The following is a 103117-nucleotide window of genomic DNA, read 5'->3' on the forward strand; positions in this document are numbered from 1 at the left end:
CACCGGCAGCAAGCCGAAACTCACCCCGCCCAGCAACATGATCGCCAGGCTCAGGAGCATGGTCGCGACGGGACGCTTGATGAACGGACCGGACAGGTTCATAGCGACGCCTGCTCGGGCGCAGCCGCATCACCCCGCCAGCGGCGGCCCAGGCGATCGAAGTACAGATAGATCACCGGAGTGGTAAACAGGGTCAGTACCTGGCTCACCAGCAGACCGCCGACCATTACCAGCCCCAATGGCTGACGCAATTCAGCGCCCGAGCCGGTGGCCAGCATCAGCGGTATGGCGCCGAACAGCGCCGCCAGAGTCGTCATCAGGATCGGCCGGAAGCGCAGCAGTGCCGCCTGATAGATCGCTTGCTCGGGGGCCATGCCCTGATTGCGTTCGGCATCGAGGGCGAAGTCGATCATCATGATCGCGTTCTTTTTCACGATACCGATCAGCAAGATGATGCCAATGATCGCAATCATCCCCAGATCATTGCCGCTCAGGATCAAGGCCAGCAAGGCTCCGACCGCCGCCGAGGGCAAGGTCGAGAGGATGGTGATCGGGTGGATATAGCTCTCGTACAGCACGCCAAGCACGATGTACATGGTCACCACCGCCGCCAGAATCAGCAGCAAGGTGCTCGACAACGAAGCCTGGAAGGCCTGGGCTGCGCCCTGGAACTCGGTCTTCACCCCCACCGGCATGCCGATGTCTTTCTGCACCTGATCGATCAACTCGACCGCTTGCCCCAGGGCCACCCCGGGCGCGAGGTTGAACGACACCATCACCGAAGGGAACTGGCCGATATGGGAGATCGCCAGTTGCGCCTGACGCTCTTCGACCTTGGCCAGGCTCGACAGCCGCACCTGGCCGCCATCGGTGGTTTTGACGTGGATCTGCTCCAGCGCCTGGGGGCCGATTTTCTCGCCGTCCCGGGCTTGCAGCACCACGCGGTACTGGCTGGCCTGGGTATAAATGGTGGAAATCTGCCGCTGACCGAAGGCGTCGTACAGGGCATCGGTGATGTTGGCCACCGACACCCCAAGGCGTGAAGCCGCATCGCGGTCAATCATCAGGTACACCTGCAGGCCCTTGTCCTGCAGGTCGCTGGCCACATCGGTCAACTCGGGCTGATTGTTCAGCGCCGTCACCAGTTTCTGGCTCCAGGTGCTGAGCATCTCGGCGTCCGGCGAGGACAGGCTGAACTGGTATTGCGTACGGCTGACGCGGTCTTCGATGGTCAGGTCCTGCACCGGCTGCATGTACAGGCGAATACCCACCAGCTGGTCGAGCTGCGGTTGCAGGCGCTCGATCACTTGCGAGGCACTTTCACTGCGCTCGCTATGGGGCTTGAGGTTGATCAGCATGCGCCCGCTATTGAGGGTCGGGTTATCGCCGTCCACCCCGATGTAGGACGACAGGCTCTCGACATCAGGGTCCTGCAGAATGATCCGAGCCAACTCTTGCTGACGCTGGCTCATGGCACTGAACGAGATGGACTGCGGCGCTTCGGAGATACCCTGGATCACCCCGGTGTCCTGCACCGGGAAGAAGCCCTTGGGCACCACCATATACAGTACGACCGTCAGCGCCAGGGTGCCGATGGCCACCAGCAGGGTCAGTGGCTGATGCTTGAGCACCCACTGCAACATGCTGGCGTAGCGGGCGATCATCCAGTCGATGAAGGCGCCGCTGGCGCGATAGAAACGCCCCTGTTCTTCTTCCTTGGGTTCGGCTTTGAGCAGGCGCGCGCACATCATGGGCGTGAGCGTCAGCGAGACCACCAGCGACAGCAGAATCGCCACAGCCAGGGTGATCGCAAACTCGCGGAACAGGCGCCCCACCACGTCAGCCATGAACAGCAGCGGAATCAGTACGGCGATCAGCGACAGGGTCAACGAGATCAGGGTAAAACCGATTTGCTTGGCACCCTTGAGCGCCGCCTGCATCGGACTGTCGCCCTCTTCGATATAGCGCGAGATGTTTTCCAGCATCACGATGGCGTCGTCGACCACAAAACCGGTGGCGATGGTCAGGGCCATCAACGTCAGGTTGTTGATGGAAAATCCGGCCAGGTACATGACCCCAAAGGTACCCACCAACGACAGCGGCACGGCAATTGAAGGGATCAGGGTAGCGCTGGCACGACGCAGAAACAGGAACGTCACCATCACCACCAGCGCGATGGCAATCAGCAATTCAAACTGCACATCGCGCACCGAGGCACGGATGGTCTGGGTGCGGTCGGTGAGAACAGTGACGTCGATACCGGCCGGCAGGTTGTCGGTGATGCTTGGCAGCAGTGCCTTGATCCGGTCCACCACCTCAATCACGTTGGCTCCCGGCTGGCGCTGAATGTTCAGCAATACGGCCTGATTTTCATTGGCCCAGGCGGCGAGACGCTCGTTCTCGGCGCCATCGACAATTTCCGCCACATCCTTGAGCCGCAACGGCGCGCCGTTGTTGTAGGCCAGGATCAGCTCGGCGTATTCCTGGGGGGTCTTCAACTGGTCGTTGGCGTCCAGCATCGACACCCGGGTCGGGCCGTCAAAGTTGCCCTTGGGCTGGTTGACGTTGGACGCGCCGATCAGGGTGCGCACGTCCGCCAGGTTCAAGCCGTTGGCGGCCAACGCTTCGGGGTTGACCTTGATCCGCACCGCCTGACGTTGACCACCGGCAATGCTGACCATGCCGACGCCGCTGATCTGGGCGATTTTTTGCGCCATGCGGGTGTCGACCAGATCATTGAGTTTGGGCAACAGCATGGTTTTGGAGGTGATCGCCAGCGTCAGTACCGGGGTGTCGGCCGGGTTGACCTTGTTGTACACCGGTGGCGCCGGCAAATCCTTGGGCAACAGGTTGCTGGCGGCATTGATCGCGGCCTGCACCTGCTGCTCGGCGACATCCATATTGATGTCGAGATTAAAGCGCAGGGTCAGCACCGAAGCACCGCCGGAACTGGTGGAAGCCATTTGCGTCAGGCCCGGCATCTGCCCGAACTGACGCTCAAGCGGTGCGGTCACGGCACTGGTCATGACATCCGGGCTCGCGCCGGGATACAGCGTCATCACGCGGATGGTCGGATAATCGACCTGGGGCAAGGCCGATACCGGCAGCAGGCGATAGGCGATGATCCCGGACAACACGATGGCGAGCATGCAGAGCGTGGTTGCGACCGGGCGCAGGATAAACAGCCGCGACAGATTCATTCGTGCGCCTTGCCCTTGACCTTGCCATCGGCCGTTGCATCGGCTTCAGGCCCGCCTTGCAGATGTTGCGCCGGGGTTGCCGGCACCTCGGCGCTGTCGTTGACCACTTCCACCGCGCCGCCATCACGCAGGCGGTCAGTGCCTTCAAGCACTACACGGTCGCCGGGCTCAAGACCTTCTTCGATCACCGTCACATCACCGTCGGTGACACCGACCTTGATGCTGCGAATCTTGACCTTCTTGTCGCCGTCCATCGCATAGACGAACGAACCGTTGGTGCCGTACTGAATCGCTGCGGTCGGGGCCAGGATCACGTTTTTCAGGGTGTCGGCCAGCAGGTGCACATTAACGAACTGATTGGGGAACAACACCTGATCGCGGTTATCGAACAGGGCCTTGAATTTCAGGGTGCCGGTGGTGATATCAATCTGGTTGTCGATACTGCTCAGCACCCCTGTCGCCAGTTCCTGGGTGTCGCCGCGGTTCCAGGCCTGTACCGGCAATCTGGCGCCGCTGCGATAACGTTCAAGCACCAGTGCAAGGTCCTTCTCGGGCAAGGTGAAGCTGACCACAATCGGCTCGGTCTGGGTGATCACCACCAGCGCCGTGGTGTCGTTGGCTGCCACCAGGTTGCCGACGTCCAGTTGGCGCAAGCCCACACGACCGGTGATCGGGGCGCGAATCTTGGTGAATTCCAGATTGAGCTTGGCGTCGTTGACCGCTGCCTGATTGGTCTTGACCGTACCCTGATACTGGCTGACCAGTGCTTCTGCGGTGTCCAGGGTCTGCTTGGCGATACTGTCTTCAGCGTACAGGCCGCGATAGCGCTGTACATCGACCTGGGCATTCTTCAACTGGGCCTGATTCTGCAACAGCGTGCCTTCGGCTTGCAGCAAGGCGTTCTGATAGCTGCGCGGATCGATTTCGGCCAACAGTTCGCCAGCCTTGACCATCTGGCCTTCCTTGAAATAGACCTTGACCAGTTCCCCTGCCACCCGGCTGCGTACATTAATGGTGTTGAGCGCGGTCACCGTACCCAGTGCCTTGTAGTAGACCGCAAAGTCACCCCGCGTCACGTCCGCCACCCGAACCGGCACCGCCAGGGTCGAACCGCCAAATCCGGGACGCATCATCCCCGACTTGCTGGTGTGCCCGGCGGGCTGAGCAGTGGCTGCCTTTTTCGAGGCGGATGGCCACAGCCACCAGCACAGGGCAACAACGATCAGCAGGACCAGCAGGCCAAACAGCCAGCGACGAGATTTGTGGGAAACAGACGATTGCATTGAATGATCAACCATTGGGCGGCGAGCGCTTATTATCAGGAGGCTGAAAGATAAGCAGTGCGCACGGTTATGAAAAGGTTCTTTACCGGGTATTTACGTTATAGCGCTGTCAAGGCCACGGGTTTGCCCCAGAATCCTGTGAATCGCCTGCCGGAGCAGTCGGAGCGGTTCGGTTTTAACCGACGGCTGTGACATTGACACTGGCCGGGCTCGACGCCTGCAGCGTTATTTGTAGCAGCCCACAAAAAAACGGCCGGGCATTAAATGCCCGGCCGTTTTTGCTGAAGCGTTGCGACTTACTTTAAAACAGCCAGGGCTGCTTCGTAGTTCGGCTCTTCAGCGATTTCTTTAACCAGTTCGCTGTGCAGCACGTTGTCGTTTTCGTCCAGCACGACTACCGCACGGGCAGTCAGGCCAGCCAACGGGCCGTCAGCAATTGCCACGCCGTAGTTCTCGATGAACTCACGGCCGCGCAGGGTCGACAGGTTCTGTACGTGTTCCAGACCTTCGGCACCGCAGAAACGGGCCTGGGCGAACGGCAGGTCAGCCGAGATGCACAGCACCACGGTGTTTTCCAGATCGTTGGCCTTGGTGTTGAAGGTGCGCACCGAAGTCGCGCAAGTTGGCGTATCAACACTCGGGAAGATGTTCAGCACTTTGCGTTTACCAGCAAAGCTGGCCAACGTCACATCGGACAAATTACCTGCTACCAGCGAAAACGCCGGCGCCTTGGAGCCTACTGCCGGCAGTTCGCCTTTGACTTGAACAGGGTTGCCTTTAAGCGTCACTTGAGCCATGAACGATGTCCTTCTTAACGGTTTTTGAAGAAGCCGGAGTTAAACACGAATCAGGCAGCCGACCTACGGCCCGCAGGTAAAATGTCATGGGCCGCGGAACAAAAAGACCGTGCCGGTACTGAAAAATTCCAAAAATGCCCAGCCTCGAGCAAAACAGTACCCGGCAGCAGACCCCGGGAACTGGCAGTCGCGCCATTTGCTGCTAGCTTCCTAGCGCTGCATTCTTAAGACTTCCAGGGAATTGGACGCTCATGGCTAAGACACACCTTGCTTCGGGACTCTTACTGACCCTGGCCCTGGCCCCTGTCACTGCTGCCCTGGCAGACAATCCCGATATAGCCAACAAAAGTAACAACCCCCTGAGCCTGGCCCCGGGCCTGAACCTGCAGGACTACTACACGCCCCGGGTGTACGACAGCAATATCCACACCAATGACGCCCTGCTGCGCGGCGCCCTGCCCGTCGCCCCGAACGACTTTATCGGCGTACCGCAACTGTTGCGTGCCACCCTGCCCATCAGCACCCGCCCCGACCCCAGGAGTGGTTACAGCACCGGTATGGGCGATCTCAACCTGTTCGATATTTTCCTGCTCAAGACCGATGGCGTGCAGTTGGGCATCGGCCCGCAAATTACGGCGCCCACTGCCGAGCATGACGAACTGGGCACCGGCAAATGGCAAGCGGGGCTGGCAGCGATTGCCATAGATGCCTCACCCCGTGGCCTGCTGGGGGCACTGGTGCAGTATCAAAGCTCTTTTGCCGGTGACAGTGATCGCCAGCATGTCGAGAGCGCCACCTTCCAGCCGTTCATCATCCACAACCTGCCAAAGGGCTGGTACTTGCGCTCCACCGGCACCTGGACCTATGACCTGAAAAACAACACCCACTATATCCCCGTCGGCCTGGGTTTCGGCAAGGCATGGAAAGCCGGGGGCAACATCCTCAACGCCTACCTGGAACCACAATGGACAGTGGAACGCAAAGGCGATGACTTGCCGCAATTCACACTGTTCGCCGGCATTAATGTCACCTTCGGAAAATAAGGAAATTTCATGAATTCGCAGCTTCGTGCTTCTGGCTTCAGCGCCCGGCCCCGGGAGCACGCCCACGTCATGCTGGCCACTCCAGGCATGGAACAGGGCAAAACCTTGGCCCAGACCGGCGCTTGCCTCGATAAAAGCTGGAAACCCGATGACATCAGGTTGCTGTCATGAGCAGTCAATCCACAGTCAGGGACTTTGCCAGGTACCTCAAGCCCCCCGTTTATGCCCTGGCAGCCTGCCTGTCACTGATGGCAACCCAGGTATCAGCCATGAACTTCAGCGCGTCGCCTGCAGAGGCCACAAGCATCGCCAGAGAAGCCTATCTGTATGGTTTCCCGGTGGTGGAGATGTACAAAACCCTCTACGCCCAGGCCGTGGACCAAGGCGGCAAGGACTTCAAGGCGCCGTTCAATGACATCGGCAACACCGCCATGGTGTTCAGCCCCAAAGACAGCGCTTTCGTGACCCCCAATTCGGACACGCCCTATTCATTTCTATGGATGGACCTGCGAGCCGAGCCGCTGGTGCTGACGCTGCCGGCAATTGAAGACGGTCGTTACTACTCCACGCAGTTGATCGACCTGTACACGCAAAACTTCGCCTACCTCGGTAGCCGTACCACGGGCAACAAAGGCGGGAACTTCCTGATTGTCGGGCCGGGCTGGCAAGGTGAGAAACCGGCCGGTATCGAGGCCGTGATTCCCAGCGAAAGCGAAATTGCCTACGGCCTGAACCGGACCCAGCTGTTTGATGAAAAAGACCTGCCCAGGGTCAAGGAAATCCAGCGCGGTTACATAGTGCAGCCCTTGAGCCAGTTCCTCGGCCAACCCGCCCCGCCGCTGTCTGCAGCCATTGACTGGCCGGCCCCCGTGGCGAACATGAGTGACAGCCCCGAGCTGTTCAACTACTTGAATTTCATGCTCGCATTTGCCGAGCCGCAGCCCGGTGAAACGGCATTACGCGAGCGCTTCAAAAAAATTGGCATTGAACCGGGCCTGCCCTATGCAACGGGCCAACTGTCCGCCGAGCAACGCAAGGCCCTGGAAGAAGGAATTGCAGCAGGTAAAGCCGAATTCGAGCAGTTCAAGAAAGAGCAGGTCGACACGCACAAGATCAGCAGTGGAGACCTGTTCGGCTCCCGCGAGCACTTGAAAAACAACTACCTGTACCGTTATGCAGGGGCCAATATGGGGATCTTTGGCAACTCTGCCGAAGAGGCCGATTACATCGGCTATTTCGTCGACAATCAGGGCCGCCCCCTGGACGGCTCCAGACAGCGCTATACCTTGCACTTTGACAAAAATGCCCTGCCCCCTGCCAATGCCTTCTGGTCGCTGACAATGTATGACGGCAAAAGCAAATTGCTGGTGGACAACCCGCTGGATCGCTACCTGATCAATTCGCGCATGTTGCCCGATCTCAAGCGCGACGCAGATGGCGGTGTGACCCTGTACCTCCAGCCTCAACCCCCGGCCGGGGATCTGCAAAACAACTGGTTGCCGGCGCCTGACGGGCCGTTTTACGGCGTACTGCGTATTTATATGCCCAAGCCTGAACTTGCCGACGGGCAATGGAAAATGCCCTTGCTGACACCTGTAGCACCCTGAGCTGTAACCTGCAGCACCCCGGCAAGCCGGGGTGCTGCAACTGTTTTGCCCGCACTCAGTTGCAGATCCCGGAGCTTACTGGCTCTTCAGTTTCAAATACGACTGATGAAGATCTGATGCCCAGCCATCTATCACTTTTTTCACATCGTCGGTCTTCATTTGCTGGCTGCTGTTCTCCAGCGGTTTGCCGGTGCCTTTGCGCACCACCTGCGCCACTACGTCCTGGCTCTGCCCGTCAATGAATACGGCTTCGGTTGCCAGCTGGGTTTCCTGATCGCGAATGCCCGACGCCGTACTGACCGCCGCCGCCACCAGCGCTACCGGAATATATTCGTAAGGTGCCAGGCTCTCGGTCTCGCTGCTCACGGCAGTGATCGCCGGTCGCACCACAATCACGCCCGGCCCGGGGGCGCTGGCCAGTGGCAATGATTTGCTGAGTTCACGCTTGAGTGCTTGATCGTAGTAGCGGGTAATGCCGTTCAACGTGCTTTGCGGGATCTTCTCCGTCGGCTTCGGCGCCGGGTAGAGCTGGCTTGGCTCGATATAGACGCTGGTGTACTGGTTAATATTCAGCTTGGGATCGATCCAGCGCATCACTTCGGCGCCCGAAGGCGATTTGGCTTCTTTAAGGCGACTGTAATCCTTCAAAAAACCGGAGTATTCATCCGGCTGCTGGACCTTGCTTGCACAGCCCACTACCCCGATCGAGGCAATACACAACGTACTAATCATCAGTCCAAGCTTCATTCTGTAACTCCTGTGGAGAACGTAACTATTTGTGTGCCGGATTTATGTATAGCTAATCTGCGGAAAAAGCGCTGCTTCGCCGACCAATTTTCCCGAGACACAGAGGGAAAACAGTACAGCTCAGAAGTATTTAAAAAATGTAAATCGGCTAAAAACCAGATCAGATTTTAAAAAACACTTTTAAATATGCTGCTAAATCTGCTCCGTATTAATTCTCTCCCCCTGAATCTGTCTTGTTTCCTGCCAACTTCCTAGAGTTCACCCAGCGCCAGACCACCAGGCCTGGCAGGACTTTGAACCGTGGAAGACTTGAGCATGAGCACAGCACTAAACGGGCAGGCCTATAACTATAAGGTCGTCCGCCAATTCGCCATCATGACCGTGGTGTGGGGGGTGGTCGGCATGGCCATGGGCGTATGGATCGCCTCGCAACTGGTCTGGCCGCAAATGAACCTGGATTTACCCTGGACCACCTTCGGCCGCCTGCGACCGTTGCACACCAGCCTGGTGATTTTCGGCTTTGCCGGCAGCGCACAGTTTGCCGCCAGCTACTACGCGGTGCAGCGCACCTGTCAGGTACGGTTATTCTCGGACAAGCTGGCAGCCTTTACCTTCTGGGGCTGGCAATCGGTAATTGTGATCATGCTGGTCACCCTGCCGCTGGGCTACACCACCACCAAGGAATACGCCGAAATAGAATTCACCGGTGCCGTGTGGCTGACGGTGGTCTGGGTCGCCTACGCCATCGTGTTCTTTACTACCGTGGTGCAGCGCAAAACCAGACATATCTATGTCGGCAACTGGTTTTTTGGCGCATTCATTCTGGTCATCGCCATGCTGCACGTGGTCAACCACCTGGCGATTCCGGTGGACTGGTTCAAGTCTTATCCCGTGTATGCCGGAGCCACCGATGCCATGGTGCAGTGGTGGTATGGGCATAACGCGGTAGGTTTTTTCCTGACCACCGGCTTTCTCGGGATGATGTACTACTTCGTGCCGAAACAGGTCGGCAGGCCGATTTATTCCTATCGCCTGTCCATCGTGCATTTCTGGGCCCTGATTACCCTCTATATCTGGGCCGGCCCCCATCACCTGCACTACACCGCACTGCCGGACTGGGCCCAGTCGCTGGGCATGGCCATGTCCATCATCCTGCTGGCTCCCAGCTGGGGCGGCATGATCAACGGCATGATGACCCTCTCCGGGGCCTGGCATAAATTGCGCACCGACCCGATCCTGCGGTTTCTGGTGCTGTCACTGGCGTTCTACGGCATGTCGACCTTTGAAGGGCCGATGATGGCCATCAAGACCGTCAATGCCCTGTCCCACTACACCGACTGGACCATCGGCCACGTCCATGCCGGGGCCCTGGGCTGGGTGGCGATGATCACTTTCGGCGCGCTCTATCACATGATTCCCAAGATCTTCGGCCGCGAGCAGATGTACAGCATCGGGCTGATCAACCTGCACTTCTGGCTGGCGACCATCGGCACCGTGCTGTACATCGCCTCGATGTGGGTCAACGGCATCACCCAGGGCCTGATGTGGCGCGCGATCAACGATGACGGCACCCTGACCTATTCGTTCGTGGAGTCGCTGAGCGCCAGCCACCCGGGCTACGTCGTACGTCTGGTGGGCGGGCTGTTCTTCCTCAGCGGCATGCTGTTGATGTGCTGGAACCTGTGGCGAACAGTGCGCGTGGCCGACCTCAAGCAAGCCGAACTGACGGCACAGATAGCCTGACCACCCACCCGATGCAGGTCGCCGGACCGGTATCGGGTGCTTTCGACAAGGAGTGCCGGACATGATCGAAATAGCCCTCAATAGCGCAGCCGTCATCAGCCTCTATTGCGCCATTAGCTGGTGTTTGAAACATAAAACCGCGACCGATATCGACGAAGCCAGCCTGATCCCCTTTGCCGACGACCCTGAAGTGGCGCGCCGGGTTGAGCAGGCCACGGGCAAAACCATCAACGCAGTACAGATGAGTGAGCAAAGCCGCGAGCCAGACCGGTACACGCTGGAACTCTGAATCGAGGTAAATGGCTGCTGAGGCAGATTAAATCGCACGATCAGTTGCACTACCAAGGTATTCGGCGGCATTCTGCCAGCCTGGGTTTAACGAACTTTTGATCGACACCGCACTCAATCTTTACAGCCATTAACACCTTTTCCGACAGAGACGCTCATGACTTCCAAGCTGGAACAACTCAAGCAGTTCACCACCGTGGTCGCAGACACCGGCGACCTCGACGCAATTACCCGCCTCAAACCCGTTGATGCCACGACCAATCCATCCCTGCTGCTCAAAGCCGCAGCCATGCCGGGTTATGCCGAGCTGCTGAAAAATGCCATCGCCCACGCCAACGGTGATGTCGGCCTGGCCTGCGACCACTTCGCGGTCTCGGTGGGTAGCGGTATCTTGAAGGTCATTCCGGGCCGTATTTCGACCGAGGTCGATGCCCGCCTGTCGTTCGACGAATTTGCCTTGCTGAAAAAGGCCAACCAGTTGGTCGAGCTTTACGACAAGGCCGGCGTGGGCCGCGACCGGGTACTGATCAAACTCGCTTCGACCTGGGAAGGCATCCGTGCCGCCGAAAAACTGGAAAATGACGGCATCCAGACCAACCTGACCCTGTTGTTCTCGTTTGCCCAGGCCGCAGCCTGTGCCGATGCCGGGGTGTTCCTGATTTCGCCGTTCGTGGGCCGTATTTACGACTGGTACAAGAAGTCCACCGGCATTGACTACACAGGATCCGATGATCCGGGTGTGCAGTCCGTGACCCGCATCTACAACTACTACAAAGCCAATGACTACAAGACCGTGGTCATGGGTGCCAGCTTCCGCAACCTGAACCAGATCGAACAGCTGGCCGGTTGCGACCGTCTGACCATCAGCCCGGACCTGCTGGAAAAACTGGCCCTGGACGAAGGCAAACTGGAGCGCAAATTGAGCCCTGGGCATCAGGGCGAACCGCGCCAGAGCCTGAACGAAGCGCAGTTCCGCTGGGCCTCGAACGAAGACGCAATGGCCACCGAAAAACTGGCCGAAGGCATCCGCCAGTTCGCCCGTGACCAGGAAAAGCTAGAGGCGTTGTTGACGGCCAGGTAATCCCGCAACAGACCGCGCAATGCCCGCTCCTACAGAAGCTGCACACAACCTGCAGGAGCGGGCCCAGCGACAGAAGCTGCGCTTATCTTGTGGGAGCGGGCTTGCCCGCGATGGCCGCCCCCCGGTAACTCAGCAAGTCAGCAGACTCCTGCAATACCCCTCCACTCCCGCCTCCAGCCCCGACATCGGTTCCTCATAACCCGCTTCGCGCAGCCGGCTCAAGTCGGCGCAGGTGTAGACCTGATACTTGCCCTTGAGCTCTTCGGGGAACTCGCAGTAGCGCAACACCCCTTCAAGCACTGCCGTTTCCAGGGTCAGGGAAGGCCGGCCCTGCGCTCCACGCAAACAGTTGATCGTTGCCAGCGCCAGCTCGTTGAATGAGCGGGCCACACCGCTGCCCAGATTAAAAATGCCACTGGTTTGCGGGTGATCCAGCCAGTGCAGATTGACCTTGACCACATCCTCCACCGAAACAAAATCACGCATGTGCCCGCCTGCCGGATAGCCGCCGTACTCACCGAACAACTCGACATGCCCGTGGTCGCGGTATTGATTGAAACAATGCCGCACCATCGAAGCCATACGGCCTTTGTGTTGCTCGCGGGGGCCGAACACATTGAAGTAACGCAACCCCACCACCTGGCTGCGTGCCTTGCCCGACAATTGCCGCACATGCTGATCGAAGAGGAATTTTGAGTAGGCGTAGACATTCAACGGCCGCTCACACTCGCGAACTTCGCGAAAGTCCCGGTTGGCGCCATAGACCGCTGCCGAAGAGGCATAGATAAAGGGCGTCGCTTGCTCCTGACAGGCTTGCAGCACGTCACAGCTGTAGCGGTAGTTGTTCTCCATCATCAACCGGCCGTCACGTTCCAGCGTACTGGAGCACGCGCCCTGATGCAGAACGGCGCGTATATCGCCCAACTGACGATTGGAAAAACGATGCATGAACTCGCGTTTATCGATGTAGTCCGCGATATCGCAGTCCGCCAGATTGCGGCACTTGTCGCCATCGGTCAGATCGTCCACGGCAATGATGTCACGCTCACCGCGCCGGTTGAGTGCCTTTACCAGGTTACTGCCGATAAAACCGGCGGCCCCGGTTACGATGATGCTCATCTGTCACTACCTCCTGGAATATGGCTTGGGCTCAGGCTATGCCGGTGCGGGCCGACAGCCTTGATGCAGATCAAGCGCGCAAGTGAGTGACATAGCCGAAAGTGACATACGGCACAGGGACCACAGCGCCGAGATTCGATTGCCGCTCAACCATTCATTCAGCCATTCACGCATTTACGCATTTACGCATTTACGCATTTACGCATTCATTGTAGGAGCGAGCTTGCCTCGCGAGCTTTTCCTGCGCAGTCCTTCGAATCGCCAGAAGATCGCGAGGCAAGCTCGCTCCTACACAGAAGACGCATAAGACGCATAAGACGTATGGATGTGTTGCGCGGATCGCCGTAATAGCGCGCAGACGCCGGCGCAGCCAGATCACCAGCCAGCCGTATGGTCGCTATAGAGGGTATGAAGGTCTGCATGCAGCGGCAGTGGGTTCGACGGGGATGGCCCACGGGAACCCTCGGTGCGCTTGCCAGACTCAAGCCTTGAACGGCTTGCGAGGGACAATCACCCGCCCGGCGCCGCCCGGAATGGCAGCGACGGGCGGAGCTGAATCAAGGAATCAGCGAGTAAACCAGCGACGAAATTGCCACCAGGCCAACGGCGGTGACAAACACGTTGGAGATCTTGCCCGAGTACTGGCGCATGGCTGGTACCCGACGAATCGCGTACATCGGCATCAGGAACAGGATGGCCGCGATCACCGGGCCGCCCAGGGTTTCGATCATTCCCAGAATGCTTGGGTTGAGCGTTGCTACTGCCCAGCACACTATCAGCATGAACGCTGCGGTCATGCGGTCCAGGGCTTTCGCTGCCGGGCGCTTGCCGGTCTTCAGGACCAGGCCTTTAAGACCTTCGCTGGCGCCGATGTAGTGACCCAGGAACGATTTGGCTATCGCTACAAAGGCAATCAACGGGGCGGCAAAGGCAATGGTCGGGTTGCTGAAGTGGTTGGCCAGGTAGGACAGGATCGACAGATTCTGCGCCTTGGCTTCAGCCAGCTGCTCAGGTGACAGGGTGAGCACGCAGCTGAAGACGAAGAACAGCACCATTGCCACCATCAACAGGTGGGCGCGGGACAGGATCTGCGAGCTGCGCTCATCGGCGTTCGCCCCATAACGGCGCTTCTGATCAACGGCAAAGGCCGAGATGATCGGCGAATGGTTAAACGAAAACACCATCACCGGAATCGCCAGCCACAAGGTGTGCAGCAATGCTGAGGGAGCCGGCAAGGTGCTCGCCGTGCTCAGAATCCCGCCATTCCAGTGGGGAATCAAAAACACCGCCAAAAACAACAGCGCGACAATGAACGGATAGACCATCATGCTCATGGCCTTGACTATCACTTGCTCGCCGCAACGCACCACGGCCAGCAGGCCGAGAATCAGCACCAGCGACAAAATCGCCCGGGGTGGTGGTGTGACATGCAGTTGATTGAGCATGAAGCTGCCGACCGTATTGGTCAGGGCAACGCTGTAAATCAACAGAATCGGAAAAATCGCACAGAAATACAGCAGCGTGATCAATGCACCGGCCCGCAAGCCGAAATGCTCTTCAACAACATCCGTGATGTCAGAGCCTTCGCGTCCGGAGAGTACGAAGCGGGTCAAACCGCGGTGAGCATAAAACGTCATCGGAAACGCCAGCAACGCCAGAATCAGCAACGGCCAAAAGCCGCCAAGCCCTGCATTGATGGGCAAAAACAAAGTACCTGCGCCAATGGCCGTGCCAAACAGGCCCAGCATCCAGGTAGTGTCATGACGACTCCAGCGACTGAGGGTCGCGGGTGCCGCGTCAAAGCGTTCATCGACGCTGTTAGCCTGGTCATTCATCCGGTCGAATCTCCGCTAGCCGGTCGTTACCACGCAGCCGGGGCGGACAAAACACACCTTACAGACAACGCCCCGGCCGTAAGAAGGGCGCGATTCTCCGGGATTAGTCATAAGAAGCAAAGGTTTAGCTGAGCAATGGTACAAATGATCTTCCATCCCAAAGCAAGAGCTGGACACTAATTGATACACTATGCTTGCCATGAAACCGCCCTAAAGGCCTGTCGCCCATGACTTTTTCGCACCGTTACACCGCACTCATCGGACTTCTCGCCGCCCTTTCGCTGCCGACGGCGAATGCCGAAAGTCTGACGATTACCTGGCCCGGCGACTGGGAGGTGCAGGCCGTGCCACCTGCCCCCGATGACAATGGCCAGCGCCAGCGGGCGGTAAAAAATGACCCCAACGGTGATCCGTTGATGGTGATGGAGCTTACCCAGACCACATTGGCTCCTGACCACAAGGTCAATATGGAAGCGGTACTGCTGCAGATGCGCAAGACCTTGCAGAAGAACTTCGCCGGCGCCGGCTACCAGAGTGCCTGTAACAAAATTCACAGCAGCACCCTGGGCGGTCTGGAGGCATTGGAAACCACCTGCAAAATCACCCAGAACGGCAACCACGTGATCACCCAGACCCTGGTCGCCGCCACCCATGACAGCAACGCCTATGCCCTTTCCTACGCAGGTCCGGCAGACGGCTACAAAGCCAACGAAGCTGAAGTCCTGGGGATTCGTGCCAGCCTGCGTCTGGCGCAATAAGCCCTTTACCTGTCCGGACCGGAGCCTGCCCCGTGAACACTCAGCCATTCTTTCCCTTTCAGGCTCTGGCCGACACCTTGCAGGCCTGGCTGGCGGAGGACAACGGGGACGGCTCCCACGATCTGTCACATATCCACCGTGTGTGGACCAATGCACAAGTGATTCAGGCCAGGGAAGGCGGCGATCTGGAAATTCTCCTGGCCGCCACCCTTCTGCACGACTGCGTGGCAGTGGAAAAGGATTCGCCTTTGCGGGCGCAGGCCTCAACCCTGTCTGCGAATAAAGCCGCGACCATCCTGACGGGGCTGGGCTGGCCCGAGTCGCGAGTGAACGCAGTGGCCCACGCGGTACAGACCCACAGTTTTTCCGCGGCACTGACGCCCGCCACTCTGGAAGCAAAAATACTGCAGGACAGTGACCGCCTGGATGCCATCGGCCTGATCGGCGTAGCACGCTGCTTTTATGTATCGGGAAGAATGGGGTCGGCGCTGTATGACTTCACAAACCCGCAGGCGACGGGACGCGAGTATCAGGACAAGCGTTACACCCTCGAGCATTTCCATACCAAGTTGCTCAAGCTGGCGTCAGGTTTTCAAACCCCGGAAGGTGCGCGACTGGCAGCCATCAGACATAAGCGCCTTGAATGGTTTGTGCAGGATTTCATGGATGAAATAGCCGGCCTGTAGGAGCGAGCTTGCCTCGCGAGCTGTTGCGGCCGCAGATACCGCAGCGAAAAGATCGCGAGACAAGCTCGGCTCCTACAAAGATTTCACCAACCCCCGCCTCTGTAGGAGCGAGCTTGCTCGCGAGCTGTTGCGGCCTCAGATACCGCAGCAAAAAAATCGCGAGACAAGCTCGCTTCTACAAGAATTTCACCAACCCCACCCTCTGTAGGAGCGAGCTTGCTCGCGAGCTGTTGCGGCCTCAGATACCGCAGCAAAAAGATCGCGAGCAAGCTCGCTCCTACAAGAATTTCACCAACCCCACCCTCTGTAGGAGCGAGCTTGCCTCGCGAGCTGTTGCAGCCCCAGATACCGCAGCGAAAATATCGCGAGACAAGCTCGCTCCTACAAGAATTTCACCAACCCCCGCCTCTGTAGGAGCGAGCTTGCTCGCGAGCTGTTGCGGCCTTAGATACCGCAGCAAAAAGATCGCGAGCAAGCTCGCTCCTACAGGGTTTGGCCGGCAGTGCGCCTACGGGATCAGCACCACTTTGGCGCAGGTCCCTGCATTGACCTCGGCATAACTGCTCAACCCGTCTGCCAACCGCGCTTCTTGCAGCACACGGGGCACGGGCAGCAGGCCCTGGTCGAAATACTGGCCAAATTGATCAAGCATCCGGGCGCACTCGCCACAGCTGTAAAGCAGCGAATTGACCCCGATCAACGTGCCGCCCTTGCGATACAGCGCCAGCGCCGGCAAGTGCACATGGCCGTCCAGTGGTGCAGCAATGAAGGCCACACGACCAAAAATCCGCAACGCCGCAACGGTCGCTGGCAGCCAGTGCCCGGTGGTGTCGAATATGACTTCAGCACCATCGCTGAACACTGCGCTGACCTGAGCGGCCAGATCTTCGGGCTTGCCCAGCACAATCACTTCAATCCCTTGCTCCCGTAGCACTTGAGCCTGGTCAGGGCGCCGCACCGCAGCCAGCACCCTGGCGCCGAGGACTTTCGCCAGCGCAATGGCGGCACTGCCTACAGCACCGTTGGCACCGATCACCAATAAACAGGTATCCGCCCCTACATCACTGCGCTGTAGCGCATCCCATGCCGTGGTATAGGGCACGCCCAGGCTGGCGGCCTGAACAAAGCTCAATGTGCGGGGCTTGAGCGCGACTCCCGCAACCGGCAAGCGCAAAAAATCCCCATGGGAACCATCACCATAGAAGCCCAGTTCCTGGCCGGTACCCCATACCTCCTGCCCCACCAACGCCGCTGGTCCCTCGACAATCACCCCGGAAAAGTCACGCCCCGGAATACGCGGCAAGGTGGTGTAGGGGAAACGCCCGAGCACATTCTTCACATCGCTGGGGTTCAGGCCGGCCGCCTTGACCTGCACCAGCACCTCGTCTGCACCGGGTACGGGGGTTGGCACTTCAACCAGGGTCAGTGCGGCCAGATCGCCGGTTCTGGAGAATTGCAGTGCTTTCATGCTCAGCCCTCTGGGTGGTGTATTGATGCTCCCAGTGTATGACCGACAGCCGACAGGTATCGGCCAAAGCCTTCTGCCTATCGGTCAAACCGCCGTTGCTGCGCCCTGGCGCAGTGCATATAACGAAGGACTGACCCCCAACTCGCGTCGGAACATGTCGCTAAAACTGCTGGGGGAATAGCCCAGCGAGCGTGCGACCTGGCTGACACAAGTCCCCTGAATCAGTTCGGCAGCTGCGGTCGCCAGTTGCACCTGACGCCGCCACTGCGCAAAGCCCGTACCCAGTTCCATCTGAAACAGCCGCGCCAGGGTACGGACACTGGCCCCGGCGTTCTGCGCATGTTGCTCGAAGGAAATATCCAGGGTCGGGCTGGCCATTACCGACTGGCACAGGTTCAGCAGGCGCCGGTCAGGTGTATCGGGCATCGGCACCCTGAGCAAGGTACGCCCCGCGCGTTGCAACTCGAGCAGCGTCAGATTGAGCACAGCCTCGGTGTAGGACGATTGCCCAGCAGCCTGCTCCACCAGATTGATGATCAATTCGCGCAGCAAACGTCCGACTTCAATCACCTGCACGGTGCTGTCCAGAGTGCTGGCCAGTGCCGGAGGCAGATAGATATTGCGCATCTGCAAGTCCGAGACCACCCGGATCCCGTGGGGCACCCCCGGCGGTAGCCAGACCGCCCGTTGTGGCGGAACCGCCAGGGCTTCCTCCGGGGTGTCGACCCACATCACCCCGGACATGGCATATAACAATTGGCCCCATTCATGCTCATGGGGATCAATGTATAAACCACGCGGATAGGTACGGGCCAACGGCTGAACCGGCACGCCGGGATCAGACAAATCAGGCGGGACTGCAAGTGCCATGAACTGAAGACGTCAGAAAAGTGAAGAGCCATGGTAGCCAAGCTGCTGCTCGACAACCAGACTGAGGTCTTGAATGCACCAAAAATGCCCCTACCTGACAAAATCGTCATCTTGTTATCAGCTGCCTGACAGTGCCCGGCACTCAGGCTGAAACTTTTTGGATTAAGAGAAACCCGATGAAAACCCCATTGCGTCTTGTCGCCCTTTCGGCCCTGTTGCTGACCTCAATGGCACAGGCTGCCGAGCAACTGACCATCGATGTTCACCGCGATGCCAATTGTGGCTGCTGCAAAACCTGGATCTCCCACCTGCAAGCCAATGGTTTCAAGGTCAATGACCATGTTGAAGCGGACATGAGCAGCTTTAAACAGCAGGCTGGCGTAGAGCCGCGACTGGCTTCTTGCCACACCGGCATGATCAACGGCAAGTTCGTGGAAGGTCATGTGCCGGCCGATCAAGTGGTCGCCCTGAGCAAACGCAACGACCTCAAGGGTATTGCCGTGCCGGGCATGCCGGTGGGCTCCCCGGGCATGGAAATGGGCGACCGCAAGGATGCCTACCAGGTGATAGGCCTGCGTAACGACGGCAGTGATGAGGTCATTGCGCAATATCCGGGCAACTGACCCCTGCCTGCGCAAACGCACCGAACAGGTGCGTTTGCGGACAAGACCGCCTGGCTGCCAGGACTTACCGCTCAGCCGATTCCCCACCTTATGGCGCTTATTTCAGGCACCTGTCCCACAGCCTCCCGGCATCCCTCCTACACTTGAAGCTGTCGCAATTGCGACGCTTGATTTTCGCGCTTAAATAAACCGAACCTTCTGCATTGGCTACAGGTCAAGTTAAAGGCAAGTCACCCTTTGTGGTGCATTCCTTGCAGCGATCTGTCAGCCGACTGCGCGCCCATGGCTTCGGTGGTCAACCGCTTAACAATCTGGAGTTGAATGTCGCCCCTGAGGAAATGATTGTTTCCCTGCCGGACAGACAAAGTGAATCTATAAGTACAAAGGGAGAGAGTCATGATCAGTGCTGCTGCTTCCCAACAAGATGATCGGCTTGACCCGCAGGCCTCCAATCTGATTTCACTGTCAGATTCAGGCCCTGCAGGGAAGGCAGTACTGCCGGCAGGAAATGCCAACCCCAATAAAAAGAAGGTGCTGTTTGTCACATCGGAACTGGCCGATCTGGTTAAAACCGGCGGCCTTGGAGATGTATCCGCCGCACTGCCCCGGGCCATGCGCCACCTGCATGATGTGCGGGTCCTGATTCCGGGCTACCGCCAGGTGCTAAACAGCGACAATCCGATCCATATCATCGGCGAACTCAGCGGTCACGCAGCCTTGCCCCCATGCAAGATCGGGCGCATGGACCTCAAGGACGGGCTGGTCATCTATGTACTGATCTGCCCCGAACTGTATGAGCGCGAAGGCAGCCCATATGGTGCCAACAATGGCCGTGACTGGCCGGACAACCATATCCGCTTTGCCCGCCTGGGCCTGGCTGCGGCCGATATTGCGGCCAATCTGGCACAAATTCACTGGCAGCCCGATCTGGTGCATGCCCATGACTGGCCGGCCGGGCTGACACCGGCGTATATGCATTGGCGCGGACAGCGCACCCCCACCCTGTTCACCATCCACAACCTGGCCTATCAGGGTGTATTCAGCCGGGCCTGCTGCCCCGAGCTGGCCATTCCGGACCATGCCCTGCAACAGGACGGCATGGAGTTTTATGGCAAATTGTCATTTCTCAAGGCCGGGATGGCCTATTCGAGCCATATCACCACCGTCAGTGCCACCTATGCCGCCGAAATCACCACCCCCAGCTTTGGTTGCGGGCTTGATGGTTTCCTGGCCAGCAAAACCCAACAGGGCCTGCTCAGCGGAATCCCCAACGGCATTGATGAAAGCTGGGAGGCATCTACCGATCCGCATCTGGTCGCGCCGTTCAGCATTGGCGACTGGAAGGGCAAGGCCCTGAACGCCGATCACGTGCGCAACCTGTTTGGCCTCACACCATCCAAAGGCCCCTTGTTCGCCGTGGTGTCGCGTCTGGTGTACCAGAAAGGGCTGGACCTGACCGAGGCCGTGGCGGCGTATATCGTCGCCTCGGGCGGGCAGATTTGCATCATAGGGCGCGGCGAACCCGAAGCAGAACAGGCCATGCGCGACCTGGCCCTGCGCTTTCCCGGACAGGTCGGCGTGCGCATCGGATTCAACGAAACCGACGCCCGCCGCATGTTCGCCGGCAGCGACTTCTTATTGATGCCCTCGCGCTATGAACCTTGTGGCTTGAGCCAGATGTACTCGCAACGCTTCGGCTCGCTGCCCGTGGCGCGCAATACCGGCGGCCTGGCTGACACCATCGACGATGGCGTGACCGGTTTCTTGTTCGATGAGTCCACTGTCGAAAGCTACCAGCAGGCCCTGTGCCGGGCGTTCAAGGTGTTTGCCTACCCGGGCCTGCTCAATGCCATGCGGTGCCGCGCCATGACTGCGCCGTTCAACTGGTGCAAGGCCGTGGAACCCTACGCCGAACTCTATGAACAATTGGTCAGCACGTCTCTGAGCAACGCCGGCAAATTTTAAAGAGGCCTTAGTCGATGCCTTCACAGACATTGCAAACCTGGCCCCATGGCGCCCACCTGCTGGACGCGCAACACACACGCTTCACCCTCTGGGCCCCGGATGCGCATTCGGTCAGCCTTGAGCTGGATAACGGCCGGTCGCTGCCAATGCCGGCCCGGGCGCAGGGCTGGTTTGTGCTGGATGCCCCCTGCCCCAAGGGCACCCGTTATCGCTACTGCATCAATGGCGAATTTACGGTGCCGGACCCGGCCTCCCGGGCGCAGGACGGCGGGCTCGAGGGTTACAGCGTGGTGCTCGATCCCAATGATTACCACTGGCGCAACCGCCACTGGCAAGGCCGGCCCTGGCATGAAGCGGTGATTTATGAACTGCATGTCGGCGTGCTCGGTGGCTATGCCGAAGTGGCCAAGCTGTTGCCACGCCTGGCACAAATGGGCGTCACCGGCATCGAACTGATGCCTTTGGCGCAGTTCAGCGGCGAACGCAATTGGGGCTATGACGGCGCCCTGCTGTACGCGCCCCATGACACCTACGGCTCACCCCAGGCACTCAAGCAGTTGATTGACCAGGCCCATGGCCTGGGCCTGATGGTCATAGTGGACGTTGTCTACAACCATTTCGGGCCGCAAGGCAATTACTTGCCCACCTATGCCAACCCGTTTTTCAACGAGCAGGCCCACACCCCCTGGGGGGCCGGCATCAATTACGAACGCCGTGAGGTACGTGACTTTTTCATCGGCAACGCGCTGATGTGGTTGCTTGAATATCGCTGCGACGGGCTGCGCCTGGATGCAGTGCATGCAATCAATCACCCGGGGTTTATGCATGAACTGGCGCAGCATGTACGCCAGCGCGCAGGCCCGGAACGACAGCTGTGGCTGACCCTGGAAAACGAGGCCAATCAGGCCTTTCTCCTGGAAAAAGACTACGACGCACAGTGGAATGACGACGGGCACAACGTCTTGCATGTACTGCTGACGGCAGAAACCGACGCCTATTATTCCGAGTTTGTCGAAAACAACACCCAAAAGCTGGCTCGTTGCTTGAGTCAGGGCTTTGTCTTTCAAGGCCAGAACGATCGCCACGGCAATGCCCGGGGTGAATCCAGCAGCCATTTGCCGCCCACCGCCTTCGTCCTGTTCTTGCAAAATCACGATCAGGTCGGCAATCGCGCCCTGGGTGATCGCCTGCATCAGCTTTGCCCGCCCCAGGCCTTGCGCGCCGCGACCACCTTGCTGCTGTTATCGCCGATGATTCCGTTGCTGTTCATGGGCGAAGAAAGTGCAGCGCCCGAGCCCTTTCTGTTTTTCACCGACTACACCGGCGAACTGGCCCAGGCCGTCACCGAGGGCCGACGCAAGGAATTCGCCGACTTCAGCAGCTTCAACTCGATAAGCCAGGGGCCGGAAATTCCCGATCCCAACCTGTTATCGACCTTTAGCCATGCCCGCCCGTCATTGCCCGGGGTCGATGACGGGCAGCGCAATAACATGCTGGCGCTCTATCAAGAATTACTGCGCATACGCCATCAATCGATCATTGCGCGCCTGCCCGGAACCCAATCCCTGGGGGCCCATGTACTGGCGGCAGGCGCCGTGGCCGCTCACTGGCGCATGGGCGACGGCAGCGTGCTGAACATCACCCTCAATCTGAGTTCCCGCGCGGTGCCCCACACCCCGGCGCCTGCTACCGAAATCTTGTTTCAAAGCCAGCCCCAAGTGGCCTCGCAACTCCACGAGCAGCATCTGCTGGCCCCCTATTGCGCGTTGGTCAGCCTGCTTGCCGCCCCCCGTCAATCGCCCCCACCGGAGAGCGCCCATGAGTGAAGCGCAACTTGAAATACTGGCCAGTCGTGCCGGCCTGGCCGTGGACTGGGTAGATGCCAACGGGACGCCCCAGCATGTACCGGCCCACGCACTGAGAGCGGTACTGGCCGGGCTCGGTCTACCTGCCGATACGGCCGAAGCCATAGAAACCAGCATGCTTAACCTGCAGCTGGAGCAGCAAAACAAACACCTGCCGCCGCTGCTGACTGCCGACGTGGGCAAAAGCCTGAACCTGGCGCGGTATTTCAACCCCCATAGCCAGTGCGTCATCCATCTGGAAACCGGCGGCACCCTGGACATTCAACTGGACGCCGACGCCTGGCTTCCCGGCATGATCGGGGTGGGTTATCACCGGGCCCAGGTCGAAGATCAGTACTTCATCCTCGCTGTAGCTCCGGCCCGTTGCTACAGCATGGCGGACGCCGTCAACAGTGCCACACCCCGGGCCTGGGGTTTGAGCACGCAACTGTACGCCCTGAAACGCCAGGGCGATGGTGGCTTTGGCGACACCCGGGCCCTGGCGCACTTTGCCCAGGCCGCCGGCGAGCGTGGCGCCGATGCCCTGGCGATCAGCCCGATGCACGCAATGTTCAGCTGCGACCCGTATCGCTACAGCCCCTACTCGCCCTCCAGCCGGCTGTTTCTCAACAGCCTGTACGCCGCCCCCGCCACCGTACTGGGTGAGGTCCCGGTGCAAAGGGCCATCGAGACCTGCGGTCTTGCCCCCGAACTGCACCGGCTGGAGCAACTGCCGCTGATTGACTGGCCAGCGGCAACCCTGGCCAAACAAACCCTGCTGCGCCAGCTCTACGAAGACTTCCTGCTCGGTGAACAGCCGCTGCTGGACGACTTCCTGCAGTTTCGCGACGAAGGCGGTGAAGCCCTGGAAAACCACTGCCGGTTCGAAGCCTTGCAGGCGCAGCATGTGGCCGAGCAGCAAAGCCTGGACTGGCGGCAGTGGCCCGAACAGTGGCGCGATCCCGACAGCCCGGCACTGCTGATATTTGCCGAAGAACAAGCCCACAACATCGGCTATTACGCCTTTTGCCAGTGGCTGATTGCCCGGTGCCTGGCTCAGGCGCAAAAGGCCGCCCGCGACAGCGGCATGGCGGTTGGCCTGATCGCCGACCTCGCGGTGGGCGCCGATGGCGGCGGCAGCCAGGCCTGGTGCCGTCAGGATGAACTGCTGGCGCACCTCACCGTCGGTGCTCCACCGGACTTGCTCAATCGTCAGGGCCAGGGCTGGGGCATCTCCGCATTTTCCCCCGATGGCCTCAAGCGCAACGGCTTCCGCGCCTTTATCGAAATGCTGCGGGCCAACTTCGCCCACGCCGGCGGCTTGCGTATCGACCATGTAATGGGACTGCAACGCCTGTGGGTCATCCCCCTGGGCGCCCCGGCCCATGAAGGGGCCTACCTGTACTACCCTGTCGAAGACATGCTGCGCTTGCTGGCGCTGGAATCCGTACGCCATCAAGCCATTGTCCTGGGCGAAGACCTGGGCACCGTGCCCGACGGCCTGCGCGAAAAACTCAGCGAGCGCTCGATTCTGGGCATGCGCGTGCTGTTGTTTGAACAGGATTACGGGGCCCATTTCCGGCCCATTCTGGACTGGCCGGATAACGCGCTGGCCACCACCAGCACCCATGATCTGCCAACCCTCAATGGCTGGTGGCTGGAGCGCGACATCGACTGGAATGCCCGGCTGGGCATGGTGGATCAGGCAACCGAGGCCCACTGGCGGGAAAACCGCCAGCATGAACGTAATGGCCTGCACCGGGCGCTGAGTCAGGACCGGCAGAATTTTCTGGACGAATCCACCGGGGCCGACCAGGTGCTCGACGCCAGCGCCCGCTTCCTTGGACATACCCGCGCGCCGCTGGTGCTGCTGCCCATAGAAGATGCCCTGGGCCTGCAAGAACAGGCCAATCTGCCCGGGACCATCAGCAGCCACCCCAACTGGTGCCGACGCCTTCCCGCAGACTGCGACACCCTGCTTGATTCAGCAGACGTTGCCCGACGCCTGGAACTGCTCGCCTGCGCGCGACTGCAAGCCCAGGAGCGCGATCAATGAACGGGCAGCCGCCAGTGCCCGTGCGCGCGACCCAGCGCGTGCAATTGCATGCCGGTTTCACACTGGATGATGCGCGACTTCAGGTGCCCTACTTCGCGCGCCTGGGCATCAGCCATCTATATGCCTCGCCCTTGCTCACCGCCCGCACAGGCTCGATGCATGGTTACGATGTGGTGGACCCGGCCCACGTCAGCCCGGCGCTGGGCGGCGAATCGGCGCTGCGGCGTCTGGTGGCCGAACTGAGGGCCCACGACATGGGCCTGATCCTCGATATCGTGCCCAATCACATGGCCGTGGGCGGGTCTGACAATGCCTGGTGGCAAGACCTTCTGGCCTGGGGCCGGGCCAGCCCGTACGCCGAGTTTTTTGACATCCAGTGGCACTCCTCCGACCCCTTGCTAAAGGGTCAGCTGTTGCTGCCATTTCTGGGCAATGACTACGGTGCAAGCCTGCAAGAAGGCAGTATCCGTTTGCGCTTCAATGCCGACACGGGCGCTTTTCACGCAGAGTATGGCACCCATCATTTCCCCATTTGCCCGCTGCACTACGCCACCCTCCTCGGCAACAGCCCGCAGCAGTCCTTGCAGGTGCTGGCAGAGCAATTTTCGGCGCTTAAAGACAGTGACAGCCCCCGGGAGCAGGGGCTGGCGCTGCAACAGCAACTGGCCGTATTCAGCCAGTCGCCCGGCGCTGATGACGCCATACAGCAGCTGTTGTCACACTTCGATTCACGCCACGCCCAGGGTTTTGCCCGCCTGCACCAGTTGCTCGAGCGTCAGGCCTACCGACTGGCCAGCTGGCGCACTGCCGCCGACGACATCAACTGGCGCCGCTTCTTTGATGTCAACGAACTCGCGGGTTTGCGCGTTGAGCGCTCCAGGGTCTTCGATGCCACCCACGGCAAAATATTCCAGCTGATTGAACAGGGCCTGGTGGACGGGCTGCGCATCGATCACATTGACGGCCTGGCCAACCCGCGCGGGTATTGCCGCAAATTGCGCCGCCGGGTAGATAGCCTGAGCCCGGGCCGGCATATACCCATCTATGTCGAAAAGATCCTCGCCATGGACGAGCTGCTGCCCGGCGACTGGTGTGTCGACGGCACCACCGGCTATGAATTCATGGATCAGGTGTCACTGCTTCAGCATCAACCCGAGGGTGAGCAACCCCTGGCGCAGTTATGGTCCGGCCTCAGCCAGCGGCCAGCCGACTTTCACGCCGAAGCCTTGCTGGCACGCCAACAGATCCTCAACGGTTCCCTTGCCGGTGATTTTTCAAGCGTGGCCCAGGCATTGCTGGACGTTGCCCGCGACGACATCATGAGCCGCGACCTGACCCTGGGCGCCATACGCCGGGCTCTGGAAGCGCTGGTGATGCATTTTCCGGTGTACCGCATCTATATCGGCGCGAACGGCCGCAGCGCGGCCGATGAGGTCTTCTTTGAACAGGCAATGGCTGGCGCCCGGGAGCAGCTGGGTGAAGCCGACTGGCCCGTGCTGGACAATTTGCAACAGTGGCTGGGGGGCGCTGCCTGGCGCAACTGGCCTGCAGGCCTTTCACGCAAACGCCTCAAGCATGCCTGTGTGCGTTTTCAGCAACTGACCTCGCCCACTGCCGCCAAAGCCGTGGAAGACACGGCGCTCTACCGCTATGGACGATTGTTGTCGCGCAACGATGTCGGCTTCAGTACCGAACGTATCAGTGCCCCGAGCGAAGACTTTCACCGCGTCTGCGAGCAGCGTTCAAAGCACTTCCCGGACAACCTGCTGGCCACCGCCAGCCATGATCACAAGCGCGGCGAAGACAGCCGCGCGCGCCTTGCCGTACTCAGTGAGCGCAGTGCCTGGTACGTGCAGTGCGTGCAGCGCTGGCAACCCCTGGCACAGGCACTGCGGGCAGACGCCAGTGGCCCGACGCCCGGCGATGAGTTGATCCTGTATCAAATCATCCTCAGTACCTGGCCGCTGGATCTGCGGCTTGACGATGCTCCGGGCCTGCAGCAATACCACGACAGAATCTGGCAGTGGCAACTCAAGGCCTTGCGCGAAGCCAAGCTCGAGAGCCAGTGGGACGCCCCTGACGAAGCCTATGAGCAAGGGGTCAAAACCTTTGTTGCCCGACTGCTGCTGCAACCGGCCGGGCTCGCTTTACGCACCGAACTGTTTCAGGCCTGTGAAGACATCGCCAGTGCCGGGGCCGTCAACGGGCTGGCGCAATGTCTGTTGAAACTGACCACCCCCGGGGTTCCCGACATCTATCAGGGCACCGACCTCTGGGACCTGAGCCTGGTGGACCCGGACAACCGCCGGCCCGTGGACTTCGAACAGCGCCAGCAACTGCTTGCCAGCCCTTTGAGTGAAGACCAGCTGCTGCAGCAGTGGCGCAGTGGTGCGATCAAACAGGCATTGATTGCCCGCACCCTGCATCTGCGCGCGCGCCACCCGCAGCTGTTCAGTCGCGGCAGCTATATCCCGCTGACGGTAAGCGGTCCGCGGGCCACCCAAGTACTCGCATTTGCCCGTCGCTGGCAGGATCAACTGGCGGTGATCGTGGTGCCACGCTTGAGCGCCGCCGACCTGCAAAAACAGGCGCCCGTCTTTAGTTCAAAGTCCATTTGGGCAGATACCTGCATCGATTTACCGTTTGACGGATTAAACCTCAAATTAAAGGGACTTTTTGAAACACCGGTAGTCACTAAAAGTAAGACGCTGCGGGTCTGCGATGCTCTCGATACCTTCCCCGTCAATCTCATGATCAACCCTTGAGTTCAGGAGCTTTGCGATGAGTAACAACGAAAAACGCATCCGTGAGTTTGCTTACCAGATCTGGGAATCCGAAGGCCAGCCCGAGGGCCAGGAAGCCCGGCATTGGGAGATGGCGCACAAACTGGCGCAGGCCGAAGCACTCGCCCCGTCCCAGTCCGAACCTCGCAAGGCCCGGGCCAAACCAGACCCTGGCGCGGCCGCCAGACCGGCTGCGAAAGAGCCCGTGGCGAAAAAGCCCAAGGCAACCCGCAAGCCGGCAAAACCCTAACCCGGTTTTTGCAGTGCGCAGACCTGTCTGCGCACTGAATCTTTGATCAGATTTTTAGCAGGCCAGTAATGCCTGACGGCAAAGCTATGCCCTGAAAACACGGTGCCTTCGCCAGTCGCGCTGCGAATTAACGTTCAGGATTTAACCCATTACCCAGGAGCAGTCATGACCAAGCCCAAGTCGCCCCCCCCTGCAACTCCGGACGTTGAACCCTCGCGCATTCGTGAAGGCCTGCCCTTTCCGCTCGGCGCCACCTGGGACGGGCTGGGGGTCAACTTTGCATTGTTTTCAGCCAACGCCACCAAAGTCGAACTGTGCCTGTTCGATCCCAGCGGCGAAATCGAGCTTGAGCGCATTGAACTGCCCGAGTACACCGACGAAACCTTCCACGGCTACTTGCCCGATGCCCACCCGGGGCAAATCTACGGCTACCGTGTCTATGGCCCCTATGACCCGGAAAATGGCCACCGCTTCAATCACCACAAACTCTTGATCGATCCCTATGCCAAACAATTGGTCGGCGAACTTAAATGGTCTGAAGCGCTGTTTGGCTACACCATCGGCCATCCCGACGCCGACCTGAGTTTCGACGAACGTGACAGCGCGCCCTTCGTGCCCAAATGCAAAGTGATAGACCCCGCCCACACCTGGGGTCACGACCATAGGGTGCAAGTGCCCTGGGACCGTACGATTTTCTACGAAACCCATGTTCGCGGGATCAGCATGCGCCATCCGGCGGTACCCGAAGATGTGCGCGGCACCTTTGCCGGACTGATGGTTGACGAAGTGATCGAGCACATCCGCAAGCTGGGGGTCACCAGCGTCGAACTACTGCCGGTGCATGCGTTCGTCAACGACCAGCACTTGCTGCAAAAAGGCATGACCAACTACTGGGGCTACAACAGCATCGCGTTTTTTGCCCCCGACCCGCGCTACCTGGCCAGCGGCAAAATCGCCGAGTTCAAGGAGATGGTCGCGCACCTGCACGAGGCCGGTCTGGAAGTCATTCTCGACGTGGTCTACAACCACACCGCCGAAGGCAACGAGCAAGGCCCCACCCTGTCGATGCGCGGGATCGACAACGCCTCCTACTACCGGCTGATGCCCGATGACAATCGCTACTACATCAATGATTCCGGCACCGGCAACACCCTGGACCTGAGCCACCCCTGCGTGCTGCAGATGGTCACCGACTCGTTGCGGTACTGGGCCCATGAAATGCACGTGGACGGTTTTCGCTTCGATCTGGCGACCATTCTGGGGCGTTATCACGAAGGCTTCAGCGAGCGGCACAGCTTCCTGGTGGCCTGCCGTCAGGACCCGTTGCTGCGTCAGGTGAAGATGATTGCCGAACCCTGGGACTGCGGCCCCGGGGGCTATCAAGTGGGCGGTTTCCCGCCGGGCTGGGCGGAGTGGAACGACCGCTTTCGCGATACCGTACGGGCCTTCTGGAAAGGCGACGAGGGCCAACTGGCCGATTTCGCCGCGCGCATGACCGCTTCCGGCGAGCTGTTCAATCAGCGTGGGCGCAGGCCCTATGCCTCGGTCAACTTCATTACCGCCCACGACGGTTTCACCCTGCACGATCTGGTGTCCTACAACGACAAGCACAACGAGGCCAACGACGAGGACAACCAGGACGGCAGCAACAACAACCTGTCCTGGAACCACGGGGCTGAAGGCCCTGTCGACGATCCCGAAATCAACGGCCTGCGCCTGCGCCAGATGCGCAACTTCTTTGCCACCCTGCTGCTGGCCCAGGGCACACCCATGATCGTCGCCGGTGACGAATTCGCCCGTACCCAGCACGGCAATAACAACGCCTATTGCCAGGACAGCGAAATTGGCTGGATCAACTGGGACCTGGACGAAGACGGCAAGTCGCTGCTCAAGTTCGTCAAGCGCCTGATCAAACTGCGCATGAGCTATCCGATCCTGCGCCGTAACCTGTTTCTGGTCGGCCACTACAACGAAGAACTGGGGGTCAAGGACGTGACCTGGCTGGCCGCCGACGGCAATGAAATGAGTATCGAGCAGTGGCAGGACGCCAATGGCCGCAGTCTGGGCATGCTCCTGGACGGCCGGGCCCGGGTCTCGGGGGTACAACGGGCCGGTGCTGACGCCACACTGCTGATTGCCGTCAACGCGCACCATGACGGGGTCGATTTCACCCTGCCCGAAGTGCCCGAGGGCACCGGCTGGATTTGTAAATTCGACACCTTCGACCCGGACATCAAGGGCCAGGATGTCCTGGCATTCAACAGCACCTATTGCGTCAATGGACGTTCGATGGCGCTGTTCGAGCTGATGCGTGAACAAGGGACCTGAACATGGATCTGCACGCATTTTTTGAAATCCACGCGCCGCGTCTGGACACCCCTCAGGCGCTGGGCGATTGCCTGCGGCAAATGGTGCAGGCCGGCCTCGATCAACTGCCGATGCCGGGCAGCGGCCAGACCCTGGAGCGCTGGCAGCGACTGGGGCGGGTCGCAAGCCAGGACCTGGGCCTGTGCAAGCTTTATGAAGGCCATACCGATGCCCTGGCCACCCTCCACGAACTGGGTGCCCCCCGGCCTGCACCGGGCAGCACCTGGGGATTGTGGGCGGCAGAACCGCCGGATGCCCGGGTCGATGTGCATTTGGCCGATGGCCAGGCCATCCTCACCGGCCGCAAGGCCTGGTGTTCGGGCGCGGCGGTGGTCAGTCATGGCCTGCTCACCGCACGGGATGAGCAAGGCGCGGTGCAACTGGTCGCGGTGGACATGCACCAGCCACACATCAGCGTCTCGTCACACGGCTGGGAAGCGGTTGGCATGCGCGCCACCGCCAGTGTCGAGGTGACCTTCGACCAGGCGCCCGCCACCTGTATCGGCCGCCCCGGCGACTACTTGCAGCGCCCGGGTTTCTGGCACGGCGCCATCGGTATCGCCGCCTGCTGGCACGCTGCAGCCAGCCGGCTGGGCAGTTACTTGCAACAGCACTGCAGCCAGCGCGAAGAGCCCCACGCCCAGGCCCATCTGGGCGCGGTGAATGCTGCGCTGTACAGCGCCTCCTGCGTTTTGCGCGAGTGCGCCCGGCGGGTCGATGAGAACCCAGAGGCCGACGCGCAACTGCTGGCACGTCAGGCCCGGGCGCACATTGAAGCCTGCGCCGAACAGGTGATTCAGCATGTGGGCCGGGCACTGGGCGCGGGCCCTTATTGCCAGAATCCGCACTTTGCCCGGCTCAGCGCCGACCTGCCGGTGTACCTGCGCCAAAGCCATGCCGAACGCGACCTGCAAGCCCTGGGCAAACTGGTGGCGCTGCAACCTGACACCTGGTGGCCGCTATGAAAACCAATCTGATCGTAGGGGCCGGTACCTCGCTTGAGCACTGGAGCGAATCCCGGCGCCTGGCCGGGTTGCCGGAAATACAGCTGTCGGACCTGGTACCCGAAGGCGCCCGCGCGGTGATCATTGCCCCGCACCCGGATGACGAAATACTGGGCAGCGGTGGCTTGCTGCAAATGATCGGCGCGTCCGGCCGTGAGTTGCTGCTTATCTCGGTCACCGACGGCACTGCCAGCCACCCGGGGTCAACCCGATGGCCCGCGCAGCAGCTGGGCGCGTTGCGCGTTCAGGAGTCCGAAGAAGCGCTGCGCCGCCTGGGGCTCGCACTACCCCAGTGGCAATGGCTACGGGCAGGGTTTGAGGACAGTCAGGTCGCCACCCGGGAGGCCGCGGTGGCAGTGTTTATCGAGCAGCAGTTACGCCCCGGTGATGTGCTGTTCGCGACCTGGCGCGAGGACGGCCACAGCGATCACGATGCGGTCGGCCGCGCCAGCAGCACTGCCGCCAAAGCGGTGGGCGCGACCCTGCATGAGCTGCCGATCTGGACCTGGCACTGGGCCCGCGATGACGATGCCCGGGTACCTTGGGCCCGCGCGTACAAAATCAACCTCAGCCCCAGTGCCATGGCGCGTAAACGCTATGCGGCCAGTGCGTTCAGCAGTCAGTTGCAGGACGACCCGAGTACCGGCTCAGGCCCGATTTTGCCGGCCCTGGCACTCGAGCGCCTGCTGCGCCCCTACGAAATAGTCTTTGTACAGGAGTGAAACATGGGTGTTTCCACGGCTTTTTTTGATCAGCTGTATGAGCAGAACCCGGACCCGTGGGCTTTTCGCGAGCGCTGGTACGAACAGCGCAAACGCGCACTGACCCTGGCCAGCTTGCCGCGTCAGCATTATGGGTCGATCTATGAGTTGGGCTGTGCCAATGGCGAGTTAAGTGCAGGCCTGGCCCAGCGCACTGATCGCCTGTTGTGTTGCGACGCAGCCGCCAGGGCGGTCGAACTGGCACAGCAACGCCTGAGCCACTGCCCGAACGTTGAAGTTCGCCAGAGCCGGTTACCGGCGGATTGGGCCAGTGGCCGTTTTGACCTGATCGTACTCAGTGAACTGGGCTACTACCTGGATGCCAACGAGTTGCAGTCCATGATTGAGCGGATCGCGGGCAGCCTTGCGGAGCAGGGACAGGTACTGGCCTGTCACTGGCGCCCGGCCATCGAGGGCTGCGCCCTGGCCGGGGATCAAGTGCATGGCCTGCTGCATGCCGGCCTGGGGCTGAGCCGGCTCGCGCAGCACCTGGAAGATGATTTTGTACTTGAAGTCTGGGGCCTCGACCCTATGTCAGTGGCAAGCCAGGAGGGCCTGCGATGATCGGCATTCTGATACCTGCTCACAACGAGCAAGATCTGCTCGCGCAATGCCTGCAAGCTGCGCTCACGGCAGCCCGGCACCCCGAACTCAACGGCGAGGCGGTCAAGGTGACGCTGGTGCTCGACAGTTGCAGCGATGGTTCGGCAGACATAGCCGCCAAGTACGACATCAAGGTGCTGCACATCAAGGCCCGCAATGTCGGAGTCGCCCGGGGCACCGGTGCACAGTGGCTGCTTGAGCAGGGGGCGCGATGGATCTCCTGCACCGACGCAGACAGCCTGGTAGCCGATGACTGGCTGGTGGCGCAACTGGCGCTCAATACCGATGCCGTATGCGGCACCGTGCGGATCGATGACTGGGGCCCCCTGGTCGATGCCCCTGCCCGCGCCCGATATCTGGCGGCCTATGAGGCCCGGGACGGGCATCGGCACATTCATGGCGCCAACCTGGGCTTCAGTGCCCGGGCATATCGCGATGCTGGAGGTTTTCAGCCGTTGGCGTGCCATGAAGATGTGCATCTTGTGAAGCGGCTGCAGGCCAGTGGTGCCTCCATCGCCTGGAGCCACCGGCCCAGGGTGACCACCAGTGCCCGGCTGGACTGCCGCGCCAGGGGTGGCTTCGGCGATTACCTGAAGTCACTGCTGATCGCCCCGGCAGCTGATCAACATCAACCGGACCCACGGCCCGGTGCGCTATAAATAGCCTGTGTTGAACGGCCAGGCTCGCACCGGGTCGGACCCTGACAACCCAGGAGAAACCATGACCCTTGATATTGCCGGTAACGACATTGAGTCACCCGCCCCGGGCGCAGTGCCTGATGTACACCGAATGAAGGTGCTCACGGTCAACATGCACAAGGGCTTCACCGCCTTCAATCGCCGTTTCATCCTGCCCGAACTGCGCGACGCCGTACGCAGTACATCGGCCGACCTGGTTTTTCTGCAGGAAGTGCTGGGCGAACATGAGAAGCACGCATCGCGCTACGACGCCTGGCCACAGGTATCGCAATATGAATTCCTGGCTGACAGCATGTGGACCGACTACGCCTACGGGCGCAATGCGGTATACCCCGACGGTCATCACGGCAATGCGGTCTTGTCCAAGTACCCGATCAAGTCATACCGCAACCTCGATGTATCCATCACCGGCCCGGAACGGCGTGGCCTGCTGCACTGCGTGCTGGATGTCCCGGGGCACGAGAACGTGCATGCGATATGCGTCCACTTGAGCCTGCTGGAAAGCCACAGACAGTTGCAGATCGTGCTGCTCAATCAGTTGCTCAAGTCCTTGCCGCCTGACGATCCGGTGATCATTGCCGGTGATTTCAATGACTGGAAAGAGCAAGGCAATGCCATGCTTTCCCAGCGTGACGACCTGCACGAAGTATTTGAACGTCACCACGGCAAACTGGCCAGGACCTACCCGGCGCGCTGGCCGCTGCTGCGTCTGGACCGGATTTACCTGCGCAATGCCTCCAGTCATCACCCGACCATCCTGGGCCACAAACCGTGGCCCCATCTCTCGGATCACCTGCCGTTGGCGGTGGAAGTGCATCTGTGAACAATCGTTGGTAGCGGCAGTTGCCGAAGGCTGCGCCCGGTTGCCCTGGGACCGTCACACTCGTGGCCTCTCACCTGTAGTCGCTGACGAGGCTGCGATGGACTGCGTAGCAGCCCCCCGCAACTGAAGGGCCTGCTGCCCCTTGTCGCAGCCTCGTTGCTCGTCAGCGACTACCCGGAAAAATCTGCCCCGGCAGGCTGAAAAGGAAAAGCACCGGGGCACACCACCAGGCATCACGTCGGCTGTAAAATCAGAACCCCCAGCGGCGGCAGATTCAATGCCAGCGAAACCTCCTGACCATGACTTGGCAAGGCCTGGGTCATCACTCCCCCGCCATTGCCATAGTTGGAACCGGCATAAGTATCCGCATCACTGTTGAGCACCTCTTGCCAGGTACCGGAAAACGGTACGCCAATGCGATATCCCGGACGAGGCACCGGGGTGAAGTTGGCGACCACCAGCAGCGGTTTGCCCGCCTTGCTCCAGCGCAGCCAGGCATAGACACTGTTGGTCGCATCATCCCCGATCAGCCATTGAAAGCCTTGCGCCACATCGTCCTGGTCATGCAGCGCCGGTTCTTCGCGGTACAGGCGATTCAAATCACCCACCAGCTTCTGCACCCCCTGGTGGTCATGGTATTGCAGCAAGTACCAGTCCAGTTGCTGATCGTGGTTCCACTCGCGCCACTGTCCGAACTCACAGCCCATAAACAGCAACTTCTTGCCCGGATGCGCCCACATAAAACTCAGATAGGCCCGCAGGTTGGCGAATTTTTGCCAGCGATCCCCGGGCATCTTGTCGATCAGTGAATGCTTGCCGTGCACCACTTCATCGTGGGAAATCGGCAGGATGAAGCGCTCGCTCCAGGCGTACACCAGGCCAAAGCTCAACTCGTTGTGATGATGGGCACGGTACATCGGGTCCTGCTGGATGTAGTGCAGCGAATCATGCATCCAGCCCATGTTCCATTTGTAGGCAAAACCCAGACCGCCCTGCTGGGTACTCTGACTGACCCCCGGCCACGCGGTGGACTCTTCGGCAATCATCAGGGCGCCGGGGGCCTCCAGGGCCACCACGTCGTTGAGATGGCGCAAGAACTCAATGGCTTCGAGGTTTTCCCGGCCCCCATGAATGTTCGGCACCCACTCGCCCGCTTTGCGCGAGTAATCGCGATACAGCATCGAGGCCACCGCATCCACCCGCAGGCCGTCGATATGGAAATGCTTGAGCCAGTGCAACGCCGAGGCCAGCATGAAGCCATGGACTTCGGTGCGCCCCAGGTTGTAGATCAAGGTGTTCCAGTCCTGGTGATAGCCCTCCAGCGGGTTGGCATATTCATACAGCGCCGTGCCGTCAAATTGCGCCAGGCCATGGGTATCGTTGGGAAAATGCGCGGGCACCCAGTCCAGAATCACCCCGATCCCGGCCACATGACAGGCATTGACGAAGGCTGCGAAATCATCCGGCGAACCGTATCGGGCACTCGGCGCAAACTGGGACAAGGGCTGATAGCCCCACGAACCGCCAAACGGGTGTTCCATGATCGGCATCAGCTCGATATGGGTGAACCCCAGTTTCTGTACGTAAGGGATCAGGCGCTCTGCCAGTTCATGCCAGTTATACAGGCGCGCAACTTCGCCGATATCGTCGACCTCGCACTGCCAGGAGCCGGCGTGCAATTCATAAATGGACAATGGCGCGTCCGGCTTCTGATGTTCAGCGCGACTCTGCATCCAGGCCGCGTCCTGCCAGTCCACCTGCAGCGGCGAGGCCACCCGGGAGGCCGTATCGGGCGGCAACTGGGTGGCCAGCGCCACCGGATCAGCCTTGAGCGGCAAGATACCGTTGGCCCCAAGAATTTCGTACTTGTAGGCTTCACCGGGCGCAAGACGCGGAATAAACAGCTCCCAGACCCCGCTTGGATGGCGCAGGCGCATGGGGTGCCTGCGGCCATCCCAGATATTGAAATCCCCCACCACCGAGACTCGCCGCGCATTCGGCGCCCACACCGCAAAACGCACACCGGGAACGCCATCGACGCTCATGACCTGGGCGCCGAAACAACTGCTCAAGTCCCGGTGATTACCCTCTGCAAACAGATACAGGTCCATTTCCCCCAGCAAAGGCCCAAAGCTGTAAGGATCTTCACTGGTCTGCTCGCCACCGGCCCAACTGATGCTTAGCCGATAGCCGCGGACATCGGCAAAATGCCCGGCAAACAGGCCCGGGACCTCGCTGCTGTCCAGCGTGCCAATCACCTCGTCCGAGTCGCGGGCCACTACCTTGACGCTCAGGGCACCGGGCAAAAATGCCCGTATCACTTGCCCGCCCTCACCGTCCGGGTGCGGCCCCAACACCGCAAAAGGGTCCCGGTGCCGAGTGTTGATCAGTGCTTCGATATCGTCGCGCGCGGGCAGCACAGCCATTTTCCCCGGGCCAGGAACCTTGTTTGAACTCATCACTTCTCTCCATCCGGTAAAGGCTTGGCCGTACTTGGCAAGTGGGTGAGCAAATCGCTTAAACCCTGCAAGGGAACCCGCAACCAGGCAGGCCGATTTGCCGCTTCATAGATAATTTCATAGGCCGCCTTTTCCAGACTGAACAGCGCCAGTGCGGCATCCTCGCCCCCGGCCACTTTCCAGTCATGGGCAAGGCTAGCTGTTGCTTGCCGGTATGCATCGACCAATGCTGTCCGGGCTTCTTGCAAATAGCGTTCAACCACCCGTTGCCGTGCATCGTCAGCCTGATCCGAGTGATCCGACTGTTGCACGTTGCTGACCGCCATGGCCGCTGCGTAATCGAACGAGCGCAATACCCCGCTCAGGTCTTTATAGGGGCTGTGCTTGCTGCGCCGGGCTGACAGCGGGCGCGCAGGCTCACCTTCAAAGTCGATGAAGTAGGCATCGCCCTTGACCACCAGCACCTGCCCCAGATGCAGGTCGCCATGCACCCGGATCTTCAGGCCACCCTGGGTTCTCTTGGCCAGTTGCTGGACATGGGCGGTGATCGCGCCTTGTTGCGCCAGCAGTTTTTTCACCTGTTTTTGCTCAGGCTCGCCAAGCTCGGGCAGATGTTGTTTGAGCAGTTTCAAGGCCTGCTTCAATTGCCCGTTGATATGGCTTGCCCACTGCCGGGTATCGGCCTCGGACGTGGTCTGAGGGGCAAAGTCAGGGTTGTCGCTGGCTTGCGCCAGCACCCCGTGCATCTCCCCCAGACGCTGGCCGAGCAAACCGGCAAAATCTGCCAGTTCGACCAGGGCGTTGTAATGCTGTTCGTGCTCGGACATGGCGTCGGCCATTTCGTCGCGAATGGCCCGTTCCAGGTTGTTCTGGGTCCAGGTCCAGGCATCGCCCTGGTTACTCAAATAGCCCTGGGCAATCATCAGCAAGGTCTCTTCGCCCCCGGTTCCATGGCGCACCACTGCCCCCAGCAACGGAGAAATATGCTGATACCCGGCCTCGGTCAGGTAGGCACCCAGCTCCAGCTCCGGATGCTGACCACTGCTGATTTTGCGGATCAGCTTAAGCACCATGGCGCCGCCGATCACCACCGAGCTATTTGATTGTTCGGCCGTGAGATAACGCACTTCACTCTGTTCGTTGAGCCCCAGGGCCGCCAGCTGCGCGGTGGCCGTAAAACTGATAGTGCCGGCGCTGCTGCTGATTGTCTCGCCGCTTTGCATGCCCGCCAGTACGGCCCTGACAAAGGCTTCAAGAGCAAAAGCATCGGTCATGAAACCGACCTGAGGGCCACGCCGCAGCCGCGACAGTACCGATTGCTGGGCCAACGTGCTGCTTGCCTGATCCTCGCCCAATACCCCAAGGGGCACTTGATAATGGTGCTGTTCGCCGCCGCTGGTGACTTGTACCTCGGTCAGCAACATGGGGTGCAAGGCATCGCCAAAACGGGTGCCGTGGAGAATTTTGACCTGCTCGACCGGTGCATTTTTTTGCCCGAACCAGCGGCGTTTGGGTAACCACGCCGGCAGGATCACGTTTTCCAGAGTGGTCCGCGGCGGGGTATCGAGCAACTCTTCAAGGCGCTGTTTGAGCACCAGGGTCAGCAGTTCGGGCAGGCTTTGCGCCGGTTCTGCGTGCCAGCTCGGCATCTGATTCTCGGCAGCCAGCAAAAACCAGTAAAAACCGTAGGGCGCCAGGGTCAGCATGAAGTCCATCTGGCCAATGGGCGGAAAGGCATTGCCCCCCAGCATCTCCACCGGTACCCGCCCGGCGAATTCGGACAGCTCCAGCTCTGCCGCCTGGGCGCTGCGCGACACGTTGGCCACGCAGAGGATGGTTTCAGTCTTGCCGTCGCCGTCGGTGTATTCGCGAATGTACGCCAGAATCCGCCGGTTGCTGGGGGACAGCATTTTCAAGCTGCCGCGACCAAAGGCTTGTTGCTGCTGGCGCACGGACAGCAGGCGCCGGGTCCAGTTGAGCAATGAATGCGGATCGCCGGATTGGGCCTCAACGTTCACCGATTGATAGCCATACAGCGGATCCATGATCGGCGGTAACACCAGGCTCGCCGGGTTGGCCCGCGAGAATCCGCCGTTACGGTCAATCGACCACTGCATCGGCGTACGCACCCCGTCGCGGTCGCCGAGGTAAATATTGTCCCCCATGCCAATTTCATCGCCGTAATACAGGGTCGGCGTGCCCGGCATCGATAACAACAGGCTGTTGAGCAGCTCGATGCGCCGGCGATCACGTTCCATCAACGGCGCCAGACGCCGACGAATCCCCAGGTTAATCCGCGCCCGCTTGTCGGCGGCGTAGTAGTTCCACAGGTAATCGCGTTCCTTGTCGGTGACCATTTCCAGGGTCAACTCATCATGGTTGCGCAGGAAAATCGCCCATTGGCAATTCGCCGGAATTTCCGGGGTCTGGCGCAGGATATCGGTGATCGGGAAGCGGTCTTCCTGGGCCAGGGCCATGTACATGCGCGGCATCAACGGAAAGTGGAAGGCCATGTGGCACTCATCACCATTGATGCCATCGCTGTCGCCAAAATACTGCTGGGTGTCTTCGGGCCATTGATTGGCCTCTGCCAGCAGCATGCGGTCGGGGTAATGGGCATCGATTTCGGCGCGGATCTGCTTGAGGATCTGATGGGTCTCGGGCAGGTTTTCGTTATTGGTGCCATCGCGCTCGATCAGGTACGGAATGGCATCCAGGCGCAGGCCGTCGATGCCCATGTCCAGCCAGTAGCGCATCACCGCCAGCACTTCTTTCATCACCTGCGGGTTGTCGAAATTCAGGTCCGGCTGGTGGGAGTAAAAGCGGTGCCAGAAGTACTGGCCGGCGACCGGGTCCCAGGTCCAGTTCGAGGTTTCGGTGTCGAGAAAAATGATCCGGGTGCCGTCGTATTTTTCATCGGTATCCGACCACACGTAGTAATCCCGAGCTCTGGAGCCAGCCTTGGCACGGCGGGCCTTTTGAAACCAGGGGTGTTGATCCGAGGTGTGGTTGATCACCAGTTCAGTGATTACCCGCAGACCGCGCTTGTGGGCCTGGGCGATAAAACGTTTGACGTCGGCCAGGGTGCCGTAGTCCGGATGCACGCCTCGATAATCGGCAATATCGTAGCCATCATCGCGCCGCGGCGAGGGATAGAACGGCAGCAGCCACAAGGTGTTGACCCCCAGCTCGGCGATATAATCCAGCTTGCTGATCAGGCCGGGAAAGTCGCCGATACCGTCGTTATTGGAATCGAAAAATGACTTGATATGCACCTGGTAGATCACCGCGTCCTTGTACCAGAGCGGGTCCTTGATAAAGCTGGCCGATGCGGGTTGGTTTGCCATAAGGGAAATACCTGCTGATTCGGTTGCCCGGGGCCAGTGAAGCCGCCCGGCAAGAGGGGCTTAAAGGGGTTTGATCCGCCAGATGCCGAACGGCTGATGCCAGGGCTCGATGCGCATCCATTGGGTTTTGCCATACCAGGTCCAGCGATGGCCGTTCATCAAATCTTCCCCCGAGGTCCAGGCGTCATCGGCCAGGCCCATTTCCCACAACGGCAACTCGAAATGAGCTTCCTGGGCGTTATGGGGATCGAGACTGATAGCCACCAGCACAAAATTGCTGCCATCGGCGCTGCGTTTGCCGAAGTACAAAATGTTGTCATTCCAGGCGTTGTACAGGGTCAGGCCCAGGTGGCTGTGCAAGGCCGGGTTCTGGCGGCGGATGCGATTGAGCTGGGCAATTTCGGCCACGATATTGCCCGGCGCACTGAAATCACGGGGGCGGATCTGATACTTCTCCGAGTCCAGATATTCCTCTTTGCCCGGCACCGCCGCCGACTCGCAAAGCTCGAAGCCGCTGTACATGCCCCACAGGCCCGAGCCCATGGTTGCCAACGCGGCCCTGATCAAAAAGCCGGGGCGCCCCGAGTCATGCAGGAAGCCGGGGTTGATGTCCGGGGTATTGACGAAGAAGTTGGGCCGGAAGCACTCACGCAACGGGCTTTGATTCAGCTCAGTGAAATAGGCTGCCAGCTCGGCCTTGGTGTTGCGCCAGGTGAAATAGGTGTAGCTCTGGGTGTAACCGACCTTGCCCAGGCGCGCCATCATGGCCGGGGTGGTGAACGCCTCGGCGAGGAACATCACCTCGGGGTTCTGGGCACGTACATCCGCGATCAGCCATTGCCAGAACGGCAGAGGCTTGGTGTGCGGGTTGTCGACGCGGAAGATTTTTACCCCCTCGTCCACCCAGCCCAGCACGATGTCGCGCAACTCCAGCCACAGGCCGGGAATCGCATCCGGGGCATAGAAATCGACATTGACGATGTCCTGATACTTTTTCGGCGGGTTTTCCGCGTAGCGAATGCTGCCGTCGGGGCGCCAGTTAAACCATCCGGGGTGCTGTTTGAGCCACGGGTGGTCCTGAGAACACTGAATGGCAAAATCCAGAGCGATTTCCAGGCCGTGGTCCGCGGCAGCGGCCACCAGGCGCCGGAAGTCGTCACGGCTGCCCAGTTGCGGGTGGATCGCGTCATGCCCTCCCTCTTCGCTGCCGATGGCATAGGGGCTGCCCGGATCGTCCGGCCCGGCCTGCAACGCGTTATTGGGGCCCTTGCGATGTCGGCGGCCAATGGGGTGGATCGGCGGGAAATACAGCACGTCAAAACCCATGTCGTGAATCATCGGCAGGCGCTGGTGTACATCATTGAAAGTGCCGTGGCGGGCAGGATCGTCAGTGACCGAACGGGGGAACAGCTCGTACCAGCTGGCGAACTGCGCCAATGGCCGTTCAACCTCCACCGGGTACTCGGGGCTCAGGCTCAAATACGCGTGGTTTTGTGCCTCGGCCATCAATTGCGCACTGTGTTCGTGCATGAACAGCGCCACCTGCTCGGTCTCCAGCAGACCAGACAGTTGCCCGAGCAACGCCTGCAACTGTTCGCGCCGTTCACCCTGACTGAGCTCGATGGCGTGCTGTACCAGAATCCGCCCTTCCTGCAACTCCAGACTGACGGCAATGCCTGCCTGATGCTTTTTCTCCAGCTCATGGCAAAAACTGGCATAGCGATCAATCCAGGCCTCGATGCAAAACAGATAGCGCCCCACTTCGGGCACCGGAAACTGTGCGTTCCAGCTGTCATTGCCTAAAAAATGCATAGGCGTTGCCGACCAGTGCGCGGAACTGGCCAGACGCCAGTGCAGCATGACTGCCAGCTGCTCGTGACCGTCAACAAACACTTTGCTAAGCACGTCGACCTGCTGCCCCGCAGTCGCCTTGACCGCGAACTCACCGTTTTCGAGCACCGGGGACGTGGCTTCAATAACAATGCGCGGCAACAGCAATGCCTGGGATAACGGCAACGTCACAGTGGAATCAGGGTCTTGCGGGAAATCAGCAGTCATCGAGCAGCACTCCTCACGCCCGCAGACGTTTATGGGTGGTCGTATCAAAGCCATTCCCGGCATCGATCACCGGGCACCTGGTTGGGAGCGGGGGAAAGAATTAAAAGTTCAGACTAAATGCCGATACTCCGTTGGTCATTGGCCGGGGAACCGAGCGGCCTTCAATGAGGTCGACCGGCTGTAATCCTTTCCATGCAGCAATGAGGCCATGTCCATGAATATCCCCATTCCCGCAGAAACCCCCGATCCCAATATTGACGACCCGGTGTTACCGCCCGGTGATGCCGAGCCGGTTCCGGAAGAGGATCCGCCGCTCAAGGACCCCGACCCGATTGGCGATCCTCCCTGCGAAGATGCGCCGATGAGAATCTGATGCCCGTCTTGAGCGCTGTTTGACCTGCCCGGTCGCTGACGGTTGCGATCGGGGGCGCAGCGGGCGCAACCCGCAGCCAATGACCGCCAATCCATTCGATCGAACCCGGCCGGTTTTCCACGCACTAACGTTTAACCTCCATAAAAGGACCACGCTGATGACTATCACAATCGATGCCGACAAAAGCTGCTGGTATGAATCACCCGAAGGCTCGGAGCACTCCCCGGCCGAGCGGGTAGAAGTCATCACAGACCACGCCTCGAGAATGTGCATGGCGCTGATGAACGGCCTGCGCATTGCCATTACCTCGGACGAAGCCGAAGCCCTGGTTGCGGCGGGCGCCAAGGACAGCCGCGAGTTGCTGCGGGCCGGGGGCAGTGAGTCAATTATCTGAAGCTGCAGGACTGATGAGCCCCAGCATGGGCTCATCCTGGGTGATTCGGTGATTTAATTGACCCCGATCAGGATTACCCGCCGGCGCCTGGGTTAAAGGCGCCCGGCCCCTGCTGCACGTGGCCGCGACCAGGGTGCAGCAAGTTGTCGCAGGTCACCCTGAAAACACATCTGATCCGGTTTTTAATCAAATAACTGAGTCTGTTATGCAAACAGTTCGCAGGGGATAGTGCTCAGGCCTGATGGAGGCTGATGAGCGAAAGACCATGAGCGAACAAATTCCCGTCCAGATACTTGAAACATTCGAGGCTTCGCGACCCAGGGCCGCAAAAAATAAAAGCCGCTCCAGCGACAACCTGATCCACACCCGCAGTTTCACCGGTCTGTTCCGAACCTTGCGCATAGTCGGTGCCGGCTTTCTGTTTTTGCTGTTCTTTGGCACGGTCTGGCTCAATTGGGACGGTCGACAAGCCGTCCTCTGGGACCTGTCCGAAAGCAAGTTCCATATTTTCGGGGCGACGTTCTGGCCGCAGGATTTCATCCTGTTGTCGGCGTTGCTGATCATTGCCGCCTTCGGCCTGTTTGCGATCACGGTTTTCGCTGGCCGGGTGTGGTGTGGTTACACCTGCCCGCAAAGTACCTGGACCTGGCTGTTTATGTGGTGCGAGAAGATCACCGAAGGTGACAGGAATCAGCGCATAAAACTCCAGGCCGCACCCTGGCGCCTGAACAAGATCCTGCGCCGCACTGCCAAGCACGCGCTGTGGATGGCAATCAGCGTGATGACGGCGCTGACCTTTGTCGGTTATTTCACCCCGATCCGGCCCCTGGCCACTGAGCTGCTGACCCTGGAAATGGCCGGCATCAGTCTGTTCTGGGTGCTGTTTTTCACCGGCGCCACTTATATCAATGCCGGCTGGCTGCGGGAGGCGGTGTGCATGCACATGTGCCCTTACGCGCGGTTCCAGAGCGTGATGTTCGACAAGGACACCCTCGCCATTTCCTATGACGTGAACCGTGGCGAAAGCCGCGGCCCGCGCAAACGCGGGGTCGAACCGGCGCAGGCAGGTCTGGGCGATTGCATCGACTGCCAGATGTGCGTGCAGGTCTGCCCCACCGGCATCGACATTCGCGATGGCCTGCAGATGGAATGCATCGGCTGCGCGGCCTGTATCGACGCCTGCGATACGGTGATGGACAAAATGGGCTACGCCCGCGGGCTGGTGCGCTACACCTCCGAACACCAGTTACAGGGCGGCACCACCCATTTGCTGCGCCCGCGCCTGATTGGCTACGCAGCGGTGCTGGTGCTGATGATCGGGGCCCTGGTGGTGGCGCTTGACCAGCGCTCAATGGTGTCACTGGATGTGATCAAGGACCGGGGGCTGTTTCGCGAAAACAGTCAGGGCCAGATCGAGAACATCTACAGCCTCAAAATCATCAACAAGACCCAGGAGCCGCAGCATTACCGGGTATCGCTGCAAGACAACCAGGACTTCCGCCTACAGGGCAAGACCGAGCTGACCCTGGCCCCCGGCGAAATTGTCGATGTGCCGGTATCGGTCGCACTGTTGGCCGAACGCCCGAAAAGCAGTTCGCAAACCATCGGGTTTGTGGTCACCGACACAGATCAACCGAGCGTACGCAGTGTGGCCAAGAGCCGTTTTGTGGCACCGTTGAATCGATAAACGATAAATCCCTGTGGCAGCGGGCGTGCTCGCGATAGCATCAGCACGGTCAATCAGACTGACCGGAGTGAGCCATCGCGAGCACGCTCGCTCCTGCAGGATTAGCCGAGCCTTATTAATGAAACGCTACGAAAAATTCGCCGACGATATTGCTGAACTGATTCGCAGCGGGGTGCTCGGCCCCGGCCAGCGCGTGCCTTCGGTACGTTATGCCAGCCAGACCTACGGGGTTAGCCCCTCCACCGTGTTTCAAGCCTATTACCTGCTGGAACGCCGTGGCCTGATCCGGGCCAAGCCGCGTTCCGGCTACTTCGTCAACGTGCATGCACCGAGTCCGTTTTCCGAGCCGGTATTCAGCAGCCATGTGACCGAATCCACCGAAGTGGATGTCAGCGCTCTGGTGTTCTCGGTGCTGGACTCAATGAAAGACCCGCACACCGTGCCCTTCGGTTCGGCGTTCCCCAGTCCGACCTTATTTCCGCTACAGCGGCTGGCCCGCTCCATGGCCACCGCCAGCCGTGAAATGGACCCGCGCATGGTGGTCACCGACATGTCCCCGGGCAACCCGCAACTGCGGCGCCAGATTGCCCTGAGGTATATGGTCGGGGGGCTGATGCTGCCCATGGAAGAGCTGCTGATCACCAATGGTGCCCTGGAAGCCTTGAACCTGTGCCTGCAGGCCGTCACCGAACCCGGCGACCTGGTGGCCATCGAAGCGCCGGCGTTCTATGCCTGCCTGCAAGTGCTGGAGCGGCTCAAACTCAAAGCCGTGGAAATCCCGGTGCATCCCCGTGACGGCATCGACCTGGGGGTGCTGGCGCAAACCCTGGAGCGCCATCCGATCAAGGCGGTGTGGTGCATGACCAGTTTTCAGAACCCGATTGGCGCGACCATGCCCGAGGCCAAAAAACAGGCGCTGGTGGAACTGTTGCGCGGCCACCAGGTGCCGTTGATTGAAGATGACGTGTACGCCGAGCTGTATTACGGCCAGCACGCGCCCAAACCGGCCAAGGCCTTTGATAGCGAAGGGTTGGTGATGCATTGCGGCTCATTTGCCAAAAGCCTGGCCCCGGGCTATCGCATCGGCTGGGTGGCGGCGGGTCGATATGCGCAGAAAATAGAGCGTCTCAAACTGATGACCTCGCTGTGCGCCTCGATGCCGGCCCAGGCCGCGATTGCCGACTACCTGCAACATGGCGGCTACGATCGCCACCTGCGCAAACTGCGCTATGCCCTGGAAGAACAACAGAGCGCGATGCTGGCGGCGATAGCCCGCTACTTCCCGGCGCAAACCCGGGTCAGCCAGCCGTCGGGCGGGTATTTCTTGTGGCTGGAACTGCCCGAGCAAATGGACTCTCTCAAGTTGTTCCAGATGGCCTTGGCCCAAGGCATCAGCATTGCCCCGGGGCCCATTTTTTCGGCCACCCAGCGCTTTCGCAACTGCATCCGCCTGAACTACGGCAGCCCGTGGAACGAAGCCAGTGAAAAGGCCATGGAGACCCTGGGCAAGATCGTCCGCTCATTCTAAAGCCCCCGAAACACCTGTAGGAGCGAGCTTGCTCGCGAGCTTTTCGGCGAAAATCGCAACAGCTCGCGAGACAAGCTCGCTCCTACAGGTGTGCGGGGTGTCAGTGAAATCGTATCCCCCAGTACGCCTCCCCCCCTCTGTAGGAGCGAGCTTGCCTCGCGAGCTTTTCAGCGCAATTCGCAACGGCTCGCGAGCAAGCTCGCTCCTACAGGTGTTGCGGGGTGTCAGTGAAATCGTATCCCGCAGTACGCCTCCTCCTCTGTAGGAGCGAGCTTGCCTCGCGAGCTTTTCAGCGCAAATCGCAACAGCTCGCTCCTGCAGAGGCGGTGGGTCCGGGGATCTCAGCCCGGCATGCAGGTGAAGTCCGCGGTGTGCGCCACTTCCTTGCCGTGGGAGTCCACCAGCGTCGCGCTGACTTCAGGCCCCAGGCTCGACTCGATCAGTTGGTAACGCTCTCCGGCCTTGAATTGCCGGTAATTGACCCTGCCCTGGCAATCGACCTGGTTTTCATCACCAGTGGCCCCCTCAAACAAGGTCACGTCCAGCCGGTGAGCTCCAGGGGTGACTTCAAAATAGCGACCATCATTGATGTTCTTGCCGTCTACCCGCTCGGCCATCAGGTCACTGTTGCCCTCTTCCTTAAGACCGATCCAGGCTTCACCCGGGTCTTGTTTGGGCATCGGTCCGGCACAGGCCGACAGCAACAACACCAGGCCCAGGGACGGAACCAGCAACAGCGGTTTAAGAGTCATCGCAAGTACGCCTCGCACAAAGTTGAAAAGGGACGACAGGCTGACCCGTCGAACAGGCCTCAAGCTTGCGACTCAGCGTGTGTTGCGCCAAATGAATGAAAGTGAAGGGATTTTCAGCTCTTTCCTAAAGGATCCTTCACCTGGCTGAAAGCGGATCGTTAAGATCCGGCGGTAAGACTGCCGAGGTTTGCAATTCCACTCCTCGGAGGTTCAGGCATGCTCGGGCTGGTAAAGACCGCACTGCACAAGCCCTACACGTTTATCGTGCTGGCGATTTTCATCTGCATCATCGGGCCGCTGGCAGCTCTGCGCACGCCCACTGATGTATTTCCCGACATTGGTATTCCGGTGGTCGCCGTCGTCTGGCAATACACCGGCCTGGCACCGGCAGATATGGCCGGCCGGGTGATTTACACCTACGAGCGCTCGCTCAGTACCACGGTCAACGACATCGAACACATCGAGTCGCAGTCTTTGCCCGGCATGGGCATCGTGAAGATTTTCTTCCAGCCCGGCGTCGATATCCGCACTGCCAACGCCCAGGTGACCGCGGTATCTCAAACCGTACTCAAACAGATGCCGCCGGGGATCACCCCGCCGCTGATTCTGAACTACAGCGCCTCCACGGTACCGATCCTGCAATTGGCGTTTTCCAGCCCCACGCTCTCGGAAGCCAAAATCCGCGATCTGGTGCAGAACAACATCCGCCTGCCCCTGAGCTCACTGCCCGGTCTGGCCATGCCGACCCCCATGGGCGGTAAACAGCGGCAGATCACCCTCGACCTCGACCCCCAGGCTCTGGCAGCCAAGGGCTTGTCGGCCCAGGACGTGGGCAATGCACTGGCGGCGCAGAACCAGATCATCCCGGTGGGCACCGCCAAGCTCGGCACCTATGAATACACGGTGTTGCTCAACAACAGCCCCAAAGCCATCGACGAACTCAATGACTTGCCGATCAAGACCGTCAATGGCGCCCTGATTACCATCGGCCAGGTGGCCCACGTGCGTGACGGTTCGCCGCCACAAACCAACATCGTGCGGGTGGACGGGCAACGGGCAGTACTGATGCCGGCCTTGAAGAACGGCAATATCTCGACCCTGTCGATTGTCGACGGCATCCGCTCGATGCTGCCGCGAATCAACGAAACCTTGCCACCTTCACTCAAGACATCCCTGCTGGGCGATGCTTCGGTATTCGTCAAACAGTCGGTGGGCAGTGTGGCCCAGGAAGGGATCATCGCCGCCCTGCTCACCAGCGCGATGATTCTGCTGTTCCTCGGCAGCTGGCGCTCGACCCTGATCATTGCCGTGTCGATCCCGCTGGCGGTGCTCTCGGCCATTGCCCTGCTGGCCCTCAGCGGGCAAACCCTGAACGTCATGACCCTCGGGGGGCTGGCGTTGGCGGTGGGGATTCTGGTGGACGATGCCACGGTGACCATCGAGAACATCAACTGGCACCTTGAACAAGGCAAGTCGGTACGTGATGCGATTCTCGATGGCGCCAGGCAGATCGTCGGCCCGGCATTCGTTTCGCTGCTGTGTATCTGCATCGTGTTTGTGCCGATGTTCATGTTGCAGGGAATTGCCGGCTACCTGTTCCGGCCGATGGCGCTGTCGGTAATTTTCGCCATGGGCTCGTCCTTCATTCTGTCGCGCACCCTGGTGCCAACCCTGGCGATGTTCCTGCTCAAACCCCATGTTGCGGAGCAAGGCCCGGGCCATCACCCCGAAGATGGCTACATCAACCATCACGAGGGCGACCGACACACCCCACAACATTGCGCAGCGGTGCGGGCGCTGCTGAGTTTTCAGCAAGGGTTCGAACGGCGCTTCTCGGCCGTGCGCGATGGGTACTACGGCGTGCTGGAATTGGCTTTGGCCCATCGCAAAGGCTTTTTGTCCGGTTTCATGGCCTGTGTGCTGGCGTCATTCGTGTTGCTGCCGAGTCTGGGCCAGGACTTCTTCCCGGCCACCGATGCCGGGGCACTGGCCCTGCATGTGCGCCTGCCGCTGGGTACGCGCATTGAAGAAAGCGCGGCGGCCTTCGACCGGATCGAATCGCGCATTCGTGAAATCATCCCCGCCGACCAGCTGGACACCATCATCGACAACATCGGGATTCCGTTGAGCGGCATCGACATGGCCTACAGCAGCAGCGGCACCATCGGCCCCCAGGATGGCGATATTCAAGTCACCCTCAAAGCCGACCACAGCCCGACCGCCGACTATGTGAAACGCTTGCGTGAAGCCCTGCCCGAGAGTTTCCCCGGCAGCCAGTTTGCCTTTATGCCGGCCGATATCAGCACCCAGATCCTCAACTTCGGTGCTCCGGCTGCGCTGGACGTGAAAATCTCCGGCCGCGACGACGCCGCCAATCGCACCTATGCCCTGGAGCTGCAACGGCGCCTGCAACATGTGCCGGGGATAGCCGATCTGCGGATTCAGCAATCGGTCGGCTACCCGTCCCTGCAAGTCAAGGTTGACCGGCTGCGGGCCAATGGCCTGGGGATCACCGAACGTGACGTTACCAACAGCATGGTGGCCTCACTGGCGGGCAGTTCCCAGGTGGCACCGACTTTCTGGCTCAACCCGCAGAACGGCGTGTCTTACGGGGTAGTGGCCGCGACCCCGCAATACCGGCTGGACAGCCTGCCCTCGCTGGAAGCCTTGCCGGTCACCGGCAGCAGCGGCCAGTCACAAATCCTTGGCGGACTGGCAACTATCACCCGGGGCGAGAGCCCGGCGGTGGTCACCCATTACAACATCGAGCCAACCCTGGATCTGTACGCCAACATTCAGGGCCGCGATTTGGGCTCGGTGGCCGCCGATGTGCAAAAAGTGATTGATGGCGCCTCGGACCTGCGTCCCAAAGGCGCCACCATCACCCTGCACGGCCAGATCGACGCGCTGCATGAAGCCTTCAGCGGTTTGAGCCTGGGCCTGCTGGGGGCGGTGGTGCTGATCTACCTGCTGATCGTGGTCAACTTCCAGTCGTGGCTGGACCCGTTCGTGATCATCACCGCTCTACCCGCCGCCCTGGCCGGGATCGTCTGGATGCTGTTCCTCAGTGGCACCTCCTTGTCGGTGCCGGCCCTGACCGGGGCCATCCTGTGCATGGGGGTGGCCACTGCCAACTCGATTCTGGTGGTGAGTTTCTGCCGCGAGCGCCTGGCGGAACATGGCGACGCCCTCAAGGCTGCGCTCGAAGCGGGCTACACCCGGTTCCGGCCGGTGTGCATGACTGCCCTGGCAATGATGATCGGCATGCTGCCGCTGGCCCTCTCCGAAGAACAGAACGCCCCGCTGGGCCGCGCTGTGATTGGCGGGCTGATGCTGGCCACTGTTGCCACTTTGTTGTTCGTGCCCGTGGTGTTCAGCCTGGTGCACGGTCGTGAAAAAAATCGCTCTGCAGCTGGAGAAACCACCCATGTCGTCTGATCCAAAACCTTCGCCCAAGCGCTTGATGTACCTGGGTATCGGTGGCCTGACCCTGGCCGCGTTGCTGGTGGCCAATGGTCTGGCGGCCCGCAGCCGCCACGAGCATGAGGTTGCCAACTGGACCGAAGTCGCCGCCCTGCCAGTGGTCAGCGTGTTCCAGCCGCTGCAGAACGCCCATGGCGACACCCTGCGTTTGCCCGCGCATCTGGAAGCCTGGAGCAAGGCCTCGATCCATGCCCGGGTCAGCGGCTACCTGAAAAGCTGGCACAGCGATATTGGCAGCAAGGTCACCGCCGGACAGGTGCTGGCGGTCATTGATAGCCCCGACCTGGATCAGCAACTGGCGCAGACCCGGGCCCACATGCTGCAAGAACAGGCCAATGCCAGACTGGCTGCCATCACCGCGTCGCGCTGGCAAAACCTGCTGGCCAGCCACTCGGTCTCACGCCAGGAGGCGGACGAGAAAACCTCCAACGCTGCCGCCGCCAGGGCCAGTGCCCAGGCCGCCGAAGCTGACTACGCGCGCCTGTCCAGCCTGGAAGCCTACAAGACCATTCGCGCGCCCTTTGCCGGGACCATCACCGCGCGCCATACCGACATCGGCCAACTGATCAAGGCCGATACCGACAGCGACACCGAGCTGTTCGACATCGCCGATACCCATCAGCTGCGCCTGTACGTGCCGGTGCCACAGAACTACGCCAGCGTGATTCGTCCGGGCATGCCGGTGCAGCTCAGCGTGCCGGAGCATCCGGGGCAGACTTTCAGCGCGAAATTGATCGGCAATTCGGCCGCCATTGATCAGCACTCGGGCACCCTGATGGCACAGTTTGTCGCGCCAAACCCCGGCGATGTGCTGATGCCCGGGGATTACGCCGAGGCGACCCTGGCGATCCCGCCCGACACCCATGGCGTCAGCATTCCGGCCAGTGCCTTGATCTTCCGCGCCCAGGGCACCCAGGTGGCGGTGCTCGACAGCGCCCGGCATGTGCACATGCAAAACATCCATATCGGCCTGGATCTGGGTGACCGGCTGGTGATTGATCAAGGGCTCAAACCTGCCGATACCGTGATCGACAACCCGCCCGACGCCCTGCGCGAAGGTGACCCGGTGAAACTTGCCGATGCAGGAGCCACCCATGCAGCCAAAGCTTAAACGCGGCGCCCTGTTGCTGGCCCTGGCGTTGCAGGGCTGCTCGCTGGCACCGGCCTACAGGCCGCCGCAACTGGACCTGCCACAGCACTATCGCGAACAGAGCAGCGACAACCCGTGGCACAGCGCGCAACCGGCCGATCAACTGTCACCCCAGTGGTGGCGGCTGTATCACGACGAGCGCCTGAATGAACTGCAGCAGCGCCTGCTCAAGACCAACCCGGATCTGGCGGCAGCCCTGGCCCATTACCAGGGTGCTCAGGCCTATGCCAGCCAGCTGCATGCCGGGCTATTGCCGCAAATAACCGCCAGCGGGCAACCGCTGCGCCAGCGCCAGTCGGACAGTCGGCCTCTGCGCGGTTCCGACCAGCCAGCGGTATACAACAGCAATACCGTAGGCTTTGCGCTGAATTTCGATCTCGACCTGTGGGGTAAAATCCGCAACCAGGTGGCGGCGGGCGATGCCCGGGCTCAGGCCTCGGCAGATGACCTGGCCGTGGCTCGCCTGAGCTTGCAGCGCCAGCTTGCCAGCCTGTATGTGCAGCTTGACGGGCTGGATGCGCAGCAGCGCATTCTCTCCAGTTCGCTGGATGATTACAGCCAGGCCCTGCAACTGACCCGCGCCCGCTATCAGGGGCAGATTTCATCCGAGCTTGACCTGACCCGCGCCCAGAGCCAGCTGGCCGAAGCCGAGGCCCAACTGGACGATGTGCGCGGCCAGCGCAACCTCACCGAACACGCCATTGGCGAACTGCTGGGCGAACCGGCCAGCAACTTTGAATTGCCGGCCGGCAAGCAGACCCTGAGCCTCCCGGCGCAACCTGGCGCCTTGCCCAGCACCCTGTTGCAGCGCCGGCCCGATATCGCCGCGGCGGAACGGCGGATGTTTGCCGCCAATGCGCAAATCGGCGTGGCCAAAGCCGCCTGGTACCCTGACTTCAGCCTGACCGGACTACTGGGCGGGCAAACCCAGGGCAGCGGTAATTTACTGGCCGCGAGCAATCGTTTCTGGGCCTTGGGGCCGCTGGTCAACCTGCCGATTTTTGATGGCGGGCGACTGAATGCCGAGGAGCGCCAGGCCAGGTCCGAATTCGAAGAAGCCTCGGCACACTACCGCAGCCAGGTGCTGCATGCGGTGCGCGAGGTCGAAGACAACCTGGCGCAGTTGCGCGACCTGAGGCAGCAAGGTCTGGACCAACAGGCGGCAGCCAATGCCGCCGAGCACACCCGGGCGCTGGCCACCAACAGTTATGAAGCCGGAGCCGTGAGCTACCTGGATGTAGTCACGGCGCAGACCGCGGCGTTGCAGGCCCAGCGCGCGGTACAAGCCCTGCGCACCCGGCAGTTGCAGGCCAGCGTGGGATTGTTGACGGCACTGGGAGGGGGCTGGGCAGGCTGAGCCTGCGCTCGACGACGCAGTCGGCGTAACAGCCCATGGCCCTGTCCACAGACCTTGATCAGAACAACCCGGAGGTCGGGGGTGGGGTGCCTTTGAGTTGCCAGGCCCCCACCGCCGCGGCTTTCCACTGCCGGGGGTTGTGGTTGGCCACAGTGCGGGCATTGCGCCAGTGCCGGTCAAGGTTGTGCGCCCGCCCCGTGGTCGAGGCCCCGCCCACGTCGAATACCAGCTCCGCCGCCTTGAGCGCAGACTCCGCAGCTATATATTGCGCCTGCGCCACGTCCACCGCCGCCCGGTCTACCAACAGCGGATCAAGATCCCCTGCCCACGCCCGGTCTATGGCCTCAGCCGCACGCAGCACCACCGCCTCGGCCGTGAATGCCCGGGCCGAGATGTCCCCCACGCTCAGCTCCACGTAAGGGTCGTCCACCGAACGGTTGGCGCTGCTGTGCTTGATCGGCCGCGCATGCTCATTGGCAAACGCCACCGCATCATTCAAGGCATTGCGCGCAATACCCGCCTGCACCGCCGCCAGGAACAATTGCAAAAATGGCGTGACGATGGTGCGCTTGCCCTCCTCCACGGTCCGGGTGCGAATCTCTTGCGCCAGCACCTGTACGTTGTTCAGGCGGGTAGTACCGCTGGCCGTCAGGCGCTGGCCCATGGAGTCAAAATCGTCCAGCAGCTCAAGCCCCTGACGGTTACGCGGCAAGATGAACGACACCGGCTGATCGTTTTCGTCCAGCGCCACCGCGCTGACCCAGTCGGCATATAACGAACCGGTGCTGTAGTACTTGTTGCCCGTGGCCCGGTAATGCTCGCCGTCACGCACTATCCGGGCGCTGATCGAGCCGTTGGCGCCACCGACTTCCCAGCCCGCATTGCCGATCACCGCGCCCTGCAGGTAGCGCTCGAACCAGCGTTCGCGCTCGCCTTCGGCATCATCCGCCCGGGACGCCAGCAACCCTTCGACAAAGCCGAAGCCGGGACGCAATGCCTGGGCAACGTTGGAGTCCACCGCCGCGATGCGGATCAATAAACCGATGACCTCTTTCACCGAGCCGCCACTGCCGCCATAGCGGACCGGAATTCTGGCGCTAAAAAAGCCGGCTTTGGCAATCTGCGCCACCGCCTCAAACGGCAGCAGCCGGTCGCGTTCGCGCAACGCCGCGCCCTGGCCGATCTCCGGCAACAGGCGGTCGGCACGGGCATTGAGTTCTGCCACCGTAGCAACGGGACGTTCGGTTACAGCAAACAGCTTACTCATGGCAATTCCTTGGGTTGATGACGCTTAAATGGCGATTTTCCAAAGCTGTGATTCATCAAACAGCCACGCGCTGTTCTCTGCTTCCAGCGGCGGCACCACCAGTTGCACCTGGGCACCGGGCAGACGCGGTACGGCCCCCAGCAGGCGACGGGTGTATTCATGCTGTGGGTTGTCAAACAGCGCCTCGACTGGGGCGCTTTCCACGACCTTGCCGTGACGCATCACCAGCACTTCGTCGCTGACATGGCGGATCACCCCCAGGTCGTGGGAAATAAACAGATACGCCAGCCCCAGGCTGGCCTGCAGGTCCGCCAGCAGGTCGAGCACCTGGGCCTGTACCGATACGTCCAGGGCCGATACCGGTTCATCGCAGATAATCACTTTCGGGTTGCTGGCAATGGCCCGGGCGATCGCCACCCGCTGGCGCTGACCACCCGACAATTGCAACGGGCGGCGGGTGGCCAGGTCGGCCGGCAAGCGCACCTGCTCCAGCAACTGGCGGATGCGCACAGCCTGTTGCCCGGCCTCGAACCCTGCTACATCCAGGGCGTCGGCAAGGATCCGGGCAACACTCCAGCGCGGGTCGAACGAGCTGAGGGGGTCCTGATAAATGACGCTGATATCCCGTCGATGCAGGCGCCGCTGTTTTTCCGTGACCCGCTGGCTGCCCGCCGCCGTCCACGGCTGACCGAGAAACTCGACCCGTCCCGCATCCGGTTCCAGCAGGCCCAGCACCATGCGTGCGACAGTGGTCTTGCCCGAGCCGGACTCGCCGACGATGCCCAGAGTACGCCCGGCCCGCAGTTCAAAACTGACGCCATCAACCACTTGCCGCGATTGATGATCGGGGCCGACATAAGCCTTGCCCAGCCCGCTGGCCCTGAGCAGCAACGGCGAGTCAGCCGCCGGACGGGGCTGCCCGCCCACTGCCGGCTGCCCCGGCGACAGGCGCGTACCCCGCGCATGTTCGGCAGGTACCGCATCCAGCAAGGCGCGGGTGTAAGGGTGGCGCGGGTTGCGCAACACCTGCTGCATAGGCCCCTGCTCCACCGTTACGCCGTGGCGCAGCACCAGCACTTCATCCGCCAGCTGCGCCACCACCGCAAGGTCATGGCTGATGATCAGCAACGAGTCGCCCCGGGCCTTGATTTCCTGCAGCACTTCAAGGATCTGCGCCTGCACCGTGGCATCCAGTGCGGTGGTCGGTTCATCGGCGATTACCAGCCCCGGACTCAGCGCCAGCGCACTGGCAATCAGCGCCCGCTGACGCAGGCCACCGGACAGTTGATCGGGACGTTGCCGGGCACGCAACCGGGGCTGCGGCACTCCGACTTTATCCAGCAACTCGATCACCCGCTCGGCGCGGCTGCGACGATCGCCCCAGTTGTGGGCCTTGAGCACTTCAAGGATTTCCTTGCCCACTGGCCGCAAGGGGTCAAGGGACACCAGCGCATCCTGCAGCACGAAACCGATGCCCTTGCCCCGCAGTCGACGCCAGCCGCGCTCGGACAACCCCAGCAGATCCTGCCCGCCATAACTCAGAGTGCGCGCAGTCACCCGCGCACCGGCGCCCGCCAGGCCAATCAGGCTGCGGGCAGTCACGCTCTTGCCGGAACCGGACTCACCGACCAGGGCCAGGGTCTTGCCCGGGGCCAGGGTAAACGACAGGTTGTGCACCACGGTCTGGCCGTCGAATTCGATGGACAGGCCTTCAACGATCAAGTGTTTGTCACTCATGACAGGCGTCCCTCCAGACGTTGTTGCAGATAGCGGCCCGCAACCGTGGTCGAGAGCGTGGTCAGTACGATGAACAGCCCGGGGAAGAAGGTCAGCCACCAGGCATTGGCGACAAAGTCACGCCCCATCGACAGCATGGTCCCCCACTCCGGCGCGGGCGGCGGCGCACCCAGCCCCAGAAAGCTCAGGGCCGAGGCCCAGACAATGGCCTGACCGACGCCCATGGTCAGGGTCACGATCAGTGGGCGCATGGCATTGGGCAACAGCTGGCGCAGGATGATCCGCCGTGTCGGATGCCCCAGGGCCACGGCGGCTTCGATGTAGCCGGCGTTACGCACCGCCAGTACTTGACCGCGCACCATGCGCGCATAGCCCGGTGCCCCGCCCAGCCCGGTGGCGACGATCAACGGACCGACGCCACTGCCAAAGATCGCCACGAACAGCAGCGCCAGCACCAGACTGGGGAAGGCAAACAGAATCTCCAGCAGCCAGCCGACACCGCGATCCAGATAGGCGCCGCCCAGGCCACCCAGCAAACCCAGGACAATCGCAATGCCCATGGCCAGTGCCGTGGCGGCCAGGCCGATGAACAAGGACTGACGGGTGCCGTAGATAACCCGCGAGAAAATATCCCGCCCCGATTGATCGGTGCCGAACCAGTGCGCCCAGCCCGGCGGGTGAAAGGCATCGTGGGGAACAATCGCCAATGGATCGCTGTGGGCAAACAGTTGCGGCGCCAGCGCCGCGATGATCAGAAAGGCCAGGAAGGTCACGGCCAGCAAGGGGCCGGGACGCAGCCGGGACGCTGTGCGCTGAACCCGGACAGCGGGCAGCATGGTTTCGAAAGTCAGTTCACTCATGCTGTTTTCCCCTGTTGCCGGGGATCGATCCACAGGTACAGCAGATCGATCACAATGTTGGCCAGCACATAGACGGCGGCCACCGCCAGACTGATGCCGATGGTCAGCGGCAAGTCCTGCGCCTGCACTGCCTGATACAACTGGCGGCCCAGGCCCTTGCGCGAAAAGATCACTTCAATCACCACCGCGCCGCTGATCAGCGCGCCGATGGCCCAGCCAGACAATGAAATACCGGGCAACACCGCATGGCGCAGGGCGTGCTTGAAGCGCACGGCGGTGTCGCTCAGACCCCGGGTGCGGGCAGTCAGGACAAAGGGTTGTTCCAGTGTCAGTTCAAGGGATTCACGGGTGACCTGGGCGATAAAACCGGCCAGCGGAATGGCCAGTGCCACCGCCGGCAATACCAGGGTGCGCCAGCCATCGCTACCGGCCGGGGGGAACCAGCGCAGGCCGAAGGCGAACACCGCCAGCAGCAAAATACCCAGCCAGAAGTGCGGCAAGGCAGCGGCCAGGGTTTCGGCCAGCGAGGCCAGGCTGGACACCCAGCGGCCACGGCCGGCGGTGAGCACGGTCAGCGCCAGGACCAGCAGCCAGGCCAGCGCCAGGGCGCTGAAGGTAAGCTGCAAGGTCGCCCAGGATTGCTCGGCCAGCACCTGCGTGACCGGTAAGTGCTGGGAGTAGGACATCCCCAGGTCGCCTTGCAACAGACGCCCCAGGTACAGCGCATATTGAACCGCCAACGGCTTGTCCAGACCAAACTCACGGGTGGCTTGAGCAATGGTCTCTGCGGTCGGGTTGCCACTGGCGCCGCCAAGAATGGCCAGCACCGGATCACCCGGCATCAGGTGCAAGGCGAAGAAAGTCAGGGTCGCGACGGCCCACAGCACCAGCACCCCGCCTGCCAGACGCCATGTCGCGCGACGGGCCAGCCGGGCCAGACGTTCGTGCCGCGCATTGGAGTATGTGATTGCGCTCATTGGTTTACCCCTCTCATTTGTTCACCCAGGCGTCATACAGGTAAGTCACCGCCAGCGAAGGCTCCAGGCGCACGCCCTGGGTGGTCTTGTAGATCCCCAGACGCGAGCTTTGCGGGTAGGTGGTCAGTTGCAGGTATTGCTGCGAAGCAATCTGCTGGGTCTGGTAGTACAGGGCTCGACGCTGCTCGGGGTCCTGGGTGGCCAGGGCTTGCTGGTTGATTGCGTCGAACTGCGGGCTGGCGAACCCTGCGGTGTTCTGGTGGTAGCCACCGACGCCTGCCGGCTGCACGAACTCCGAGCCGAACACAATGCGCAGCACGTCTGCGCTGTTGGTGTTCCAGTAGCCCACCCGGATGTCGTAGTCCCAGTCGGCCTGACGCTGGGTGGCCTGGACATCGCTCATCTGCTCCACCAGCAACTCGAACCCGGCCTTGCGTGTGGTGGCCTGGACCTGCTCCCACAGCGTCAGTTCCGAGGGTGGCGTGCGGTTGCCAATCACCACATGCACCTGCAGGCGCTTGCCGTCACGGGTGCGATAACCCTCGGCGTCGCGCCCGGTCCAGCCACTTTCATCCAGCAGCTGCGCGGCCCGGCCCTGATCGTAATCCTGGGCATGTTCGAAGTCCGGACTGTAAAAGCGCGTGGCCGAACTCAGCGCGCCACCGGCCCGGGGGAATTCATTGAAGTACACGCTTTTCAGCGCGCCCTCGACATCGGCGCTGCGCACAAAGGCTTCACGCACCTTCAGGTTATCGAAGGGTGCGCGGGTGATATTCAGCGTGCCGTTGGTGGGGTTGCCCGGACGCAGGGCGACCAGCATGGTCAGGTCCGGATTGCGCCGCGCCGCCTCATGGGACTCGGGCGGCAGCGCCTCGATCACGTCGACCTCGCCTGCCTGCAACGAGGCAAAACGCACCGATGGCTCCTGGATGAACTTCCACACAATGCGCTCCAGCCATGCCGGGCCCTGATGCCTGGCGGTGGGTGGCGCCCAGTTGTAATCCGGGTTGCGTACCAGTTCGACCTGGCTCTGGCGGTCCCATTTGACGATCTTGAACGGGCCGCTGCCCACCGGGCTTTCACAGTTCTGGTCACGGGAGCGCAGCAATGCCGTAGGCGATTCAATGCCCAGAAAGCCTTGGGCCAGCACCTCCAGAAACGCGGCATAAGGTGTGGCCAGATGCACCACTGCCGTGTAGTCATCGAGCACCTCGGTGCTGCGGTACTGGCGGATATAACCACCGGCGGTACTGGACTGGGTTTTCGGATTGGCCATGTGGTCCAGGTTGGCCTTGACCGCTGCCGCGTTGAACGGCGTGCCGTCGGTGAAGTGCACGTCATTGCGCAGATGGAAGGTGTACACCAGGCCGTCGGCCGACACCTCCCAGCCCTTGGCCAGCCACGGACCTATTTGCCCCTGCTCGTCCATCGATACCAGCGAGTCGAGATACTGCTGGCCGATAAACACCTGAGGCATGTCCCCGCTGACATGGGGGTCCAGGCAAGTGGGTTCGCGGTCAGTGGCGTACACCAGCGTGCCGCCGCTGACCGGCTTGTCACTGCGTGCGACCGTGGAGGTATCCGGGCCGCAGCCGACCAGCAGACTGCACAGTGCAGCAAAACCGATGAGGGGTGTGCGTTTGAGCAGCGACCTGGATCGTCTGCCTTGAGATCGCAGATGGGGTGAGCGTTCGAGCATGGGGCTTACTGCCTAAAGTCCGGGAACAGGGCTATTGCACAAGGCATGCCGGGTTTTTCGGACAGTAAACAGGGGTAATGGGCGGGGGGATGCGGGGTAAAAACCAACACTGTGTGCGGTCACTGTTGGTGGGCCAACAGTTGCCGGACGTCACCTGCGGCAACGGCCAGGAAAAGCCTATATCTCTTGTGCAGTCGCTGATGACGCACGAGGCTGCGATAAGGGCCGCAGGCCCGTCATCCATGGGGCCTGCGGCGCTGTCCATCGCAGGTGCCGTACTTCTAAGGCGCCGGGTTGGGTGTGCGCTGATGGACGGCCTCGATCTGGGCCAGGATGTCTGGATCAAGGGTCAGGTGCAGCGCGCCGAGGTTTTCGCGCAACTGGGCCAGGCTGGTCTGGCCGGTCAGTGCACTGGCCACAAAAGGTTTGTTGATGACGTAAGCCAGGGCCAGTTGCGCCGGGCTCAGGTTGTGTTGTCTGGCGATCTCAAGGTAGCCATTGACGGCCTGGTCCACCGCCGGGCCGTCATAGCGGTTGAAGGTGCGGTACACCGCTGCCAGGCGCGAGCCCTCGGGACGCGCACCGCCCAGGTATTTGCCGGTCAGCGAACCGAAGGCCAGGGGCGAATACGCCAGCAGCCCTACGCCTTCGCGATGGCTGAACTCCGAGAGCCCGCCCTCATACAGGCGGCTGAGCAAGCTGTAGGGGTTTTGCACGCTGACAATGCGCGGCAAGCCCAGACGCTCGCTCTGCTTGATGAACTCGGCCACACCCCAGGGGGTTTCATTGGACACGCCAATGTGGCGGATCTTGCCGGCCTTGACCTGCTCGGCCAGCACCGACAGGGTTTCTTCAATGGCCACGCTCTGATTGTCTTCGGCATAGGGGTATTCACGCTGGCCGAAAAAATTGGTCGCCCGGTCCGGCCAGTGCAGTTGATAGAGGTCCAGATAGTCGGTGTTCAGACGCTTGAGACTACCGTCCAGCGCTTCGACAATATTGCGCCGGTCGTGCCGGGTCAGGCCGTCACGAATGTGCAACTGCCCGCCGGGTTCACGGGCCGGGCCGGCAATTTTACTCGCCAGGACCACATCGTCGCGACGGCCGCTTCGGGCCAGCCAGCTGCCGATGTAGCGTTCAGTGGTGCGCCAGGTATCGGCATGGGTCGGGGTGGGATACATCTCGGCGGTGTCGATCAGATTGACGCCTTCAGCCAGCGCCAGCTCGATCTGCTGGTGGGCATCGCTTTCGCTGTTTTGATGGCCCCAGGTCATGGTCCCAAGCCCGATGACGCTGACCTTGATGTCACTTCTGCCCAGTTGGCGATAACGCATGGGTAATCCTTTGATTGAGGTTTAAAACGCAGGCGGATCCTTGCAGCTAGCATGCCACGTAGCACAAGCCCGTGTCCCCGGGCCCAATGAACGCCCAGGATGGTTGAAGGCCGGACAGATAGCTTTTTAAACATCAACAGCTCGCGAGCAAGCTCGCTCCTACGGTGAGGTGGGTGGGTGGGATGCAACCGCTAGCACCCTGTGGGAGCTGGCTTGCCAGCGATGGCGGGGAGTCAGTCAATGCATCCGGCAATGACATTGCGCCATCGCGAGGCAAGCTCGCTCCTACGGTGGAGCGGGTGGGATGCAACCGCTAGCACCCTGTGGGAGCTGGCTTGCCAGCGATGGCGGTGGGTCGGTCTATGCATCCGGCGCTGACATTGCTCTATCGCGAGGCCAGCTCGCTCCTACGGTGGGTAACCCGCCAGCATTGAAGTCACCCCGACCATACAGGCCAGCAACGAAACTCCTGTCACCGTGGCAACCGCCAGCACCCCGGGGGCTGTCACCGGGGTGCCATTGAGCAACTGATGATGGCGCCACGCGCCATACACCAGAACCCCGCCCGCAGCGATCAACAGCGCCAATGCCAACCCAGTGATCGCCGTCTGCTGGCTGCCCCACCCCGAACGCAGCGCCAGCAAGCCGTTGGCCAGCACCGCCAGTCCGGTACGGTTCCAGGCCAGTGCCGTGCGCTCGGCCTGCAGTCCGGGATCACGGGGGCTGTGCATCACCAGATCCGTGCCGCCAGCAACCACACAATGATCGCAGTGATGCCCAACGTCACCAGCACAATCACCGGAATGGCCAAGGTAGCAGGCAAGCTCCTGGCGTGGCGCATTGCAATTTCATTGGCCCGCCAGCGCACATACGCCAGGGTAGAGAGCAGCGCCGCCAACCCCCCGAAGGCAATTGCCAGGCCCGCCACCACCGCGGGTGGGCCCAGGGTGGTGGCGAACTGTTCAAGCATCACGCCACCGGCCAACAAGCCGAGCGCCGTGCGAATCCAGGCCAGAAAAGTCCGTTCATTGGCCAGCGAGAAACGGTAGTCCGGGTCCTTTCCTTGTTGCCGCCACAGGGGTATACGCATTGGCCTGCTCCTTGTAGCTCAGTGCTTGCGCGCCGGGATCGCAATCAGCATCACGATTGCACCGATCAAGGTAATGGCGCCCAGAATCGCCAGTCCGGCATAGATGCTCCCGGTACTCGATTTCATCCAGCCCACCAGGGTCGGGCTGACGAACGCGCCGATCCCGCCCAGGCTGGTAATCAGGGCGATGCCGCTGGCCTTGGTATCACGGGTCAGAAAGGTTTGCGGAATGGTCCAGAACACCACGAACCCGCCGTATGAAGCGGCCGCGGCAATGGACAACAGCGTGATGGCCACCGGGATGCTATGGGCAAACAGGGGCAGGAGCGCAAAGCACAGGGCGATCACCGCACCACAGCCAACCAGGTGCCAGCGGCGTTCCATTTTCCTGTCAGAGCTGTGGCCGACCACATAGGTGCCAATCGCACCGGCGATGAACACGGCGCTGGAGAGCAGGCCGACATCCAGCAAGTCTTTGACCCCCACATCCCTGATGATGGTGGGCGCCCAGAAACCAATGGCGTTGAACGACACCAGCACGCAGAAATAGCCGACCATCCCGAGATAAACCTTGGGGTTGTGCAACGCCTCGCGCAGACCATGGCCCTTGCCTCTGGCTTCGCCCTGCTCTTCGCTGGCCAGATCAGCCAGGACTATGGCCTTTTCACGTTCGCTGAGCCACTTGGCCTCGCCGGGCCGGTCGCTCAGAAAATAGAACGCCACGACCCCCAGCAGCACTGCTGGCAGCCCCTCCAGCAGGAACAGCCATTGCCATCCGTGCAAACCATGGACATCGGCCATGTGCACCATGATCCAGGTCGACAACGGTCCGCCAATGATCCCGGCGGTGGCTGCACCCATCATGAAGAAACCGGTGACACGGCCCCGGCGTGCGGCCGGAAACCAATAGGTCAGGTACAGGATCACCCCCGGAAAGAAGCCCGCCTCGGCGGCCCCGAGAAAAAAGCGCATCACATAGAATTGCAGCGGCGTGTTGACGAACATCATGGCGCTGGAAATCAGGCCCCACAGGATCATGATTCGCAACAGGGTGCGGCGCGCGCCGATGCGCTGCATCCAGATATTGCTCGGCACTTCGAACAGTACATAGCCAATGAAGAACAACCCCGCGCCCAAACCATAGGCAGCCTCGGAAAACCCGAGGTCGTTCATGAACTGCAGCTTGGCGAAGCTGATATTGGCGCGATCCAGATAAGAAACGATGTAGCAAATAATCAGGAACGGCATGAGCCGCAGCGTGAGCTTGCGGTAGGTCCGTTCAACTTCATCGGACGAATAACTGTCTACAAAAGCCGGGGACTGTTGAGCAATATTCATGTGACCCTCGATGACTCTGCAAAATTGAAGTCGATACAAAGGAGCGGCCCGAACCGGCGACCGCCAGAATGACCGGGGCGCCGCGTCAGGCGCTGACCAGGCCGGCCACACTTGCCTGCAGGCAGGCGGGCGGCACCGTGCAGTCAGGGGCCAACGGCTTTGCCAGTGCATCCCCGGCTTTCACCCCGTCCCCCGCCTGCATCACAAACAGCGGGTTGATATCCAGTTCCTGCAGTTGCTCTTGCAGATCGATGGCCATCGCCGACAACCGCATCAGGGTGTCGGTCAGGGCGTCCAGATCGGCCTTGGGCCGACCACGGGCACCGTCCAGGATCGCAAACAGCCGCAACTCGCGCACCATCGCCCAGGCCTCGGAACGGGTGATCGGTGCCAGGCGAAAACTGACGTCCTGCATCACCTCGGCGAAGATCCCGCCAAAGCCCACCATCACCGCCGGGCCGAACAAAGGGTCATTGTTGATACCGAGAATCAACTCGGCGCCGCCACTGACCATTTCCTGCACCAGCACACCATCGGGCACGCAGTTGGGGGCATAGGCTCGGGCGTTGTTGATGATCTCATCGAAGGCTGCGACCACGGCGCCATCCTGTACACCGATGCGCACACCACCGGCTTCGGTTTTGTGCGGGATGGCCGGGGATTGAATTTTCATCACCACCGGCCCGTCCATTGCCCCGGCGATGTCGCTCGCCTCTCTGGCGCTGGTGGCCAGTGCTTCGCGGGTGACACCGATGCCATAGGTTTGCAGCAGTTTTTTCGCTTCAAACTCGGTCAGATCAGTGGCGCGACCAGCCAGTGCAAGCCGGGCCCGGGGGCTGGTCAGCTGCAATGGCTGTTCGCTCTGCACTTGCGCCAGTTCGATCCGCGCCCGGGCGAACGCCCACAACGCACTGGCACCGCGGGCACAACGTACCGGCGACTGATAACGCGGGATGCCTGCCGTATCGAGAATGTCATAGGCCTGCTGCACCGTGGCCGGGTCGGCGTTCCAGGCAACCAGCACCGGTATCTCGCGTTCAGTGCAGATGCGCACTATTTCGTTGGCCAGCTCCACCGCCTGAGAACCGCTGGCAGCCGCCAGGGCCAGGCCGATCATGTCGACGTTCGGGTCATTGGCCAGTTGCTCCAGGGTCACCCGCAACAGGCTCGGGTCGGTGAGCAGGCTGGCGGTCACATCCAGCGGGTTGGCAACCGCGGCAAAAGCAGGCAGAACCTGTTTCAGCGCGCTCACACTGGCAGGTGCCAGCGCCGGCAACTGCAGGCCGCCATTGCTGGCGCCGTCGGCCATGGCGATCCCGGCGCCGCCGGAGATGGTGACGATGGCCAGGCGGTTGCCCTTGGGCAAGCGCCCCGGTAGCAGCGCCTTGGCACAGTCGGCCAGATCGCCTACGTCACTGACCTCGATGATCCCGCTTTGACGAAACGCGGCCCGATACAGCGCCATCGAGCCGCCCAGATTGGCCGTGTGCGAAGCCGCTGCCAGGGCCCCGGCAGGCGAAGTGCCGACCTTCCAGATCAGCATCGGCTTGCCTGCCGCCAGCGCGCGACGGCCAATGCCGAGCAGGCGCCGGGCGTCCTGGAAGCCTTCCACATAACCGGCAATCACATGGGTCTGCGGGTCGTCGATCATGGCGTCCATAAAGTCCAGCGAGGTGGTCACCGACTCGTTGCCCGTGGACACGTAATGCCTGAAGCCGATGCCTTCCTGGCTGGCCAGCATCACGATCGAATTGCCGAACGCGCCGCTCTGGGAGGTCAGGCTCAGATGCCCCTTGGGATAGGTCAGGCCGTATGGCGCACCGAACCCCACATGCATGCCCGCGCTGATATTCATGTAGCCCTGGCAATTAGGGCCGATCACTTGCATGCCGAACGAACGGGCGATTGCAGTGATGTTGCGTTGAGCCTGGGCGCCCTCCTCACCGGCCTCGGCGAAGCCCGACGAAAGAATGACCGCAAACCGGCAGCCTTTTTTGCCCAGTTCGGCCAGGGCATCCGGAACCCGTTTGGCCCCGACCGCAATCACGGCAACATCGGGCACCAGGGGTAACGCGGCCACATCGGGGTAGCAGGTGTAACCCGCCACCTCTGCATAACGCGGGTTGACCGGCAGGATTCGTCCGGCAAAGCCCTTGGCCTTGAGGTGGGCGATGGGCTGGCCGCTGATCGAGGCCAGGTCTTGGGAAGCCCCGATCACGGCAATGGTGCGCGGGTTGAAGAAGGTATCGAACATGTTCATAACGACTTCCTGCAACGGAGGAGATGGACCGGCCTTAGCGATGGACCGCCAGTACCTGTTTGGCGATGTTGAGCTGATGGATCTGGCTGGTGCCTTCGTAGAGGCGGAACAGCCGCACATCCCGATACCAGCGCTCGATGGCGGCATGGTCGGCGATGTAACCGGCACCGCCGAACATCTGCACACAGCGATCAGCCACTCGCCCGCACATCTCGGTCGCGAAGTACTTGCACATCGACGCTTCGAGCACCACGTCCTCGCCCCGGTCGCGTTTGCGCGCGGTTTCCAGAATCATCGAGCGGGCGGCGTAGATCTCGGTCTGGCAGTCGGCAATCATGGCCTGTACCAACTGGTGACTGGCCACCGGCTGGCCGAACTGCACACGCCGGGAGGTGTGCTCGATGGCCATTTCCAGCATGCGCATCGCCGGCCCGGTGGACAGGGCCGCCAGGTGGATGCGTTGCTTGTTCAGGGTTTTCATCACGGTCTTGAAACCGCAGCCTTCGACACCGCCGATGAGATTGGCGGCAGGCACCCGGCACTGATTGAAGAACACCGCGCCCACGGGTGAGCCGGCCTGCCCCATCTTGCGATAGGCCGGCCCCGTGGACAGGCCGGGCATGCCGCGTTCGACAATAAACGCCGATACGCCTTTGGCCCCGGTGGTGCCCGGCTGGGTGCGGGCAGTGACGGTAAAGACGTCGGCGATGGGGCCGTTGGTGATGTAGCACTTCTCGCCATCGAGAATGTAGTCATCGCCATCGCGTCGGGCGCTGGTCTGCACATTGGTGGCTTCCGAGCCGGCGTCCGGCTCGGTGACGGCCAGGCAGCCGGTCCACTCGCCAGTGGCCATGCGCGGCAGATAGCGCTGCTTCTGCTCCTCGGTGCCGTCAACCACTATGCCCTCGGAGCCGATACCGGTGTTGGTGCCTACCCGCGCCCGGATGGCCACCGCAGATTGCGACAGTTCGAATGCAGCCAACACCAGCTCTTCGGTGCTCAGGCCGGCGCCGCCATAGTTTTCGGGGATGCTCCACCCGAAGAATCCGCCCTCGCGCAGGGCCTGGACCAGATCGGCAGGTACCTCATCGAGGCGCTCGATCTCGGTTTCTCTGGGGATTGCCCGCTCAGTGACGAAACGGCGCGTCTCATGCAAAAAAATGTCGAACGTCTGATGATCTCTGATCATGGTAGGTCCCGCCTGTTTTTATAGTTGTTGGCGAACATATGGCATCCACCCCGGACCATAAGCAAACAGTGTTCGGCTGTGCAGAACACTGTTTGAATAGTTGGAACACAACGCGCATTGTTCAACCATTGATCATGATCCGGAGACTGCTTGTGGAGATAAATGACAAGCGCAGGCGCCTGCCCATGACGGCGCTGCATCAGCGCGATTCAGGCGCCCATGCCGCCCCGGGGGATTGGCATTCCCCGGCCAGGCATTACGTGGCGGATGAGTTCGCGGATGACCGGCAATTTGCCGCGACCCTGGCCCGCGGCCTGGAGATCCTGCATTGCTTTACCCCGCGGGACACGCAACTGGGCAATGCCGAACTGGCGTCACGCACCGGTATGGCGAAAGCGACAATCTCGCGTTTCACCTACACCCTGGTGCGCCTGGGCTATTTGCGGATCAATCGGCTGAACAATAAATACCAGTTGGGTTCGGCTGTTTTATCCCTGGGCTATCCGTTGCTCGCCAGCCTCAACATCCGGCAAATCGCCCGGCCTTTCATGAAAGAGATGGCCGATCATATTCGCGGTTCGGTTTCCCTTGGCATGCGTGACCGGCTCAGCGTGGTGTATCTGGAGAGCAGCCGCAGTGCGGCGCCCATGAGCCATCCACCGGATGTTGGCTTGAGCTATCCGATTGTGCGCACGGCCATGGGGCGGGCATTGATTGCTGCCTCTTCACGGGAAGAGCGCACGGCATTGCTCAACGAAATCAAAGTCAAAACCCCTGACGACTGGAAGATGTTCCAGACCCGCATCGAAGAGAGTGTGCAGGAGTATAACCAGCGCGGATTTTGCGTGTCCTATGGTGATCTGCGGCGTGAGATCCATGCGGTTGCGGTGCCGATGCGGCCCATGCCGGATGGCGAAATCCTGGTATTCAACTGCGGGGTTTCGGCCTTTATGCTCAATGAGGGGCAACTTAAAAACGATATCGGGCCAAGGCTGGTATCGATGGTGCGCAGCATCGAGGGCATGCTGGGGATTTACTGATCGGGGCTTGAGGTCGCTGACCAGGCACGGGGCGGCGATGGACTGCGCAGCAGGCCCCGCAACTGAAGGCCCTGGGGCCCTTATCACAGCCTGGTTCCTGGTGAGCGACTACACAATCCGCGCATTTTGTAGCCGTTGGCGCAGGCTGCGTCCGGTCACGCAGCGATTATCATCGGGGGGCTACGATAAGTCTGGCAATTGCCGCTGACCTTCGGGAAAGCCGTGGTTACGGGCGCTGAATACAATCCACAGTCCCGCCAGCAACAGCACCAGCAATACCCAGGGAAAGATGCCAACCCCGACCTGATCCAGCAACACGCCACCGGTCAGTGCGCCGATCGCGATGGCGCTGTTCCAGACCACCACGTTCAATGACAGCGCAACATCGGCGCCCTCGCCTGCAGAGTCCGCCAATGCGGTTTGCAGCAAGGTGGCAGCACCGCCAAACGATAAGCCCCACACCAGCACGCCGGTGTATATCACCGCCACTGATTGAGCAAAAAAACCAAATACCAGCGCGATCGCAGCGAATGTTCCAAGGCTTGCCAGCACCGCTTTGCGCAAGTGCCGATCCACCAGCCTGCCGGTGAGCCAGATCCCCACCAGCGCCGCAAGACCGAATACCAGCAGCACGATATCGACGTCATTGCCCAGACCTGCCGGCGCCACGAAAGGTGCGATGTAGGTGTAGAGAATGTTGTGCGCCAGCATCCAGGTCATCACCACCCCAAGCACGGAGCGCACCCCCGGCGTCAGCAGCACCTGCCGCAGACCGGTGCGCTGCGATGCCGACTGCCCCGGATAATCGGGCACCTTGACCAGAACCCAGACCATCAGCACCAGGGTCAGACCCGACATCAGGCCAAAGGCCGTGCGCCAGCCCACCATTGCCCCCAACCATGTGCCCAGCGGCACGCCGAGCGAGAGCGCGATCGGCGTGCCGACCATGGCCACTGCCATCGCCCGCCCCTGCAGGTGCGGTGCCACCATGCGCCGGGCATACCCCGCCAGCAGGCTCCAGGCCAGACCTGCAGAAGCACCGGCAAAAAAGCGCGCAACCAGGGTCACGCCATAGCTGGAAGACCAGGCGGTAATCGAGTTGAACAGCAAAAAGCCGACAATCGTCAACAGCAGCACATTGCGCCTACGCCAGCCCTGGGTAGCAATGGTCAGCGGGATGGCGGCCAGCAGGGATCCCAGCGCATACACCGTGACCATCTGCCCTGCCAGTGAAGATGAAACCTGCAGACCGCTGCTGATTTGTGCCAGCAAACCCGCTGGCAAGGTCTCGGTCACGATACAAATGAAGCCGGTCATGGCCAGCGCGAGCAGTGCCCCCATGGGTAATCGTTCAGTGTTGTGTTGTGCTGCCGCCATCGCTTGTTCCAGCCTTGTTAGTTATGTATCGATGAGTACATATGTAGTCACGGGAAAGATTAATGGTCAACGACTTTTGTATCGAATAGTATTTAAGTCCTGTTACCGAGGAGACTCCAATGGCACAGATGGGACGCCCGCGTACGTTTGACCGGGATGCGGCAATCACCCAGGCCATGCACCTGTTCTGGGAGCACGGCTACGACTCGACTTCACTCAGCCAGCTCAAGGCGAGCATCGGCTCCGGCATCTCCGCGCCCAGTTTTTACGCGGCCTTCGGCTCCAAGGAAGCCTTGTTCAAGGAAGTCATGGAGCGCTACCTGAACACCCATGGCCAGGTCACCGAATGCCTGTTTGACCTGCAGTTGCCTGCCCGCGAGGCAATTGAAAGAACATTGCGTGGTTCCGCCAGAATGCAATGCGAGGATGGCCACCCCCGGGGTTGTCTGGTGGCGTTGGGACTTATGAGTGCCAGCTCGGCTGAAGCCATCGCCATTTGCGCCCCGCTCGCCGCAGCCCGGGCGCGCAACCGGGCCGGGTTTGTTGCCTGTGTGGAGCGCGGCATTGCCTCGGGCGAGTTGCTGGCACAAACCAGTCCCGTCGCCCTGGCCACGGTGTTTGAAAGCTTTTTGCTGGGGCTTACAACCCTGGCCAGAGATGGCGTAGCCCATGGCGTGATGGAGGCTGCCATTACTCAGGTAATGAGCGCCTGGGATGCCATGCGCAGCGACATGGCGGATTGAAAGGGCTCGCTCATCTCTGGCCCGGACACCCTGTAGGAGCGAGCTTTTCAGTGCGGTATTTCGAATCGCCAACAGCTCGCGAGCAAGCTCGCTCCTACGGTGGGGTGGGTGGGATGCAACCGCTACCACCCTGTGGGAGCTGGCTTGCCAGCGATGGCGGTGAGTCAGTCTATGCATCCGGCGCTGACATTGCTCTATCGCGAGGCAAGCTCGCTCCTACAGGGGCTGGTCTGCAGATGGCGCTCCTACAAGGCCAGCTGGTCCACCAGCAACTGAGCTGCCGGCGTGAGCGAGATGCCGTGGCGGGTGACGATTTCGTAGGGCTCGCTGCGGGATTTCAGCTCTAGCGGCAAATGCACCAGCATGCCGTGGGTAACCGCCATCTGCGCCACATCCACCGGCATCACGGCGACCAGATCCGGGTCTTGCAGCAATAACGAGAGCGTGGTGAAGGTGGATGAGGTTTCAATCGGGTAGGTCGGGAAGTTCAGCCCCGCCTCTCTGAACTCGCGCTCCAGGGTCAGGCGCATCGGCATGTTGACCGGGAACACCACCCACGCCGAATCAGCCAGATCACTCAACTCCAGGGATGCGCGACCGGCAAACCGATGGCGGGGGCTGGCGACCACCACCAGCGGTTCCTGATCCCGCAGGTGGCAGTCATATGCCGCCGGGTGCCGGCTGACGCTGGTGCGACAAAGGGCAAGGTCCAGCCGCCCTTCATCCAGCAGTAGCAGCAAGCGGGCGCTGGTGTCTTCGACAATCTCCACCGACAGTTGCGGCTGTTTGGCCCGCAAACGCGCCAGGCATTCCACCAGTGCCGGCACTGCGCCCATGATCACCCCCACCGACAGGCGACCACCGTGGCCCTGCATGATGCCGAGCATTTCTTCACGCAAATGCGCCACGTCAGTGTGGATCAGCCGCGCATAACGAATCACGCAGCGCCCAAGGTCGTTGGGGGTCAGACCTTTGGTCGTGCGCTCGAACAGGGTTGAACCCAGGGTCGATTCGATTTCATGCAACGCCTTGGTCGCACCGGGCTGGGTGATCGCCACGGATTCGGCCGCCTTGTGCAGGGAGCCGTGTTCGTCCAGGGCAATCAGCAAACGCAGTTGCTTGAGGCGCAGGCGGGAAATGATGGTGGTGAGGGATGGCAGCATAGGGGATGACTAATGGTTATCGCTCAATCAGCATCTGTCATTAGGCAGCATCTCTGACAAAAATTAAAGTGAGCCCCAGAAGAGCCGTTACGGCTCGCCATAAAAATAACCTGCGAAGAGCTCACTCCATGCGTTTAATCCAGTTTGAAACCACCCATGGCACACGACAGGTCGGTGTTATTGAAGGCGATGAAATCCATGTGGTGCGCGCCACCGACACTACCCGGGAGCTGGCGCTCAGCGCCATTGCCAAGGGCCACGGCCTGGTGGAAGAGGTGCTGGAACGCGGCACCGAGCCAAGTCCCTACAGTTATCGCCAGACTTTGCTCGAAGGCCGGGTCTTGCCGCCGCTCGATCACCAGGACCCGGCCCATTGCCTGGTCAGCGGCACGGGCCTGACCCATCTGGGCAGCGCTTCGACCCGCGACAAAATGCACCAGAAAAACGCCGGCGAGCAGGCCGCCATGACCGATACCGCACGGATTTTCCAGTGGGGCATCGAAGGCGGACGCCCGCCTGCGGGCACCCCGGGGGTCCAGCCCGAGTGGTTCTACAAGGGCGACGGATCGATTGTGGTTCGCCCCGGCGCGGCCTTTGACACGCCGCCATTCGCCGAGGATGCCGGCGAAGAGCCCGAGTTGACCGGCCTGTATGTGATCGGCGAAGACGCCAAGCCGTACCGCGTCGGTTTTGCCCTGGGCAACGAATTTTCCGACCACGTCATGGAGCGCCGCAATTACCTGTACCTGGCCCACTCCAAGTTGCGTAACTGCAGCTACGGCCCGGAACTGCGGGTCGGTGAGCTGCCACGTCATCTGAGCGGAATGAGCCGGATCCTGCGGGGCGATGAAGTGATCTGGGAAAAAGAGTTTCTGAGCGGTGAGGACAACATGTGCCACAGCCTTGAAAACCTTGAATACCATCACTTCAAATATGCGCAATTCCTGCGCCCCGGCGATGTGCATGTGCACTTCTTCGGCACCGCCACCCTGTCCTTTGCCGACCAGATTCAGACCCGTGAAGGCGACCGGTTCGAAATCAGCATGGCCGAGTTTGGCGAGCCTTTGGTCAATGGTATCCAGGCCGGTGCTGCCGAGCTGCCCGCCGGCAAGGTGAAACCACTGTAAATCGCTTTGCGGGTCTGCCAAAAGACCCGCCTCGCTTGATAAAAAATATAAAAATCGAGACACGTATGAACCTCAAAACTTCAGCGCCTGCGTCGTCCACGCTGGCCGATCACGCGGATGCGTCGCGTCCAACCACCGTGCGCTGGCGCATATTCCTGATCCTGCTGCTGTTGTCGGCGATCAACTACATCGACCGCGCTTCGCTGTCGGTGGCGATGCCGCTGATTTCCGCCGAGTTTGAAATGACGCCGGCCCTGGAAGGCTTGATGCTCAGTGCGTTTTTTTGGTCGTACGCATTAATGCAGATCCCCGGCGGGATGCTGCTGGACCGCTTTCAAGTGCGCAATATCGTCGGTGTTGCCACCGTGGGCTGGGGCTTTTTTCAAGCCATTGCCGGTGGTGCCCACAGCTGGATCACGCTACTGGCCACCCGTATCGGCCTGGGCGTTGCCGAATCACCGATCATGCCCGCCGGCGCCAAGTTGAACGGCGCTTGGCTAACGCCTAACGAACGTGGACGCGGCGCGACCCTGGTGGACGGCGGAGCTCCTCTGGGAACCGCGTTCGGCGCCATCATCATCGCCGGGCTGATTACCTGGTTTGACTCCTGGCGGATTGCGTTCGTGATTGCCGGGGTCGGCACCATGATCGTCGGCGTCTGGGCCTGGTGGTACATCCGCAACAGCCCGGCCGAGCACCCCAAGGTCAATGCGGCCGAACTGGCTTACATCACCGACGCCAATGCCGAAGCGGCCCGCACCCACGGCGAACGCAAGGCCATTCTCAAGGACCTGCTCAAAAGCCGCTCGGTGCTGGCCATGTTTGCCGGGTATGCCTGCTACAACAGCGTGTTCTACGGCCTGTTGACCTGGATGCCGAGCTATCTGCATAAGGCTCACAACCTGGATATCAAGGCCATGGGCGGCGCCACGTTCCTGATTTTCATGTGCGGTTTTATCGGTGAAATCTTTGGCGGCTGGCTGGCGGACAAATGGAAAGACGCAGGCGGCGCGCCCAACAAGGTGATGCGTTGCATGTTCGGCGGTTCGGCGGCCATTGCCGCGCTGTGCATCCTGCTGGTGGCTTACACCCCGGACGCCGTCACCGTCATTTCCCTGCTCTGTGTGGCGCTGTTTTTTATCCGCTGGTGCGGTATGTACTGGTGCCTGCCGGCCATTCTGGGGGGCAAATCCAAAGCCGGAGTACTGGGTGGCAGCATGAACTTCTGCGGCAATATGGTCGGGGTTATCGTGCCCATCCTGATCGGCCTGATCGTGCAGTTCACCGGTTCGTATTTCCTGGCGCTGATCTTCTTTGTGGTCATGGCGTTCGGCCTGATGCTGTTTTCTTCCCTCATTGACTACCGTGAACGCGGACTGGCCTGAGCCACTGCGCTCCATTGGGGTAACCGTGATGCAACTGATAACTAAAACAGGCAGCGAAAATGCTGCCAATGCCGTGATCCGCCTCAACCCGCTGGACGATGTACTGATTGCCCGGCAGCCCATTCCACAGGGCCTGGTGCTGGAAGCTGAAGGGCTGGTGGCGTTGAACCCGATTCCTTCCGGGCACAAGATTGCGACCCGCACTATCGAACCCGGCCAGCCGCTGCGCCGCTACGGCCAGATCATTGGCTTCGCCAGCCAGCGGATCAAGGCCGGGGAGCACGTGCATGTGCACAACCTGGTGATGGGCGACTTCTCCCGCGATTACGCTTTTGGCGTCGACGCGCGCGGGGTCGGCCCCCAGACCAGCGACACCTTCATGGGCATAGTACGGGCCGATGGCCGGGTCGCCACCCGCAACTACATCGGCATCCTGACTTCGGTTAACTGTTCGGCAACCGTGGCCAAGGCCATTGCCGATCATTTCCGTCGTGATATCAATCCCCAGGCCCTGATCGACTACCCCAATGTTGACGGGGTGGTTGCCCTGACCCACAGCTTCGGCTGTGCCGTGGACCCGGGCGGCGAAGCCCTGGCCATGTTGCGCCGCACCCTGGGCGGTTATGCGGTGCACCCTAATTTCGCATCGGTGCTGATGATCGGCCTGGGTTGCGAAACCAACCAGATCGCCGATTTGCTGGCGGCCCAGGGCCTGGAAAAAGGCGAGTTCCTGCGCGCCTTTACCATCCAGGGCACGGGCGGCACCTCGAAAACCATCGCCAGCGGCATCGAGCAGGTCAAGTCCCTGCTGGCCCGGGCCAACCAGGTAGAACGCCAGCCCGTCAGCGCCAGCCACTTGATTATCGGCCTGCAATGCGGCGGCTCGGATGGCTACTCGGGCATCACCGCCAACCCGGCGCTGGGCAATGCGGTCGACCGGCTGGTGGCGGCAGGCGGTACCGCCATCCTGTCCGAAACCCCGGAAGTCTATGGCGCCGAGCATTTGCTCACCCGCCGCGCCGTCAGCCAGGAGGTGGGCGAGAAGCTGATCAAGCGCATCCACTGGTGGGAGGACTACTGCAAGCGGATGAACGCCGAGCTCAACAACAACCCGTCGGCGGGCAACAAGGCCGGAGGGTTGACCACCATTCTGGAAAAATCCCTGGGTGCGGTGGCCAAGGCAGGCTCCAGTGATCTGGTGGATGTTTATGAATATGCCGAAACAGTCCGCGCCCACGGCCTGGTGTTTATGGACACCCCGGGCTACGACCCGATTTCGGCCACCGGGCAAGTCGCTGGCGGCGCCAACCTGATCGCCTTTACCACAGGCCGGGGCTCGGCATACGGCTGTGCGCCCTCGCCCTCGATCAAGCTGGCGACCAATACCCGACTCTGGGAAACCCAGGAAGAAGACATGGACGTGAACTGCGGCGGCATAGCCGATGGCAGCATGACCATCGAAGAACGCGGCGAATACATCTACCGCATGATGCTGCGCATTGCTTCGGGCGAGCGCAGCAAAAGCGAGCAGCACGGGTACGGTCAGAACGAATTTGTACCCTGGCAGATCGGGGCTATTACCTGAGTACACACCCCCTACAGGTTTCACCGATTCTATTGAGGACACACAGATGACACACATCAGCGGTCAAAATTTTATCGCCGGGCAGCGCTGCGCTGCCGGCACCGTACATTTGCAAAGCCTTGATGCCAGCACCGGCGAAGCATTGCCGTATACCTTTATCCAGGCCACCGAGGCCGAAGTCGATGCCGCAGCCATGGCTGCCAGCGCCGCATTCCCGGCGTTCCGTGGTTTACCGGCAAGCCGCCGGGCCGAGTTTCTGGAAGCCGTCGCCGATGAAATCGACGCCCTGGGGGACGATTTCGTGGCCATTGTGTGTCGTGAAACCGCCTTGCCTGCCGGGCGTATCCAGGGCGAGCGTGGCCGCACCAGCGGGCAAATGCGCCTGTTCGCCAGCGTACTGCGCCGGGGGGATTTTTACGGTGCCCGTATCGATCAGGCCCTGCCCGACCGCCAGCCCCTGCCCCGGGCAGATCTGCGCCAGTGGCGCATCGGGGTCGGCCCGGTAGCCGTGTTTGGCGCCAGCAATTTTCCTTTGGCATTCTCCACTGCCGGCGGCGATACCGCATCGGCCCTCGCAGCCGGTTGCCCGGTGGTGTTCAAGGCCCACAGCGGGCATATGGCGACTGCCGATCTGGTGGCCCAGGCCATTGAGCGCGCAGCCACCCGCACCGACATGCCGGCCGGGGTATTCAACATGATCTACGGCGCCGGTGTCGGCGCCACCCTGGTCAAGCATCCGGCGATTCAGGCCGTCGGCTTTACCGGGTCGCTGGCGGGCGGACGTGCCCTGTGTGACATGGCAGCGGCCAGGCCGCAGCCAATCCCGGTATTTGCCGAGATGTCGAGCATCAACCCGGTGTTGATGCTGCCCCGGGCCCTGGCTGCACGCGGCGAGAAACTGGCCCTGGAGCTGGGCGCTTCCGTGATGCAGGGTGCCGGCCAGTTCTGTACCAGCCCGGGTCTGGTGCTGGGTATCCGTTCCCCCGAGTTCAGTGGCTTTGTCGAAGCACTCAGCCAGTTTTTCAGCAACCAGCCTGCGCAAACCCTGCTCAATGCAGGCGGTTTGCACAGCTACAGCAAAGGCATCAAGCGCCTGGCAGAAGTGGCCGGCATCCGTCATCTCGCAGGCTCCGGGCAACACGGCAATCAGGCCAGCCCGCAGCTGTTCCAGGCTGATGCCAGCCTGTTGATCGACGGCGCCGAGGTGTTGCAGGAAGAAGTGTTCGGACCGACCACCGTGATTGTCGAAGTGGCAGACAAGGCCCAGTTGCTGCAGGCGTTGCATAGCCTGCATGGCCAACTGACTGCGACACTGATTGCCGAACCTGCGGACCTGCAGGCGTTCGCCGAGGTGGTGCCGGTGCTGGAGCAGAAGGCCGGACGCCTGCTGCTCAACGGCTACCCGACCGGCGTCGAAGTCTGTGACGCGATGGTCCACGGCGGGCCGTACCCGGCGACCTCCGATGCCCGCGGCACCTCGGTCGGCACCCTGGCCATTGACCGTTTTCTGCGCCCGGTGTGCTACCAGAACTACCCCGACAGCCTGCTGCCGGACGCGTTGAAAAACGCCAACCCGTTGGGTATCCAGCGTCTGGTCAACGGTGAAAGCAGCCGAAAACCGCTGGCTACCTGAGGGAGGGATGTTTTTTGCAGGAGCGAGCTTGCTGGCGATCCATTGGCATCTCGGTCGTTCAACCAGACCGCAGTGATGCCATCGCTGGCAAGCCAGCTCCCACAAGATCCGCCAACCACTACAAACCCCTGTAGGAGCGAGCTTGCTCGCGATCCACTGGCACCTCGGTCGTTCAGACAGACCGCAGTGATGTCATCGCTGGCAAGCCAGCTCCCACAAGATCTGCCAACCACCACAAACCCCTGTAGGAGCGAGCTTGCTCGCGATCCACTGGCACCTCGCTCGCTCAGCCAGACCGCAGTGATGCCATCGCTGGCAAGCCAGCTCCCACAAGATTGCCGCCGGCCACCACAAATCCCTGTAGGAGCGAGCTTGCTCGCGATCCACTGGCACCTCGGTCGTTCATACAGACCGCAGTGATGTCATCGCTGGCAAGCCAGCTCCCACAAGATCCGCCAACCACCACAAACCCCTGTAAGAGCGAGCTTGCTGGCGATCCATTGGCATCTCGGTCGTTCAATCAGACCGCAGTGATGCCATCGCTGGCAAGCCAGCTCCCACAAGATCCGCCAACCACTACAACCCCTGTAGGAGCGAGCTTGCTCGCGAGCCATTGGCACCTCGGTCGTTCAGACAGACCGCAGTGATGTCATCGCTGGCAAGCCAGCTCCCACAAGATCTGCCAACCACCACAAATTCCTGTAGGAGCGAGCTTGCTCGCGATCCACTGGCACCTCGCTCGCTCAGCCAGACCGCAGTGATGTCATCGCTGGCAAGCCAGCTCCCACAAGATCCGCCAACCACCACAAACCCCTGTAGGAGCGAGCTTGCTCGCGAGCCATTGGCGTCTCGGTCGTTCCGCCAGACCGCAGTGATGCCATCGCTGGCAAGCCAGCTCCCACAGGATCCGCCGGCCACCACAAATTCCTGTAGGAGCGAGCTTGCTCGCGAGCCATTGGCGTCTCGGTCGTTCCGCCAAACCGCAGAGATGCCATCGCTGGCAAGCCAGCTCCCACAAGATCCGCCAACCACCACAAACCCCTGTAGGAGCGAGCTTGCTCGCGAGCCATTGGCGTCTCGGTCGTTCCGCCAAACCGCAGTGATGTCATCGCTGGCAAGCCAGCTCCCACAAGATTGCCGCCGGCCACCACAAATCCCTGTAGGAGCGAGCTTGCTCGCGAGCTTCTCAAGATTGCCGCGTTCACATGGCATCAATATCGGCTCGATAAAAAGCTCGCGAGCAAGCTCGCTCCTACAGGGTCAGGTGTCCTCAGGACCCTTCGAACTTGAAGGCCGGGGTCACTTGAAACCGGCTTGAAACTTCACCCGAGTAAATCGTGCTCTGGTCCGGCCCCAGGTCCAGTTTTTTTACCGCTCCCGTGGCTTTCGAAAAATCAATCCGGTTCAGGTCGACCCAGAACGTGTTGGGGCTGATCGCCGATTCAAAGAAGTACAACCCGCGCTTGTGGTCGATCACCGATCGCCAGCGGGTCGACGAGATGTTCGGCTCGCCGGGCGTGGTAATGCCGTAAGGCACCGAAACGTTCCTGATCACACTGAATACGCTGGCCAGTGAGGAGCGCGGGTCTTCGGATTTGGGCACGGCATTGACATAAAAGGATGCCCGCGCAAAACGGTCGGCCGAACGGTTGGTGCCGGGGAGCATTACCGTGCCGCCAATGGCTTGCCAGTACGCATTCATTGCCAGTTGCGCATCGAATGCTGGCGAGTTGGTCATCACTTGATAGCGTCGGTCATGGTGGATCACCTGCTTGCCATCGATGTATTCAATGATTGCACTGTCACCCGAGGCGTCAGACATCGAAAGATGCAGGGTGGCCAGACGACTTTCACCCGGCACCTGCGCAGTGACCACGGTGAAGGGCTCGGTTTCCAGCACCGCAACCGCTTCGGCAACACTGCTGAAATTATCCAGAACATACTGCGCCCAGGCCGCAATGCTCAGCCCGGGTTTGCCTTTATGCACCGGCGGATACTCCGACTCCACCAGCCACAGCAGGTTGGCCGAGAGCCCGGCTTCGTTCACCCCGTCGGTGGTGGAAATGTCATAGCCGGTGGCAATCACACTGCCGTATTTAGAGGTCCATTTCAGTGAGCCGGCGCCCACTTCTCCAGTTCGCTGCATGCCTTGCGGGAAGATCCACAGATTGGTCGCCACATCGGTTTTCCAGTCCATGGAGCGTGCCGTAATCACATTCTGGTTATCGCCCAGGTACACCAGGCGGGTGCAGGCATCGGCCACCGGTAGCGCCAGGCTAAAGCCTGCCAGTGCCAGCGCCAGGTATCGGGTTTGTTTGAGCAGCTGCATTCCTTGGCCTCCTTGAAGACGGACTAAAACCGCATGGACAGGCCCAGCACCGGTCCGCGCTGGGTCACATCGTATTTGAACTTGTTGCCGGTGAAGTCGGTGGTCCGGTACTCCTGGGACAGCACCCGGTAACCGACGCGAATGATGGCGGGGTGATCAGCAACGTACATTCGGTAGCCCAGATATCCCTGGGCGTTCCAGGTTTTCTTCGAGGCTGTATCCATGCCGCCGATGTCGGCCTCACCGGAAAGGACCCAGCGATCAGTCAGGTCGACCTGAGTGCGCAAGCCCACAAATGGATCCGTCCACTCGGTTTTTTTGCTGATACTGAACCCCAGGGCGTTGACGTCCAGCTTTGTCGAGAGTTTGGTCCAGCGCAGGCCGACAGTGGGTTCCAGGCGCCAGGTGCGCGGCTCGGAAAAGACCGTTGCGCCCCCCAGCGCGTGTTCATACACCCGGTAGTACACACCGCCGGCAAGGGTGGTCTGGGTGATCGCCAGCCCGACCTTGCGCCCGTAGACCCTCTCGGACTGATCGGTTTTGGCATACACACCATCGAGGTAGAAACCCAGGGTGCGATTGGTCAGTTCCAGGTTGCCCATGAATACTGAGCTGAGGTTGTGCACGACCTCTGAGAACGGTACATCGACCTTGCTGTTGACCCCGCCCAGTGCCGCCTGCCCGTGCATGGACGGCGCCCACACAAACGGACTTGCCAGCAGCAGCCACTCTGGCCCGGCGGCTGTCGCCGCCGGGCCTTCACCATGGGCCATGTGCATGCAAGCCAACAGCGGCACAGCCACTGATGCAGACTTGAATGTCTGTCTTGTCAAAGGTTTGAGCCTCATTGCCTGTCGTCCCGATTGACCCGCTAGCGAATTGATCAATAGGTATAGCAAAGAAACTCACTGCAGCCTGTGCCCTGCGTCAAGGGCTGCGGGGGGCTGGCAGTGACGCTATTGAGGGATCACCGCAGGCACGACGCGCACTGAAGTTCTGGCCAGCAGGTAATAGAGAATGCCTGGCACCACCAGCCCTACGATCCAGGAAATATCCACCCCGCCCAGCTGCGCAACCATCGGCCCCGAGTAGAAGTGACTGTCGACAAAGGGCAGCTGGATCAAGACACCTGCCACATACACGCTGATGCCCAAAACGTTCCAGCGACCATAGCGGCCCCGCGGGTCGGACAACGCCTTGAGGTCGTAGCGCCCCTTGTTGATGAAGTAGTAATCCACCAGGTTGATGGCGCTCCAGGGGGTAAAAAAGGTCAGCAGGAACAGGATGAAGTACTTGAAGGTATTTAAAAACGAGTCCTGCCCCAGCAACGCGAGGGTGGTCGACGCCGCGACAATCACCAGCACAAACAGCATGCGCTGGCGGGCAGTTATTTCCAGGTGGCTGCGCCAGCCGCTGATGATGGTGGCGATGCACATGAAGCTGCCGTAGGCGTTGAGGGTCGACACCGTGACCTTGCCGAAAACGATGCTCAGGTACAGCAATGAAGCCATCAAACCGCTACTGCCCAGTCCGACAATAGTGGCCACTTCATGACCACGAAAGTTGCTGCCCGCCAGTGCTGCGGCGAACACGCCGAGCACCATCGAGGCCTGGGCCCCCACTACAGTGCCCAGGCCCACGGCAGCAAAGGTTTTCCAGGACGACGTGGCGCTCGGCAGGTAGCGCGAGTAGTCCGCCACATAGGGACCGAAAGCGATCTGCCAGGAGGCCGAAAGTGACACCGCCAGCAGGAAAGATCCCCAGCTGAAGTGGCGATTTTCCAGCAACAGGCCGATATCGTGCAGCGTCATCAGCCGGGTAAACAGATAGGCAAAGGCAATGATCCCCAGCACGCTGGCCACCTTGCCAACGATGTGGATGACGCGATAACCGAAAATGGTCAGAAACGCGATACAGGCCGAAAAGATCAGGATCCCGGCGCTGTCACTGACATCGATCAACTGGGCAATGGCCTGCCCGGACAGTACCGCGCCAGTGGCGCTGAAGCCCAGGTACATCAGGCACACCAGCACTATCGGGATGGCAGCTCCGTAGACCCCGAACTGCACCCGGCTGGAGATCATCTGTGGCAAGCCCAGTCTGGGTCCTTGAGCGGCATGCAAAGCAACCACGGCTCCGCCAAACAGCTGACCGATAAACAAGCCGATCAACGACCAGAACACATCCCCGCCGAGTACTACGGCCAGAGCCCCGGTGACTATTGCGGTGATCTGCAGGTTGGCGCCGAGCCAGAGGGTGAACTGGCTATAGAGGCTGCCATGGCGCTCGGCCTCGGGAATGAAATTGATCGAGCGAGTTTCAATCAGCGGACTTCGCTGATGACTGACACTGGGATTGCTCATCAGGGTACTTCCTTTATTTTTTTTATTGGAAACGCTTGTTGCATGTTCTGCGCCCGGGCGCTGCCCTCACGGGGCAAGTGCAGCCCGGGACAACCCTTTCGGATCAAGGCCGGACGCATGTTCCTTGCGCCACACCACCTGGCCGCCGACAACGGTCATCAGCACTTGATTGCGCGCCAGCTCCTGCTCGGGCACTTGCATGAAGTTTTTGTCCAGTACGATCAGGTCGGCGAATTTTCCCACCTCGAGCGAACCCAGGACTTTGTCCAGATTCAACTGTTGAGCGGCGTTGAAAGTAATGGCGCGAATCACCTCGGCGCGGGACAGCGCCGGCTCGGCGTTTAACTTGCCCGCGTATTCGGGACCGAAACTGTGGGGGTTCAGCGGATCACCCGAGCGCGTGACCCCGACCTTGAGTGCCAGGAACGGATCGAGAGGGTCCACCGGCCAGTCACTGCCGTAGGCAATACGCCCGCCGGCATTATGGATACTGCCGAAGGGCTCCATGCGTTCCAGACGCTCGGGGCCCAGATGATCGCCGGTACTGTCGAGCACCGACGGCGACTGCTGGGCCCACTGCAAAGACATGGTGGCCGTCACGTCGAGCGCCTTGAAACGCGGGTAGTCCGCAGGATCCACCGTCTCGGCGTGGGCGATAGCGGGCCTGAAAGCATTGCCCGGCAACTGCTGGCGCACGTACTGGAGACTGTTCAGAGCCTCACGTACGGCGCGCTCGCCAGTGGCATGCAAGTGCGGGTCGAGGCCGGCCCGGGCCGCCTGCAACAGTAAGGGGTCGAGCACTTGCCTGGGGAAGTACAGTTCCCCCAGGTTTTTGCCGGGAGTCCATTCTGGTGCCGTATCGGAGCCGGCGTTATGCAAGTAAGGGGTCAGCAAGGCACCGGTGTCTGCGGGAGCGTTGATGATGCCATCCATGAACAGTTTGACATGACGCAGGCTCACCCCCGGCGTCACTTTGGTTTCACCCTGATCGTAGGCTGCAGCCAGTGACTTGACCCCGGCGATGGTTTTGACCGGGTCTGCAGCTGCAGCATGGGGGTCCAGCCTGATCGCCAGCAATGCCCGGGCGGTCAGCTCCCCCGAGTGCTGCAAGGTGGTAAAGGCTTTGCCATTTTCAGCGCCGGAGTAGGCATCCATAAAGCTGGTGATACCTTGCTCACGCATGGCATCGAGCGCAGCGCGGATCTGCTTGAGCTTTTGTGCGTCAGTGACGGGGGGCACCACCGAAGCGACCATATTGGCAGCACCGTCTTCACAAATACCGGTCGGGTTGCCGGCCTTATCCCTGACGAACTTGCCATCTGCCGGGTTGGCCGTGTGCCGGTCGACCCCGGCCAGAGCCAGGCCACGGGAGTTGCTGAGCACCGTATGAAAGTCGGAGGAGCGCACCTGAATCGGGCGTTTGGTGTCGAGGGCATCCAGGGTCGATTTATCGGGATCGCCGTCAAGACCGACCATTGCCATTCGATCCCAGCTGCCGACTTCCAGCCACACATCGGGCCCCTTGTCCGCGCTGGCATCCAGGCACGCCTGGATCGCCGCCTGGAACATCGGGCGAGTCAGGGGCTGGTATTTCAAGTCACACAAGGTCAGGGCGCGCCCCCCATCCCCGGGGTGCATATGAGCATCGATAAAGCCCGGCATCAGCATGCGTCCCGCCAGATCGATCACCTGGGTCTGTTGGCCGACATACGAACTGACCCCCGCATCGTTACCCACATAAACGATCTTTCCACCTGCAACGGCGATCGCTTGCTGTACCGAGTCCTGACCATCAACGGTGTACACCTGACCGTTGCGCATCACCATGTCTGCCGGAGCAGTACTGCGGGTCTGACAGCCCACCAGTGCCAGAGTGGCAACAGCCATGAACAAGCCGGAAAACTTCAAGTGCCTCACCTCTGTTTTTATTGTGGGGTGCGAATCAGCTGCCACGCCCCGTGACAGGCAGGGCCCACCCTATAGAACGCAGAAACATTTCGAACCTCCACAAATGAGGAGGGTGAGGTCATGGGCTGCTGACAGCCACCGCCGGATTCAATCCAAGTGCCGCACCCAGTTCGACCTTGCTTTTAACCCCCAGCTGCAGATAGCTGTTGCGCAGATAGGTACGGACCGTCGCGGGGCTCAGCACCAGGATTCTGGCTATTTCCTTATAGGAATGACCTGCTGCGAACAGCAAGGCGACGGTTCGCTCCCGGGGCGCCAGTACCGAGGCCCGCGACGGCGCTGCAAGGGACAGAATGACGTGCTCTGCGTGGGGGCTCAGGGTCAGCACCGAGCGGCCAAGGCGGATCACCGAGGGTGCCTGCTGCAGTTGCCTGCTTACCTGAGCGGGCAACACTGACCCGCTCCATCCGGGAAATTCACGCTCGATCACTGCACACAGGCGTGCTCCCACGTAATGCAAACTGCCGTCCAGGCGCGCAACGGCAAAATCACTCAGCCCGTCCTGGCTGTCGAAGCGGATCAGGTCTTGCACCTGAAAGCGCCACAGTTGCAGTAAATGCTCACAGAAGGCTGAAAACAGACTGCGCTCCATGGCGCAGAAAGCCGCGGCGGATGAACCACGGTACAGACAGACAAAAAACATCAAGCCGCTTTCGGGCAATTCAAAGCTGATACACATCACATGAAACAGATCATGGCGCCGCGCAAAGGCATCGACTTGCGCGCAGGGATCGGTAAAACCGCTTTCACATATGACCTTACCGGGTTGACCCAATGTGTCGCGGGAAAAGCTGTCACTGCCTGCGCCCTTGTGCCATTCGCCGGCAAACGACTCGGGCAGGTCGATACGCCCGTGCATCCAGGTTTGCGGAGGTACATCGAGGGCTGAGGTCGACATCTCGCCCCACCATGCACTGGCAAAAGGCACCACCTGGCGAAATGCCTGCAGGCCCTCTTGCATGAAGTGAGAACCGCCGCGGGTCCGGGCAAGTCGCCCCAGCTCAAGCAGGCAACTGTTGAACGCCAGGAGCCTGGTCATTTCCTGCTTGCTGCGCGTATCCATCGCTGAAATCCCAAGGGTTAGGTAGCCTTTTTCGACCTGCCCCCTGCAGGAGCGAGCTTGTCTCGCGGTGATTGTTAACGTCGAGACCATCGCGAGGCAAGCTCATGGTTGCAGCATTGAAAAAAACTCGCGAGCAAGCTCGCTCCTACAGACAGGCCACGCCCTGCAAGTCGCGATCAGCAAGGATCGGTCTGTTCCGCGGGCGCTGTGCTGTCCACTGCCAGCAATGTCTGGATGTCGGAAAAAATGCTTTGCCACTCGTCTTCTGTCATCGCCAGAAAGCCGAAGCTGCGCAGCAGGAAAGCACCTTCAGAGGCCAGGAATGCCAGGCGGGCCCGACGTCCATCTGCTGTCTGCGGGTCTGCCAGATTCATCCGCGCCCGGTACCAGTCACGGGTTGGCTGGCGCAGCGAGTCGACCCCGAGCAACGCCGTCATCATGCCTGCCGCCCGGTCTGCCTGCATGCCATCGGTGGCACGGGTGGCTGCGGTGTGGGCAGCAATCAGCTGTATGCCCCCGGGCTCGTCCCCCGCCAGGCTGTGCACCTGATCATCGAACTCCAGGCTCCAGCGCTCATACATCGCCTGTATGAGGTTGTCCTTGGTGCCAAAACACGACTGCACCCCGCCTTTGCTGACTCCGGCAGCCTTGGCCACTTCGCCTATGGTCAGGCTGGCGATGCCCCCCTCGCGCACCAGCGCCTCTGCAGCGTCAAGCAGCTGGTTGCGATCAATAACGGAAGGTCTGGCCATTTGAAAATTCCCGAATTAGAATACGATCGTATTGTAATCAGTGGGCGTCACTCTTGATAGGCCCATCATGACCAATATTCGAACAGGATTTAACGGTGAAACCATGATGCATTCACAACGCTGGCTGATCCTGGCGATCATTTCCAGCGCCCTGTTTTTGATCGTTATCGACATGACCGTGCTCTATACCGCACTCCCGACTTTGACCCGGGAGCTGCAGGCATCGGCTTCGGAAAAGCTCTGGATCGTCAATTCCTACGCGCTGGTGGTGTCCGGCCTGCTGCTGGGTATGGGCACCCTGAGTGACCGCCTTGGCCATAAACGGCTGTTTATCGCTGGCCTGGCGATCTTCGGGGTGGCTTCGCTGTGCGCGGCATTCTCGCCCACGCCCGGGTGGTTGATCGCTGCCCGCTCGTTACTGGCGGTGGGGGCTGCGGTCATGATGCCTGCGACTCTCTCCATCATCCGCATGACCTTCACCGATGAGCGCGAGCGTTCGATGGCGATCGGTATCTGGGCCGCCGTGGCGTCAGGCGGTGCCGCATTCGGCCCGGTGCTCGGTGGCGCGTTGCTGGAATACTTCTGGTGGGGCTCGGTGTTTCTGATCAATGTGCCCATCGTGCTGGTCGCGCTGGTACTAGGAGTGATGTTGATTCCCGGGCACCCGGGCAACAGTAAAAAACGCTGGGATTTGTGGGGCTCGGTTCAGGTCATGATCGGCCTGATCGGTATCGCCTATGCCATTAAAGAGCTGGGTAAACGCGCTCCGTCATTTGCTACGGCGGCGGTTGTGTTCGCGATTGGCCTGGCGTTCATGGTTTGGTTCGTTCGTCGTCAGCGCCATAAAGCCCAACCGATGATCGACTTCAAGATCTTCAACAACCCCGGGTTCACCGCAGCAGTGGCCTCGGCGATGGTTGCCACCACCGTGCTGATTGGTATGGAGCTGGTGTTCACCCAGCGTTTACAGCTGGTGATGGGCCTGTCGCCACTGCAGGCCGGGTTGTTCATTTTGCCTCTGCCGCTGGCCTCATTTGTCTCCGGGCCATTGACCGGGCACTGGCTGCAGCGCGTCGGTAGCCAGCGGATGCTGTTCTGGGCGCTGCTGGTATCGAGCATCGGCATGGCCGCTTACCTGCTGCTGTACAACGCCAATATCGGGGCACAAATCGCCAGCCTGATCGTGCTGGGACTGGGGCTGGGGGCAACCATGACCGCCGCCTCAAGCACCATCATGAACAGTGCCTCCCAGGATCAGGCAGGGATGGCGGCCTCTATCGAGGAAGTGTCATTCGAACTGGGCGGCGCAATTGGTGTGACCCTGATGGGCAGCATCCTGTCGGCGGTCTACGCGGCCAGCATGGTGATTCCGGCCGGGATGCAGGTGCCGGCCATGGTCAGCGACAGTCTGGACGAAGCCCTGATCACGGCCGAGGCCATGACCACAGAATCGGCTGCCACCCTTACGGCACTGGCCCGGGCTGCGTTTGACCAGGGGTTTGTTGCGGTACTGGCGGTATCCGCGCTTTTGCTGTTGGTGGCCGCCATCGTGGTGCGCCTGAAAACCACGGATCAGGTGCCAGTGAAGGCTTAGCCAGCCTTCACTCCTGTTGCTGGGGCCACCTTGCCGGGCTTTGAATCGCGGACAGATTTGCCGATGACACAAATCAGTCCGCGACCTTTAATCATCTGGCGCCGTGCCTGGAATATGGGTGTTGGATAGCGAATTGGCCCAATTTGATAGTAACCAGCTGTTTTTACGAGTTTTTTTTCAATTAGTGCTTCCCATATGAAACAAATGTTGGTAAATTTCCGCGCATTGTTGAAGCGGGCCAAAAACAAGGTTTGCAACGACGGTAACCATCCTCTCGATGCCACTCGCAATGAGTGACCTCACAAGAGATCGATGGGCAGTAATGCAGTTGATACAGGGGCGTCGCCAAGCGGTAAGGCAGCAGGTTTTGATCCTGCCATGCGTTGGTTCAAATCCAGCCGCCCCTGCCATTTACTTGATTCATCCACGTGTAATCCAGCCGTCAGGCGCTACACGTTTAAAAACCTCCCCCCCTTTTGATTTTCCGTTTCAAGCCGCCAGTCATCCCTGCGCGAAGCATAAACCGGTGCTTGCCGTTGCATATGGCACGGGCCGCTAACCCCCCGGGGTGTCTATATCGGCGTCATGCCGGGGTTTGGGCTCGGGTTCGGATTTGAAATTCGGGCTGTACGGATTTTCTTCAGCTTCAGCGTTGGGCCTGGGTTTGTTTGGCACCTTTTGCGGACCTGCCGGATCGAGGGCCGGCCCGGACGGGTCCGGGGCAGCGGAGTAGGGTTCTGCACCCTTGCTTGCGGCACCCTGAGCAGTTGATCGCGGTACTTCTGGCACGTTAGTACCCATATCCACCTCCACATCTTTGGCTTGATCTTCATGACTCAAGGAATTGGAGCCCTGCCCTGCCCGATCGTGCTGGCGAATCGACGAGCGGGCAAACGTCGACTCTCGCGGGTGATACTCGGTGCCGATGGCGCCCGCCAGCAGCGCCCCTGTCCGGTCAGCCGGCGCGGATTTCCCCCAGAAAACGGTAGATCCGGTCATCCATGGAATGGGCCACGTTGAAGCGGATCCAGGGCACGACACGGGCATCGGGCATGAACAACTGCCCCGGAGCAAAGAGGATTTTTTCATCCCTGGCCTGCATCGCCAGAGCTGTGGAGTCTTCGATCTGCGGGTGCCGCGCCCACAGGAACAAGCCTGCATAGGGCTCGACATAGGGCTCCATGCCAACACTGCGCAAACGCCGGCCAACCACCTCGTGGGCCTCGGCCAGACGGCTTTGCAGCTGTTTGACGTGTTTGCGATGGCGTCCCTGCAGCAGCACTTCGAGGGCCAGCTCTTCGGTGATTTGCGAGGTGGTCAGGCCACTGACCAGTTTCAGCGGCAGCAACTCGTCGATCAGCTCCTGGCGGGCAGCGATGAAGCCCACCCGCAATGCCGGCGCTATGGTCTTGGAAAAGCTGGCGATATAAATCACCCGCGACAGCTGATCCATACCTGCCAATGCCTGCTGGCCGCTCGGGTCCAGGTCGGCATAGATGTCGTTTTCGACAATCAGGAAATCATGCTTGTGCGCCAGTAGCAGCAAGCGATGGGCGATGGCCAACGACAGGCTGGTACCGGTGGGACATTGCAGGCGGGTGTTGGTGAAAAACACCTTGGGCCGGTGCTGCACGATCAGTTGTTCAAGCTGTTCCAGGTCGATGCCGTCACGGGTGCGCGGCACACCCAGCAGCCTGGCGCCTTGCAAATGCAGATTGAAAAACAGGTTGTGATAGCCCGGCTCGTCAACCAGCACCGGGTCGCCCCGCTGCACCAGGTAACGCACCACCAGATCCAGTGCATGACTGGCGCCGCCGGTCAGGATGATTTGTTCGGGGTGGGCCGCAATCCGGCTGTCGGCCAGTTTCTCCACCAGCCTGGCGCGCAGTTTCGCGCTGCCTTTGGCAATGCCGTAACCGGAAAAATCCCCGGGTGCGCTTCGGGCCAGCACCCGCAGGCTACGTTGCAGGCCATCGTCGTCCGCCCACTGTTCAGGCAGCAGACCGACCCCGGGACGCACCTCGGTACCCATTGGCTGGAAGGCCCGCTGCAATAACAGGTAAGCGTCGAAATCGAACTCGCCGTGCGCATCCACATCCGCAGCCTCTGCCGGCGCCGGCGCCGGCGCCGCGCAAATAACGCTGTCCGCCAGTTCGCGCACGAAGAAACCGGCATTGGGCACCGCTTTCAACAAGCCCGCTGCCACCAGCCGGTCATAGGCCTCGACAACGGTGAAGTGGCTGACCTTATGGGATTGCGAGAGCTTGCGGATCGAGGGCAACTTGCTGCCCGGGCGTAACTGTTGCTGTTTGATCGCCAGACTGATGCCAGCAACGATCTGGCTAACCAGCGGCGCCTGCGAAGCGGAATCCAGGAACATCATGAGAACGTCCGTACAAGCAAGGTTTGGGCAGGCTGGTGTACTGGTAAAAAGACCATAACAGTGATGCCGTCATAAGGCCTGTTGTGTGTCTGGTCGCCAGCAGGGCACTACGTCAGGATCGGGGCATGGCCGATCGATTTATCGGCAGAACATACCACGAACCTGGAACCGCCATGCACGATACCCCCCTGCAAATCGACCGCAGCCAGATTAGCGCACAAGAGTGGCAAACCCGTTGTGACCTGGCAGCGCTCTACCGCCTGCTCGCGCATTTGCGCATGACCGATCTGATCGACACCCACATCTCCGCCAGGGTTCCAGGTGAGCACGGCCACTTCCTGATCAATTGCTATGGGGTGCTGTTCCACGAAATGCGCGCCTCGGATCTGATCAAAATCGATCATCAAGGCAATGTCCTCGATCCCTGGCGCGGGGCCGACAGTGTCAACCGTGCCGGCTTCAATATTCATTCGGCGATCCATGGGGCGCGCCCGGATATCGATTGCGTGGTGCACACCCATACCTCGGCAGGTATCGCCGTATCCGCCCAGGAAAACGGCTTGTTGCCGATCAGCCAGCATGCCCTGAAGTTCTACCGGCGCCTGGCTTACCATGATTATGAGGGCATCTCTTTGAACCCCGATGAACGCGCCAGGCTGGTGGCCGATCTGGGACCGCACATGGCGATGATCCTGCGCAACCACGGGCTGCTGGCAGCCGGACGCAGCATCGCTGAAGCCTTCAACCAGATCTACTTCCTGGAACGCGCTTGCCAGGCCCAGGTGCAGGCACTGGCCGGTGGACAGGCATTGCGCTTGCCCTCAGAGGCCGTATGCGAATTGACCGCGCAACAGTCCGATGACGAAATCGACCAGCAGCTGCACCAACTTGCCTGGACCTCGGCCCTGCGTCTCATCGCCGGTGACCCGGTGGATTATCGCACCTGAGCGGCGAGCGCCAGACACCGCCATTGATTCTTCTACATCTGCCAAAACCAACAATCCTAGAGGTAGACATGAAAAGCAAAGCCATTGGAACCCTGTTGCTCGCCGTCGTGGCGTCGAGTGCCATGGCCAGCGAAATAACCGTGATTTCGTTCGGCGGCGTCAGCAAGGATGTGCAGTCGCAAGCCTTCTACAAACCCTTTGAAAAAGCCACTGGCAACCAACTGATAGCCGGGGAATACAACGGCGAAATGGGCCGGATCAAGGTCATGGTCGATACCGACAGCGTCAACTGGGACGTGGTTCAGGTCGAAGCACCGGAACTGATTCGCGGTTGCGATGAAGGCATGTTCGAGCCACTGGATGCCGCGCAACTGGGCAAGGCCGAAGACTTCGTGCCCGGCACATTCTCGGAATGCGGTGCCGGCTTGCTGGTCTGGTCCATGGCTATGGCTTACAACAGCGACAAACTGAGTGCTGCGCCCACTGGCTGGAAGGATTTCTGGGATGTGCAGAAGTTTCCCGGCAAGCGCAGCCTGCGCAAAGGAGCCAAGTACACCCTGGAAATCGCCTTGATGGCCGATGGCGTGGACTATGCCGATATCTACAAAGTACTTGGCAGCAAAGAAGGTGTGGATCGCGCATTCCGCAAACTGGATCAGATCAAGTCCCAGCTTCAATGGTGGGAAGCAGGCGCGCAGCCAATGCAGTTCCTGGCCAGCGGTGATGTGGTCATGAGCACCGCCTTCAATGGTCGCGTGTTCTCGGCCCAGGAATCCGGAGCCCCGGTCAAGATCGTCTGGAACGGCAGCATCTATGCCATCGACTCCTGGGCTATCCCAAAAGGCAGCAAGAACAAAGCCGTCGCGGAGCAGTTCATCAGTTTCTCCTTGCGCCCGGAAAACCAGAAGATCCATACCGCGACCCTGGGTTATGGTTCGACCAGTCTGCATACCGCAGCCCTGCTTGATCCCGCCCTGGCAGCACGCCTGAACACCGCCCCGTCAAACCTGGCGCAGGCAATGCCCATGAACAATGGATTCTGGGTCGATCATGGCGAAGAGCTAGAACAGCGCTTCAACGCCTGGGTGGCTAAAACCCACTGATCCCGCGCTGCTGCCCCGCCAGCTCCGGCATGTCGGTCAAACGGCAGAGCGGAGTTCCAAAGCCAGGCATCTGATCGACCCGGGAAAGGGCCGGTCAGACTGGCAATATCCACTGCAGCGCGGGGATGAACCGATCCCCCCCATAAACAGCACAGCTTGCCCAAGCAGGTGTAGTCAGTAGCCCTACGCTATGTTGAGGCATGCCAAGTGTTATCTCCACGTTGAGGAGCAGACAAAACAGGGCAGTTACTGCCTGCGCACCCGCGGGATAACCTTAAACGTCTTTCAATATAAAAAGAGTCAATTAAAAAACGTTAGATAATAAACATACAAGGGTATCTGTTGCGAGTCCCATCATTGCATCATGGCATGATGCCCAAGCACTTGCGAAGTAAAAATGTATCGCCAACTGCAGGCCAGGCCCTTACGAAAGACAAGGCATTACGAAGCAAGAAAAATGGTCGGGCAGTAGGCGCGCGCATGCCTGACAGATTCAAAAATCCTGGAATGGTGTACAACCTGCAGGGTATAGCGTTATACAAGCGTCGCTATAGAGTAGAGGTATTTTTAATACCGCTAATTCATCTGTACGACTGGAGAGAGGGACAGATAAGCAATCCATATCCCGCTGCAATAAGGACGCCCCATAGAGTGGATAGTTTGAAGGGCGCCCATTGAATGGATAGTTTGAGTTACACAGGGAAAGCAGCGCCTGATGCCGCTGTTTCCACCTCGCTGCCAGGTCAAGGTTTTGCTATTGATCTAACTCGTCTTTTTATTGCCCCTTGGAAGAGGCGCCTCAGGCTTCATTGCTGTACGACGAAGCGCACCGTCTGCGATGGGTAGCTTGACGGAAGGATTGGCCATACCACTTGGACTCATCTCGTGGGTCATTTCAAACTCGGCCCTGACCGACCATCCGCAGCCTTCAAACACGCATTGCAGATAGGCAATGCGCAAAAAAATATGTCGCCCTTCGCTAGTACGTATGCGCATTTTGTTGGAACAATGGGGGCAAACCAGTTTATAGGCACTCATATTCAAAATATCCATATTGAAGAAATAATTATTGGTCGCGGCTGAAGCTCTAATTAGGAATAAAACTTATTGGTAATAACACACCTTGCTACCCCCCCACAGCTGTTCCCATCAACACACCTGCTAAACTGCACATGACTTTCCCGCCCCACGGAGCAAAATCCAGACACCCCATACCCTAGCCTCCAAACCACTTAGTTATTGATCACTTGATGACACCTGATCCGATTAAACATCGGCATTGACCGAAATAGCCCGGAACTTGATTTTGCAAGTATCGCTTGATACGTTCAGCGCTATCCACACCACCACTAAACAACCATTTTAAATCGCGTACAGTCACCAAAGTTTGACGAAGCGCAACAAACCCGAAAAGAACACTGACCATCCATCCAGAGCTAGGCACTGCTGTAAAGAAATCCATCTTATACAAATGAGTTTTTAGGAGTTTTCTTATTGTGTTTTTTGCAGTTTCGGCAGCATACATAACAAAAGGTATTTTATTTCGCTCGACACAACACTTCGCTTTAGTACTCATAGACTATTGAACCTCTACTTATAGCGTCCCTGCTATCCTTGTTGTGTAAGCACTGACCAACCATCTCGACGATAGTGCTTGTGCATGCGCTCGCGCTTGCTAAATACCGTGTAGTCCTTAGTAATATCAAAGCTACATGCCCAATTGAGATTATGTCAAGGAAGGAGCCCCAAATGGGTATTGAAAATAGAATTAGATTAGCAATCGAACTGAGTAACCTGTCGCTAAAGGATGCTGCGATGTTATGTGAAATCCCCTATAGCTCGCTACAAAATTGGGTCAGTGGCGCACGAGACCCGCGGTCAGATGCTTTGATATCTTTAGCGTCCCATTTGGGAGTATCGATTGACTGGCTACTCACCGGACAAGGCCCTATCCGGCGTACCCACACCCCGGAGAGCGCTGTGCTGGAGTCGCGCTTAAGTCCCGCAGAAGATTCTCTAATTACCCTGTTCCGCTCTGTAAATGAAGATGATCGTCTGCATATAAAAAACATTATTCTGGAGCGCAAACGCTTTCGAGAACTGGAACAGCGTATACATGATATCGATAGGCTGTTGTCTAACCACATAACCAGCAACTAACCCGGGTACAGATTGAATGTATTCATGCTGCAGACCTTTCAATAGTGTATTGCGGCGCTTCAGTAATCAGGCGTTTTGAAACACCGGGAAAAGCAACGGATCTCGCTGCGCATCATGCTGGATTTTATCGCCCTCCTCGCAGCCGCTTGATGAGTTCAGGGAGGTCCGCTTGCCTCACCCAGACATTCACCTTGATCCCGATGGGAACCACAATCAAGGCACAACCGAATGCAGCACCTCCAGCGGTGAAGACGGGAGCGATTTCCATGGCCATCGGTGCAAATATATAACCGGCCCCTGCTGATAAAAAAAGAGTGGTGAGACGCTGCCTGATACTGGAATTCCTTTTGCCGCTCATAATTAGCCAGGCTCCTAGCGCTGCACCAATCATGACCTCGATATCTATTCCCGATACTATGCATCCGCAGCACCTGGCACTGAGTTCAACCAGCTCCTTGAATGAAGATTCATCCATTATGAAATACTCCTGAGGCCAAATCTTTTCGAGACCATCTAACGCTCGTAACTTTCTCGCAAACACCCAACATCCTGGATCGAACATTCTATCTTCAGACCCGGAGCACATTATTCAGGCGCACATTAATATCCCTCTTGAAACCTGTATAACCAATAGAAAAAAGCATGCTTTAAAAGCCTGACCGGGGCAATGTTGCAAAACTGTAAAAGCGTCGACCACAAGAGCCTGACCGCCGGCCGGCAAAACTCACACCCGTGAAGAACGAGACCGGGCCAACGCGTCAGTACCCTGTGGGGATTGCTACTTCTTACACGATAGGCACGGGCACTATGCCTGTTTACCCCGCTGTCCAAAGAACGGACGCTTCTCGGTGTCGACATTAATAGCTGGCGCGCCTCCGACAGTTCCTGCCCATGTCCATGAACCTCGAGCCGGCACCCGATTTTATACAAATGCTGTGGGTTGGGCGCCCGGCTCTAACTGCAGCCGAATCTTGCGCAGTAACAAATTCCGGCGCTGATTGAGAGCCAGCCCGCCCCGCTAATCCCCCCCAAATGTCCCGACATATTTGCCCCTACGAAGTGCCCCCTCCAACCCCCGTGGCAGTGGGAATTGTACAGTCGCACTTTACAAATGCGATGTCTGACACAGGGCCCTGGCCAAGTGTATGGTCAATGACAACTCAGCAACACGAAGTTCTTGTTAGCAGGCACCTGCCTGCCTTTAATTGAATGTATCGAATACACACCCCACAAACAGGCTTAATCAATCAACCTGTAACAGCCAGTGCTATTCAACAACTCGCCAGTACAGGTAGCCAAGGAATATCATCGTGAAACCCTATTTAACACTTACTACCCTAGCGTCACTTATGGCGATCGCCACAACTTCCCAAGCTCTGGAAAATTGCCCTGAAGTTTCAGAGATAGAACAAATCGCCCCCGGTATTTATCGCGCAAACGGGGAGCATGGAGAGTGGTCTGGCGTTCTCCAGGGCGTCGTGGCGAAAACAGCACCTGTGCAGTACTTCGAAATGGCGCTTGCCATTCAGGAGCAACAGCCCGCCCCCCAATACTTTCAGTACTGCACCTACGGCCTTGGCGATCAGGACCTGCTCGACCTGCGGTTTCTGGCAAAAAATGAAAGTGACTTCAACATAAAAACTGAAGGCGACACCTGGAAAAAAGAGCACGGCCCTTTCGGTATCATCTACCACGTGTGCGAGAACACCGCACCGCAAGACTGCAAGTTCTCTCTCATTCAATAATGCAGTTTCAGCTGTTGCAGAGCCTGCAAAGTGGCAGCAAACCTGCCTGCTGAAGTGGCGAGCAGGTCTGCGGTGATTTAGCGGGCTCCCGGGCTTGAGTTCACTGCGCCGATCCGTCCTGCGGCGTGCCGGAACTGGCGGGCCTGGACAACTTAAGGCCCGGTACTGCCGCATAAAACATAAGAAGCTCCACACCGCGGTCGCCTGTCATGCCACGATGAACAATATCAACAGACTCTGCCATTACAGCACCTTGGGTAAACAATCGCTGCTTGCCAGTCGCTCGTATCTCTACCCTGAACTCACCCGATAATACATATACCGCCATAGGGCAAGGATGGGTGTGCCAGTCCATTATGGAGTTGGCCGGTATCCGGGTAATTGCCAGCGTTAACTCCGGCGTCCCCTCAGGATAAGCGATATAAGGCGTGCCCTCCCAGGACGAACTGGACCTGAGTAAAACCTCACTTGTTACCCCCTCTTTGGCAATCGTGGTACAGCAATCGAATATGGGCGGGATTGCTTCGCCCGTGTGAGATTTCTTCATGATTTTGATCCCGCGCGGATAAGAATGAAGTAGGGATCTGCCTTGCCAAGTCGCTAGATCCAGCTTTCTCAATAATGAGTAATTCTCACCGGCGGTAGCCTAGACCATGAATGTGGGTCCGAGGCTAAATGATCAGGACGCCCCCGGGATCACGGCGGAACGGGAATCCGGGCCGTTAAATGTCCAGGCGCACTGTAGGGAGGGAGTGTCGTTTCTACAGTCGGAACCAGGCTGACGGGATGCATAGAGCCCGGCACAAAGGCCGGGCTTTTTAACTACACAAACCTCAGGCGGGAAACCCCAGGGAATCGCGCATCCGGTACCAACTGATTGCCAGTGCAACCCCCAGTTGGCGGGCGATGTACAGCGGCCGGTTTCCGAGCCCCATGCGCCTGATGGTGCACATGCCGGTCGGTCGTCGTATCCCCATGTACGGCTCATCGACGGCGCGCGCCCAGGGGTCGATGATTCGGACGGGGTTTAAATCAAGCACCGCCAAGGGTGAACGGCTAACTGAGAAGGCGGGGGTTTTGGCAGCGCTCTTGAGCCACTGGCACTTCTCAGTTACGCGTGGCTACTTTATTAATTCTTTACCCGAGAGGACGCGGCATTGGCTTTTTTTAGCCGTTCAATAAGACTTTTTTTGGCGTAATCGTCACGGGCTTGTGCAGCACCCCCCACTGCTTGAATCCAGTCTCTGGTCGTGCAACCTGAAAGACTGGCAGTCAACATAAGGACGCCGGCAAGTAAAATCTTGAGTTTCATGGACACGCCCCCCTACTCAGATACCGACAGCAGCAATAAACCTGTGGCCAGTTCCATATCACTGACACCCCGGGCAGATTCAGACGCCCGCAGCGCATTGATTGACGCCTCCAGGTAAGGGCCGCGGATAGCACCATCGCTTGCCACAAAAGAACTCGCATCACCCAGTAATGACGTGTGCAGTTTGTTGTCCCTGGACGTGAGATAGGTTGTTCCTCCGGACGTACTGGAGATGAGTGTTTCAAGCCAAAAATCATTCATGGCCATTGCCGAACTGGAAAATGTTGCCAGTGCGCAAACCGTCATGACCTTAACCCATGCATTGCTCATGTAGACTCTCATCATTTAATAACCGTACACCGTTAATCTTCTGTCGCGCGGGCTAATTGCCGGCGAGCGTCATGCAGCTTTTCCCGGCATACTTTGATTCTGCCTGGCGCGCCCTCTTCCAACGCCTTTTCAAGTTGCTCACTTCTGTAAATGACCTCAGCCGCAGCGCTTGCCATTTTATTTTGATCACGATCAAGCGGATCGTCCTGACAGTACCGCTGCACATTGCGCAGGGCTGTTTCCAGCCCCGACTGTTTATATCGATTACCGCTTAGTTTGGCCTGCTCCAACTGATAGAGTATTTCATCACGACGCTCTGCACAGGTACTGTCATTATGAGCCGCAGAGTAACCGCTCATTAACAGGCAACCCAACCCAACGCCTAATGTCCATTGACTGACTAGTTTCTTACGCATCTTCAGGCCTCGGCACCACAACTTTAATTAAATACGCACATCTAACAGAGCCCACTCAGGGGGCTGAACATGGCTTTCAACAGTACTCAGGTAACTCCCCAGCGCCTTTCGCAAATGAGCACGGGAGAACTGTGTACTGCAACGGCCCGGCTTATCTGATGAATCGTGAGAGTGTGCATTATGGTTATGACGGGCACGGACTTTAACAATGCGCAGCGCTTCCATGACCATGGGCTGACACCTGCGCCTGGACAACGGAAAGTTTTCAAACAACCAATCGACAGGGACATACACGTGACCAAAACAGACCAGTGCAGGTGTGATCTTGCGCAGGGTTAATACAACCACTTCCTGTTCTTCGCCACCGAATGTTGCAGCCACAAATAAAACCCCTTGTTTATTCACGGCCACTGAGCGTTCCCAGACAGCGCACCCGCCACAGTCTCCACTTTCAATATACAGCCAATCCAACTTTACCCCCTGGCAGCACGCTATATTCAGAACCGGCTTTAAACTACTTGTCGCCAGTTGCATGCCACCATCATAAAAGGCAGTTCTGTATAAGTCCTTAAGTGCGCATTACTCAACCTTACTCAGTCTTACCGGCCTCCCACGCGCCCTCCACGCCCCCGCCAGCTGCCGGCTCAAGGGCCATTCAGACTGACTACATTGGTCCTGCCGGAGCCATGAAGGGACAGAGATTTCAATTCAGCTTCGCTGAAGCAGAGTGAGCAGCATCCCATGTTAATCAACGCCTGCTACTGGGTTGATACCTCTATCGGCGCAGATCAGGTAAGCCCCTGCACACAGGTGCACGCTTCAAACAGCAGGTTTCGAACGATAGTAAAGAAACATACCAAGTGGGATGAACACAGCCAATGCGCCGCACAGTAGCCGAAAGCCTCCATCAAGCATAAACCAGCCGACAATGGCCGCAATTTCGCCAATAACCCAAGCGGTGACCCATTCAGCTGTTGAGTATTCACGAGGCACAGCAGTTGCTGCTTGCTTTTGTTTAGCTTTGTAGAAAGTAGAGCTGGAAATACCAGTGCCCGGAATACCAGTCGTGATCCGCGTACCGCGTTTACTTAGATTGGCTGTTGCACCTTTCACGCCTAGAGATGTGCTGACACCACTCTTGCTGATGTTGATCCGAACACCAGGAGCAATTTTAATGCTCTTCCTGATTCTGAGGGCCATGACTCACTTCCTTTACGAAAAAAAACACTTTAGCATTAAAAGGCCACTATCGAAATTCAGCTTAACCAGGCACAATCCTGACTGTAAACATAAATGGCAAGCCAGCGTCTGTACGGGGCCCAGACAGCGGCGCTTAGCCATAACACCTGACCAGGGCGAAGGAATAGTGAGACTGATGGCAATAGGCGACAGAATCAGAGCAGCAGCATCAACACCAAGAGATGATAAACAATGGCGCTATGGACTGCGCTACGCAATCATGCTTGATATTGAAGCATTCAAGGAGCGAGAAAGCTTTCGTAATCCCCTTTCCCATGAACAGCTTGATGCAATCGGTGCAAATGATCTTCTCGCATACAAATTCAGCCAGTCATCAGAAATAATGGACTTGATAGCTCCAATTGAGAGTCAGGATCCTGCCTGGATCGCTGCGATGGCAAACGAGTTTGCCAACTATCTTGCAGCCCGGGATAAAGAGCCAAATTGCGAGGCCCCCAACTTTCTTAAGGGAAAAGTGTTTGTAACAGAGTTAGGGATTTAAGTGACCGACCTCCCCAGTGCTTTACCTAAAAAACCAAGGACTGGGGTTGCGCCATTTTCGGAGCGCTTGATTCAAACGGCACCAAATGAAAAAGGACCTCAATGAGGCCCTTGTGGATCAATTAATCTGCCGCTTGTTATGGAAGTTCCATATAGCCTATTCCATTTTTATCGGCAGATTTATATTGCTCTGGGGTCATTTTTTCTAAATTGCTCACTGCCTTTTCTCGGGCGGGCATGTAATCGCTGATCATCAGTTCCAGTTTCGACGGTTCACCACCATTCTCACCAGTAGCGAGGCGATGGGCTTTCAGTTCCTCTAATTTCTGCTTATGTTCAGCCAGTTCCACTCTGGCTCGTGCGAGATGTTTCGCCTGAGCTACTTTAGCTTCCGCCAGCTCTTTTTCAGCCTGTGCTTTGCTTATTGCGGCGGATAGGGCAATGACAGCATCAGCATCTTTACCATCCAAAGCTTTAGCCATGCCTGCACGGTCACTTCCGTAAGACGCCCGCACCACTGAAAGAGAACGATCAAACTCGTCCTTTTTTGCAATATCAATATTTTGACTGATGGAAGTCATCGAGGCTGCAAACTTGGCTTCTGTGGAGCCGTCAATTTTGTCACTGCCACCGCAAGCTGCGAGCAGGGCAAACGAGGAAGCCAGAAAAGTCATTTTGAACACGGTCATAAAACTACACATCCATGGAGCGCTATCGAAGGTATCGATGATGCCAAAGGAACCATAGATGTCAAGATGACATCACGCAAGACGCCCGTTCTAGAGCCTTTTATTACGATTTATAAGTCACGAACTGCTTTAGCCGACAGAGCGACGATCGAGAGGTTGTAAGCGAATGTTTGCCCTCCTCCCGTGGCTTCGTCCTACCTGATTCATTACAGGCCCAAGGCGAGAAGGCGTGAGCAGATAGCCGCCAAGGATCACTGCACCTCGGTCACTCCTAAGTATCTGACCAACGAGTTCAGCAAAGCCCGGGACGCAGCACATGCGTATGACCATATTCCAGCCACCGAACGACCCACCTTCCACGGGATCCGCGCTTTGGGCGCATGGCTATATGAGCAGCAGAATTTCCCACAGGAATACATCCAGGCACTGATGGGCCACGCAGACGCGAAGATGACCAAACACTATCAGGACGGGCACACAGAGAAAGGTATCGAATACTTGGAGGTGGGGGCTGATTTGGCGTTCTGAGGTGGGGGGTTTTGCAAAAGTTTTGCAAAAGTTTTGCAAATCGCAGACAACAAAAAAGGGCCCACCTTTCGGTGAGCCCTTCTAGACCGCCCAGCAGAGCGGATTTTGTTTGGTAGGCGCGATTGGACTCGAACCAACGACCCCCACCATGTCAAGGTGGTGCTCTAACCAACTGAGCTACGTGCCTGCTGTGGGGTCGCATTCTATAGATTTGCGGAGGGGTGTCAACACCTTTTTTGCAGCTAACTCTATGAATAGTCGAATTATTTATAGGAGACGCAAAAAACCGCTTCTGCAGGTGGCTAGCCGCTGGATTTCAACTCAGGTAGCATCGCCCTTACTCGTCAAATATATTAAACAGAGGCTGCAGAATGTCGAACACCCCCTACCCCCAGTCTTACTATGCAGCTTCTGCCAATCCGGTTCCCGAACGCCCCGCCCTGCAGGAGGAGATCGAGACTGACGTCTGTGTCATCGGCGCTGGCTATACCGGGCTGTCGAGCGCGCTGTTTTTGCTGGAGAACGGGTTCAGGGTCACGGTTCTGGAAGCCGCAAAGGTCGGTTTCGGCGCGTCTGGTCGCAATGGCGGGCAGATTGTTAATAGTTACAGCCGTGACATTGATGTCATCGAGCGGACGGTGGGGGCCAAGCAGGCGCAGCTGTTGGGGCAAATGGCGTTTGAAGGCAGCAAGATCATCCGCGAGCGGGTGGCCAAATATCAAATTCAGTGCGACTTGAAAGACGGCGGTGTGTTTGCCGCCATCACTGCCAAGCAGATGGGTCATCTGGAAGCCCAGAAGAAGCTCTGGGAGCGTTATGGCAATACGCAACTGGAGCTGCTGGATCAGCGCCGGATTCGTGAAGTGGTCGCCTGTGACCAGTATCAGGGCGGGCTGCTGGACATGAGTGGCGGCCATATTCATCCACTCAACCTGGCTCTCGGCGAAGCCGCAGCCGTTGAGTCACTGGGCGGTACGATTTACCAGCAATCACCGGCCATCCGCATTGAGCGCGGCGCCAACCCGGTGGTGCATACGCCTCAAGGCAAGGTCCGCGCCAAATTCATCATCGTTGCCGGTAACGCATATCTGGGTAATTTGGTGCCCGAGCTGGCAGCCAAATCGATGCCATGCGGCACTCAGGTGATCACTACCGAGCCCTTGAGCGATGAGCTGGCCAAGACCCTTCTGCCACAAGACTATTGCGTCGAAGACTGTAACTACTTGCTCGACTACTACCGATTGTCGGGGGACAAGCGCCTGATTTTCGGCGGCGGAGTGGTGTATGGCGCGCGAGACCCGGCCAATATCGAGGCGATTATTCGCCCGAAGATGCTGAAAGCCTTTCCGCAACTCAAGGATGTGAAGATCGACTACGCGTGGACCGGCAATTTCCTGCTGACTCTTTCGCGTCTACCCCAGGTGGGCCGGATCGGTGACAACATCTATTACTCGCAGGGTTGCAGCGGGCACGGGGTGACATATACCCATCTGGCCGGCAAGGTGCTGGCCGAAGCCCTGCGCGGCCAGGCCGAGCGCTTCGATGCCTTCGCCGATCTTCCGCACTACCCTTTCCCCGGCGGCCAGCTGTTGCGTACACCGCTGACCGCTTTGGGGGCGTGGTACTACAGCCTGCGTGACAAGTACGGCTTTTAATTTACCTTGTGCAACCCGGGGAACTGGCTGGCCGGCGATGCAGACGGCGATGATGGCCCCCGTGAGGCCATCGCGGGCCAGCCCGCCTCCCAGACGATGGTTGTGACCGTTATTTCCCCGAGTTCTCCAGGGCTTTCACGGCCCGGGCTCCAGCCTGTTCCTGACCCGAGCGGGACAGGTCGTTGGCCGCTTTCAACCAGCGCGCCTTGTCGACATTGGCCGGCAGTTGCTCGGGCGACAGAATCAGCACCGCCCAGCCTCCGGCATCTTTCCAGGCCGACTCAAACTTGTTGAAGTCCATCAGCCGTCGCCGCTCCATACCGGCACGCAACAGCACGGTGTGCTTGGTGCGGTTATAACCCACCAGCATTGCGTAGCGCGGTTCAGACCAGACTGTACCGTCGCTGAAGCGCAGCATCACCGGATAACCCGCAGCCACCTGGGCCAATAGCGCCGAAAGGGAGGTGTCCAATGGATACACCAGTAACCCGTACCCCGCCGCCAGTTGCTGCATGTTGTCTTGCAGGGATGCTTCGGCACCCGGCAGCTTCAATGGTTTGAGCAGCAGGCCCGGGGTAATTCTGATGCGCTGCTCGCCAAACATGCTGGCCAGCACCTGCGGACCACTTTGATTGGCATTGCCGCGAAAAAATGGCACGCCATTGAGTTCGACCCGTTCCGGCAGGCGACGAAGCTCAGGCGGCTCGACACTGGCACACCCCACCACCGCCAGCGCAAGTACCGCCAGCAACCACAGCCGCACCGATCTTGATCCCGTCACTGCCTGCATATTCCCTCGCCTTGAATGAGCACCGGCCCCGAGGCCCGACATGGCCGTCGATCATAGGATGCCATCAAGCGCAGGTATAGCCTTAAGCTCCAGCGAGATCACCGGGATAGAACAAATCAGTTGGTCCAGCACGACCTTTGGTCAATAGACTGCAACACTACCCGCGCTAGACTGTCAGTTGCTTAGTGTGTGTTTGTGCCCATTGTGGGCAAAGGAGGCACTGATGAGCCCGACATTGACCATTATCCTGCTAATCACCGGCTGGCTGGCCGTTGCCGCCGCAATGCTCTGGGGACTGATGCGCATCAGCCGTCATCATCACCCGCAGGTACAGCCCAAGCTGCAAGTCCCGCCTGAAAAACCCGTGACTGGCACTGCAAACGCCCACTAGGGCGGTTGACGTCTGGTTGTGACCGCGACAAAAACCCTTGTCTAGTCCTGAAATAGGTTTACACCTGTTTCACCCCAACGCCCGATGCATTGCATCGGGCGTTTTGTATTTCAAAGACTGGTGCGGACGCTCGCTGTTGTAAATCGATATCGACTCACTCACCAT

Annotated in this window: 89 protein-coding genes, 2 tRNA genes and 1 pseudogene (1 of these 92 only partly in view); 43 read left to right on the top strand and 49 right to left on the bottom strand. The window is 59.9% G+C overall.

Features of this window, described 5'->3' with window-relative positions; all coding sequences use genetic code 11:
- The 4 genes from WG29040_RS19360 to tpx all read right to left on the bottom strand — a co-directional run.
- Window positions 1–102, bottom strand: partial view of an efflux RND transporter permease subunit gene (locus tag WG29040_RS19360; protein ID WP_003447604.1) — the 5' portion only. It extends 3006 nt beyond the left edge of the window; only the first 102 of its 3108 coding nucleotides appear in the window; the start codon lies at window positions 100–102; its stop codon lies beyond the left edge, outside the window.
- Window positions 99–3200: an MdtB/MuxB family multidrug efflux RND transporter permease subunit gene (locus tag WG29040_RS19365; RefSeq protein ID WP_003447603.1), complete on the bottom strand. Its 3102-nt coding sequence runs from the start codon at window positions 3198–3200 to the stop codon at window positions 99–101. The genes WG29040_RS19360 and WG29040_RS19365 overlap by 4 nt, the downstream gene beginning before the upstream one ends.
- The gene (locus tag WG29040_RS19370) at window positions 3197–4498 is read right to left on the bottom strand and encodes an MdtA/MuxA family multidrug efflux RND transporter periplasmic adaptor subunit (RefSeq protein ID WP_029612455.1); all 1302 of its coding nucleotides are present in this window, start codon (window positions 4496–4498) and stop codon (window positions 3197–3199) included. Before WG29040_RS19370 ends, WG29040_RS19365 begins: the two co-directional genes overlap by 4 nt.
- 281 nt (window positions 4499–4779) lie before the next feature.
- Window positions 4780–5280, bottom strand: a complete 501-nt coding sequence (tpx, locus tag WG29040_RS19375) for a thiol peroxidase (protein WP_003447601.1) — start codon at window positions 5278–5280, stop codon at window positions 4780–4782.
- A gap of 251 nt (window positions 5281–5531) precedes the next feature.
- Here tpx and WG29040_RS19380 point away from each other — a divergent pair, with 251 nt between their 5' ends.
- From WG29040_RS19380 to WG29040_RS19385, 3 genes are read left to right on the top strand one after another with little or no spacing between them, the layout of a single operon-like run.
- Entirely contained in the window at window positions 5532–6323 is a 792-nt protein-coding gene (locus WG29040_RS19380; RefSeq protein WP_127196713.1) for a hypothetical protein, read from the top strand.
- Between the two features lie 9 nt (window positions 6324–6332).
- Entirely contained in the window at window positions 6333–6494 is a 162-nt protein-coding gene (locus WG29040_RS24370; protein WP_165878375.1) for a hypothetical protein, read from the top strand.
- The gene (locus WG29040_RS19385) at window positions 6491–7930 is read left to right on the top strand and encodes a DUF1254 domain-containing protein (protein ID WP_127196714.1); all 1440 of its coding nucleotides are present in this window, start codon (window positions 6491–6493) and stop codon (window positions 7928–7930) included. Before WG29040_RS24370 ends, WG29040_RS19385 begins: the two co-directional genes overlap by 4 nt.
- Window positions 7931–8005: 75 nt before the next feature.
- Here WG29040_RS19385 and WG29040_RS19390 read toward each other — a convergent pair whose 3' ends face one another.
- Complete coding sequence (locus tag WG29040_RS19390; protein WP_003447598.1) at window positions 8006–8677, bottom strand: DUF3313 domain-containing protein; 672 nt, start codon at window positions 8675–8677, stop codon at window positions 8006–8008.
- A gap of 315 nt (window positions 8678–8992) precedes the next feature.
- Here WG29040_RS19390 and ccoN point away from each other — a divergent pair, with 315 nt between their 5' ends.
- The 3 genes from ccoN to tal all read left to right on the top strand — a co-directional run bounded on the left by ccoN (window position 8993) and on the right by tal (window position 11789).
- A complete protein-coding gene (gene ccoN / locus WG29040_RS19395) occupies window positions 8993–10420 on the top strand; it encodes a cytochrome-c oxidase, cbb3-type subunit I (RefSeq protein WP_003447597.1) in 1428 nt (475 codons plus the stop codon).
- Between the two features lie 61 nt (window positions 10421–10481).
- Entirely contained in the window at window positions 10482–10709 is a 228-nt protein-coding gene (locus tag WG29040_RS19400) for a hypothetical protein (protein WP_003447596.1), read from the top strand.
- Window positions 10710–10865: 156 nt separating this feature from the next.
- Entirely contained in the window at window positions 10866–11789 is a 924-nt protein-coding gene (gene tal, locus WG29040_RS19405) for a transaldolase (protein WP_010656088.1), read from the top strand.
- 129 nt (window positions 11790–11918) lie between these two features.
- Here the strand turns inward: tal and rfaD are convergent, their stop codons facing one another.
- Together rfaD and WG29040_RS19415 are read right to left on the bottom strand one after the other, a co-directional pair.
- Complete coding sequence (rfaD, locus tag WG29040_RS19410; protein ID WP_127196715.1) at window positions 11919–12908, bottom strand: ADP-glyceromanno-heptose 6-epimerase; 990 nt, start codon at window positions 12906–12908, stop codon at window positions 11919–11921.
- Between the two features lie 557 nt (window positions 12909–13465).
- The gene (locus tag WG29040_RS19415) at window positions 13466–14743 is read right to left on the bottom strand and encodes a serine/threonine transporter (RefSeq protein WP_003447591.1); all 1278 of its coding nucleotides are present in this window, start codon (window positions 14741–14743) and stop codon (window positions 13466–13468) included.
- A gap of 227 nt (window positions 14744–14970) precedes the next feature.
- On the opposite strand from WG29040_RS19415, the gene WG29040_RS19420 reads away from it, so the two are divergent.
- Window positions 14971–15501, top strand: a complete 531-nt coding sequence (locus WG29040_RS19420; protein ID WP_010656090.1) for a DUF4946 domain-containing protein — start codon at window positions 14971–14973, stop codon at window positions 15499–15501.
- A gap of 32 nt (window positions 15502–15533) precedes the next feature.
- Window positions 15534–16187 carry an HD domain-containing protein gene (locus WG29040_RS19425; protein WP_127196716.1) on the top strand — a complete coding sequence of 218 codons (654 nt, stop codon included), beginning with the start codon at window positions 15534–15536 and terminating at the stop codon, window positions 16185–16187.
- A 508-nt stretch (window positions 16188–16695) separates the two neighbouring features.
- On the opposite strand, the gene WG29040_RS19430 is transcribed toward WG29040_RS19425, so the two are convergent.
- On the bottom strand, window positions 16696–17655 hold the full coding sequence (locus WG29040_RS19430) for a zinc-binding alcohol dehydrogenase family protein (RefSeq protein ID WP_127196717.1): 960 nt from the start codon (window positions 17653–17655) through the stop codon (window positions 16696–16698).
- Window positions 17656–17739: 84 nt separating this feature from the next.
- Window positions 17740–18525 carry a helix-turn-helix transcriptional regulator gene (locus WG29040_RS19435; RefSeq protein WP_003447583.1) on the bottom strand — a complete coding sequence of 262 codons (786 nt, stop codon included), beginning with the start codon at window positions 18523–18525 and terminating at the stop codon, window positions 17740–17742.
- Window positions 18526–18701: 176 nt separating this feature from the next.
- Here WG29040_RS19435 and WG29040_RS19440 point away from each other — a divergent pair, with 176 nt between their 5' ends.
- The 12 genes from WG29040_RS19440 (at window position 18702) to WG29040_RS19495 (ending at window position 34302) form a co-directional block, all read left to right on the top strand.
- Window positions 18702–19148, top strand: a complete 447-nt coding sequence (locus WG29040_RS19440; RefSeq protein WP_003447581.1) for a DUF411 domain-containing protein — start codon at window positions 18702–18704, stop codon at window positions 19146–19148.
- A gap of 396 nt (window positions 19149–19544) precedes the next feature.
- A complete protein-coding gene (glgA, locus tag WG29040_RS19445; protein ID WP_003447579.1) occupies window positions 19545–21113 on the top strand; it encodes a glycogen synthase GlgA in 1569 nt (522 codons plus the stop codon).
- Between the two features lie 14 nt (window positions 21114–21127).
- The gene (gene treZ, locus WG29040_RS19450) at window positions 21128–22939 is read left to right on the top strand and encodes a malto-oligosyltrehalose trehalohydrolase (protein ID WP_127196718.1); all 1812 of its coding nucleotides are present in this window, start codon (window positions 21128–21130) and stop codon (window positions 22937–22939) included.
- Complete coding sequence (gene malQ / locus WG29040_RS19455) at window positions 22932–25013, top strand: 4-alpha-glucanotransferase (RefSeq protein WP_127196719.1); 2082 nt, start codon at window positions 22932–22934, stop codon at window positions 25011–25013. Before treZ ends, malQ begins: the two co-directional genes overlap by 8 nt.
- A complete protein-coding gene (locus tag WG29040_RS19460) occupies window positions 25010–27778 on the top strand; it encodes a malto-oligosyltrehalose synthase (protein WP_127196720.1) in 2769 nt (922 codons plus the stop codon). Before malQ ends, WG29040_RS19460 begins: the two co-directional genes overlap by 4 nt.
- Window positions 27779–27794: 16 nt before the next feature.
- The gene (locus WG29040_RS19465; RefSeq protein ID WP_010656096.1) at window positions 27795–28046 is read left to right on the top strand and encodes a DUF2934 domain-containing protein; all 252 of its coding nucleotides are present in this window, start codon (window positions 27795–27797) and stop codon (window positions 28044–28046) included.
- Window positions 28047–28211: 165 nt separating this feature from the next.
- Window positions 28212–30374, top strand: a complete 2163-nt coding sequence (gene glgX, locus WG29040_RS19470; protein WP_003447568.1) for a glycogen debranching protein GlgX — start codon at window positions 28212–28214, stop codon at window positions 30372–30374.
- Between the two features lie 2 nt (window positions 30375–30376).
- A complete protein-coding gene (locus tag WG29040_RS19475) occupies window positions 30377–31378 on the top strand; it encodes an acyl-CoA dehydrogenase family protein (RefSeq protein WP_127196721.1) in 1002 nt (333 codons plus the stop codon).
- Window positions 31375–32139 carry a PIG-L deacetylase family protein gene (locus tag WG29040_RS19480; protein ID WP_003447564.1) on the top strand — a complete coding sequence of 255 codons (765 nt, stop codon included), beginning with the start codon at window positions 31375–31377 and terminating at the stop codon, window positions 32137–32139. The genes WG29040_RS19475 and WG29040_RS19480 overlap by 4 nt, the downstream gene beginning before the upstream one ends.
- 3 nt (window positions 32140–32142) lie before the next feature.
- The gene (locus WG29040_RS19485; RefSeq protein WP_127196722.1) at window positions 32143–32742 is read left to right on the top strand and encodes an SAM-dependent methyltransferase; all 600 of its coding nucleotides are present in this window, start codon (window positions 32143–32145) and stop codon (window positions 32740–32742) included.
- On the top strand, window positions 32739–33440 hold the full coding sequence (locus tag WG29040_RS19490) for a glycosyltransferase family 2 protein (RefSeq protein WP_010656100.1): 702 nt from the start codon (window positions 32739–32741) through the stop codon (window positions 33438–33440). Before WG29040_RS19485 ends, WG29040_RS19490 begins: the two co-directional genes overlap by 4 nt.
- A 61-nt stretch (window positions 33441–33501) precedes the next feature.
- Window positions 33502–34302, top strand: a complete 801-nt coding sequence (locus tag WG29040_RS19495) for an endonuclease/exonuclease/phosphatase family protein (protein ID WP_010656101.1) — start codon at window positions 33502–33504, stop codon at window positions 34300–34302.
- 233 nt (window positions 34303–34535) lie between these two features.
- Here the strand turns inward: WG29040_RS19495 and glgB are convergent, their stop codons facing one another.
- From glgB to WG29040_RS19510, 3 genes are read right to left on the bottom strand one after another with little or no spacing between them, the layout of a single operon-like run.
- Window positions 34536–36761 (bottom strand): 1,4-alpha-glucan branching protein GlgB, encoded by a 2226-nt coding sequence (gene glgB, locus WG29040_RS19500; RefSeq protein ID WP_127196723.1) that lies wholly within the window; start codon window positions 36759–36761, stop codon window positions 34536–34538.
- Entirely contained in the window at window positions 36761–40108 is a 3348-nt protein-coding gene (treS, locus tag WG29040_RS19505) for a maltose alpha-D-glucosyltransferase (RefSeq protein WP_127196724.1), read from the bottom strand. The genes glgB and treS overlap by 1 nt, the downstream gene beginning before the upstream one ends.
- Window positions 40109–40168: 60 nt before the next feature.
- A complete protein-coding gene (locus tag WG29040_RS19510; protein ID WP_127196725.1) occupies window positions 40169–42166 on the bottom strand; it encodes an alpha-1,4-glucan--maltose-1-phosphate maltosyltransferase in 1998 nt (665 codons plus the stop codon).
- 214 nt (window positions 42167–42380) lie between these two features.
- Here WG29040_RS19510 and WG29040_RS24375 point away from each other — a divergent pair, with 214 nt between their 5' ends.
- The 4 genes from WG29040_RS24375 (at window position 42381) to mapR (ending at window position 46148) form a co-directional block, all read left to right on the top strand.
- Window positions 42381–42539: a hypothetical protein gene (locus WG29040_RS24375; RefSeq protein WP_165439661.1), complete on the top strand. Its 159-nt coding sequence runs from the start codon at window positions 42381–42383 to the stop codon at window positions 42537–42539.
- Between the two features lie 157 nt (window positions 42540–42696).
- The gene (locus WG29040_RS19515; RefSeq protein ID WP_003447543.1) at window positions 42697–42933 is read left to right on the top strand and encodes a DUF3203 family protein; all 237 of its coding nucleotides are present in this window, start codon (window positions 42697–42699) and stop codon (window positions 42931–42933) included.
- Between the two features lie 265 nt (window positions 42934–43198).
- The gene (gene ccoG / locus WG29040_RS19520) at window positions 43199–44620 is read left to right on the top strand and encodes a cytochrome c oxidase accessory protein CcoG (RefSeq protein ID WP_003447541.1); all 1422 of its coding nucleotides are present in this window, start codon (window positions 43199–43201) and stop codon (window positions 44618–44620) included.
- Between the two features lie 118 nt (window positions 44621–44738).
- Window positions 44739–46148, top strand: coding sequence for a GntR family transcriptional regulator MpaR (gene mapR / locus WG29040_RS19525; protein ID WP_003447539.1), 1410 nt, complete (start codon window positions 44739–44741; stop codon window positions 46146–46148).
- Window positions 46149–46489: 341 nt separating this feature from the next.
- Here the strand turns inward: mapR and WG29040_RS19530 are convergent, their stop codons facing one another.
- Window positions 46490–46900 (bottom strand): hypothetical protein, encoded by a 411-nt coding sequence (locus WG29040_RS19530; RefSeq protein ID WP_127196726.1) that lies wholly within the window; start codon window positions 46898–46900, stop codon window positions 46490–46492.
- 216 nt (window positions 46901–47116) lie between these two features.
- Between WG29040_RS19530 and WG29040_RS19535 the strand changes: the two genes are divergently transcribed.
- The 3 genes from WG29040_RS19535 to WG29040_RS19545 are packed head-to-tail and all read left to right on the top strand — an operon-like array spanning window position 47117 to window position 52890.
- Entirely contained in the window at window positions 47117–50338 is a 3222-nt protein-coding gene (locus tag WG29040_RS19535; RefSeq protein WP_127196727.1) for an efflux RND transporter permease subunit, read from the top strand.
- Window positions 50328–51494 carry an efflux RND transporter periplasmic adaptor subunit gene (locus WG29040_RS19540; RefSeq protein ID WP_127196728.1) on the top strand — a complete coding sequence of 389 codons (1167 nt, stop codon included), beginning with the start codon at window positions 50328–50330 and terminating at the stop codon, window positions 51492–51494. The genes WG29040_RS19535 and WG29040_RS19540 overlap by 11 nt, the downstream gene beginning before the upstream one ends.
- Window positions 51478–52890 carry an efflux transporter outer membrane subunit gene (locus WG29040_RS19545; RefSeq protein ID WP_127196729.1) on the top strand — a complete coding sequence of 471 codons (1413 nt, stop codon included), beginning with the start codon at window positions 51478–51480 and terminating at the stop codon, window positions 52888–52890. The genes WG29040_RS19540 and WG29040_RS19545 overlap by 17 nt, the downstream gene beginning before the upstream one ends.
- 58 nt (window positions 52891–52948) lie before the next feature.
- Here WG29040_RS19545 and WG29040_RS19550 read toward each other — a convergent pair whose 3' ends face one another.
- The 11 genes from WG29040_RS19550 to WG29040_RS19600 form a co-directional block, all read right to left on the bottom strand.
- Window positions 52949–54157, bottom strand: coding sequence for an acyl-CoA dehydrogenase family protein (locus WG29040_RS19550; protein ID WP_127196730.1), 1209 nt, complete (start codon window positions 54155–54157; stop codon window positions 52949–52951).
- Window positions 54158–54181: 24 nt separating this feature from the next.
- Window positions 54182–55894, bottom strand: a complete 1713-nt coding sequence (locus WG29040_RS19555; RefSeq protein ID WP_127196731.1) for an ABC transporter ATP-binding protein — start codon at window positions 55892–55894, stop codon at window positions 54182–54184.
- The gene (locus WG29040_RS19560) at window positions 55891–56754 is read right to left on the bottom strand and encodes an ABC transporter permease (protein ID WP_127196732.1); all 864 of its coding nucleotides are present in this window, start codon (window positions 56752–56754) and stop codon (window positions 55891–55893) included. Before WG29040_RS19560 ends, WG29040_RS19555 begins: the two co-directional genes overlap by 4 nt.
- A complete protein-coding gene (locus tag WG29040_RS19565) occupies window positions 56751–57731 on the bottom strand; it encodes an ABC transporter permease (protein WP_003447522.1) in 981 nt (326 codons plus the stop codon). Before WG29040_RS19565 ends, WG29040_RS19560 begins: the two co-directional genes overlap by 4 nt.
- A 13-nt stretch (window positions 57732–57744) precedes the next feature.
- Window positions 57745–59430, bottom strand: coding sequence for an ABC transporter substrate-binding protein (locus tag WG29040_RS19570; RefSeq protein ID WP_127196733.1), 1686 nt, complete (start codon window positions 59428–59430; stop codon window positions 57745–57747).
- A 281-nt stretch (window positions 59431–59711) separates the two neighbouring features.
- Window positions 59712–60764, bottom strand: a complete 1053-nt coding sequence (locus tag WG29040_RS19575) for an NADP(H)-dependent aldo-keto reductase (protein WP_003447519.1) — start codon at window positions 60762–60764, stop codon at window positions 59712–59714.
- 407 nt (window positions 60765–61171) lie between these two features.
- Window positions 61172–61495 carry a DUF202 domain-containing protein gene (locus WG29040_RS19580; RefSeq protein WP_127196734.1) on the bottom strand — a complete coding sequence of 108 codons (324 nt, stop codon included), beginning with the start codon at window positions 61493–61495 and terminating at the stop codon, window positions 61172–61174.
- Window positions 61495–61854: a YidH family protein gene (locus WG29040_RS19585; RefSeq protein ID WP_127196735.1), complete on the bottom strand. Its 360-nt coding sequence runs from the start codon at window positions 61852–61854 to the stop codon at window positions 61495–61497. Before WG29040_RS19585 ends, WG29040_RS19580 begins: the two co-directional genes overlap by 1 nt.
- Window positions 61855–61872: 18 nt before the next feature.
- On the bottom strand, window positions 61873–63192 hold the full coding sequence (locus tag WG29040_RS19590) for an MFS transporter (RefSeq protein ID WP_127196736.1): 1320 nt from the start codon (window positions 63190–63192) through the stop codon (window positions 61873–61875).
- Between the two features lie 85 nt (window positions 63193–63277).
- Window positions 63278–65452, bottom strand: a complete 2175-nt coding sequence (locus WG29040_RS19595) for an acetate--CoA ligase family protein (protein WP_165878376.1) — start codon at window positions 65450–65452, stop codon at window positions 63278–63280.
- A gap of 34 nt (window positions 65453–65486) precedes the next feature.
- Window positions 65487–66641: an acyl-CoA dehydrogenase family protein gene (locus tag WG29040_RS19600; protein ID WP_127196738.1), complete on the bottom strand. Its 1155-nt coding sequence runs from the start codon at window positions 66639–66641 to the stop codon at window positions 65487–65489.
- A gap of 185 nt (window positions 66642–66826) precedes the next feature.
- On the opposite strand from WG29040_RS19600, the gene WG29040_RS19605 reads away from it, so the two are divergent.
- Window positions 66827–67681 (top strand): IclR family transcriptional regulator, encoded by an 855-nt coding sequence (locus tag WG29040_RS19605; protein ID WP_235972438.1) that lies wholly within the window; start codon window positions 66827–66829, stop codon window positions 67679–67681.
- 180 nt (window positions 67682–67861) lie between these two features.
- On the opposite strand, the gene WG29040_RS19610 is transcribed toward WG29040_RS19605, so the two are convergent.
- Window positions 67862–69058, bottom strand: coding sequence for an MFS transporter (locus WG29040_RS19610; protein ID WP_010656113.1), 1197 nt, complete (start codon window positions 69056–69058; stop codon window positions 67862–67864).
- A 119-nt stretch (window positions 69059–69177) separates the two neighbouring features.
- Between WG29040_RS19610 and WG29040_RS19615 the strand changes: the two genes are divergently transcribed.
- Window positions 69178–69801, top strand: coding sequence for a TetR/AcrR family transcriptional regulator (locus tag WG29040_RS19615; RefSeq protein WP_003447513.1), 624 nt, complete (start codon window positions 69178–69180; stop codon window positions 69799–69801).
- A gap of 245 nt (window positions 69802–70046) precedes the next feature.
- Here the strand turns inward: WG29040_RS19615 and WG29040_RS19620 are convergent, their stop codons facing one another.
- A complete protein-coding gene (locus WG29040_RS19620) occupies window positions 70047–70964 on the bottom strand; it encodes a LysR family transcriptional regulator (RefSeq protein WP_003447511.1) in 918 nt (305 codons plus the stop codon).
- A gap of 128 nt (window positions 70965–71092) precedes the next feature.
- Between WG29040_RS19620 and araD1 the strand changes: the two genes are divergently transcribed.
- The 4 genes from araD1 to WG29040_RS19640 all read left to right on the top strand — a co-directional run bounded on the left by araD1 (window position 71093) and on the right by WG29040_RS19640 (window position 76694).
- The gene (araD1, locus tag WG29040_RS19625; RefSeq protein WP_127196739.1) at window positions 71093–72091 is read left to right on the top strand and encodes an AraD1 family protein; all 999 of its coding nucleotides are present in this window, start codon (window positions 71093–71095) and stop codon (window positions 72089–72091) included.
- Window positions 72092–72156: 65 nt separating this feature from the next.
- Window positions 72157–73476 (top strand): MFS transporter, encoded by a 1320-nt coding sequence (locus WG29040_RS19630; protein WP_010656116.1) that lies wholly within the window; start codon window positions 72157–72159, stop codon window positions 73474–73476.
- A 28-nt stretch (window positions 73477–73504) separates the two neighbouring features.
- Window positions 73505–75061 (top strand): UxaA family hydrolase, encoded by a 1557-nt coding sequence (locus tag WG29040_RS19635; RefSeq protein WP_127196740.1) that lies wholly within the window; start codon window positions 73505–73507, stop codon window positions 75059–75061.
- Between the two features lie 46 nt (window positions 75062–75107).
- Entirely contained in the window at window positions 75108–76694 is a 1587-nt protein-coding gene (locus WG29040_RS19640) for an aldehyde dehydrogenase (NADP(+)) (RefSeq protein WP_127196741.1), read from the top strand.
- Between the two features lie 1270 nt (window positions 76695–77964).
- Here the strand turns inward: WG29040_RS19640 and WG29040_RS19645 are convergent.
- The 6 genes from WG29040_RS19645 to WG29040_RS19670 form a co-directional block, all read right to left on the bottom strand.
- On the bottom strand, window positions 77965–79023 hold the full coding sequence (locus WG29040_RS19645; protein WP_127196742.1) for a linear amide C-N hydrolase: 1059 nt from the start codon (window positions 79021–79023) through the stop codon (window positions 77965–77967).
- Window positions 79024–79046: 23 nt separating this feature from the next.
- Entirely contained in the window at window positions 79047–79802 is a 756-nt protein-coding gene (locus WG29040_RS19650; RefSeq protein WP_235972437.1) for a hypothetical protein, read from the bottom strand.
- Window positions 79803–79979: 177 nt separating this feature from the next.
- Window positions 79980–81386, bottom strand: coding sequence for a cytosine permease (locus WG29040_RS19655; RefSeq protein ID WP_127196743.1), 1407 nt, complete (start codon window positions 81384–81386; stop codon window positions 79980–79982).
- Between the two features lie 66 nt (window positions 81387–81452).
- Window positions 81453–83294, bottom strand: coding sequence for an amidohydrolase (locus WG29040_RS19660; protein WP_127196744.1), 1842 nt, complete (start codon window positions 83292–83294; stop codon window positions 81453–81455).
- Window positions 83295–83412: 118 nt separating this feature from the next.
- Complete coding sequence (locus tag WG29040_RS19665) at window positions 83413–84417, bottom strand: helix-turn-helix transcriptional regulator (protein ID WP_127196745.1); 1005 nt, start codon at window positions 84415–84417, stop codon at window positions 83413–83415.
- A 176-nt stretch (window positions 84418–84593) separates the two neighbouring features.
- Complete coding sequence (locus WG29040_RS19670) at window positions 84594–85169, bottom strand: TetR/AcrR family transcriptional regulator (RefSeq protein WP_127196746.1); 576 nt, start codon at window positions 85167–85169, stop codon at window positions 84594–84596.
- A gap of 103 nt (window positions 85170–85272) precedes the next feature.
- On the opposite strand from WG29040_RS19670, the gene WG29040_RS19675 reads away from it, so the two are divergent.
- On the top strand, window positions 85273–86763 hold the full coding sequence (locus WG29040_RS19675; RefSeq protein ID WP_127196747.1) for an MFS transporter: 1491 nt from the start codon (window positions 85273–85275) through the stop codon (window positions 86761–86763).
- Here the strand turns inward: WG29040_RS19675 and WG29040_RS19680 are convergent.
- Window positions 86760–87020, bottom strand: a complete 261-nt coding sequence (locus WG29040_RS19680; protein WP_127196748.1) for a hypothetical protein — start codon at window positions 87018–87020, stop codon at window positions 86760–86762. The two genes, WG29040_RS19675 and WG29040_RS19680, sit on opposite strands and share 4 nt — an antisense overlap.
- A gap of 78 nt (window positions 87021–87098) precedes the next feature.
- On the opposite strand from WG29040_RS19680, the gene WG29040_RS19685 reads away from it, so the two are divergent.
- A tRNA-Gln gene (locus WG29040_RS19685) sits at window positions 87099–87173 on the top strand.
- A gap of 145 nt (window positions 87174–87318) precedes the next feature.
- On the opposite strand, the gene WG29040_RS19690 is transcribed toward WG29040_RS19685, so the two are convergent.
- Together WG29040_RS19690 and WG29040_RS19695 are read right to left on the bottom strand one after the other, a co-directional pair.
- A complete protein-coding gene (locus WG29040_RS19690; protein WP_127196749.1) occupies window positions 87319–87762 on the bottom strand; it encodes a hypothetical protein in 444 nt (147 codons plus the stop codon).
- On the bottom strand, window positions 87719–89146 hold the full coding sequence (locus tag WG29040_RS19695) for a PLP-dependent aminotransferase family protein (protein WP_127196750.1): 1428 nt from the start codon (window positions 89144–89146) through the stop codon (window positions 87719–87721). Before WG29040_RS19695 ends, WG29040_RS19690 begins: the two co-directional genes overlap by 44 nt.
- Before the next feature lie 173 nt (window positions 89147–89319).
- Between WG29040_RS19695 and WG29040_RS19700 the strand changes: the two genes are divergently transcribed.
- Together WG29040_RS19700 and WG29040_RS19705 are read left to right on the top strand one after the other, a co-directional pair.
- Window positions 89320–90093: a class II aldolase/adducin family protein gene (locus WG29040_RS19700; RefSeq protein WP_010656125.1), complete on the top strand. Its 774-nt coding sequence runs from the start codon at window positions 89320–89322 to the stop codon at window positions 90091–90093.
- Between the two features lie 68 nt (window positions 90094–90161).
- Window positions 90162–91196 carry an ABC transporter substrate-binding protein gene (locus tag WG29040_RS19705; RefSeq protein ID WP_127196751.1) on the top strand — a complete coding sequence of 345 codons (1035 nt, stop codon included), beginning with the start codon at window positions 90162–90164 and terminating at the stop codon, window positions 91194–91196.
- 762 nt (window positions 91197–91958) lie between these two features.
- Here the strand turns inward: WG29040_RS19705 and WG29040_RS19710 are convergent.
- Both WG29040_RS19710 and WG29040_RS19715 read right to left on the bottom strand, forming a co-directional pair.
- Entirely contained in the window at window positions 91959–92234 is a 276-nt protein-coding gene (locus WG29040_RS19710; RefSeq protein ID WP_003447468.1) for an ogr/Delta-like zinc finger family protein, read from the bottom strand.
- A gap of 205 nt (window positions 92235–92439) precedes the next feature.
- On the bottom strand, window positions 92440–92772 hold the full coding sequence (locus WG29040_RS19715) for a hypothetical protein (protein ID WP_127196752.1): 333 nt from the start codon (window positions 92770–92772) through the stop codon (window positions 92440–92442).
- A 173-nt stretch (window positions 92773–92945) separates the two neighbouring features.
- On the opposite strand from WG29040_RS19715, the gene WG29040_RS19720 reads away from it, so the two are divergent.
- Window positions 92946–93356 (top strand): helix-turn-helix domain-containing protein, encoded by a 411-nt coding sequence (locus WG29040_RS19720; protein WP_003447467.1) that lies wholly within the window; start codon window positions 92946–92948, stop codon window positions 93354–93356.
- Window positions 93357–93480: 124 nt separating this feature from the next.
- Here the strand turns inward: WG29040_RS19720 and WG29040_RS19725 are convergent, their stop codons facing one another.
- Window positions 93481–93831 (bottom strand): putative holin, encoded by a 351-nt coding sequence (locus WG29040_RS19725; RefSeq protein ID WP_003447466.1) that lies wholly within the window; start codon window positions 93829–93831, stop codon window positions 93481–93483.
- Window positions 93832–94666: 835 nt separating this feature from the next.
- On the opposite strand from WG29040_RS19725, the gene WG29040_RS19730 reads away from it, so the two are divergent.
- Window positions 94667–95101 carry a DUF3757 domain-containing protein gene (locus tag WG29040_RS19730; RefSeq protein ID WP_127196754.1) on the top strand — a complete coding sequence of 145 codons (435 nt, stop codon included), beginning with the start codon at window positions 94667–94669 and terminating at the stop codon, window positions 95099–95101.
- Between the two features lie 100 nt (window positions 95102–95201).
- Here WG29040_RS19730 and WG29040_RS19735 read toward each other — a convergent pair whose 3' ends face one another.
- From WG29040_RS19735 to WG29040_RS19765, 7 genes are all read right to left on the bottom strand, one after another.
- The gene (locus tag WG29040_RS19735; protein WP_003447464.1) at window positions 95202–95648 is read right to left on the bottom strand and encodes a cupin domain-containing protein; all 447 of its coding nucleotides are present in this window, start codon (window positions 95646–95648) and stop codon (window positions 95202–95204) included.
- Window positions 95649–95934: 286 nt separating this feature from the next.
- Entirely contained in the window at window positions 95935–96078 is a 144-nt protein-coding gene (locus WG29040_RS24380) for a hypothetical protein (protein ID WP_165878377.1), read from the bottom strand.
- A gap of 152 nt (window positions 96079–96230) precedes the next feature.
- On the bottom strand, window positions 96231–96413 hold the full coding sequence (locus tag WG29040_RS19745; protein WP_127196755.1) for a hypothetical protein: 183 nt from the start codon (window positions 96411–96413) through the stop codon (window positions 96231–96233).
- 12 nt (window positions 96414–96425) lie between these two features.
- A complete protein-coding gene (locus WG29040_RS19750; protein WP_127196756.1) occupies window positions 96426–96743 on the bottom strand; it encodes a DUF2388 domain-containing protein in 318 nt (105 codons plus the stop codon).
- Window positions 96744–96775: 32 nt separating this feature from the next.
- The gene (locus WG29040_RS19755) at window positions 96776–97159 is read right to left on the bottom strand and encodes a DUF1090 domain-containing protein (RefSeq protein WP_127196757.1); all 384 of its coding nucleotides are present in this window, start codon (window positions 97157–97159) and stop codon (window positions 96776–96778) included.
- A gap of 27 nt (window positions 97160–97186) precedes the next feature.
- A complete protein-coding gene (locus WG29040_RS19760; RefSeq protein WP_127196758.1) occupies window positions 97187–97570 on the bottom strand; it encodes a hypothetical protein in 384 nt (127 codons plus the stop codon).
- Window positions 97571–97978: 408 nt separating this feature from the next.
- Window positions 97979–98359 carry a DUF4236 domain-containing protein gene (locus tag WG29040_RS19765; protein ID WP_127196759.1) on the bottom strand — a complete coding sequence of 127 codons (381 nt, stop codon included), beginning with the start codon at window positions 98357–98359 and terminating at the stop codon, window positions 97979–97981.
- 175 nt (window positions 98360–98534) lie between these two features.
- Between WG29040_RS19765 and WG29040_RS19770 the strand changes: the two genes are divergently transcribed.
- On the top strand, window positions 98535–98900 hold the full coding sequence (locus tag WG29040_RS19770) for a hypothetical protein (RefSeq protein ID WP_127196760.1): 366 nt from the start codon (window positions 98535–98537) through the stop codon (window positions 98898–98900).
- Between the two features lie 136 nt (window positions 98901–99036).
- Here the strand turns inward: WG29040_RS19770 and WG29040_RS19775 are convergent, their stop codons facing one another.
- Complete coding sequence (locus WG29040_RS19775; RefSeq protein ID WP_127196761.1) at window positions 99037–99588, bottom strand: hypothetical protein; 552 nt, start codon at window positions 99586–99588, stop codon at window positions 99037–99039.
- A gap of 183 nt (window positions 99589–99771) precedes the next feature.
- Here WG29040_RS19775 and WG29040_RS19780 point away from each other — a divergent pair, with 183 nt between their 5' ends.
- The gene (locus tag WG29040_RS19780) at window positions 99772–100116 is read left to right on the top strand and encodes a tyrosine-type recombinase/integrase (RefSeq protein WP_256681564.1); all 345 of its coding nucleotides are present in this window, start codon (window positions 99772–99774) and stop codon (window positions 100114–100116) included.
- Window positions 100117–100226: 110 nt separating this feature from the next.
- Here WG29040_RS19780 and WG29040_RS19785 read toward each other — a convergent pair.
- Window positions 100227–100303: transfer RNA gene (locus tag WG29040_RS19785), tRNA-Val, on the bottom strand.
- 184 nt (window positions 100304–100487) lie between these two features.
- Between WG29040_RS19785 and WG29040_RS19790 the strand changes: the two genes are divergently transcribed.
- A complete protein-coding gene (locus tag WG29040_RS19790) occupies window positions 100488–101771 on the top strand; it encodes an FAD-binding oxidoreductase (protein ID WP_010656135.1) in 1284 nt (427 codons plus the stop codon).
- A 109-nt stretch (window positions 101772–101880) separates the two neighbouring features.
- On the opposite strand, the gene WG29040_RS19795 is transcribed toward WG29040_RS19790, so the two are convergent.
- A complete protein-coding gene (locus WG29040_RS19795; protein WP_177412992.1) occupies window positions 101881–102561 on the bottom strand; it encodes a peptidase C39 family protein in 681 nt (226 codons plus the stop codon).
- 223 nt (window positions 102562–102784) lie between these two features.
- Between WG29040_RS19795 and WG29040_RS24385 the strand changes: the two genes are divergently transcribed.
- On the top strand, window positions 102785–102952 hold the full coding sequence (locus tag WG29040_RS24385; protein ID WP_003447354.1) for a hypothetical protein: 168 nt from the start codon (window positions 102785–102787) through the stop codon (window positions 102950–102952).
- Window positions 102953–102993: 41 nt separating this feature from the next.
- Here WG29040_RS24385 and WG29040_RS19800 read toward each other — a convergent pair.
- Window positions 102994–103117: pseudogene (locus WG29040_RS19800) on the bottom strand (integrase core domain-containing protein); the annotation flags it as partial.

The organism is Pseudomonas sp. PAMC 29040 (assembly GCF_003994535.1).
Lineage (GTDB): Bacteria > Pseudomonadota > Gammaproteobacteria > Pseudomonadales > Pseudomonadaceae > Aquipseudomonas > Aquipseudomonas paraversuta.

Excerpts from the sequence above, each read along its gene's own strand:
- WG29040_RS19365 (WP_003447603.1), bottom strand. The coding sequence starts at position 3,200 with ATGAATCTGTCGCGGCTGTTTATCCTGCGCCCGGTCGCAACCACGCTC.
- WG29040_RS19370 (WP_029612455.1), bottom strand. The coding sequence starts at position 4,498 with ATGGTTGATCATTCAATGCAATCGTCTGTTTCCCACAAATCTCGTCGC.
- tpx (WP_003447601.1), bottom strand. The coding sequence starts at position 5,280 with ATGGCTCAAGTGACGCTTAAAGGCAACCCTGTTCAAGTCAAAGGCGAA.
- WG29040_RS19380 (WP_127196713.1), top strand. The coding sequence starts at position 5,532 with ATGGCTAAGACACACCTTGCTTCGGGACTCTTACTGACCCTGGCCCTG.
- WG29040_RS24370 (WP_165878375.1), top strand. The coding sequence starts at position 6,333 with ATGAATTCGCAGCTTCGTGCTTCTGGCTTCAGCGCCCGGCCCCGGGAG.
- WG29040_RS19385 (WP_127196714.1), top strand. The coding sequence starts at position 6,491 with ATGAGCAGTCAATCCACAGTCAGGGACTTTGCCAGGTACCTCAAGCCC.
- WG29040_RS19390 (WP_003447598.1), bottom strand. The coding sequence starts at position 8,677 with ATGAAGCTTGGACTGATGATTAGTACGTTGTGTATTGCCTCGATCGGG.
- ccoN (WP_003447597.1), top strand. The coding sequence starts at position 8,993 with ATGAGCACAGCACTAAACGGGCAGGCCTATAACTATAAGGTCGTCCGC.
- WG29040_RS19400 (WP_003447596.1), top strand. The coding sequence starts at position 10,482 with ATGATCGAAATAGCCCTCAATAGCGCAGCCGTCATCAGCCTCTATTGC.
- tal (WP_010656088.1), top strand. The coding sequence starts at position 10,866 with ATGACTTCCAAGCTGGAACAACTCAAGCAGTTCACCACCGTGGTCGCA.
- rfaD (WP_127196715.1), bottom strand. The coding sequence starts at position 12,908 with ATGAGCATCATCGTAACCGGGGCCGCCGGTTTTATCGGCAGTAACCTG.
- WG29040_RS19415 (WP_003447591.1), bottom strand. The coding sequence starts at position 14,743 with ATGAATGACCAGGCTAACAGCGTCGATGAACGCTTTGACGCGGCACCC.
- WG29040_RS19420 (WP_010656090.1), top strand. The coding sequence starts at position 14,971 with ATGACTTTTTCGCACCGTTACACCGCACTCATCGGACTTCTCGCCGCC.
- WG29040_RS19430 (WP_127196717.1), bottom strand. The coding sequence starts at position 17,655 with ATGAAAGCACTGCAATTCTCCAGAACCGGCGATCTGGCCGCACTGACC.
- WG29040_RS19435 (WP_003447583.1), bottom strand. The coding sequence starts at position 18,525 with ATGGCACTTGCAGTCCCGCCTGATTTGTCTGATCCCGGCGTGCCGGTT.
- WG29040_RS19440 (WP_003447581.1), top strand. The coding sequence starts at position 18,702 with ATGAAAACCCCATTGCGTCTTGTCGCCCTTTCGGCCCTGTTGCTGACC.
- glgA (WP_003447579.1), top strand. The coding sequence starts at position 19,545 with ATGATCAGTGCTGCTGCTTCCCAACAAGATGATCGGCTTGACCCGCAG.
- treZ (WP_127196718.1), top strand. The coding sequence starts at position 21,128 with ATGCCTTCACAGACATTGCAAACCTGGCCCCATGGCGCCCACCTGCTG.
- malQ (WP_127196719.1), top strand. The coding sequence starts at position 22,932 with ATGAGTGAAGCGCAACTTGAAATACTGGCCAGTCGTGCCGGCCTGGCC.
- WG29040_RS19460 (WP_127196720.1), top strand. The coding sequence starts at position 25,010 with ATGAACGGGCAGCCGCCAGTGCCCGTGCGCGCGACCCAGCGCGTGCAA.
- WG29040_RS19465 (WP_010656096.1), top strand. The coding sequence starts at position 27,795 with ATGAGTAACAACGAAAAACGCATCCGTGAGTTTGCTTACCAGATCTGG.
- glgX (WP_003447568.1), top strand. The coding sequence starts at position 28,212 with ATGACCAAGCCCAAGTCGCCCCCCCCTGCAACTCCGGACGTTGAACCC.
- WG29040_RS19475 (WP_127196721.1), top strand. The coding sequence starts at position 30,377 with ATGGATCTGCACGCATTTTTTGAAATCCACGCGCCGCGTCTGGACACC.
- WG29040_RS19480 (WP_003447564.1), top strand. The coding sequence starts at position 31,375 with ATGAAAACCAATCTGATCGTAGGGGCCGGTACCTCGCTTGAGCACTGG.
- WG29040_RS19485 (WP_127196722.1), top strand. The coding sequence starts at position 32,143 with ATGGGTGTTTCCACGGCTTTTTTTGATCAGCTGTATGAGCAGAACCCG.
- WG29040_RS19490 (WP_010656100.1), top strand. The coding sequence starts at position 32,739 with ATGATCGGCATTCTGATACCTGCTCACAACGAGCAAGATCTGCTCGCG.
- WG29040_RS19495 (WP_010656101.1), top strand. The coding sequence starts at position 33,502 with ATGACCCTTGATATTGCCGGTAACGACATTGAGTCACCCGCCCCGGGC.
- glgB (WP_127196723.1), bottom strand. The coding sequence starts at position 36,761 with ATGAGTTCAAACAAGGTTCCTGGCCCGGGGAAAATGGCTGTGCTGCCC.
- treS (WP_127196724.1), bottom strand. The coding sequence starts at position 40,108 with ATGGCAAACCAACCCGCATCGGCCAGCTTTATCAAGGACCCGCTCTGG.
- WG29040_RS19510 (WP_127196725.1), bottom strand. The coding sequence starts at position 42,166 with ATGACTGCTGATTTCCCGCAAGACCCTGATTCCACTGTGACGTTGCCG.
- WG29040_RS24375 (WP_165439661.1), top strand. The coding sequence starts at position 42,381 with ATGAATATCCCCATTCCCGCAGAAACCCCCGATCCCAATATTGACGAC.
- WG29040_RS19515 (WP_003447543.1), top strand. The coding sequence starts at position 42,697 with ATGACTATCACAATCGATGCCGACAAAAGCTGCTGGTATGAATCACCC.
- ccoG (WP_003447541.1), top strand. The coding sequence starts at position 43,199 with ATGAGCGAACAAATTCCCGTCCAGATACTTGAAACATTCGAGGCTTCG.
- mapR (WP_003447539.1), top strand. The coding sequence starts at position 44,739 with ATGAAACGCTACGAAAAATTCGCCGACGATATTGCTGAACTGATTCGC.
- WG29040_RS19530 (WP_127196726.1), bottom strand. The coding sequence starts at position 46,900 with ATGACTCTTAAACCGCTGTTGCTGGTTCCGTCCCTGGGCCTGGTGTTG.
- WG29040_RS19535 (WP_127196727.1), top strand. The coding sequence starts at position 47,117 with ATGCTCGGGCTGGTAAAGACCGCACTGCACAAGCCCTACACGTTTATC.
- WG29040_RS19540 (WP_127196728.1), top strand. The coding sequence starts at position 50,328 with ATGTCGTCTGATCCAAAACCTTCGCCCAAGCGCTTGATGTACCTGGGT.
- WG29040_RS19545 (WP_127196729.1), top strand. The coding sequence starts at position 51,478 with ATGCAGCCAAAGCTTAAACGCGGCGCCCTGTTGCTGGCCCTGGCGTTG.
- WG29040_RS19550 (WP_127196730.1), bottom strand. The coding sequence starts at position 54,157 with ATGAGTAAGCTGTTTGCTGTAACCGAACGTCCCGTTGCTACGGTGGCA.
- WG29040_RS19555 (WP_127196731.1), bottom strand. The coding sequence starts at position 55,894 with ATGAGTGACAAACACTTGATCGTTGAAGGCCTGTCCATCGAATTCGAC.
- WG29040_RS19560 (WP_127196732.1), bottom strand. The coding sequence starts at position 56,754 with ATGAGTGAACTGACTTTCGAAACCATGCTGCCCGCTGTCCGGGTTCAG.
- WG29040_RS19565 (WP_003447522.1), bottom strand. The coding sequence starts at position 57,731 with ATGAGCGCAATCACATACTCCAATGCGCGGCACGAACGTCTGGCCCGG.
- WG29040_RS19570 (WP_127196733.1), bottom strand. The coding sequence starts at position 59,430 with ATGCTCGAACGCTCACCCCATCTGCGATCTCAAGGCAGACGATCCAGG.
- WG29040_RS19575 (WP_003447519.1), bottom strand. The coding sequence starts at position 60,764 with ATGCGTTATCGCCAACTGGGCAGAAGTGACATCAAGGTCAGCGTCATC.
- WG29040_RS19580 (WP_127196734.1), bottom strand. The coding sequence starts at position 61,495 with ATGCACAGCCCCCGTGATCCCGGACTGCAGGCCGAGCGCACGGCACTG.
- WG29040_RS19585 (WP_127196735.1), bottom strand. The coding sequence starts at position 61,854 with ATGCGTATACCCCTGTGGCGGCAACAAGGAAAGGACCCGGACTACCGT.
- WG29040_RS19590 (WP_127196736.1), bottom strand. The coding sequence starts at position 63,192 with ATGAATATTGCTCAACAGTCCCCGGCTTTTGTAGACAGTTATTCGTCC.
- WG29040_RS19595 (WP_165878376.1), bottom strand. The coding sequence starts at position 65,452 with ATGAACATGTTCGATACCTTCTTCAACCCGCGCACCATTGCCGTGATC.
- WG29040_RS19600 (WP_127196738.1), bottom strand. The coding sequence starts at position 66,641 with ATGATCAGAGATCATCAGACGTTCGACATTTTTTTGCATGAGACGCGC.
- WG29040_RS19605 (WP_235972438.1), top strand. The coding sequence starts at position 66,827 with ATGACGGCGCTGCATCAGCGCGATTCAGGCGCCCATGCCGCCCCGGGG.
- WG29040_RS19610 (WP_010656113.1), bottom strand. The coding sequence starts at position 69,058 with ATGGCGGCAGCACAACACAACACTGAACGATTACCCATGGGGGCACTG.
- WG29040_RS19615 (WP_003447513.1), top strand. The coding sequence starts at position 69,178 with ATGGCACAGATGGGACGCCCGCGTACGTTTGACCGGGATGCGGCAATC.
- WG29040_RS19620 (WP_003447511.1), bottom strand. The coding sequence starts at position 70,964 with ATGCTGCCATCCCTCACCACCATCATTTCCCGCCTGCGCCTCAAGCAA.
- araD1 (WP_127196739.1), top strand. The coding sequence starts at position 71,093 with ATGCGTTTAATCCAGTTTGAAACCACCCATGGCACACGACAGGTCGGT.
- WG29040_RS19630 (WP_010656116.1), top strand. The coding sequence starts at position 72,157 with ATGAACCTCAAAACTTCAGCGCCTGCGTCGTCCACGCTGGCCGATCAC.
- WG29040_RS19635 (WP_127196740.1), top strand. The coding sequence starts at position 73,505 with ATGCAACTGATAACTAAAACAGGCAGCGAAAATGCTGCCAATGCCGTG.
- WG29040_RS19640 (WP_127196741.1), top strand. The coding sequence starts at position 75,108 with ATGACACACATCAGCGGTCAAAATTTTATCGCCGGGCAGCGCTGCGCT.
- WG29040_RS19645 (WP_127196742.1), bottom strand. The coding sequence starts at position 79,023 with ATGCAGCTGCTCAAACAAACCCGATACCTGGCGCTGGCACTGGCAGGC.
- WG29040_RS19650 (WP_235972437.1), bottom strand. The coding sequence starts at position 79,802 with ATGCACATGGCCCATGGTGAAGGCCCGGCGGCGACAGCCGCCGGGCCA.
- WG29040_RS19655 (WP_127196743.1), bottom strand. The coding sequence starts at position 81,386 with ATGAGCAATCCCAGTGTCAGTCATCAGCGAAGTCCGCTGATTGAAACT.
- WG29040_RS19665 (WP_127196745.1), bottom strand. The coding sequence starts at position 84,417 with ATGGATACGCGCAGCAAGCAGGAAATGACCAGGCTCCTGGCGTTCAAC.
- WG29040_RS19670 (WP_127196746.1), bottom strand. The coding sequence starts at position 85,169 with ATGGCCAGACCTTCCGTTATTGATCGCAACCAGCTGCTTGACGCTGCA.
- WG29040_RS19675 (WP_127196747.1), top strand. The coding sequence starts at position 85,273 with ATGATGCATTCACAACGCTGGCTGATCCTGGCGATCATTTCCAGCGCC.
- WG29040_RS19690 (WP_127196749.1), bottom strand. The coding sequence starts at position 87,762 with ATGACCGGATCTACCGTTTTCTGGGGGAAATCCGCGCCGGCTGACCGG.
- WG29040_RS19695 (WP_127196750.1), bottom strand. The coding sequence starts at position 89,146 with ATGATGTTCCTGGATTCCGCTTCGCAGGCGCCGCTGGTTAGCCAGATC.
- WG29040_RS19700 (WP_010656125.1), top strand. The coding sequence starts at position 89,320 with ATGCACGATACCCCCCTGCAAATCGACCGCAGCCAGATTAGCGCACAA.
- WG29040_RS19705 (WP_127196751.1), top strand. The coding sequence starts at position 90,162 with ATGAAAAGCAAAGCCATTGGAACCCTGTTGCTCGCCGTCGTGGCGTCG.
- WG29040_RS19710 (WP_003447468.1), bottom strand. The coding sequence starts at position 92,234 with ATGAGTGCCTATAAACTGGTTTGCCCCCATTGTTCCAACAAAATGCGC.
- WG29040_RS19715 (WP_127196752.1), bottom strand. The coding sequence starts at position 92,772 with ATGAGTACTAAAGCGAAGTGTTGTGTCGAGCGAAATAAAATACCTTTT.
- WG29040_RS19720 (WP_003447467.1), top strand. The coding sequence starts at position 92,946 with ATGGGTATTGAAAATAGAATTAGATTAGCAATCGAACTGAGTAACCTG.
- WG29040_RS19725 (WP_003447466.1), bottom strand. The coding sequence starts at position 93,831 with ATGGATGAATCTTCATTCAAGGAGCTGGTTGAACTCAGTGCCAGGTGC.
- WG29040_RS19735 (WP_003447464.1), bottom strand. The coding sequence starts at position 95,648 with ATGAAGAAATCTCACACGGGCGAAGCAATCCCGCCCATATTCGATTGC.
- WG29040_RS24380 (WP_165878377.1), bottom strand. The coding sequence starts at position 96,078 with ATGGGGATACGACGACCGACCGGCATGTGCACCATCAGGCGCATGGGG.
- WG29040_RS19745 (WP_127196755.1), bottom strand. The coding sequence starts at position 96,413 with ATGAAACTCAAGATTTTACTTGCCGGCGTCCTTATGTTGACTGCCAGT.
- WG29040_RS19750 (WP_127196756.1), bottom strand. The coding sequence starts at position 96,743 with ATGAGCAATGCATGGGTTAAGGTCATGACGGTTTGCGCACTGGCAACA.
- WG29040_RS19755 (WP_127196757.1), bottom strand. The coding sequence starts at position 97,159 with ATGCGTAAGAAACTAGTCAGTCAATGGACATTAGGCGTTGGGTTGGGT.
- WG29040_RS19765 (WP_127196759.1), bottom strand. The coding sequence starts at position 98,359 with ATGGCCCTCAGAATCAGGAAGAGCATTAAAATTGCTCCTGGTGTTCGG.
- WG29040_RS19770 (WP_127196760.1), top strand. The coding sequence starts at position 98,535 with ATGGCAATAGGCGACAGAATCAGAGCAGCAGCATCAACACCAAGAGAT.
- WG29040_RS19775 (WP_127196761.1), bottom strand. The coding sequence starts at position 99,588 with ATGACCGTGTTCAAAATGACTTTTCTGGCTTCCTCGTTTGCCCTGCTC.
- WG29040_RS19790 (WP_010656135.1), top strand. The coding sequence starts at position 100,488 with ATGTCGAACACCCCCTACCCCCAGTCTTACTATGCAGCTTCTGCCAAT.
- WG29040_RS19795 (WP_177412992.1), bottom strand. The coding sequence starts at position 102,561 with ATGCAGGCAGTGACGGGATCAAGATCGGTGCGGCTGTGGTTGCTGGCG.
- WG29040_RS24385 (WP_003447354.1), top strand. The coding sequence starts at position 102,785 with ATGAGCCCGACATTGACCATTATCCTGCTAATCACCGGCTGGCTGGCC.